102 protein-coding genes, 1 tRNA gene, 1 other RNA gene, 3 pseudogenes and 1 riboswitch (1 of these 108 only partly in view) are annotated in these 111,420 nt (G+C 72.6%); of the genes and pseudogenes, 55 read left to right on the forward strand and 52 right to left on the reverse strand.

All coding sequences use genetic code 11. The features are described from left to right. Positions 1 to 135 precede the first annotated feature (135 nt). Positions 136 to 321: a hypothetical protein gene (locus AB0M18_RS12915; RefSeq protein WP_365757015.1), complete on the reverse strand. Its 186-nt coding sequence runs from the start codon at positions 319 to 321 to the stop codon at positions 136 to 138. Positions 322 to 455: 134 nt separating this feature from the next. Continuing rightward, a complete protein-coding gene (gene npdG / locus AB0M18_RS12920) occupies positions 456 to 1,163 on the reverse strand; it encodes an NADPH-dependent F420 reductase (RefSeq protein ID WP_365757017.1) in 708 nt (235 codons plus the stop codon). A gap of 99 nt (positions 1,164 to 1,262) precedes the next feature. Here npdG and AB0M18_RS12925 point away from each other — a divergent pair, with 99 nt between their 5' ends. Both AB0M18_RS12925 and AB0M18_RS12930 read left to right on the forward strand, forming a co-directional pair. Then, positions 1,263 to 1,868: a hypothetical protein gene (locus AB0M18_RS12925; RefSeq protein WP_365757019.1), complete on the forward strand. Its 606-nt coding sequence runs from the start codon at positions 1,263 to 1,265 to the stop codon at positions 1,866 to 1,868. A gap of 95 nt (positions 1,869 to 1,963) precedes the next feature. Further along, a complete protein-coding gene (locus AB0M18_RS12930) occupies positions 1,964 to 3,253 on the forward strand; it encodes an MFS transporter (RefSeq protein ID WP_365757021.1) in 1,290 nt (429 codons plus the stop codon). Here the strand turns inward: AB0M18_RS12930 and AB0M18_RS12935 are convergent. Beyond that, the gene (locus AB0M18_RS12935; RefSeq protein ID WP_365757023.1) at positions 3,250 to 3,627 is read right to left on the reverse strand and encodes a hypothetical protein; all 378 of its coding nucleotides are present in this window, start codon (positions 3,625 to 3,627) and stop codon (positions 3,250 to 3,252) included. The two genes, AB0M18_RS12930 and AB0M18_RS12935, sit on opposite strands and share 4 nt — an antisense overlap. Positions 3,628 to 3,652: 25 nt before the next feature. Next, positions 3,653 to 4,180, reverse strand: coding sequence for a plastocyanin/azurin family copper-binding protein (locus tag AB0M18_RS12940; RefSeq protein ID WP_365757025.1), 528 nt, complete (start codon positions 4,178 to 4,180; stop codon positions 3,653 to 3,655). Between the two features lie 149 nt (positions 4,181 to 4,329). Here AB0M18_RS12940 and AB0M18_RS12945 point away from each other — a divergent pair, with 149 nt between their 5' ends. Further along, the gene (locus tag AB0M18_RS12945) at positions 4,330 to 4,896 is read left to right on the forward strand and encodes a sigma-70 family RNA polymerase sigma factor (RefSeq protein ID WP_365757027.1); all 567 of its coding nucleotides are present in this window, start codon (positions 4,330 to 4,332) and stop codon (positions 4,894 to 4,896) included. Next, positions 4,893 to 5,762, forward strand: coding sequence for a hypothetical protein (locus AB0M18_RS12950; RefSeq protein ID WP_365757029.1), 870 nt, complete (start codon positions 4,893 to 4,895; stop codon positions 5,760 to 5,762). Before AB0M18_RS12945 ends, AB0M18_RS12950 begins: the two co-directional genes overlap by 4 nt. Here AB0M18_RS12950 and AB0M18_RS12955 read toward each other — a convergent pair. Beyond that, a complete protein-coding gene (locus AB0M18_RS12955) occupies positions 5,759 to 5,998 on the reverse strand; it encodes a hypothetical protein (RefSeq protein ID WP_365757031.1) in 240 nt (79 codons plus the stop codon). The genes AB0M18_RS12950 and AB0M18_RS12955 overlap by 4 nt on opposite strands. Before the next feature lie 57 nt (positions 5,999 to 6,055). Here AB0M18_RS12955 and map point away from each other — a divergent pair, with 57 nt between their 5' ends. Together map and AB0M18_RS12965 are read left to right on the forward strand one after the other, a co-directional pair. Continuing rightward, positions 6,056 to 6,913: a type I methionyl aminopeptidase gene (gene map, locus AB0M18_RS12960; RefSeq protein WP_365757033.1), complete on the forward strand. Its 858-nt coding sequence runs from the start codon at positions 6,056 to 6,058 to the stop codon at positions 6,911 to 6,913. 135 nt (positions 6,914 to 7,048) lie between these two features. After that, positions 7,049 to 7,702, forward strand: a complete 654-nt coding sequence (locus AB0M18_RS12965; protein ID WP_365757035.1) for a biliverdin-producing heme oxygenase — start codon at positions 7,049 to 7,051, stop codon at positions 7,700 to 7,702. A gap of 9 nt (positions 7,703 to 7,711) precedes the next feature. Here the strand turns inward: AB0M18_RS12965 and AB0M18_RS12970 are convergent, their stop codons facing one another. After that, on the reverse strand, positions 7,712 to 8,374 hold the full coding sequence (locus tag AB0M18_RS12970) for a PhzF family phenazine biosynthesis protein (RefSeq protein ID WP_365757037.1): 663 nt from the start codon (positions 8,372 to 8,374) through the stop codon (positions 7,712 to 7,714). After that, entirely contained in the window at positions 8,361 to 9,176 is an 816-nt protein-coding gene (locus AB0M18_RS12975) for a hypothetical protein (RefSeq protein WP_365757039.1), read from the reverse strand. The genes AB0M18_RS12970 and AB0M18_RS12975 overlap by 14 nt, the downstream gene beginning before the upstream one ends. 263 nt (positions 9,177 to 9,439) lie before the next feature. On the opposite strand from AB0M18_RS12975, the gene efeO reads away from it, so the two are divergent. The 4 genes from efeO to AB0M18_RS12995 are packed head-to-tail and all read left to right on the forward strand — an operon-like array spanning position 9,440 to position 13,898. Beyond that, positions 9,440 to 10,597 carry an iron uptake system protein EfeO gene (gene efeO / locus AB0M18_RS12980; RefSeq protein WP_365757041.1) on the forward strand — a complete coding sequence of 386 codons (1,158 nt, stop codon included), beginning with the start codon at positions 9,440 to 9,442 and terminating at the stop codon, positions 10,595 to 10,597. A 41-nt stretch (positions 10,598 to 10,638) separates the two neighbouring features. After that, positions 10,639 to 11,973: an iron uptake transporter deferrochelatase/peroxidase subunit gene (efeB, locus tag AB0M18_RS12985; protein WP_365757043.1), complete on the forward strand. Its 1,335-nt coding sequence runs from the start codon at positions 10,639 to 10,641 to the stop codon at positions 11,971 to 11,973. A gap of 31 nt (positions 11,974 to 12,004) precedes the next feature. Then, positions 12,005 to 12,898: an iron uptake transporter permease EfeU gene (gene efeU / locus AB0M18_RS12990; RefSeq protein WP_365757045.1), complete on the forward strand. Its 894-nt coding sequence runs from the start codon at positions 12,005 to 12,007 to the stop codon at positions 12,896 to 12,898. Then, the gene (locus AB0M18_RS12995) at positions 12,849 to 13,898 is read left to right on the forward strand and encodes a hypothetical protein (protein ID WP_365757047.1); all 1,050 of its coding nucleotides are present in this window, start codon (positions 12,849 to 12,851) and stop codon (positions 13,896 to 13,898) included. The genes efeU and AB0M18_RS12995 overlap by 50 nt, the downstream gene beginning before the upstream one ends. 66 nt (positions 13,899 to 13,964) lie before the next feature. Here AB0M18_RS12995 and AB0M18_RS13000 read toward each other — a convergent pair whose 3' ends face one another. Further along, positions 13,965 to 14,735: a bifunctional DNA primase/polymerase gene (locus AB0M18_RS13000; RefSeq protein ID WP_365757049.1), complete on the reverse strand. Its 771-nt coding sequence runs from the start codon at positions 14,733 to 14,735 to the stop codon at positions 13,965 to 13,967. Positions 14,736 to 14,856: 121 nt separating this feature from the next. Continuing rightward, positions 14,857 to 15,504 carry a TetR/AcrR family transcriptional regulator gene (locus tag AB0M18_RS13005; RefSeq protein WP_365757051.1) on the reverse strand — a complete coding sequence of 216 codons (648 nt, stop codon included), beginning with the start codon at positions 15,502 to 15,504 and terminating at the stop codon, positions 14,857 to 14,859. Positions 15,505 to 15,641: 137 nt separating this feature from the next. Here AB0M18_RS13005 and ddaH point away from each other — a divergent pair, with 137 nt between their 5' ends. Further along, entirely contained in the window at positions 15,642 to 16,472 is an 831-nt protein-coding gene (ddaH, locus tag AB0M18_RS13010) for a dimethylargininase (protein ID WP_365757053.1), read from the forward strand. Here the strand turns inward: ddaH and AB0M18_RS13015 are convergent. The 3 genes from AB0M18_RS13015 to AB0M18_RS13025 are packed head-to-tail and all read right to left on the reverse strand — an operon-like array spanning position 16,469 to position 20,488. After that, a complete protein-coding gene (locus tag AB0M18_RS13015) occupies positions 16,469 to 17,482 on the reverse strand; it encodes a small ribosomal subunit Rsm22 family protein (RefSeq protein ID WP_365757055.1) in 1,014 nt (337 codons plus the stop codon). The two genes, ddaH and AB0M18_RS13015, sit on opposite strands and share 4 nt — an antisense overlap. A gap of 27 nt (positions 17,483 to 17,509) precedes the next feature. Continuing rightward, entirely contained in the window at positions 17,510 to 18,799 is a 1,290-nt protein-coding gene (locus AB0M18_RS13020) for a Bcr/CflA family multidrug efflux MFS transporter (RefSeq protein WP_365757057.1), read from the reverse strand. A gap of 42 nt (positions 18,800 to 18,841) precedes the next feature. Next, positions 18,842 to 20,488, reverse strand: coding sequence for an alkaline phosphatase D family protein (locus tag AB0M18_RS13025; RefSeq protein ID WP_365757059.1), 1,647 nt, complete (start codon positions 20,486 to 20,488; stop codon positions 18,842 to 18,844). A 102-nt stretch (positions 20,489 to 20,590) separates the two neighbouring features. Here AB0M18_RS13025 and AB0M18_RS13030 point away from each other — a divergent pair, with 102 nt between their 5' ends. Beyond that, positions 20,591 to 21,385 carry an SDR family oxidoreductase gene (locus AB0M18_RS13030; protein WP_365757061.1) on the forward strand — a complete coding sequence of 265 codons (795 nt, stop codon included), beginning with the start codon at positions 20,591 to 20,593 and terminating at the stop codon, positions 21,383 to 21,385. 32 nt (positions 21,386 to 21,417) lie between these two features. Here the strand turns inward: AB0M18_RS13030 and AB0M18_RS13035 are convergent, their stop codons facing one another. After that, a complete protein-coding gene (locus AB0M18_RS13035) occupies positions 21,418 to 21,747 on the reverse strand; it encodes a nuclear transport factor 2 family protein (RefSeq protein ID WP_365757063.1) in 330 nt (109 codons plus the stop codon). A 220-nt stretch (positions 21,748 to 21,967) separates the two neighbouring features. Here AB0M18_RS13035 and AB0M18_RS13040 point away from each other — a divergent pair, with 220 nt between their 5' ends. Next, the gene (locus AB0M18_RS13040) at positions 21,968 to 22,981 is read left to right on the forward strand and encodes an excalibur calcium-binding domain-containing protein (RefSeq protein WP_365757065.1); all 1,014 of its coding nucleotides are present in this window, start codon (positions 21,968 to 21,970) and stop codon (positions 22,979 to 22,981) included. A 127-nt stretch (positions 22,982 to 23,108) separates the two neighbouring features. Here the strand turns inward: AB0M18_RS13040 and rnpB are convergent. After that, positions 23,109 to 23,507: RNase P RNA component class A (rnpB, locus tag AB0M18_RS13045), an RNA gene on the reverse strand. A gap of 44 nt (positions 23,508 to 23,551) precedes the next feature. After that, positions 23,552 to 24,130 carry a Uma2 family endonuclease gene (locus AB0M18_RS13050; protein WP_365757609.1) on the reverse strand — a complete coding sequence of 193 codons (579 nt, stop codon included), beginning with the start codon at positions 24,128 to 24,130 and terminating at the stop codon, positions 23,552 to 23,554. Positions 24,131 to 24,264: 134 nt separating this feature from the next. Here AB0M18_RS13050 and AB0M18_RS13055 point away from each other — a divergent pair, with 134 nt between their 5' ends. Both AB0M18_RS13055 and AB0M18_RS13060 read left to right on the forward strand, forming a co-directional pair. Continuing rightward, on the forward strand, positions 24,265 to 24,999 hold the full coding sequence (locus tag AB0M18_RS13055) for a MerR family transcriptional regulator (protein WP_365757067.1): 735 nt from the start codon (positions 24,265 to 24,267) through the stop codon (positions 24,997 to 24,999). Between the two features lie 14 nt (positions 25,000 to 25,013). Beyond that, positions 25,014 to 26,006, forward strand: a complete 993-nt coding sequence (locus AB0M18_RS13060; RefSeq protein ID WP_365757069.1) for a hypothetical protein — start codon at positions 25,014 to 25,016, stop codon at positions 26,004 to 26,006. Here AB0M18_RS13060 and AB0M18_RS13065 read toward each other — a convergent pair. Then, positions 25,951 to 27,393, reverse strand: coding sequence for an RNB domain-containing ribonuclease (locus tag AB0M18_RS13065; protein WP_365757071.1), 1,443 nt, complete (start codon positions 27,391 to 27,393; stop codon positions 25,951 to 25,953). The genes AB0M18_RS13060 and AB0M18_RS13065 overlap by 56 nt on opposite strands. Before the next feature lie 277 nt (positions 27,394 to 27,670). Next, positions 27,671 to 28,738: a LacI family DNA-binding transcriptional regulator gene (locus AB0M18_RS13070; RefSeq protein ID WP_365757073.1), complete on the reverse strand. Its 1,068-nt coding sequence runs from the start codon at positions 28,736 to 28,738 to the stop codon at positions 27,671 to 27,673. A 164-nt stretch (positions 28,739 to 28,902) separates the two neighbouring features. On the opposite strand from AB0M18_RS13070, the gene AB0M18_RS13075 reads away from it, so the two are divergent. The 4 genes from AB0M18_RS13075 to AB0M18_RS13090 are packed head-to-tail and all read left to right on the forward strand — an operon-like array spanning position 28,903 to position 34,308. Continuing rightward, on the forward strand, positions 28,903 to 30,228 hold the full coding sequence (locus AB0M18_RS13075) for an extracellular solute-binding protein (RefSeq protein WP_365757075.1): 1,326 nt from the start codon (positions 28,903 to 28,905) through the stop codon (positions 30,226 to 30,228). A gap of 17 nt (positions 30,229 to 30,245) precedes the next feature. Beyond that, the gene (locus AB0M18_RS13080) at positions 30,246 to 31,124 is read left to right on the forward strand and encodes a sugar ABC transporter permease (RefSeq protein WP_365757077.1); all 879 of its coding nucleotides are present in this window, start codon (positions 30,246 to 30,248) and stop codon (positions 31,122 to 31,124) included. 5 nt (positions 31,125 to 31,129) lie between these two features. Then, complete coding sequence (locus tag AB0M18_RS13085) at positions 31,130 to 31,975, forward strand: carbohydrate ABC transporter permease (protein WP_365757611.1); 846 nt, start codon at positions 31,130 to 31,132, stop codon at positions 31,973 to 31,975. Positions 31,976 to 31,983: 8 nt separating this feature from the next. Then, on the forward strand, positions 31,984 to 34,308 hold the full coding sequence (locus tag AB0M18_RS13090; protein WP_365757079.1) for a glycoside hydrolase family 3 N-terminal domain-containing protein: 2,325 nt from the start codon (positions 31,984 to 31,986) through the stop codon (positions 34,306 to 34,308). A gap of 66 nt (positions 34,309 to 34,374) precedes the next feature. Here the strand turns inward: AB0M18_RS13090 and AB0M18_RS13095 are convergent. Both AB0M18_RS13095 and AB0M18_RS13100 read right to left on the reverse strand, forming a co-directional pair. Continuing rightward, positions 34,375 to 35,244, reverse strand: a pseudogene (locus AB0M18_RS13095) (polysaccharide deacetylase family protein); the annotation flags it as partial. Positions 35,245 to 35,259: 15 nt separating this feature from the next. Further along, positions 35,260 to 35,961 (reverse strand): annotated as a pseudogene (locus AB0M18_RS13100) (glycoside hydrolase family 11 protein); the annotation flags it as partial. A gap of 350 nt (positions 35,962 to 36,311) precedes the next feature. On the opposite strand from AB0M18_RS13100, the gene yaaA reads away from it, so the two are divergent. Together yaaA and eda are read left to right on the forward strand one after the other, a co-directional pair. Next, on the forward strand, positions 36,312 to 37,079 hold the full coding sequence (gene yaaA, locus AB0M18_RS13105; protein WP_365757081.1) for a peroxide stress protein YaaA: 768 nt from the start codon (positions 36,312 to 36,314) through the stop codon (positions 37,077 to 37,079). Positions 37,080 to 37,154: 75 nt separating this feature from the next. Beyond that, complete coding sequence (gene eda / locus AB0M18_RS13110) at positions 37,155 to 37,781, forward strand: bifunctional 4-hydroxy-2-oxoglutarate aldolase/2-dehydro-3-deoxy-phosphogluconate aldolase (protein ID WP_365757083.1); 627 nt, start codon at positions 37,155 to 37,157, stop codon at positions 37,779 to 37,781. Between the two features lie 36 nt (positions 37,782 to 37,817). On the opposite strand, the gene AB0M18_RS13115 is transcribed toward eda, so the two are convergent. The 6 genes from AB0M18_RS13115 to AB0M18_RS13140 all read right to left on the reverse strand — a co-directional run bounded on the left by AB0M18_RS13115 (position 37,818) and on the right by AB0M18_RS13140 (position 44,302). Continuing rightward, positions 37,818 to 39,083 carry a DUF3533 domain-containing protein gene (locus tag AB0M18_RS13115; protein ID WP_365757085.1) on the reverse strand — a complete coding sequence of 422 codons (1,266 nt, stop codon included), beginning with the start codon at positions 39,081 to 39,083 and terminating at the stop codon, positions 37,818 to 37,820. 61 nt (positions 39,084 to 39,144) lie between these two features. After that, entirely contained in the window at positions 39,145 to 40,011 is an 867-nt protein-coding gene (locus AB0M18_RS13120) for a GNAT family N-acetyltransferase (protein ID WP_365757087.1), read from the reverse strand. Between the two features lie 62 nt (positions 40,012 to 40,073). Then, positions 40,074 to 41,585 (reverse strand): bifunctional RNase H/acid phosphatase, encoded by a 1,512-nt coding sequence (locus tag AB0M18_RS13125; RefSeq protein WP_365757089.1) that lies wholly within the window; start codon positions 41,583 to 41,585, stop codon positions 40,074 to 40,076. Then, positions 41,585 to 42,328, reverse strand: a complete 744-nt coding sequence (locus AB0M18_RS13130) for a C4-type zinc ribbon domain-containing protein (RefSeq protein WP_365757613.1) — start codon at positions 42,326 to 42,328, stop codon at positions 41,585 to 41,587. Before AB0M18_RS13130 ends, AB0M18_RS13125 begins: the two co-directional genes overlap by 1 nt. After that, positions 42,325 to 43,143 (reverse strand): Nif3-like dinuclear metal center hexameric protein, encoded by an 819-nt coding sequence (locus AB0M18_RS13135; RefSeq protein ID WP_365757091.1) that lies wholly within the window; start codon positions 43,141 to 43,143, stop codon positions 42,325 to 42,327. The genes AB0M18_RS13130 and AB0M18_RS13135 overlap by 4 nt, the downstream gene beginning before the upstream one ends. A 112-nt stretch (positions 43,144 to 43,255) precedes the next feature. Then, positions 43,256 to 44,302 (reverse strand): iron-siderophore ABC transporter substrate-binding protein, encoded by a 1,047-nt coding sequence (locus AB0M18_RS13140; RefSeq protein WP_365757093.1) that lies wholly within the window; start codon positions 44,300 to 44,302, stop codon positions 43,256 to 43,258. A 250-nt stretch (positions 44,303 to 44,552) separates the two neighbouring features. Here AB0M18_RS13140 and AB0M18_RS13145 point away from each other — a divergent pair, with 250 nt between their 5' ends. Both AB0M18_RS13145 and AB0M18_RS13150 read left to right on the forward strand, forming a co-directional pair. Continuing rightward, positions 44,553 to 45,698: a hypothetical protein gene (locus AB0M18_RS13145; protein ID WP_365757095.1), complete on the forward strand. Its 1,146-nt coding sequence runs from the start codon at positions 44,553 to 44,555 to the stop codon at positions 45,696 to 45,698. A 54-nt stretch (positions 45,699 to 45,752) separates the two neighbouring features. Further along, positions 45,753 to 45,875: a hypothetical protein gene (locus AB0M18_RS13150; RefSeq protein WP_365757097.1), complete on the forward strand. Its 123-nt coding sequence runs from the start codon at positions 45,753 to 45,755 to the stop codon at positions 45,873 to 45,875. Positions 45,876 to 45,946: 71 nt separating this feature from the next. Here AB0M18_RS13150 and AB0M18_RS13155 read toward each other — a convergent pair whose 3' ends face one another. The 3 genes from AB0M18_RS13155 to AB0M18_RS13165 form a co-directional block, all read right to left on the reverse strand. Continuing rightward, entirely contained in the window at positions 45,947 to 46,909 is a 963-nt protein-coding gene (locus tag AB0M18_RS13155) for a 3-oxoacyl-ACP reductase (protein WP_365757099.1), read from the reverse strand. Between the two features lie 72 nt (positions 46,910 to 46,981). Beyond that, positions 46,982 to 48,067 (reverse strand): Zn-dependent alcohol dehydrogenase, encoded by a 1,086-nt coding sequence (locus AB0M18_RS13160; protein WP_365757101.1) that lies wholly within the window; start codon positions 48,065 to 48,067, stop codon positions 46,982 to 46,984. Between the two features lie 69 nt (positions 48,068 to 48,136). Then, complete coding sequence (locus tag AB0M18_RS13165; RefSeq protein WP_365757103.1) at positions 48,137 to 48,994, reverse strand: MaoC/PaaZ C-terminal domain-containing protein; 858 nt, start codon at positions 48,992 to 48,994, stop codon at positions 48,137 to 48,139. Between the two features lie 424 nt (positions 48,995 to 49,418). Between AB0M18_RS13165 and AB0M18_RS13170 the strand changes: the two genes are divergently transcribed. The 5 genes from AB0M18_RS13170 to AB0M18_RS13190 all read left to right on the forward strand — a co-directional run bounded on the left by AB0M18_RS13170 (position 49,419) and on the right by AB0M18_RS13190 (position 53,780). Continuing rightward, positions 49,419 to 50,318 (forward strand): ABC transporter ATP-binding protein, encoded by a 900-nt coding sequence (locus tag AB0M18_RS13170; RefSeq protein WP_365757105.1) that lies wholly within the window; start codon positions 49,419 to 49,421, stop codon positions 50,316 to 50,318. Further along, a complete protein-coding gene (locus AB0M18_RS13175) occupies positions 50,318 to 51,037 on the forward strand; it encodes an ABC transporter permease (RefSeq protein WP_365757615.1) in 720 nt (239 codons plus the stop codon). Before AB0M18_RS13170 ends, AB0M18_RS13175 begins: the two co-directional genes overlap by 1 nt. An 18-nt stretch (positions 51,038 to 51,055) precedes the next feature. Beyond that, positions 51,056 to 52,210, forward strand: coding sequence for a sensor histidine kinase (locus AB0M18_RS13180; RefSeq protein WP_365757107.1), 1,155 nt, complete (start codon positions 51,056 to 51,058; stop codon positions 52,208 to 52,210). Positions 52,211 to 52,503: 293 nt separating this feature from the next. Continuing rightward, positions 52,504 to 52,917: a tyrosinase cofactor gene (locus tag AB0M18_RS13185; protein WP_365757109.1), complete on the forward strand. Its 414-nt coding sequence runs from the start codon at positions 52,504 to 52,506 to the stop codon at positions 52,915 to 52,917. 26 nt (positions 52,918 to 52,943) lie between these two features. Then, positions 52,944 to 53,780, forward strand: coding sequence for a tyrosinase family protein (locus AB0M18_RS13190; protein WP_365757111.1), 837 nt, complete (start codon positions 52,944 to 52,946; stop codon positions 53,778 to 53,780). A 7-nt stretch (positions 53,781 to 53,787) separates the two neighbouring features. On the opposite strand, the gene AB0M18_RS13195 is transcribed toward AB0M18_RS13190, so the two are convergent. Continuing rightward, on the reverse strand, positions 53,788 to 54,030 hold the full coding sequence (locus AB0M18_RS13195; RefSeq protein WP_365757113.1) for a hypothetical protein: 243 nt from the start codon (positions 54,028 to 54,030) through the stop codon (positions 53,788 to 53,790). A gap of 59 nt (positions 54,031 to 54,089) precedes the next feature. On the opposite strand from AB0M18_RS13195, the gene AB0M18_RS13200 reads away from it, so the two are divergent. Beyond that, the gene (locus tag AB0M18_RS13200) at positions 54,090 to 54,722 is read left to right on the forward strand and encodes a response regulator transcription factor (RefSeq protein ID WP_365757617.1); all 633 of its coding nucleotides are present in this window, start codon (positions 54,090 to 54,092) and stop codon (positions 54,720 to 54,722) included. Between the two features lie 926 nt (positions 54,723 to 55,648). Here AB0M18_RS13200 and AB0M18_RS13205 read toward each other — a convergent pair. The 5 genes from AB0M18_RS13205 to AB0M18_RS13225 form a co-directional block, all read right to left on the reverse strand. Further along, entirely contained in the window at positions 55,649 to 62,152 is a 6,504-nt protein-coding gene (locus tag AB0M18_RS13205) for an RHS repeat-associated core domain-containing protein (RefSeq protein ID WP_365757115.1), read from the reverse strand. A gap of 203 nt (positions 62,153 to 62,355) precedes the next feature. Continuing rightward, positions 62,356 to 65,985: a LamG domain-containing protein gene (locus AB0M18_RS13210; RefSeq protein ID WP_365757117.1), complete on the reverse strand. Its 3,630-nt coding sequence runs from the start codon at positions 65,983 to 65,985 to the stop codon at positions 62,356 to 62,358. Positions 65,986 to 66,404: 419 nt separating this feature from the next. Next, positions 66,405 to 67,865 carry an MFS transporter gene (locus AB0M18_RS13215; protein ID WP_365757119.1) on the reverse strand — a complete coding sequence of 487 codons (1,461 nt, stop codon included), beginning with the start codon at positions 67,863 to 67,865 and terminating at the stop codon, positions 66,405 to 66,407. Positions 67,866 to 67,929: 64 nt separating this feature from the next. After that, on the reverse strand, positions 67,930 to 69,129 hold the full coding sequence (locus AB0M18_RS13220; protein WP_365757121.1) for a lipid-transfer protein: 1,200 nt from the start codon (positions 69,127 to 69,129) through the stop codon (positions 67,930 to 67,932). Positions 69,130 to 69,154: 25 nt separating this feature from the next. Next, a complete protein-coding gene (locus tag AB0M18_RS13225; protein ID WP_365757123.1) occupies positions 69,155 to 71,365 on the reverse strand; it encodes an acyl-CoA dehydrogenase in 2,211 nt (736 codons plus the stop codon). Positions 71,366 to 71,548: 183 nt separating this feature from the next. Here AB0M18_RS13225 and AB0M18_RS13230 point away from each other — a divergent pair, with 183 nt between their 5' ends. Continuing rightward, on the forward strand, positions 71,549 to 72,481 hold the full coding sequence (locus AB0M18_RS13230) for an aldo/keto reductase (RefSeq protein WP_365757125.1): 933 nt from the start codon (positions 71,549 to 71,551) through the stop codon (positions 72,479 to 72,481). Between the two features lie 37 nt (positions 72,482 to 72,518). Here AB0M18_RS13230 and AB0M18_RS13235 read toward each other — a convergent pair whose 3' ends face one another. Both AB0M18_RS13235 and AB0M18_RS13240 read right to left on the reverse strand, forming a co-directional pair. Then, the gene (locus AB0M18_RS13235; protein ID WP_365757127.1) at positions 72,519 to 73,847 is read right to left on the reverse strand and encodes a hypothetical protein; all 1,329 of its coding nucleotides are present in this window, start codon (positions 73,845 to 73,847) and stop codon (positions 72,519 to 72,521) included. Then, a complete protein-coding gene (locus tag AB0M18_RS13240) occupies positions 73,844 to 74,857 on the reverse strand; it encodes a hypothetical protein (RefSeq protein ID WP_365757129.1) in 1,014 nt (337 codons plus the stop codon). Before AB0M18_RS13240 ends, AB0M18_RS13235 begins: the two co-directional genes overlap by 4 nt. Positions 74,858 to 75,051: 194 nt before the next feature. On the opposite strand from AB0M18_RS13240, the gene AB0M18_RS13245 reads away from it, so the two are divergent. After that, on the forward strand, positions 75,052 to 75,681 hold the full coding sequence (locus AB0M18_RS13245) for a class I SAM-dependent methyltransferase (protein ID WP_365757131.1): 630 nt from the start codon (positions 75,052 to 75,054) through the stop codon (positions 75,679 to 75,681). 140 nt (positions 75,682 to 75,821) lie between these two features. Here the strand turns inward: AB0M18_RS13245 and AB0M18_RS13250 are convergent, their stop codons facing one another. Continuing rightward, complete coding sequence (locus AB0M18_RS13250; protein ID WP_365757133.1) at positions 75,822 to 77,504, reverse strand: hypothetical protein; 1,683 nt, start codon at positions 77,502 to 77,504, stop codon at positions 75,822 to 75,824. A 378-nt stretch (positions 77,505 to 77,882) separates the two neighbouring features. Here AB0M18_RS13250 and AB0M18_RS13255 point away from each other — a divergent pair, with 378 nt between their 5' ends. The 3 genes from AB0M18_RS13255 (at position 77,883) to AB0M18_RS13265 (ending at position 80,849) form a co-directional block, all read left to right on the forward strand. Further along, positions 77,883 to 78,752 (forward strand): N-acetylmuramoyl-L-alanine amidase, encoded by an 870-nt coding sequence (locus AB0M18_RS13255; protein ID WP_365757135.1) that lies wholly within the window; start codon positions 77,883 to 77,885, stop codon positions 78,750 to 78,752. 103 nt (positions 78,753 to 78,855) lie between these two features. Continuing rightward, positions 78,856 to 79,713, forward strand: coding sequence for a hypothetical protein (locus AB0M18_RS13260; protein ID WP_365757137.1), 858 nt, complete (start codon positions 78,856 to 78,858; stop codon positions 79,711 to 79,713). 125 nt (positions 79,714 to 79,838) lie between these two features. Then, the gene (locus AB0M18_RS13265) at positions 79,839 to 80,849 is read left to right on the forward strand and encodes an LLM class F420-dependent oxidoreductase (RefSeq protein ID WP_365757139.1); all 1,011 of its coding nucleotides are present in this window, start codon (positions 79,839 to 79,841) and stop codon (positions 80,847 to 80,849) included. Positions 80,850 to 80,867: 18 nt separating this feature from the next. Here AB0M18_RS13265 and AB0M18_RS13270 read toward each other — a convergent pair whose 3' ends face one another. The 4 genes from AB0M18_RS13270 to AB0M18_RS13285 form a co-directional block, all read right to left on the reverse strand. Next, complete coding sequence (locus tag AB0M18_RS13270) at positions 80,868 to 81,449, reverse strand: hypothetical protein (protein WP_365757141.1); 582 nt, start codon at positions 81,447 to 81,449, stop codon at positions 80,868 to 80,870. A gap of 343 nt (positions 81,450 to 81,792) precedes the next feature. Then, positions 81,793 to 82,869: a prenyltransferase gene (locus tag AB0M18_RS13275; RefSeq protein WP_365757143.1), complete on the reverse strand. Its 1,077-nt coding sequence runs from the start codon at positions 82,867 to 82,869 to the stop codon at positions 81,793 to 81,795. Further along, the gene (locus AB0M18_RS13280; protein WP_365757145.1) at positions 82,866 to 83,600 is read right to left on the reverse strand and encodes a class I SAM-dependent methyltransferase; all 735 of its coding nucleotides are present in this window, start codon (positions 83,598 to 83,600) and stop codon (positions 82,866 to 82,868) included. Before AB0M18_RS13280 ends, AB0M18_RS13275 begins: the two co-directional genes overlap by 4 nt. Before the next feature lie 49 nt (positions 83,601 to 83,649). After that, a complete protein-coding gene (locus AB0M18_RS13285; RefSeq protein ID WP_365757147.1) occupies positions 83,650 to 84,981 on the reverse strand; it encodes a glycosyltransferase family 4 protein in 1,332 nt (443 codons plus the stop codon). 218 nt (positions 84,982 to 85,199) lie between these two features. Between AB0M18_RS13285 and AB0M18_RS13290 the strand changes: the two genes are divergently transcribed. Beyond that, on the forward strand, positions 85,200 to 85,838 hold the full coding sequence (locus AB0M18_RS13290; protein ID WP_365757149.1) for a TetR family transcriptional regulator: 639 nt from the start codon (positions 85,200 to 85,202) through the stop codon (positions 85,836 to 85,838). 11 nt (positions 85,839 to 85,849) lie between these two features. On the opposite strand, the gene AB0M18_RS13295 is transcribed toward AB0M18_RS13290, so the two are convergent. The 4 genes from AB0M18_RS13295 to AB0M18_RS13310 form a co-directional block, all read right to left on the reverse strand. Continuing rightward, a complete protein-coding gene (locus AB0M18_RS13295) occupies positions 85,850 to 86,389 on the reverse strand; it encodes a hypothetical protein (RefSeq protein WP_365757151.1) in 540 nt (179 codons plus the stop codon). 74 nt (positions 86,390 to 86,463) lie between these two features. Then, entirely contained in the window at positions 86,464 to 87,000 is a 537-nt protein-coding gene (locus AB0M18_RS13300; RefSeq protein WP_365757153.1) for a hypothetical protein, read from the reverse strand. A 72-nt stretch (positions 87,001 to 87,072) separates the two neighbouring features. Further along, a complete protein-coding gene (locus AB0M18_RS13305; protein WP_365757155.1) occupies positions 87,073 to 87,306 on the reverse strand; it encodes a ferredoxin in 234 nt (77 codons plus the stop codon). Further along, the gene (locus AB0M18_RS13310; protein WP_365757157.1) at positions 87,306 to 88,766 is read right to left on the reverse strand and encodes an aldehyde dehydrogenase; all 1,461 of its coding nucleotides are present in this window, start codon (positions 88,764 to 88,766) and stop codon (positions 87,306 to 87,308) included. Before AB0M18_RS13310 ends, AB0M18_RS13305 begins: the two co-directional genes overlap by 1 nt. A gap of 182 nt (positions 88,767 to 88,948) precedes the next feature. On the opposite strand from AB0M18_RS13310, the gene AB0M18_RS13315 reads away from it, so the two are divergent. The 7 genes from AB0M18_RS13315 to AB0M18_RS13345 all read left to right on the forward strand — a co-directional run bounded on the left by AB0M18_RS13315 (position 88,949) and on the right by AB0M18_RS13345 (position 96,761). Then, the gene (locus tag AB0M18_RS13315) at positions 88,949 to 90,049 is read left to right on the forward strand and encodes an MBL fold metallo-hydrolase (RefSeq protein ID WP_365757159.1); all 1,101 of its coding nucleotides are present in this window, start codon (positions 88,949 to 88,951) and stop codon (positions 90,047 to 90,049) included. An 82-nt stretch (positions 90,050 to 90,131) separates the two neighbouring features. Beyond that, positions 90,132 to 90,206: riboswitch (cobalamin riboswitch) on the forward strand. 98 nt (positions 90,207 to 90,304) lie between these two features. Continuing rightward, positions 90,305 to 91,561, forward strand: coding sequence for a prenyltransferase/squalene oxidase repeat-containing protein (locus AB0M18_RS13320; RefSeq protein ID WP_365757620.1), 1,257 nt, complete (start codon positions 90,305 to 90,307; stop codon positions 91,559 to 91,561). Between the two features lie 68 nt (positions 91,562 to 91,629). Then, positions 91,630 to 92,289: an SCO2322 family protein gene (locus tag AB0M18_RS13325; RefSeq protein ID WP_365757622.1), complete on the forward strand. Its 660-nt coding sequence runs from the start codon at positions 91,630 to 91,632 to the stop codon at positions 92,287 to 92,289. Next, a complete protein-coding gene (locus tag AB0M18_RS13330; RefSeq protein ID WP_365757161.1) occupies positions 92,286 to 93,422 on the forward strand; it encodes an energy-coupling factor transporter transmembrane component T in 1,137 nt (378 codons plus the stop codon). Before AB0M18_RS13325 ends, AB0M18_RS13330 begins: the two co-directional genes overlap by 4 nt. Then, entirely contained in the window at positions 93,419 to 95,164 is a 1,746-nt protein-coding gene (locus AB0M18_RS13335) for an ATP-binding cassette domain-containing protein (RefSeq protein WP_365757163.1), read from the forward strand. The genes AB0M18_RS13330 and AB0M18_RS13335 overlap by 4 nt, the downstream gene beginning before the upstream one ends. Next, the gene (locus tag AB0M18_RS13340; protein WP_365757165.1) at positions 95,161 to 96,024 is read left to right on the forward strand and encodes an ECF transporter S component; all 864 of its coding nucleotides are present in this window, start codon (positions 95,161 to 95,163) and stop codon (positions 96,022 to 96,024) included. Before AB0M18_RS13335 ends, AB0M18_RS13340 begins: the two co-directional genes overlap by 4 nt. 335 nt (positions 96,025 to 96,359) lie before the next feature. Continuing rightward, entirely contained in the window at positions 96,360 to 96,761 is a 402-nt protein-coding gene (locus AB0M18_RS13345) for a transglycosylase SLT domain-containing protein (RefSeq protein ID WP_365757167.1), read from the forward strand. Positions 96,762 to 96,879: 118 nt separating this feature from the next. Here the strand turns inward: AB0M18_RS13345 and AB0M18_RS13350 are convergent, their stop codons facing one another. Next, complete coding sequence (locus AB0M18_RS13350; RefSeq protein ID WP_365757169.1) at positions 96,880 to 98,049, reverse strand: steroid 3-ketoacyl-CoA thiolase; 1,170 nt, start codon at positions 98,047 to 98,049, stop codon at positions 96,880 to 96,882. Between the two features lie 286 nt (positions 98,050 to 98,335). On the opposite strand from AB0M18_RS13350, the gene AB0M18_RS13355 reads away from it, so the two are divergent. From AB0M18_RS13355 to AB0M18_RS13400, 10 genes are all read left to right on the forward strand, one after another. Continuing rightward, the gene (locus AB0M18_RS13355) at positions 98,336 to 99,589 is read left to right on the forward strand and encodes a cytochrome P450 (protein ID WP_365757171.1); all 1,254 of its coding nucleotides are present in this window, start codon (positions 98,336 to 98,338) and stop codon (positions 99,587 to 99,589) included. A gap of 109 nt (positions 99,590 to 99,698) precedes the next feature. After that, entirely contained in the window at positions 99,699 to 100,838 is a 1,140-nt protein-coding gene (locus AB0M18_RS13360; RefSeq protein ID WP_365757173.1) for a DUF2330 domain-containing protein, read from the forward strand. Beyond that, positions 100,835 to 101,518 carry an O-methyltransferase gene (locus AB0M18_RS13365; protein ID WP_365757175.1) on the forward strand — a complete coding sequence of 228 codons (684 nt, stop codon included), beginning with the start codon at positions 100,835 to 100,837 and terminating at the stop codon, positions 101,516 to 101,518. Before AB0M18_RS13360 ends, AB0M18_RS13365 begins: the two co-directional genes overlap by 4 nt. Positions 101,519 to 101,600: 82 nt before the next feature. Further along, positions 101,601 to 101,915 (forward strand): antibiotic biosynthesis monooxygenase, encoded by a 315-nt coding sequence (locus AB0M18_RS13370; RefSeq protein WP_365757177.1) that lies wholly within the window; start codon positions 101,601 to 101,603, stop codon positions 101,913 to 101,915. A 38-nt stretch (positions 101,916 to 101,953) separates the two neighbouring features. After that, a complete protein-coding gene (locus tag AB0M18_RS13375) occupies positions 101,954 to 102,430 on the forward strand; it encodes a GNAT family N-acetyltransferase (RefSeq protein ID WP_365757179.1) in 477 nt (158 codons plus the stop codon). Between the two features lie 228 nt (positions 102,431 to 102,658). Continuing rightward, complete coding sequence (locus AB0M18_RS13380; RefSeq protein ID WP_365757181.1) at positions 102,659 to 103,738, forward strand: peptidoglycan-binding protein; 1,080 nt, start codon at positions 102,659 to 102,661, stop codon at positions 103,736 to 103,738. A gap of 215 nt (positions 103,739 to 103,953) precedes the next feature. Continuing rightward, positions 103,954 to 104,625 carry an HAD-IA family hydrolase gene (locus AB0M18_RS13385; RefSeq protein ID WP_365757183.1) on the forward strand — a complete coding sequence of 224 codons (672 nt, stop codon included), beginning with the start codon at positions 103,954 to 103,956 and terminating at the stop codon, positions 104,623 to 104,625. Positions 104,626 to 104,925: 300 nt separating this feature from the next. Next, positions 104,926 to 105,576, forward strand: a complete 651-nt coding sequence (locus tag AB0M18_RS13390) for an HNH endonuclease family protein (RefSeq protein ID WP_365757185.1) — start codon at positions 104,926 to 104,928, stop codon at positions 105,574 to 105,576. A 158-nt stretch (positions 105,577 to 105,734) separates the two neighbouring features. Beyond that, positions 105,735 to 106,211: a DoxX family protein gene (locus AB0M18_RS13395; protein ID WP_365757187.1), complete on the forward strand. Its 477-nt coding sequence runs from the start codon at positions 105,735 to 105,737 to the stop codon at positions 106,209 to 106,211. A gap of 177 nt (positions 106,212 to 106,388) precedes the next feature. Further along, complete coding sequence (locus AB0M18_RS13400; protein ID WP_365757624.1) at positions 106,389 to 107,054, forward strand: VTT domain-containing protein; 666 nt, start codon at positions 106,389 to 106,391, stop codon at positions 107,052 to 107,054. Here the strand turns inward: AB0M18_RS13400 and AB0M18_RS13405 are convergent. After that, on the reverse strand, positions 107,014 to 107,277 hold the full coding sequence (locus AB0M18_RS13405) for a DUF2277 domain-containing protein (RefSeq protein WP_365757189.1): 264 nt from the start codon (positions 107,275 to 107,277) through the stop codon (positions 107,014 to 107,016). The genes AB0M18_RS13400 and AB0M18_RS13405 overlap by 41 nt on opposite strands. A 46-nt stretch (positions 107,278 to 107,323) precedes the next feature. Then, entirely contained in the window at positions 107,324 to 107,545 is a 222-nt protein-coding gene (locus AB0M18_RS13410) for a hypothetical protein (RefSeq protein ID WP_362530560.1), read from the reverse strand. Positions 107,546 to 107,747: 202 nt separating this feature from the next. Between AB0M18_RS13410 and AB0M18_RS13415 the strand changes: the two genes are divergently transcribed. Then, positions 107,748 to 108,512: a GntR family transcriptional regulator gene (locus AB0M18_RS13415; protein ID WP_365757191.1), complete on the forward strand. Its 765-nt coding sequence runs from the start codon at positions 107,748 to 107,750 to the stop codon at positions 108,510 to 108,512. Here the strand turns inward: AB0M18_RS13415 and AB0M18_RS13420 are convergent. The 3 genes from AB0M18_RS13420 to AB0M18_RS13430 all read right to left on the reverse strand — a co-directional run bounded on the left by AB0M18_RS13420 (position 108,509) and on the right by AB0M18_RS13430 (position 109,469). Beyond that, positions 108,509 to 109,030: a DUF4231 domain-containing protein gene (locus tag AB0M18_RS13420; protein ID WP_365757193.1), complete on the reverse strand. Its 522-nt coding sequence runs from the start codon at positions 109,028 to 109,030 to the stop codon at positions 108,509 to 108,511. The two genes, AB0M18_RS13415 and AB0M18_RS13420, sit on opposite strands and share 4 nt — an antisense overlap. A gap of 106 nt (positions 109,031 to 109,136) precedes the next feature. Next, positions 109,137 to 109,271 carry a hypothetical protein gene (locus AB0M18_RS13425; RefSeq protein WP_365757195.1) on the reverse strand — a complete coding sequence of 45 codons (135 nt, stop codon included), beginning with the start codon at positions 109,269 to 109,271 and terminating at the stop codon, positions 109,137 to 109,139. A gap of 126 nt (positions 109,272 to 109,397) precedes the next feature. After that, positions 109,398 to 109,469: transfer RNA gene (locus AB0M18_RS13430), tRNA-Val, on the reverse strand. 208 nt (positions 109,470 to 109,677) lie between these two features. Here AB0M18_RS13430 and AB0M18_RS13435 point away from each other — a divergent pair. Both AB0M18_RS13435 and AB0M18_RS13440 read left to right on the forward strand, forming a co-directional pair. Then, positions 109,678 to 110,994 (forward strand): hypothetical protein, encoded by a 1,317-nt coding sequence (locus tag AB0M18_RS13435; RefSeq protein WP_365757197.1) that lies wholly within the window; start codon positions 109,678 to 109,680, stop codon positions 110,992 to 110,994. A 23-nt stretch (positions 110,995 to 111,017) separates the two neighbouring features. Further along, entirely contained in the window at positions 111,018 to 111,221 is a 204-nt protein-coding gene (locus AB0M18_RS13440) for a zinc ribbon domain-containing protein (RefSeq protein ID WP_365757199.1), read from the forward strand. Here the strand turns inward: AB0M18_RS13440 and AB0M18_RS13445 are convergent. Next, a pseudogene (locus tag AB0M18_RS13445) lies at positions 111,218 to 111,420 on the reverse strand (LuxR C-terminal-related transcriptional regulator); its annotated part runs 184 nt beyond the window's last position; the annotation flags it as partial. The gene AB0M18_RS13440 and the pseudogene AB0M18_RS13445 sit on opposite strands and share 4 nt — an antisense overlap.

Here is a 111,420-nt window from a genome sequence, read left to right on the forward strand (position 1 = left end):
CAAGGCGGAGGAGGGAAGCGATGCGGTGGGGGCACCTCCCCGGCCGCAAGGCCGAGGGGGACATCGGCGACCGACGACAACGCGGCGAGGCGCGGTGCCGGGCGTCGGGAGCCGGCAAGATCCGAAAGACACGCCCTAGCCCTGGGGAGCCTGCTCGGCCGTCACGCGGGCGCGCTTGATGTAGAACCAGGCCATGTTCGAGGACAGGCCGGCGAGCAACACCCACACGATGCCGATCAGGTTCCCCTGGACGAAGGAGAACACGGCCGCCGCGACGGCGAGCGCGCAGACGACCAGGGCGTAGAGGGCAAGACGGGGCATGGGGTCGGCTCCTGTCCGGTTACGGCGTTTCGTGCCCGTCCAGTGTCCCCCATGCCCCGATACGGAAGGAGACCGGCTCCGGCTCTCACGGGACCGGCTCAGCCCTCGGCTCGGACGTCGGCTCGGACGTCGGCTCAGACGTCGGTGACGCGCAGGCCCGCGTGGGCCTTGTAGCGGCGGTTCACCGCGATCAGGTTGGCGACGAGCGACTCGACCTGGTGGGCGCCCCGCAGCCTTCCCGCGAAGACGCCGCGCATGCCGGGGATGCGGCCGGCCAGCGCCTGGACGATCTCCACGTCGGCCCGGACCTCGCCGAGGACCATCACGTCGGTGTCGATCTCGTCGATCGCGGGGTCCTGGAGGAGCACCGCCGAGAGGTGGTGGAAGGCGGCGGTGACCCGCGAGTCCGGCAGCAGCGCGGCGGCCTGCTCGGCGGCTGAGCCCTCCTCGGGCTTGAGCGCGTAGGCGCCCTTCTTGTCGAAGCCGAGCGGGTTCACGCAGTCCACGACGAGCTTGCCGGCGAGCTCCTCGCGCAGCGACTCCAGGGTCTTGGCGTGCCCGTCCCACGGCACGGCGACGATGACGACGTCGCTGCGGCGGGCGCACTCGGCGTTGTCGGCGCCCTCGACGCCGAGACCGAGCTCGGCGGCCGCGGCCTCGGCGCGGTCGGCGGCGCGCGAGCCGATGATCACCCGCTGGCCGGCCTTGGCCAGCCGGTAGGCGAGGCCGCGGCCCTGGTCGCCGGTGCCGCCGAGGACGCCGACGACGAGGCCGGAGACGTCGGGCAGGTCCCAGGGGTCCTTCGGAGCGGGGGCGGGGGTGGCGGTGGTGGAGGAAGTCATGGCCCGACATTACTGGCCGGTCGGTCTCCGGGGACCCGTCCGGGTGAGGCTCGTGCGAACGCCCGCGCGGGGCGGGCGGCTCGGGCAGCATGCGGGGGCATGGACGCCGTACGTGTCGCGCTGCTGCGCGAAGTGCTCGCCGGGACCGAGTGGCCGGGCGCGGCCCGCCGGTTCGCCGGCTCCCTCCGTTCCTCGGTCGTCCCGCGCGGCGGCGGGCTGCTGCTGGTCGGCACGGTGGAGTACGAGCCGTGGCACCTGGCCGCGCACCTGGTCGACGAGGCGGCCTGGTCGGGCCGCCCCGAGCTGGCCCCGACCCTGGTCCGCCACCGGGCCCGCCCGGGCGATCCGGCGCACCTGGCGGTCGGCCTCGGCCGGATCGAGTCGGCGGGCCGGGGCGCGACGCTCCTGATGGTGGCTCCCTCCCGGCCCGACGAGGGCCTGCTCGAACGGGTCCACGACGCCCGCCGCGCGGGCGCGACGGTGCTGTCCCTGGACACCGGCCACCCCGAGCTGCTGGGCCTCGCCCACGAGACCCTGGCGGTCCCGGCGGACGCCGGCGTCGACCTGGACACCGTCCAGCACCTGGTCGGCGCCGCCACCGGCGAGAACTGCCTCCCCCCGACCCCGCGCGGCCGCCTCGCCTTCCGCGACCGCCTGTCCCGCCTCGCGGACCGCCTGACGGCGCCGCCTCCGGCGCGGTGGTAGGGGGCCCGGCCCCACACCCCCGCCGCGGCCGAAAACCCCCGCCCCGCCCGTAAATCGCTTGCCCGGTCCACCGGCCCCGCCGAGCATGGCCCCTCGTGAAGCGCCTCGCCCGACTGCTGCCCGACCTCGCGCCCTGGCGCTCGTCCCGTGACTTCCGGCTGCTCTGGGTGCAGGGCGGGGTGACCGTGTTCGCGTCGTTCATGGCACTGGTCGCGCTGCCGTTGCAGATCAAGGAGCTGACCGGGTCGCCGTTCGCCGTCGGGGCGATGGGGCTCGTGGAGCTCGTGCCGTTGGTGGTGTTCGGGCTGTACGGCGGGGCGCTCGCCGATGCCGTGGACCGGCGGAAGGTGATCCTGGCGACCGAGGCGGGGCTCGGGCTGCTCGCTCTGGTGCTGCTGCTGAACGCGCTGCTGCCGGAGCCGATGCTGTGGCCGCTGTACGCCGTCGCCGCCGGGGTGTCCGCGCTGACCGGGCTGCAGCGCCCGGCGCTCGACTCGCTGCTCGCCCGGATCGTGCCGCACGCGCAGCAGACCGCGGCGGCCGCGCTGAACTCACTGCGGTGGCAGGTCGGGTCCATCGCGGGGCCCTCGCTCGCGGGGGTGGTCGTGGCGTACGCGGGGCACGCCGCCGCGTACGCCGTGACCGTCGCGGGCTACGTGGTGTCCGTGGTCCTGTGCCGGTGGCTGTCGCCCGCGCCGGCCGCGCACGGTGCGGACAAGCCGTCGCTGCGCGGGATCGCGGAGGGTGCGCGGTACGCGTGGTCGCGGCCGGTGCTGCTCGGCACATACGCCGTCGACCTGGCGGCGATGTTCTTCGCCTTCCCGAACGCGATCTTCCCGTTCCTCGCCGACGAGCTGCACGCGGACTGGTCGCTCGGCCTGATGTACGCCGCCGGTTCGGTCGGCTCGCTGGTCCTCGGGCTGACCAGCGGCTGGACCTCGAAGGTGCGGCGGCACGGCGTCCTGGTGGCGGCCGGCGCGGCCGGCTGGGGTGTGGCCATCGCGGCGGCGGGCTGGTTCGGGAACGTGTGGGCGGTGCTGGTGTGCCTCGCGTTCGCGGGCGCCGGCGACATGCTGAGCGGGCTCGGCCGCGCCACCATCTGGAACCAGACCATCCCGGAGGAGCTGCGCGGCCGGCTCGCGGGCATCGAGGTCCTCTCGTACAGCGTCGGCCCGCAGCTGGGCCAGGTCCGCGCGGGCACGATGGCCGGCTGGACCGGCACCCGCCCGGCGATCTGGTCGGGCGGTCTCGCCTGCGTCGCCTCGGTGGGCCTGCTCTGCCTGGCGCTGCCGAAGCTGCTCTCGTACGACGCGGAGACCGACGAGGACGCCCTGGCCCGGAAGGCGCAGCAGGAGGCGGCGAAGGCGGCCGCGGACAGGTCTTAACGTCGTGGATGGTGGCGGTGGCTGAGCGCGGAGACCGCCAGGGTGGTCAGGACGAGCACACCCGCCGTCTCGATCACGGCCGTGGGCCGGACCAGCTCCGCGTCCGCCGACTCCTCGAAGCCGAACAGACCCGTGGTGAGGCTCAGGAACAGCGCGCCCAGGGTGCCCGCCGTGAACAGGGCGGTCGCGGTGGCGACCAGGCCGAGCCAGCGGTACGGGGTGACGAGGACGGCCACGGCGAGCACGCAGCCGAGGACGCCGTTCAGCAGGAACAGGTCGCCGATGGTGGCCAGGTCCCGGTAGCCCTCGGCCCACAGGTGGAGGTGGATCGCGCCCATCGCCGCCGTCAGGCCCGCGGCGGCGAGGCGCAGCACGATAACGGCGGTGCGGCGGGTCCGGTCAGTAACCATTGCCGGGAGTACTGGGGTTGCTGGGGGTGGTCGGGGTGTTGACAGGGGCGCCCGCGACCGTGATCTCGGTCTTCATGCCCTGGTCCTTGTGTCCGTCGACGGGGCAGTAGACCTCGTACGTCCCGTCCTTCAGGGTCACCGTGAGGGTGGTCGACTCGCCCGGGCCGACGGTGTTCGAGCGGTTCTCGCCGCCCGGTCCCTCGATCTCCAGGGCGTGGTCGTGCTGCCCGGTGTTCGTCATGACGAAGGCGTACGTGCCGGGCGTGAAGCTCTGCTGGGACAGCGTGATCCTGAAGTCGGCCAGGTCCGCGGTCACCCGGGTCGCGCCGGAGGGCGGCGTGCTCTGGGCGGGCGGCGGGGTGGTGGTGCCGCTGTCCGAGCCACCGCCGTCGCCGCCGCCTCCGCAGGCGGCGAGGAGTCCGGCGAGCGCGGCGGTCGGCAGGACGAGCAGCGCACGGGTCCGTACCCGGTTTCTCGGCTGCGTGTTTCTCGGCTCCGTGTTTCTCGGCTCCGTCATCGTTCGGTCCTCCGGATCGATCCGCCGGTCCCCCGAAGGTGATACGGCGCGGGCCCGCGCCGGGATTGCGGCGGAGAAGGAGAATGGGATCCGGGGTCGGTCCGGCGATCCTTTTCCGGGCGTCGGACGTATCCCCGGGTGTGGGACGCATGGGCCTTCCGCTGGAGCGGGTTCCCGACGAGGCACTGCTCTCCGGTCTCGCCACCGGCGATCCGGAGATCGCGGTGGCGTTCGTGCGCCGTTTCCAGCGCCCGGTCTACGGGGTCGCGGTGGCCGTCGTCGGCGATCCACGGCTCGCGGAGGACGTGGCCCAGCAGACCTTCGAGCGTGCCTGGCGACACGCCCAGGTGTACGACGGGCGGCGCGGCTCGGTACGGACCTGGCTGACGGCGATCGCCCACAACCTGGCCATCGACGCGGTACGGGCGCGGCGCGCCACGCCTGTGGCGCCCGAGGACCTGGAGGCGCTGGTCGGGATCGTCACGGAGACGCCGGAGCGGCGCGCGCTCGCCGACGACGCCGCCGAGCGGGTCCGGCGGGCGGTGGCCGCGCTGCCGCGTGATCAGGCGCGGGCGCTGGTGATGGCCGGGATCTACGGGATGACGGCCCGGGAGGTGGCCGCCTTCGAGGGCGTGCCGCTGGGCACGGCGAAGACCCGCATCCGGGCGGGGACGATCAAGGTGCGCGCGCTCCTGGAGACGGAGGGGACGCGGTGAACGACTTCGGCACGGACTGCCAGCGGCTCCGCGAGAACGCCGCCGAGCTGGCGCTCGGGGTCCTGCCGGCACGCGAGCGGGCGGCGGCGGTGGCCCATCTGGACCGCTGCCCGGGCTGCCGGGCGTATGTGCAGCGCCTGACGGCGGTCGGAGACGGCCTGCTCGACCTGCTCCCGGGAGCCGAGCCGCCACTGGGCTTCGAAAGCCGGGTGGTACGGGTGATGCTGCCGTCGCCGGCGGATCTCGCGCCCTCTGGTGCAGCGCCGGCAGGCCGCCCGGCAGTCGTGGGACCGGCGCCGACGGGCCCGGCGCCCTCGGGGCCGGCGCCTCAGGGCCCCGCGTCGCCTGGTCCGGCACCGACAGATCCGGCATCAGCGGCCCCGGCGGTCGTGCGCCCCGCCCGCCGTCGCCGCATCCGGCGCTTCCGGCTCGCGGCGGCGGTCGTGGCCGCCGCCCTGGGGGTCGGGTTCGGCGGCTGGGCGGTCGGGAGTGCGGTCGAGGGGGCGCCGGCCGCGCCGCCGATGGTGGCACCGGGCCCGCGCGTTCTGGAGGCGGAGCTGCTGGGCGAGGGCGGCAGCCCGGTGGGGCGGATCTACGCGCACCCGGCCGACGGCGCCGGCGTGAACGGCTGGGTGTACATGTCCGTCGACCTCGGCGACCGGGCCGCCGCCGCGGGGGACGGCCCGGTGCGGTGCGTCCTGGTCCGGGCCGACGGCTCCGCCGTACCCGTGGGGTCGTTCCCCGTCAGGGACGGGTACGGCTACTGGGGCGCCCCGGCCCCCGTGGACCCGGCCACGCTGGCCGGCGCCCGTCTGGTGGCCGGGGACGGCACGGTCCTGGCGACGGCCCGGTTCTCGGGGCCCTAGGGGGTGTCGCCCTCGCCCTCGCCCTCGCCCGACCGCTCGTGCCAGCGCGGGTCGGTGTCCCACTCCAGGTTCCGCTCGCGGGCGGTCTCCATGGCGTGGGCGGCCTCCTCGGGGGAGGCGTAGGGGCCGAAGCGGTTCTTGGCCGGACACTCCGGGCCTTCTTCGACCTTCTTGTGCTCCAGGCAGTAGTACCACTCGCCCGGCTTGCCGGCCGTACGCTTCTTGAACAGGGCCATCTCGGCTCCTTCCTCCGTCACCATGCTGCCCCAGACGCGGTCGTTAGACTCGCTGACATGTCTGGCCAGTCGCTTCTCGTACCGGGGGAGCTGTCCCCCCACCGTTCCGTTCCCGGAGCCATCCGCCGCCCCGAGTACGTCGGAAAGCCCGCCCCCACCCCGTACACCGGTCCCGAGGTCCAGGACTCCGACACCGTCGAGCGGATGCGGATCGCCGGCCGCATCGCCGCGCAGGCGATGGAGGAGGCCGCCAAGCACATCGCGCCGGGTGTCACCACGGACGAGCTGGACCGGGTCGCCCACGAGTACATGTGCGACCACGGCGCCTACCCGTCCACGCTCGGCTACCGCGGCTTCCCGAAGTCGCTGTGCTCCTCGGTCAACGAGGTCATCTGCCACGGCATCCCCGACTCGACCGTCCTGAAGGACGGCGACATCGTGAACCTGGACGTGACCGCGTTCATCGGCGGTGTCCACGGCGACAACAACGCCACCTACCTGTGCGGCGACGTCGACGAGGAGTCCCGGCTGCTCGTCGAGCGCACCCGGGAGGCGCTGAACCGCGCCATCAAGGCGGTCCGGCCGGGCCGCCAGGTCAACATCATCGGGCGGGTCATCGAGTCGTACGCCAAGCGCTTCGGCTACGGCGTGGTGCGGGACTTCACCGGGCACGGCATCAACTCGTCCTTCCATTCCGGGCTGATCATTCCGCACTACGACTCGCCGCACCACACGACGGTGATGCAGCCGGGCATGACCTTCACGATCGAGCCGATGCTGACGCTCGGCACCCACGAGTACGACATGTGGGACGACGGCTGGACCGTGGTGACCAAGGACCGGAAGCGGACGGCGCAGTTCGAGCACACGCTGGTGGTGACCGAGACCGGGGCCGACATCCTCACGTTGCCCTGACCCGTTCGAGGGGTAGCGTCTTTACCGACAGGACGTCGGGAACCGGTTGACTTAGGCAAGCCTAAGTCGGCACGATCGAGGTGGTTCCCGACCCCTGCGGTCACCCCACGGTCCCGACGGTCCCGGAGGCACGCCTTGACCACGTCCTTCTCGACGCTCATCCGCACCGCCTCGCACCAGCAGCACACGGAGGCGGAGTCGTCGACGTTCATGAGCGACCTCCTCGGCGGGCGCCTGGCCGTGGACGCGTACGCGCGCTACACGGAGCAGCTGTGGTTCGTGTACCGGGCGCTCGAGGACGGCGCGGAGGCGCTGCGCGCCGATCCGGTCGCCGGGCCCTTCATACAGCCGGAGCTGTTCCGCACGGCCGCCCTGGAGCAGGACCTCGCGCACCTGCGCGGCCCGGACTGGCGGTCCGGCGTCTCCGCGCTGCCGGCCACCGAGGCGTACGCGGCGCGGGTCGCCGAGTGCGCCCGCGTCTGGCCCGCGGGCTATGTCGCCCACCACTACACCCGCTACCTGGGCGATCTGTCGGGCGGCCAGATCATCCGCGACCGGGCCGAGCGCACCTGGGGCTTCGCGCGCAAGGGCGACGGAGTGCGCTTCTACGTCTTCGAGGGCATCGCCAACCCGGCGGCGTTCAAGCGGGGTTACCGGGAGCTGCTCGACGCGGTGGACGCCGACGACCTGGAGAAGCAGCGGATCGTCGACGAGTGCAGGCGGGCCTTCGACTTCAACGGCGCGGTGTTCCGGGAGCTGGCGGGCGAGTTCCCGCTCAGCGCGGCCTGAGCCGCCGCCTCACGGTGCGATGGTCCGTTCCAGGCGGACCCGGCCGCCGAGTTCGATGATGCCGTCGGGGCCGGGGGCGGTGAGCAGCTGCGAGCCCCGGCCCTGGGTGATGTTGAGCGCGCGGCCGAGTTCGGCGGTGAGGAGCAGCGCGGCCGCGCCGGTCGCCTCGTCCTCGTCGATGCCGTCGCCGCGCCCGGGGAACGCGCGCGCCCTGATCCGGCCCGCGGCCTCCTCCTCCCAGGCCCAGGCGTAGATCCACTCCCCCGGCTCGGGCACCGTCAGCGCGTCGACCTCCGCGGCGGAGCCGTACTGGCGCAGGGTGCGCGGCGGCGCCCACTCGGCGCGGGCCTCGATCCAGGTGAACTCCCCGTCCCCGCGCACCCACACCTCGCCGGCCGGCGGGCACACGAGCTCCAGGTCGAGCAGCCAGGCGGTGCCGACGAGCGGATGCCCGGCGAAGGGCAGCCGGACGCCGGGCGTGTAGATGTCCACGACCCCGCGCTCGGGGTCGTCGACGAACACGGTCTCGCTGAACCCGAGTTCCTTGGCGAGCGCCTGCCGCGCCGCCTCGTCGGGGTACGCGCGCCCGTCGCGCACGACGCCGAGGGCGTTGCCGTGGCGTCCGTCGCCCGCGCAGAAGACCCGCAGGACGTCGATGTCAGTCGTGTTCATGGCGGAATTCAAGCATCCACGCGTCCCATTCCGCCGGTCCGCCGGGAATCGGCCAGGTGTGGTTGCGGATCTCGTCGTACGGGAGCGACCCGACGACCTCGCTCAGCCGCCCCGCGTCCGCCTCGGGCGGCGCCCCGTCGAGCACGGCCGCGATCTCCCGGGCGAGCGCCGCCTCGTCCGGGACCCGGACGAGCGTCACTGCCTCCGGATCCCGGCCCTCCGCGAGCGCGGCGACGGCGCGGTCGTGGCCGTCGAGGAGCAGCCAGCCGTCGAAGTCCCGGTGCCACCAGAGCAGTACGGGCGGCAGGACACCCTCGCGGGCCTGGCGTCGGTAGGCGCTGACCCGCGGGGCGTCGGGTGCGGACGGCGGGCGCAGCGGGACGACCCCGTTCCAGCCGTCGGCGTCGAACTCCAGGCGCGCCTCGGGCCAGTCGAGGACGAAGTCGCCGCGCCAGACGTACGGCGGGAAGACGGCGCGCCGTCCGACGAACCAGCGGCCGGCATGGAGCGGTCCGCGATCGGAGCGCACCAGCTCGTCGGCGAACCGGTGCCGCCAGTCGGGCGCGCGCCGCGCCTCGTCGACGCGAAGCGGCGCCAGCGGCGAGCGGTAGCCGCTCCGGCGGCGCACGGTGGCGGCACGCCCGTACGCGTCGGACTCGGCGAGCAGGACCGGCCGGCCGCCCTGCCGGAGCAGCACGCGGCGCCCGTCCTCGGTGGCCTCCCAGCGCAGCGGTGGCGGCCGGAGCGGGCCGTCGTCGGCGAGGAAGAGGGAGGGAGATCCGGACACGGTGTCTCGGCGCATGCGCGCCAGGTTAGAGGGCCTGGCGGGGCTGGGGTCGGTGAGCTCCGACTACCGACCCATAACTCGAATCGGGCAAATCACCCTGCTTGACCTCGCCTTGACCATGCCGTGAATCAGCCATGAGTCCGCCGTGACCGCACCGTGTCCGGTGCGCCGGGCCTGAGAGCTGAATCACTGGACGGGTGGGTACTACTGAGGTAAGCCTCGGTTAAGTTAGGTCCGCCTCACCCCGTCCCACTGATCCGTCCCCGAGTGGAGCACTCATGCGAGCCGTCCGCCTCTCCGTCGTCACCGCCGCCGCGACCGCGGCCGCCCTGGCCGCCGTCACGGGATGCGCGCAGAAAAGCGACGCCTCGTCGGACAGCAACGGGGCGATCCAGGTGATCGCGAAGGACGACTCCTGCGAGGTGTCGGACAAGGAGTTCCCCGCCGGCCACGTCGAGCTGGCCGTCGAGAACCGCGGCGACAAGGTCACCGAGGTCTACGTCCTCTTCCCGGACGACCGGATCGTCACCGAGCGCGAGAACATCGGCCCCGGCACCAAGGCCACCATCACCGCCGAGATCAAGGCCGGCGACTACCTCATCGCCTGCAAGCCCGGCATGAAGGGCGACGGCATCCGCCAGCAGGTCAAGGCCACCGGAACCGGTGCGGGCGCCAAGCGCTCCCCCGAGATGGACGCCGCCGTCGCCGCCTACCGCCAGTACGTGCGGGCGCAGGCCGACGAGACCCTCCCCAAGGTGAAGGCCTTCACCGACGCCGTCCGCGCCGGTGACGTCGAGGCCGCGAAGAAGGCCTACGCCGACTCCCGCATCGGCTGGGAGCGCACCGAGCCGGTCGCCGAGTCCTTCGGCGACATCGACCCGAAGGTCGACGTCCGCGAGGACGGCCTGGAGGCCGGCCAGGACCCGGCGAAGGACTGGACCGGCTGGCACCGCCTGGAGAAGGCGCTGTGGCAGGACAAGAAGATCGGCGACCGCGAGAAGCAGCTCGCCGACCTCCTCGACAAGGACCTCGCCGACTGGGTGAAGCGGGTCGGCAAGGCCGACATCACCCCGACCTCGATGGCCAACGGCGCCAAGGAGCTCCTGGACGAGGTCGCCACCGGCAAGGTCACCGGCGAGGAGGAGCGCTACTCGCACACCGACCTGGTCGACTTCAAGGCCAACGTCGAGGGCGCCCAGAAGTCCTACGAGCTGCTCAAGCCGGTCGCGCAGAAGAACGACCCCAAGCTGGTCGCCGAACTCGACAAGCAGTTCGCCGCCCTGAACACCCTGCTCGACAAGTACCGCACGGACAAGGCGAGCTACGTCTTCACCTCGTACGACAAGGTCGGCGAGCCCGAGCGCAAGGAGCTGTCGGACGGCGTCAACGCGCTGGCCGAGCCGCTCTCCAAGCTCGCCGCCGCGGTCGTGAAGTAGCAGAGGCAGAGGCAGAGAACGAAGGGGAAGGGGCACCGGACATGAGCGAGGACACCAAGGCCGCCACCACGGCCACCACCGAGGCCGTCGCCGACTCGGCGACCGCCGAGGACACCCGGGTCGCCGGGCGGCCGGAGGGCTCCGCGCCCTCCCGCCGCGCGGTCATCGGCTGGGGCGGCGCCGGGCTCGCGCTCGGTGCCGCCGCCGCGGGCGGCGCCGTGGCCCTGACCCGGGGCGCCAGCGACACCACCGTGCCCGTCGCCGAGGTCGGCGCGGCCGTCCCGTTCCACGGCGCGCACCAGGCCGGCATCGCGACCGCCGTTCAGGACCGGCTGCACTTCGCGGCCTTCGACGTGAAGACGAAGGACCGCGCGGAGCTGATCCAGCTCCTGAAGGACTGGACCCGAGCCGCCGAGCGGATGACCGCCGGTCACGAGGTCGGCGACGGCGCCTACGGCGGTCTCGCGGAGGCCCCGCCGGACGACACCGGCGAGGCGCTCGGCCTCAAGCCCTCGCGGCTCACCCTCACCATCGGCTTCGGGCCCTCGCTCTTCGACGGGCGCTTCGGCCTGACGGACAAGCGGCCCGGCGCCCTCGTGGACCTGCCCAAGTTCCCCGGCGACAACCTGGACCCGGCCCGCAGCGGCGGCGACCTGTGTGTGCAGGCCTGCGCGGACGACCCGCAGGTCGCCGTGCACGCCATCCGCAACCTGGCCCGGATCGGCTTCGGCAAGGTCGCGGTGCGCTGGTCGCAGCTCGGCTTCGGCAAGACCTCCTCGACCACCCCGGACGCGCAGACCCCGCGCAACATGATGGGCTTCAAGGACGGCACCCGGAACATCGCGGGCACCGAGACCGCGCGGCTCGACAAGCACGTGTGGGTCGCGGCCAAGGACGCGCCGGGCCAGGCGGCCTGGATCACCGGCGGCTCGTACCTCGTCGCCCGCCGCATTCGCATGAACATCGAGACCTGGGACCGTACCCCGCTCGCGGAGCAGGAGGACATCTTCGGCCGCGACAAGAAGGAAGGCGCCCCGGTCGGCAAGGCCAAGGAGCACGACGAGCCGTTCCTCAAGGCGATGAAGCCGGACTCGCACGTGCGCCTCGCGCACCCCGACTCCAACGCCGGGGCGACGCTCCTGCGCCGCGGCTACTCCTTCACGGACGGCGACGACGGCCTCGGCCGCCTCGACGCGGGCCTGTTCTTCCTCGCGTACCAGCGGGACGTCCGCACCGGTTTCATCCCGGTGCAGACCTCGCTGTCCCGCCAGGACGCGCTCAACGAGTACATCCAGCACGTGGGTTCCGCGATCTTCGCGGTCCCGCCGGGCGTCCGCGGCAAGGACGACTGGTGGGGTCGGGCGCTGTTCTCGTAATCGACGGACGTCATCCAAGGAGGAGTCCGACGTGTTCGGCAACTATCTGATCGGCCTGCGCGAGGGGCTGGAGGCCAGCCTCGTCGTCTGCATCCTCATCGCGTATCTGGTGAAGACGGGGCGTCGTGACGCCCTGCGGCCGATCTGGATCGGCATCGGCGTCGCCGTCGGGCTCGCGCTCGCGTTCGGCGCCGGGCTCGAATTCGGCTCCCAGGAGCTGACGTTCGAGGCGCAGGAGCTGCTCGGCGGCTCGCTGTCGATCCTCGCCGTGGTCCTGGTGACCTGGATGGTCTTCTGGATGCGGCGCACCGCACGGCATCTGAAGGCCGAGCTGCACGGCCGGCTGGACGCCGCGCTGCAGATGGGCACCGGCGCGCTGGTCGCGACCGCGTTCCTCGCGGTCGGCCGGGAGGGCCTGGAGACCGCGCTGTTCGTGTGGGCGTCGGTACGGGCCTCCTCGGACGGCACGTACGCGCCGCTGGCCGGTGTGGTCCTCGGCCTGCTCACCGCGGTGCTGCTCGGCTGGCTGTTCTACCGGGGCGCCCTGAAGATCAACCTGGCGAGGTTCTTCACCTGGACCGGCGGCATGCTGGTCGTGGTGGCGGCCGGCGTCCTCGCGTACGGCGTGCACGACCTCCAGGAGGCCCGCTTCCTCGGCGGCCTGGAGAACAAGGCCTTCGACATCTCCGCGGCGATCCCGCCGGACAGCTGGTACGGCACGCTCCTCAAGGGCGTGTTCAACTTCCAGCCGGATCCGACGGTTGTTCAGGTCACGGTGTGGGCGCTGTATCTGATCCCCACGCTCGCGATCTTCCTGGCCCCGGTAGGGTCGGGTCCGTCCAGGCGGGTGGAGAGGCAGAGGGCGACCGAGAGCGATGAGAAGGCTGAGGCGAACCGGGCGAACCAGGCCGAGGCGACCGGCTGACACACTGCCGGGCCGCCGGCTGTCCGGCCGCACGGGCCTGGCGGTGATCGGCGCGACCGTGCTCGCGCTCGCCGCGAGCGGCTGCGTGACCGTGCACGGCGAGCAGGCGCTGATCCCGGCGGCCGGCCCGACCGAGGCGGCACAGGCCCTCAAGGACTTCACCGACGCCTACAACAAGGCCGACAAGGCCTACGACCCGGCCCTCGACGCCGACCAGGTCACCGGTCCGCTGGGCGAGATCAACCAGGCGGGGCTGCGCTCGCGCCAGGTCACCAGCCCCGGCGGCAACAAGAACCACACGCCGCTCGAACTGACCGACGCGAGGTTCGTCGTCCCGCGCAAGGCGGGCTGGCCGCGCTGGTTCGTCGCCGACACCGACTCCAACCGGGACACCGACAAGGGCCCGAACGACACCCGCTGGCTGCTCGTCTTCGTGCGCGGCAGCGCCGCCGAGCCGTGGGAGGTCGCCTACCTGTCGATCCTCTCCCCGGACGAGGTGCCCGCCTTCCGCACCGCGGACGGGTACGCGGTGCCGGTCGCCGCCGACGGCGCGGAGCTCGCGGTCGCGCCGCGGCAGCTCGGCGAGCGGTACGTGTCCTACCTCAAGGACGGGCAGCAGGGGCCGTTCGCGCCCGGCACCCACACCACCGGCTGGCGCGAGGAGCGCCAGAAGGCGGCCAGCCGGCCGGGCCTCGCCACGCAGTACGTCGACCAGGCCGAGAACCGGGGCGACTTCGCGCCGCTCGCCCTCGCGACGCAGGACGGCGGGGCGCTCGTCTTCTTCGCCACCCGCTACTTCGAGCGGCAGACCGCCGCGCCCGGCTACCGGCCGAAGGTGGGCGAGGAGGTACGGGCGCTGATGACCGGCGAGATCAAGAACACGATCACCAAGCGGTGGGTGTCCAGCCAGGCGGCCCTGGTGAAGCCGGCGGGCACCCAGGCGGACGGGGTCGAGATCCTGGGCCGGCTGCAGGGCGTGACGGCGGCGGAGGGCTCGTAAGCCCCCGGTACGCCCCCGGTACGCCCCCGGTACGCCCCTGGTGCGCCCTGCCGGGCGGGCCCGGGCTCAGCGCCAGGCGATCTCGTGGTCGGCCGACTCGCCCTGCTCCGCCCGCTCGGCGGCGTGCCGGGCGCAGGCGTCGGTGAGCGCCTCCAGGAGGTTCAGCGGCTCGGGCAGGGCGTGCTCGGGGCCGCGCAGCCAGGACAGCACGGGCTGGCTGCCCTCGTCACCGGGGAGCCGGGACGGCGGGACGAGCACGTAGGAGCCGCGGCAGTGCCAGCGCAGGCCGGGGTGCTCGTCCATGGTCTCGGGATGGCAGTCCAGCTCGCAGGGCCACCACTCGTCCTCGTCCTCGGGGGTGCCGCGGGTGGCGGTGAAGAAGTACATCCGGCCGGCGTCGGGCCGGTCCTCGGCGGCCTCGGAGACGGCGACCGGGCCGACCTCGACGCCCTCGGCGAGCAGCCGCTCCAGGGCGGCGCGGCCTGCGGCGAGGGGCACGTCGAGCACGTCGTGGACCATGCCGGTGGCGGTGATGAAGTTCGCCTCGGGCTGGGCCCGGGCCCAGCGCTCGATCTGGGCGCGGTCGGTGGTCGACTGGGTCTGCCAGGCGAAGGAGACGGGGTGGCGGGCGGGGGTGGGACAGCCGATCCGCTCACAGGAGCACCGGTATCCGACGGGGTAGGCGGCGGGCGCGACGGGCAGTCCCGCGGCGGCGACGGCCAGGAGCGACTTCTCGCGCTCGTTCTCGAGCTCGGCCGCCGAGCGCTTGGGGCGCCTGCGGAACCACTGTGCGAGTCTGCTCTCCGTGCCGCGGTAGCGGCCGATGCCGTCGCCCATCTATCCCCTCACACTCATGCTCGCCCGGTGGTCGCCCGGTCCTTGGCCGGGGTTCACCCGACCGGCACTCCATGGTCCCACCATCCTGCGCCCCGGGTGACCGGAGTCGGGAACCGGGGTCTCATTTCCGGACGAGCAGCCCGCGCAGTGCGAGGTCGACGAGGGTGTCGGCGTAGGCGTGGGTGAGCGGCTCGGTGCGGTGCAGCCAGCGGTGGTGGAGCGGGCCGACGAGGAGTTCCAGGGCGATGCGGGGGTCGATCCCGGGGTCGACCTGGCCGGCCGCCTGAGCGGCCTCGATACGGCGGGCGTACAGGCGGAGCTGCGGTTCCAGGAGTCGGGCGGTGAACTCGGCGCCGAGGTCCGGGTCGACGACTCCCTCGGCGGCGAGCGCGCGGGTGGGGCGGTCGAAGGCGGGGTCGTTGAGCTCGTCGACGGTGGCGCGGAGGACGGGCTTGAGGTCGGCGGCTAGGTCGCCGGTGTCGGGGATCTCACTCCCGGCGGCGCCGTCGGCCGCCCTCTCGGCGAGGTCGAGGAAGGCCTCCAGGAGGACGGCGGCCTTGGAGTTGGCGGGCCACCAGCGGTAGATGGTCTGCTTGCCGACGCCGGCGCGGGCGGCGATGCCCTCGACGGTGGTCCTGGCGTAGCCGTGCTCGGAGACGAGGGCGAGGGCGGCGGCGCAGATGGCGCGCCGGGAGCGCTCGCTGCGCCGCGAGGCGTCGGGGGCCTTGGTCTCGGGCGACTTCGGGCCGGGGACCCCGGTGTCGGACATGCGTCCAATCTAGCAGTCGACGAGACGCGTCGTCTCGTCGACTGATCTTCATCCGAACCACCCGAACGGTCCACTGCGCGGGACGCCCCGAAAGCGCACCATGGGCTCACAGATCGACAACAGCAGAGGAGCCCTCTTTGCGCACCACTCCGCGTGAGCCCTCGCCCCGCCGCTACCTCATGTGCCCACCCGCGCACTTCGAGGTGACGTACTCCATCAACCCCTGGATGGATCCCAGGAAGCCGGTCGACCTGCCGCTGGCCCTCGCGCAGTGGGAGGACCTGCGCGACCGCTACCGCGCGCTCGGCCACGGCGTCGAGCTGCTCGACCCCGTCCCGGGCCTGCCCGACATGGTCTACGCCGCGAACGGCGCGACCGTGGTGGACGGCCGGGTGCTCGGAGCCCGGTTCGCCTTCCCCGAACGCTCCGCCGAGGCGGCGGCGCACCTGGACTGGTTCCGGCGAAACGGTTATCCGGAGGCGGACGTCCGGGTGCCGGAGCACGTCAACGAGGGCGAGGGCGACTTCGCCGTGACCGCCTCGTGGATCCTGGCCGGCCGGGGCTTCCGCTCCAGCCCGCTCTCGCACGACGAGGCCCAGGAGTTCTTCGGGCGTCCGGTGATCGGCCTGGAGCTGGTGGACCCGCGCTACTACCACCTGGACACCGCGCTGTGCGTCCTGGACGACGCCCGGGACGAGATCATGTACTTCCCGGACGCCTTCTCGCCCGGCAGCCGCGCCGTGCTGAAGCGGCTGTTCCCGGACGCCCTGCTCGTGGACGCCGCGGACGCCGCCGTGCTCGGCCTGAACGCGGTGAGCGACGGCCGGCACGTGCTGCTCCCGCAGGCGGCGGTGGGCCTGTTCGAGCCGCTGCGGGCGCGCGGCTTCGAGCCGATGGGCATGGACCTGGGCGAGCTGCTCAAAGGCGGCGGCAGCGTGAAGTGCTGCACGCAGGAGCTGCGGCCCTAGTCCTCGTCGGTCGTCGTCGGTCCTCGTCGGTCCTCGTCGGCCTCCGGGGGCCAGGGGTCGCCCCAGTCGGCGTCCCTGGCCTCCTTGTAGAGCGGGCCGTGCCGCTTGGTCACCGTCTCCCGGGCGAGTCCGTCCGGCCCGCAGAGGTCGAGCAGCACCTGGCCCTTGCGGATCTGCGGCCTGCGGGTCACCCGGGACGGGGCCGGGGTGACCGGGAAGCGGGCGGCGGCGACGTACGCGTACTTCTCGTCCTCGTACGGCAGCGAGCCGCCCTTCACCTTCCGGTGCAGCGAGGACCGGCTGACCCGGGCCGCGAAGTGGCACCAGTCGCTGCCCGGCACGATCGGGCAGGTCCCGCTGTGCGGGCAGGGTGCGGCGACGGTGAAGCCGGCCTCGACGAGGAGGGTGCGGGCGGCGATGATCCGCTCGTAGCCGTCGGGGGTGCCGGGCTCGACGATCACCACGGCCCGCGCGGCGCGGGCGGCCTCGGTGACGAGCACGGTGCGGTCGGCCTCGGTGAGCTCGTTGAGGACGTACGAGACGGTCACCAGGTCGCTGTCGGCGAGCTTCAGCGCCGTGCCGACGCGCTCGCGGCGCCACTCGGCCTCGAACACGCCCCGGGCCAGCTCCTTGCCGATCGCGAGGGCCGGCTCGGCCCAGTCGAGGACGGTGGTGCGTGCGGCGCCGTCCCAGGCCTCCGCGACCGCCCAGCTCGCGGCGCCGGTGCCGCCGCCGACGTCGGTGTGGGTGGCCGGCGTCCAGTCGGGCGCGGCGTCCGCGAGGGCGTACAGCGCGGCCCGTACCGCCTCGAAGGTGGCGGGCATCCGGTACGCGGCGTAGGCGGCGACGTCGGAGCGGTCGCGCAGCACCGGCGCGTGGGTCGGGGTGGCCCCGCGGTAGTTGGCGATCAGCCGCTCGACGGCCTGCGCGGCCTGCCGCGGCGGCAGCCCGTCGAGTACGGCGCCGAGGGCGGCGCGCAGGGTGTCGGCGGAGGGGGCGGAGACGTTCACCGCCACATTTTAGGGCTGTCCGGCGGCTCAGGCGGTCTCCGGGACCGGTCGGACGGCCCGGCGCCAGGGGCGGCACATCAGGAGGAAGCAGGCGAGGGCGGCGACGGCGCAGCTCACCTGGACGACGGCCATCGGCACCGCGGTGGTCTCGCCGGCGATGCCGACGAGCGGGGAGGCGACGGCGCCGATGAGGAAGGAGGAGGTGCCGAGCAGCGCGGAGGCGGAGCCGGCGGCGTGCGGGGTGCGCATGAGGGCCTGGGCGTTGGTGTTGGGCATGGCGAGGCCCATCGCCGACATCAGCACGAAGAGCCCGGCGGCGACCGGCACCAGACCGGGGTCGCCGAACACGCCGCTGGTCATCACGAGCAGCGCGGTCGCGGCGAGCAGGATGATGCCGAGGCCCCAGCCGAGCGCCTTGTCGAGGCTGACCCGGCCGACGAGCAGTTTGCCGTTGATCTGGCCGACGGCGACGAGGCCGATCGAGTTGAGCCCGAAGAGCAGGCTGAAGGTCTGCGGGGAGGCGCCGTAGATCTCCTGCACCACGAACGGCGAGGCGCTGATGTAGGCGAAGAGGGCGGCGAAGGCGAGGCCACCGGCCAGCATGTAGCCGGTGAAGACGCGGTCGGCGAGCAGTCCGCGCATGGTGCGCAGGGCCTCGCCGACCCCGCCGGCGTGGCGCCGTTCGGGCGGCAGGGTCTCGTGGAGGAAGCGCCGGACGACCAGGGTGAGGGCGAGGCCGATGACGGTGAGCACGTAGAAGACGCCGCGCCAGTCGGTGACCCGCAGGATCTGGCCGCCGATGAGCGGGGCGACGACCGGGGCGACGCCGGAGATCAGCATGAGGGTGGAGAAGAAGCGGGCCATCTCGACGCCGTCGTACAGGTCGCGGACGACGGCGCGCGCGATGACGATGCCGGCGGCGCCTGCCAGGCCCTGGAGCAGCCGGAAGCCGATGAGCAGTCCGGCGGTGGGGGCGAGCGCGCAGACGGCGGTGGCGAGGACGTACACGATCATGCCGACGAGCAGCGGGCGACGCCGGCCCCATCTGTCGCTCATGGGGCCGACGACGAGCTGGCCGAGCGCCATGCCGGCGAGGCAGGCGGTCAGGGTGAGCTGGACGGTGGCGGCCGGGGCGAGCAGTGCCCTGGTGACCTCCGGCAGGGCCGGCAGGTACATGTCCATGGAGAGCGGCGGGAGCGCGGTGAGCCCGCCGAGGACGAGGGTGACGAGCAGCCCGGCCCGCCGGGCGGAGGTCGCAGTCGGTGTGGGGGCTATGTGCTCTTCGGTCTGGGCGGTGGCCCGGCCGCTCTCCGGCATCGACTGCTCCGTTTCGTTGAAACCTTTCCCAGGTTACGTGGGTCAGGCGGGCCCGAGCCCGGGACTTCCGGCCTCCGTGACGAAGGACGCGGCGGTGGTGACCGGGGCGCCCGGGGTGGTGACGGCGGAGACGGTGCGGAAGTCGGCGCGGGCGCTGTCCTCGCCGAGGGCGACGGTCACATAGCCGCGCCGGCCGTCGTAGAACCTCATGTGCGGGTTGGCCCGGGTGAGGTTGTCGTAGTTGGCGGGGCGCTCGGAGCCGTTCTTGCCGCTGCTGACGGAGGTGGCGACGAGCTCGGTGCCGACGGTCCGGGAGGACGGGTCGCGGAAGTCCGCCTTGATGTCGAGGCCGTAGGCGACGTGCACGTCCCCGGTGAGGACCATCAGGTTCTCGACGCCGGCCGCCTCCGCTCCGGCGAGGATCCGCCGGCGGGAGGCCGGGTAGCCGTCCCAGGAGTCCATGGAGAGCTTGTACGCGGCGGTGGGCAGGTTGCGGCGCTCGGAGAACACGACCTGCTGGGGCACGATGTTCCAGGTGGCGCGCGAGGCCTGCCAGCCGTCGAGCAGCCAGCGCTCCTGGGTGGCGCCGGTCAGGGTGCGTGCCGGATCCTCCGACTCGGGCCCGGGCGTCCGCCAGCCGTCGCCGTACGCCTGGTCGGAGCGGTACTGGCGGGTGTCGAGGATGTCGAACTGGGCGAGCCGCCCGAAGCGCAGCCGCCGGTAGAGCCTCATGTCGGGCCCGGCGGGCCGCTGGGGGCGGCGCAGCGGCAGGTTCTCCCAGTACGCGCGGTAGGCGGCGGCCCGGCGGATCAGGAACTCCTCGGGCGGGACGCCGTTCTCGGGGATGCCGCCCGCGTAGTTGTTCTCGGTCTCGTGGTCGTCCCAGGTGACGGCGAAGGGATGGGCGGCGTGCGCGGCCCGCAGGTCGGGGTCCGTCTTGTAGAGGGCGTAGCGCAGCCGGTAGTCCTCGAGGGTGAGGGTCTCCCGGTCGAAGACGTCCGGCAGCCGGCGGTCGGTGTAGGCGCGGGCGCCGCCGGTGGCGTTGACGGCGTACTCGTAGAGGTAGTCGCCGAGGTGGAAGACGACGTCCAGGTCCTCGTCGGCGAGGTGGCGGTAGGCCGTGAAGTAGCCGTCGTGGTACGCCTGGCAGGACACGGCGGCGAACGTCAGGCTCGTGGGGCGGGCCCCGGGGGCGGGCGCGGTGCGGGTGCGTCCGACGGGGCTGCTCCAGTCGCCGACGAGGAAGCGGTAGAAGTAGTCGCGGCCGGGCGCGAGGCCGTCGGCCTCGACGTGGACGGTGTGGTCGAACTCGGGGTGGGCGAGGGCGGTGCCGCGCCGGAGCCCCCGGCGGAACCGCTCGTCGTGGGCGAGCTCCCAGGTGACGGTGACCCGGGCGTCGGCGGGCAGCCCGCCGCCGGTCTCGTACGGGCGGGGTGCGAGCCGGGTCCACAGGAGCGCGGAGCCGGGCTGGGGGTCGCCGGATGCCACCCCCAGGGTGAACGGGTTCTCGGTGATCCTGCGGCCGTCGAGCTCCGCGGCGGCGGCCGTGCCGGCGGACGGCAGGTTCACGGCGAAGGCGAGCGCGGCGGCGGCAGCGGTGGCGGTGAGGAACCTCCGGCGTCCCAAGTGCCGGGCGACGGCGCGCAGTTCGTGGGCGTACGCGTCGGTGTGGGCCGTTGTACGAGTCATGTACCCCTCCCCGGGCGGTTGTTGTCCGTCGGGTATTCGAGGGGGGCGGGACGACCCCACGTTGTCGGGTACAGAACATCCACGTGTCGGACGGATGAGTTCATGGGACACAGGTCTGCCGTACGCTGCCCGCCCATGAGCACAGCAGACGGTGCGGGCATCGCAGTGGTGACGGGAGCCGGCTCGGGCATCGGGCGGAGCGTGGCGCGGGCCCTCGCGGAGGCGGGCTGGTCGGTGGCGCTCGCAGGTCGCCGGGCGGCGGCCCTGGAGGAGACGGCGGCCGGCCTTCCGGGCGACCGGTTCCTGTGCGTCCCCACGGACGTGACGGTCCCCCAGCAGGTGACGGCCCTCTTCGAGGCGACCCGGGACCGCTTCGGCCGGGTCGACCTGCTCTTCAACAACGCGGGCACGTTCGCGGGCGGCGGGGTGCCGGTCGAGGACCTGGACCCCGAGGTGTGGCGTGCGGTCGTGGACGTCAACCTCACGGGCGCGTTCCTGTGCGCGCAGGCCGCGTTCCGGGCGATGAAGGAGCAGTCGCCGCAGGGCGGCCGGATCATCAACAACGGCTCCATCTCGGCACATGTGCCGCGCCCGCACTCGATCGCGTACACGGCGACCAAGCACGCGATGACGGGCCTGACGAAGTCGCTGTCGCTCGACGGGCGTCCGTACCGGATCGCCTGCGGCCAGCTCGACATCGGCAACGCGGCCACGGAGATGACGGCGCGGATGCGGACCGGGATCCTGCAGGCCAACGGCGAGGTGGCGGTGGAGCCGGTGATGGACGCGGCGGACGTGGCGGCGACGGTGGTGCACATGGCGGCGCTGCCGCTGGAGGCGAACGTGCAGTTCGCGACGGTGATGGCGACGGCGATGCCGTACATCGGGCGGGGCTGAGGGCGGGGCTGAGAGCCCCGCCCCGGGGATGGTTACGGGGTGGCCTGGCCGGTCTCGAAGCGGGCGATCCTGTCGCTCTCCACGGTGAACCGCCAGGCGGTGCGCATCGAGCCCCAGGTGTCGTTGGTGTAGGTGGCCACGAGGGTCCGGCCGCCGTCGGTCTCGTCCTCCACCTCCATGCGTCCGTTCGAGGAGAAGACCTCCCGCTCGGTCCAGTCGCGGAGGTTCCGCTCCGTACCGTCGTCGGACATGGTCGCGTCGGGGGTGAGGAGGCCGAAGAAGGCGTCCTTGTCGTTGGCGTTGAGGGCGGTCACGAAGGCGCGCACGACGGGGTCGGCGAGCTGCTCCACGGGAATCGTCATGCCCCCAGCGGTACACCGGCCGGTCCCGGTCGCGGCGGAACCTGGCCGGGGGTTCAGCCCTCCGGCGGCACCGACGGGGGCGACGGTATAGGACGAGGCCGGGTGGCGGGGCGGGCGCTGGGACCGGAAGGACCAATTCCCGAGTAAACGGTGAAGAGTGTGGACGTCATGTGTATGTTGAGCGACGCTCGATCCTCCGCACGGCCCGTGGAGTCCCGCCATGACGCAACCGCCGTACCCGCACTCGTACGCGCCTTTCTCCCCGCCCCCGCCCGCGCGGCGCTGGTGGCAGCATCCGGCGGTGGTCATCACGGCGCTGGTGGTGTTCCCGCCCGGCGGCATCGCGCTGGCATGGCTGAGCCGTTGGGCCCGGGGCCCGAAGATCGTCGCCACGGTCCTGGCGGGCCTGTGGTTCCTCGCGCCGTTCCTCGGCGACCCGCCGAAGGACGACGCGAAGCCGAAGACCGCGGCGCCGGCCTCGGCCACGCCCACGACCGCACCCCCGGCGGCCCCGAGCGCGCCGCCCAGCTTCGTGGGCCAGAACCTGCGGACGGCCAAGGCGGCGGCGCAGGCCGCCGGTTTCGCCACCGTCTCGCACGACGCGTCCGAGGCCGACGCCGGCCAGGCGGACGACAGCGCCTGGAAGGTCTGCTTCCAGGCCCCGGCGGCGCAGAACTCGGCCGCCCGCCCCGCCCTCGACTTCGCGGTGGTCCTGACCGAGGCGCCGTGCCCGGCGCGGGACGGCGACCCCGTCCCGTACCCGAAGATGCCGAAGGTCACCGAGCAGACCTTCGCGACGGCCTCCGAGACGCTGGCCCCGCTGGCCCTGCGGTCGGTCGAACCCGCCAGCGCCTACACGGACGTCCCGCTCCCCGCGACGGCCGACGACTGGACCGTCTGCCTCCAGTCCCCGGCCCCGGCCACCCCGATCGAGTCCGCGACGACGACCACGGCCCGCCTCCACCTCGCGGCCCCGGGCACCCCCTGCCCCCAGTCCCCGAAAACCCGCCTCCACCCGGCCCCGAAGCCCAAGCCGACCCCCAAGCCGACGCCCACGTACGACGGCGGCGACGGCTCGACGGGCGGCTCCGGCGGCTCCGACGACGACGGCACCGCCTACTACGCGAACTGCGCCGCCGCCCGCGCGGCCGGCGCCGCCCCGATCCGACGCGACGAGCCCGGCTACCGCTCGGGCCTCGACCGGGACGGCGACGGCATCGCCTGCGACAGCTGACCCTTCCCGGCCGGCGGTCCGAAGCCGGGATTCGTCGACGGCTCCAGAGCGGCGGCGGGCGACTGCCGGAGAAGTGAGCCGTACCGGCCCGTTGAACCCCGGTCGGTCCCGGGGGGAGAGAAAGAGGCAGACGAGTCGGGCTGTACGCCGGGTTCTGTACCCCGGGACCTCGCGGTCGTCGGGGCGACGGCCATCCATCTAGGACCGGCGTTGCCGCCGGTCTCGTGCGGTCTACCCGCGAACTCGGGCGGGCAGCCCTCGATCGTCCGCGCAGGGACACCGAGGTGTCCCCTTTTGACCTTGCTCCGGGTGGGGTTTACCGAGCCGCCTGAGTCACCTCAGGCGCTGGTGGTCTCTTACACCACCGTTTCACCCTTACCGAGGACCGAGGTCCCCGGCGGTCTGTTTTCTGTGGCACTGTCCCGCGGGTCACCCCGGGTGGCCGTTAGCCACCACCTTGCCCTGTGGAGCCCGGACGTTCCTCGGGAGGATCCGAGGATCCCCACGCGGCCGCCCGCCCGGCTCGTCTGCCGTGCCGACCATGTTACCTGGCGTGGCGGGCCGAGCCGGTCAGAGGAAGTCGGCCGTCTCCAGGTCGAAGCCGAAGGGCTCGGGGAGAGGGAGGGGCTTACCGAAGGGCACGGTGTGCGCCTCTCGGTAGTCGCCGTTCTTCGGGTTCGTGAAGAGTGTCAGGGCCGAAGCATCCCGATCCACTAGGAGGTAGATCGGGATGCCGCCCCGGGCGTAGCAGCGGCGCTTGGTCTCTCGGTCGATCTCGGCGCGACGGGAGGTGACTTCGAGCACCATCGCGACGCCGTCGCAGGGCATCCAGGAGTCCGCGCCCCCGAACAGATCACGATTGGCCGGGGCGAACGTGACATCCGGGATGAAGTGGTTCCTGGGAAGATCCGGGGCGCTCTCCAGCTTCAGGCCCTTGTTGCCCGAGAAGTCCATATCGGTCCGTGCGAGCCGCAGGACCTGCCTGACCATCCGGCTGATGTACTTCTCGTGGTCCCCGTCCGGCGGCGGTGTCACGACAATCTCCCCCTCGATCAACTCCGCTCGGAAGCCCTCCGGCGTGCCCAGCGCCAGGAAGCCCTTCAGCAGGACGTCGGCCTGCGTGAGTGGTTCGTGCGTCATGGCAGTCATGTCGTGATCGTCGGACATCGAGGCACCCGCCGTCCCTGGGATCGATCGTCGTTCCCTCGATCGTGGCACATGATCCGCGAGCCGCCTCGGAGACCGCTTGACCTTGTCGCAGCGTCAAGGTTTCTACTGGACGCATGCGAATCGGCGAGATCGCCGCGCTCGTCGGGGTGACCCCGCGGGCCGTGCGGCACTACCACCGGACGGGGCTGTTGCCCGAGCCCGCGCGGCGGGCGAACGGGTATCGGGAGTACGGGGTGCGGGACGCCGTGCTCCTCGCGCGGATTCGGCGGTTGACCGAGCTGGGGCTGGGGCTCGACGAGGTCGGGGACGTGATCGCGGACGACGCGGGGCGGGAGCTGGTGGAGGTCCTCGAGGAGCTGGACGCGGATCTGGGGCGGCAGGAGCGGGTGATCCGGGAGCGGCGGGCGCGGCTCGCGGAGCTGCTCGGGCAGGCGCGGGAGGGGCGGCTCGGAGCCGAGGGGCCCGTGTCGCCGCAGCTCGCAGGGCTACTCGCGGACCTCGGGGACAGCGGGGCCGGGTCGCCGATGGCGGCGAAGGACCGGGAGATCCTCACCCTGCTCGACACGGTCGTCCCGGAGGAGGAGCGGGACCGTTTCATGGAGCTGATGCGCGGGGCCGCCCCGCACGCCCCCAAGCTGTACGCCCGGCTCGACGCCCTCGCCGACGCCGCGCCCGACGACCCCCGGGTCGCCGAGGCCGCCGCCGCGCTCGCCCGGGTCCTGCCGGACGGGCTCGCCGTGGAGGTGCCCGACGGCGGGCTCGCCGACACGTTCTTCGGCGACCTCGCGCCCGCCCAGGCCGCCGTCGTACGGCAGGCGCTGCGGCTCGTCGCGGAGCGTGCGGCATGAGGATCGCGCAGAGCATGCGGAGGTACCTCGTGTACGCGCTGCTGCCCGCCGAGCTCGTCCTCGCCGTCTGTCTCGTCGCCGGGGTACGGATACCCCCGGCCGTCCTCACCGGCGCCGAGGCGGCGTTCGTCCTGCTGCTGCTCGCGAACGGTCTGGGGCCTGTCCGGGGGATCAGGGCCGGACAGGCCGCGGGGTCTGGTGCGGTACATCGCAAGGCGCCGGAGCGTCTCGATAGCTCCGCTATCGAGACGCTTCGGCAACGCGGCGAGGTGCCGTGCCAGGCGTCGCGGACCCGGCCAAGATCCGCCGGACAGGCCCCAGCCTTCCTCCGGCTGCGGCGGCGCGGTCTGACCGCCCGCGAGGCCCTGCACGCGCTCGTGCCCGAGCCGGCGCTGCGGCTGATCGCGCACGAGCTGCGGCTCCTGGCGAGCCTCGGCCGGTGGGTCGCCCGGCGCCCGGACCGGGGCGGGCCGGACACGGTGGCCGCGTTCGGGCACGCCCGGGACCAGGCCGCCCTGATGTACGGCTTCGCCTTCGTCTGCGTCGTCGAGAGCGTCGGCATGTCGTACCTGCTCGCGTCCTGGCCCGTCGTCCACGCCGTCGTCCTCGTCCTGGACGTCTACACCGTGCTGTTCGTGCTCGGCCTGCACGCCGCCTCCGCGACCCGCCCGCATCTGCTGACCGCCGACGCGCTGCGGGTCCGGCAGGCCGGGCACGTCGACGTGCGCGTCCCGCTGGAGCGGATCGCCGCCGTGCGGCGCGAGTCGCTGTTCTCGCACGAGAAGAGGGACGGCGAGCTGAACCTGGCCGTCGGGTCCCAGACCTCGCTCACCCTGGAGCTCGGCGAGCCGGTCGACGCGCCCCGGCTGCTCGGCGCACCGCGTCCCGTACGCGTCGTGCGGCTTCACGCGGACGACGCCCGTTCGATGCATCGGGCCCTCACCGAGACCCTCACGCAGGCGCGAACAGCACCTTCGCCCGTCCCGGATCCGCCTGTGTCAGCCTGACCCGCAGCCACTCGCCGAGCGGCAGCCGCCCCTCGCCGCTCTCGATCCGCGCCACCACCGCCGGCCGCTCCAGGTGCACGGTGCCGACGGCCGGCTCGCGCTCCTTCACATCGATCACGTACGCGTCGAAGAGCTCGCCGATCCGGCCGCTGAGCAGCGCCGCCTCCACGATGTCGACGCTCTCCCGCTCGACCGTGTTGGCGCGGCGCGAGCCCGAGGCCATCTCGTCGGGCAGGGCCGGGAGCGCCGCCCGTGCCCACTCCGGCGGTTCCTGCCCGGCCACCGCCGACACGCACAGCTCCCCCGCGTACCGGTCGACGAGCCGTCGCAGCGGCGCCGTGCAGTGCGTGTACTCGTCGGCGACCGCCGCGTGCATGGCCGGGATCGGCAGGTCGCCGTCGGTGAAGACCGTGTAGCCGGCGCCGCGCAGCAGGGTCGTGCACTCCTGCAGGAAGGCGGCGTGCCGCGGCTCGGCGGGGTCGAGGGAGCGGACCACGTCCGCGTACGAGACGTGGTGCGGCCAGTCCACGCCGAGCGCCTGCGCGGAGCGGCGCAGGCGGGCGACGGCGCCGTCCGGGGCGGTGGGCAGGGTGCGCAGGATGCCGGTGCCGGCCGCGGTCATCAGGTCGGCGGCGGCCATGCCGGTGAGCAGCGAGATCTGCGCGTTCCAGGCGTCGGCGGGCAGCGGGGCGCGGTAGGCGAGCGAGTAGGTGTGGTCGTGCTCGACGACCTCCTGCTCGGGGACGTTGAGGGAGATCCCGCCGCGTTCGCCCTCGAGGCGTTCGCGCAGGGTGCCGATCTCGCGGAGCAGCGCGAGGGGTTCCTCGGCGGTGCCGGCGTCGATCCGCCGCTGCACGCCCGCGTAGTCGAGCTTGGCGCGACTGCGGACGAGCGCCCGGCGCACGTCGGTGGCGACCCGCCGGCCGTCGGCGTCGAGGTCGATGCGCCAGAGGAGGGCGGGGCGGGGTTCGCCGGGGAGGAGGCTGGCGACGCCCTCGGAGAGCACGGCGGGGTGGAGGGGGACCTTGCCGTCGGGGAAGTAGAGGGTGAGGACGCGGCGGTGCGCCTCGGCGTCGAGCGCGCCGCCGGGGGTGACGAAGGCGGCGACGTCGGCGATGGCGTAGTGCACGCGGTAGCCGCCGCCGGCCCGTCGCGCGAGGTGCATGGCCTGGTCGAGGTCCGTGGAGGTCGGCGGGTCGATCGTGAACATCGGCAGGTCGGTGGCGTCCCGCCCGGGCAGCCGGGGCGCCTTGGCCGCGGCCTCCGCCTCGGCGAGCACGTCGGCCGGGAACTCGTCCGGAACCCCCAGCTCGGTCCGGAGTGCGCGCAGCGCGGCCCGCAGCGGGGCCTCCGCGGCGCCGGTCACGCGAATGTGGCGGCGGGGCATGGACCGAGCGTAGGGCGGGGACGGTGCCGCGGCACCCCGGGGGGCGGGTACCCCGGGGCGGGTACCCGCCCGGCCCTCGGCCTCGCCGGGAGCCCGGCTCGCCTCGGCGCGCCGCGCGCCCGCCCGGGCCGCGGCACGTCGGTGCGGGCCGGCATCCGGCGGTGTGCGGCACCGCTCGGCCTTCGGCGAGCCCGGTGCCTCAGCGCGTGCCCGGTGCCTCAGCGCGACCCGGGTACCCGGCCGGTGCGGGTGTGGCGCCCCGGCGAGCGGCGTCCCCTCACTCCACCCCCTGCCCCGGCGGCACCGTCGCCGTCACCGTCCGGGCCGACGGCGGGGCCGTGCTCTTGCGGACGACCAGGCTCGTCGCCAGTTCCAGGCGGGTCACCGCGGGCTCGCCGGCCCGCAGGCGCAGGAGCATCTGGACGGCCTCCTCGCCCATTTCGCGCAGGGGCTGGTGGACGGTGGTGAGGGCGGGGCTCGACCAGCGGGCGATCATCACGTCGTCGTAGCCGACGACGGAGAGGTCCTCGGGCACGCGCAGGCCGCAGACGCGTGCGGCCTCCATGACGCCGAGGGCCTGGAGGTCGCTGCCGGCGAAGACGGCCGTGGGGCGGTCGGGGAGCTGGAGGAGCTCCATGGCGCGGGCGTAGCCGCCCTCGACGTGGAAGTCGCCGAAGCGGACGAGGGAGGCGTCGTGGTCGAGGCCGGCCATGTTCAGGGCGGAGCGGTAGCCGTCGAGGCGGGCGAGGGAGCAGAGCATGTCCTCGGGGCCGGTGACGATGCCGATGCGCCGGTGGCCGAGGTCGATGAGGTGCCGGGTCGCGGCGACGCCGCCCGACCAGTTGGCCGAGCCGACGGACGGCACGTCCGGTGCGGGGTCGCCCGCCGGGTCGATGATCACGAAGGGGATGGAGCGCGCGCCGAGCTGCTGTTTGACGGCGTCCGGGAGGGAGGAGAACACCAGGATCACGCCGATCGGCCGGCGCTGGAGGACCCCTTCGATCCAGTCCGGCGCGGGGGCGTGCCGGGTGCCGCTCTCGGTCAGGACGACGCTCGCCTGATGCGCCTTGGCGAGGTTCTCCACGCCCCGGATCAGCTCCATGGACCACACGCTGTCGAGCTCGTGGAAGACGAGTTCGATGAGCGGCGCCTCCCGGGCGGCGCGGGTGGTGCGCCGGTACGAGTGGGCCTCCAGGAGCCGTTCCACCCGGCCGCGCGTGGCGGGTGACACGTCCTGCCGGCCGTTGAGGACCTTCGAAACTGTCGAAAGTGACACGCCGGCCTTCTCCGCCACCTCCGCCAGCGTGATCCGCCTTTTCGCCTCACCAGCGTCACCATCTCGCATCCGAGCAGCATAGGCACCGCTCTTCGCCCCCAACCTCCCCCGAATAGTCACGCTTTGATAACGCGTGACCGAAGGGTTGACCCGCCCGACGGCCCGACCTTAGCGTCCCGGCCGACATGAAATTTCGGAAACCGGAGCGAAACACTTTCGAAAGGCGGCAGCTCATGGAGCCGATCAAGCGACAGCGACGCGCACAGTTCCTGAGAACCGCCGTCGTCGGCGGGGCGTCGCTCGCCATGACCCTGTCCCTGGCCGCCTGCGGCGGCGGCTCCTCGGACTCGGCCGGCGGCGACGCGGACACGATCCACGTCCTGGTGTACGGCGACGCCACCAACAAGGTGGAGAAGCAGCTCGTCGACACCTTCAACAAGACCTCGAAGGTCAAGGCGGTCCTCGACACCATCCCCGGCGCCGACTACCAGACGAAGCTGCAGACCGTCATCAGCGGCAAGCAGGCGCCCGACCTCTTCTTCAACTGGGGCGGCGGCAGCATCAAGCCCTACGTCGACGCCGGTCTGCTGATGCCGCTCGACGACTTCATCGCCAAGGACCCCGGCCTGAAGTCCAAGTTCCTGCCCTCGGTCTTCAACACCGCGGTCGTCGACGGCAAGCCCTACGGCGTCCCCATGCGCGGCACCCAGCCCGTGCTGCTGTTCCACAACAAGAAGGTCCTGGCCGAGGCCGGCCTCACCGCCCCGCGCACCTGGGACGAGCTGCTGACCGCCGTGCGGACGCTCAAGGCCAAGAAGATCACCCCGATCGCCCTCGGCGGCGCCGACCAGTGGCCCACCCAGATGTGGTTCCAGTACCTCTACGACCGGGTGGCCTGGCCCGAGCTCTTCCAGAAGGCCGTGAACGGGGACAAGGACGCCTGGGCGAGCCCGGACAGCAAGAAGGCCCTCGGCATGATCAGGGAACTGGTCGACGCCGGCGCCTTCGGCACCAACTACGACTCGGTCAAGTTCACCGACGGCGGCTCCCCCACCCTCCTCGCCACCGGCAAGGCCGCCTTCGAGCTCATGGGCTCGTGGGAGTACTCCACCCTCCAGGACGCCCACCCGGACTTCGTGAAGACGGACCTGGGCTACGGCTCCTTCCCGACCCTCACCGGCGGCAAGGGCAGCCCGGACAACCTCGCCGGCAACACCAACAACTTCTACTCGGTCCTGAAGAAGACCCGGCACCCCGAGGCCGTCGCCGAGTTCCTGAAGCTCATGTATTCGGACGACTTCGTCAAGGCCCAGCTCGGCATCGGCAACCTGCCGACCACCACCAACACCCCGACGTTCCTGGCCGGTTCGGCCAACCCCGCGTACTCGACGTACCAGTACGACCTGGTCGCGAAGGCCCCCGCCTTCCAGCTCTCCTGGGACCAGGCCTACCCGCCCGCCGCCTCCACCACGATCCACCAGGCCGTCCAGCAGTTCTTCAACAGGCAGTCGGACGCGGACGCCTTCATCGCCGCCATGCAGAGCCTGCCCGCGGCCTGACCACCGGGACGCCTCAGATGACCACCCCCGTGGGCCGCCCGGGCTTCGCCTGGGCGGCGCCCGCCGCCGTCTTCTTCGCCCTGTTCGCCCTCGTACCGCTCGCCCTGGTCGCCGTGCTCTCCTTCACCCGCTGGAACGGCCTCGGCTCCCCCGAGTTCGCCGGCCTGGAGAACTGGGACAGACTGCTCGACGACCCGGTGATGGTGCAGAGCCTCTGGCTCAGCCTGCTGCTCACCGTGCTCGGCGTCCTCGTCCAGACCCCGATCAGCATCCTGCTCGGGGTCTGGGCGGCCGGCCACCAGCGCAACCGGGCCGTCCTCTCCGCGATCTACTTCGTCCCGCTCCTGCTGTCCATCACCGCGGTCTCCGTCCTGTGGCGCGCCGTGCTCGACCCCAACTTCGGCGTGCCCTCGCAGGCCACGTGGCTGTTCGGCGACGGCAATCTGCTCGGCATGCAGGCCGGCGCCGTCGGCGTCCTCGTCTTCGTCAGCACCTGGCAGTTCACCCCGCTGCACACGCTGATCTACCAGGGCGCCGCCCGCGCCGTCCCGCAGGTGCTCTACCAGGCCGCCCAGATCGACGGCGCGGGCACCGTCCGCCAGTTCTTCCACATCACCCTGCCGCAGCTGCGCAACAGCATCGTGACCTCGGTGATCCTCATGGTCGTCGGCGGACTCACCACCTTCGACACGGTGCTCATCCTCACCCAGGGCGGCCCCGGCACCGACACCACCAACAGCGCCTACTACATGTACCAAAAGGGCTTCAAGAACTTCGACTTCGGCGCGGCCTCCGCCATCGCACTGCTCCTCGTCCTCGTCGCCACCCTCGTCTCCCTGGTCATGGTCCGCCTGACCGGCTACGACAAGATGCGCAGCACCATGGAGGGCGTGTGAGCCGAATACCGAGCCCCCGTCCGAAGGCCCGCCCCACGACCCGCCCCAACCACCTCGCCGGATTCGGTTCGCTCATCTGGCTGTTCGTGGTCGGCCTGCCGCTCTACATCATGCTGGTCGCCACCTTCCAGACCCGCGCCGACTACGCCGCGAACGGCCCCCTGTCCTTCCCCCAGCACTTCACCCTCGACAACTACGTCAACGACCTGAACGACGGCTTCGGGCAGTACTTCCTCAACACGGTGATCGTCACGGTCTGCGTCGTCGGCATCGTCCTGCTGCTCGTGCCGCCCCTCGCGTACGCCATCGTCCGCAGCGACGGCAAGGCCACCGGCCGGGTCTTCCGGCTCTTCCTGCTCGGCCTCGCCGTCCCCTCCCAGGCCGTGATCGTCCCGATGTTCTACCTGATCAACGAGGCGGGTCTGTACGACAGTCTCATCGGCGTCGTGCTGCCCACCGCCGCCTTCGCCATGCCCGTCTGCGCCCTGATCCTCACCGGGGTCATGCGGGACATCTCCCCCGAGCTCTACGAGGCCATGACCCTCGACGGCGCCTCCCCCCGGCGGATCTTCCTCCGCCTCGTCGTGCCGCTCTCCAAGGGCGGCCTGTCCACCGTCGTCGTGTTCTCCTCGCTCCAGGCCTGGAACGGCTTCCTGTTCCCGCTGGTGCTCACCCAGTCCACGGAGAACAAGGTCATCACCATGGGCCTGTACGACTTCCAGACCGAGCACGGCGTCGACATCCCCGGCCTCCTCGCCGCCGTCGTCCTGTCCATGCTCCCCGTCCTGTTCGTGTACCTGTTCGCCCGACGCGCCCTGGTCCAGGGCCTGATGGGAGTCGGAGGAAAGTGACCGTTCCCATGACCGACGACATGACTTCCCGGGTCGACACGCTGATCCGCGAGATGACCCTGGCGGAGAAGATCGCCCAGCTCTTCGGCGTGTGGGTCGGCGCCTCCGACGAGGGCGCCGAAGTCGCCCCGCACCAACACGACATGAAGGAGACCGTCGACCTCGACGCACTGCTGCCCGAGGGTCTCGGCCAGCTCACCCGCCCCTTCGGCACCGTCCCCGTCGACCCCGCCCTCGGCGCCCTGTCCCTGATGCGGACCCAGACCCGGATCGCCGCGTCGAACCGCTTCGGCATCCCGGCCCTCGCCCACGAGGAATGTCTCGCGGGCTTCGCCGCCTGGGGCGCCACCGCCTATCCCGTCCCGCTGTCCTGGGGCGCCACCTTCGACCCCGCGCTCGTACGGGAGATGGCCGCGGCCATCGGCCGGGACATGCGCTCCGTCGGCGTGCACCAGGGGCTCGCCCCCGTCCTCGACGTCGTCCGCGACGCACGCTGGGGACGGGTCGAGGAGACCATCGGTGAGGACCCGTACCTGGTCGGGACCGTCGCCACCGCCTATGTCCAGGGCCTGGAGTCCGCCGGGATCGTCGCCACCCTCAAGCACTTCGCCGGCTACTCGGCCTCCCGGGCGGGCCGCAACCTCGCCCCCGTCGGCATGGGCGCCAGGGAACGCGCGGACGTGATCCTGCCCCCGTTCGAGATGGCGGTACGGGAGAGCGGCGTACGGTCGGTGATGCACGCCTACACCGACACCGACGGCATCCCCTCCGCCGCCGACGAGCGGCTGCTCACCGGCCTGCTCCGGGACACCTGGGGCTTCGCCGGCACGGTGGTGGCCGACTACTTCGGCATCGCGTTCCTGAAGAACCTGCACGGTGTCGCCGGCACGTACGGTGAGGCGGCCGGGACCGCGCTCGCCGCCGGTGTCGACGTGGAACTGCCCACCGTCCAGGCCTTCGGCGCCCCGCTCTACGAGGCGGTCGAGGCGGGCCGCGTGCCCGAGGAACTCGTCGACCGCGCGGTCCGGCGGGTGCTGCTGCAGAAGGCCGGGCTCGGGCTGCTCGACCCCGACTGGAGCCCGGTCCCCGCGGTGCTGCGCGAGGCCGACACCACGGCCGGTCCCGGTGTGTTGCGGGGCACGGTCGACCTCGACCCGGCCGCGAACCGCGAGCTGGCGGGTCGGGTCGCCGAGCGGGCGATCGTCCTCCTCCGCAACGACGGCATCCTGCCGCTCGCCCAGCCGCCGGTGCCCCGCCGGATCGCGCTCATCGGCCCGAACGCCGACGCCCCCACGGCCGTCCTCGGCTGCTACTCCTTCCCGGTGCACGTGGGCGGGCAGCACCCCGAGACGCCCCTCGGCATCGAACTGCCCACCCTGGCCGAGGCGTTGCGGACCGAGTTCCCCGACGCGGAGATCCTCGTGGCCCCCGGGACCGGGATCGACGACTCCGCGACGGACGGCTTCCCGGAGGCCGTGGCGCTCGCGCGCGACGCCGACCTCGTGATCGCGGCCCTCGGCGACCGCGCCGGGCTCTTCGGGCGCGGCACCAGCGGCGAGGGCTGCGACGTGGAGTCCCTCGTCCTGCCCGGAGCGCAGGAGCGACTGCTCGACGAGCTGCTCGACAGCGGTACGCCGGTGGTGACGGTCCTGATCGCCGGCCGGCCGTACGCGCTCGGGCGCGCGGCCGACGAGTCCGCCGCCGTGCTGCAGTCCTTCTTCCCGGGCGAGGCCGGGACGGGCGCCCTCGCCGCCGTGATCGGCGGGCGGACCGCACCGAGCGGCCGGCTGCCGGTCAGCGTGCCGCGCCGGCCGGGGGCCCAGCCGTCCACGTATCTGTCCGCCCGGCTCGGCCACAGCAGCGAGGTGTCCAGCATCGACCCGACGCCGGCGTTCGGCTTCGGGCACGGTCTGACGTACACGACCTTCGCGTGGAGCGATCCGGAGGTGGAGCGGGCCGAAATACCGACGGACGGCGCCTTCCGGCTCGCCCTCACCGTGGAGAACACGGGCGGGCGGGCCGGCACCGAGGTCGTCCAGCTGTATCTGCACGATCCGGTGGCCTCCGTGGTCCAGCCGGTGCAGCGGCTCATCGGGTACGTACGCCTCGACCTGGCGCCGGGAGAGCGGCGGCGGATCGGTGTCGTCGTCCCGGCGGACCTGGCGTCGTTCACCGGCGCGGCGGGGACGCGGATCGTGGAGCCGGGAGCGCTTGAACTGCGGTTCAGCGCGTCCAGCACCGAGCCGCGGCTGACCGCGCGGGTCACCCTGACGGGCCCGGTGCGGGAGCTGGACCATCTGCGGCGGCTGCACGCCGACTTCGAGATCCGCTGAGGGAGAGCAGGCGGTGAAGGGCCGGCCCCGCTGAGCGGGGCCGGCCTCACTGCCGTCGGTTACGGGTCAGGCTGCGCTGCACGAGACCGTGGGCCACGTCCAGTTGCCGTTGTGCTGGATGGTCATGCCCCAGTTGTCGCCGCTGCCGTTGGGCCTGGCCACGAGGGTCTGGGCGTTCGGGTAGGAGGCGGTGATGTTCCAGGTCGACAGGACCTTGGCGGGCGAGGGCACGTTGACGGTGACGGTCCAGTCGGTGGAGCCGCTCACCGAGACGTTGAGGTTGTAGCGGTCGCTCCACGACTGCCCGGCCGACAGGGTCGCCGTACAGCTGCCCGTACCACCGCCACCACCGCCACCGGAGCCACCACCGTCGGGGGCGACGGCCCGGCCGGTCGTCGGCGAGATCATCCCGGCGCACAGGTTCTTGCTCGCCAGGGTCTGCGCGATCCGCGGGATCGCGGCGAGCGTGTTGGCGGGCCAGTCGTGCATCAGGATGACCTGGCCGGCGGTCATCCGGCCCACGGCCTGGACGATCGCGTCGGTGCTCGCGTTGTTCCAGTCCTGGGAGTCGACGTCCCAGATGATCTCGCGCAGGCCGAATCCGGCCTCGGCGGCCTTCAGCGTCGCGTTCGTCTCGCCGTACGGCGGCCGGAACAGCGTGGGCGCGGGGACACCGGCCGCGGTGAGGGCCTGCTGGGTGCGCGAGATCTCCGACTCCATCTGCGCCTGGCTCAGGGTCGTCATGTGCGGGTGGGTGTAGCTGTGGTTGGCCACCCACATGCCGGCGTCGGCCTGCGCCTTGACCATGGCGGGGTTCGCCGCGGCGTACTGCCCCTGGTTGAACATGGTGGCCCGCAGGCCGTTCTGCCGCAGGGCGTCGAGGAGTTGGCGCGTGGTGGCGGACGGGCCGTCGTCGAAGGTGAGCCCGACGTATCCGGCAGAGCAGGAGGTGCCACCCCCGCCACCGCCGGAACCGGCGCCGTCGACCGTGATGTTGGAGCTGCCGCTGCTCTGGTATCCCTCGGTCGCCATGATCATGTAGTTCATGGTGCCGAGCTGCATCCCGGCCCGGGCCCAGGCGTCGAAGTGGTTGCCGGTGGTGATGGTGCCGCCGGTCCGCTTCTGCTGCCGCACGCTCCAGTACTGGTCGAAGGTCCTGATGCCCTCGATCGACGGGGCGTTGTAGCGGGTGGTCCTGTAGATGTCGTACGTGCCGCCGTCCGAGGTGACGGTGCCCTTGAACGTGCCGGTGGGCCGGTAGGTGCCCCAGTTGTCGACGATGTAGTACTCGACGAGCGGGTTGGTGGTCCAGCCGTAGAGCGCGAGATACGCGTTGCCGGAGGTGGTGAAGGTGCCGGTGTAGTTCACCGCCCGGCGGCCGCCGGTGGCCCAGCCCTTGCCGGCCACGAAGTTCCCGGTGTTGTTCCACTGCGTGCCGTACTGGCCGCCGGAGCCCATGCTCATGGACACCGTGCCCTGACTGTCGGTCCAGAAAGAGTAGTAAGAGCCGTTGTTCGTGCCGGTCTGGTTGGTCGTGACGACGGTGTCCGCGCTGGCGGTGCCGGGCAGCAGTAACGCCGTCAGGAGCGAAAGGACGAGCGCGCAGGCGGCTCGGGCGAGGGTGACGGGACCCCCGGGCCTGGTTTTCCGCATGGTGATGTTGCCTCCTCATGTGCGCCGTTGGACGGGACAGAGCGGGGTGAAGGACATCAACGTGAGTACGTGGCGGGATCCGCCAGCGAGGAATATCCGGCTCCCGTCATCCGATGTCAACACTTTCGACATATGGCACGAAAGTTTCGAGCAGGTGGGTTTGGGCCGCTCGTGGCCCTGCCCAGCCCCTTCGCCCGACAGGTGGCCCCCGGACGACACCGGAATCTCCGGACATCCGGCCGGATCGGCACCACACGACGAAAGCTTTCGTCCGGCCCGGGGCGGGTCACCTCGTACGCTGGGCCCCTGGGGCCGCACCCCCACCCCCGTACGTACGAAGGAGAACCGCCGTGCTCGTCCTGTTGCCGCCCTCCGAAGGCAAGGCCTCCTCGGGGCGCGGGGCGCCGCTCAAGCCGGAGGGGCTGTCGCTGCCGGGGCTCGCGGAGGCGCGGGCGGCCGTGCTCGACGAGCTGGTCGAGCTGTGCGTCTCCGACGAGGAGAAGGCGCGCGAGGTGCTCGGCCTGAGCGAGGGGCTGCGCGGCGAGGTCGCCAAGAACGCCGAGCTGCGGACGGCCGGGGCGCGCCCCGCCGGGGAGGTCTACACGGGGGTGCTTTACGACGCCCTCGGCCTGGCCACGCTCGACGCGGCCGCCCGCCGGCGCGCCGGGCGCTCGCTGCTCGTCTTCTCCGGGCTGTGGGGCGCGGTCCGGGTGACCGACAGGATCCCGTCGTACCGCTGCTCGATGGGTGTGAAGCTGCCCGGCCTCGGCGCGCTCGGCGCGCACTGGCGCGGCGCCATGGCCTCCGTACTGCCGGAGGCGGCGGGCGACGGCCTGGTCCTGGACCTGCGTTCCTCGGCGTACGCGGCGGCGTGGAAGCCGAAGGGCGAGGTGGCGGCGCGGACGGCGACGGTGCGGGTGCTGCACGCGCCGACCCGGAAGGTGGTCAGCCACTTCAACAAGGCGACGAAGGGCCGGATCGTGCGCAGTCTGCTTGAGGCGGGCGCGGCGCCGGGCGGGGTGCCGGAGCTGGTGACGGCGCTGCGGGACCTGGGTTACGTGGTGGAGGAGACCGGGAAGCCGGGCGCCCTCGACGTGCTCGTCGACGAGATCCACTGACGGGCCACCAAGGTCCTGTTGCAGCATACGCAACGCTCGTTGCGTGCTTCGCTCGCCGTCGGCAGGATGAAGCGCATGACGAGCGTGCTCGACCTTGCCCCCGCCGCCCCCGTCGTCCCGGTCGTCGTGATCGAGGACGCCGCCGACGCGGTGCCGCTGGCCCGCGCCCTGGTGGCCGGCGGTCTGCCGCTGATCGAGGTGACCCTGCGTACCCCTGCCGCGCTCGACGCGATCCGGGCGATCGGCGCGGAGGTCCCGGAGGCGGTCGTCGGCGCGGGCACGGTCGTCTCCGCCGCCGCTGTCGCGAACGCGGCCGGCGCGGGCGCCCGCTTCCTGGTCAGCCCCGGCTGGACCGACGGTCTGGTCGACGCGATGCGCGGCTCGGGCGTGCCGTTCCTGCCGGGTGTGTCGACGGCCTCGGAGGTCGTGGCGCTGCTCGAACGCGGGGTGACCGACATGAAGTTCTTCCCGGCGGAGGCGGCGGGCGGCGTCCCGTACCTCAGGTCCCTCTCCGGGCCGCTCCCCCAGGCCCGGTTCTGCCCGACCGGCGGCATCTCCCCCGGCTCGGCACCGTCCTACCTGGCCCTGCCGAACGTCGCCTGCGTCGGCGGTACGTGGATGCTGCCCGCCGCCGCCCTCGCGGCCCGCGACTGGGCGCGGGTCGAGTCGCTGGCGCGCGCGGCGGCGGCACTGGCGGGCTGAGGAGCCGGCCGGCTGGGGCCCCTGTCGATCCGGCAGTCACGCGGCCTCGGGCACGGTCTCCGGCCGGCGCGGCGGCTCGGGCTGCGGGGTGAAGCGGGCCAGGCCCCGGCGGTCGTAGTAGTGCGTCATGGCGAAGCCGAAGACCAGCGCGCCGAGGAGACCGATCGCGATCATCGCCCAGGCGCGGGCGAGTCCGGCGTCGGCGCGCGCGTCGAAGTAGAGGATCGCGCGGACGCCGTCGGTGAGCTGCCGCATCGGCTCGAAGATCGCGAGGAAGCGGTAGAAGGACGGGGTCGCCTGGAGCGGGATGGTGGCGCCCGAGGAGGGCAGCGCGAGCGCGATGAAGACGAACATCGACACCAGCTGTCCGATGCCGCCGAAGGCCGCGTTGATGGCCTGGACGCCGAGGCCGACGGCCACCGTCGCGCAGTACGAGAAGATCCACAGCAGGGCGAGGTGGTCCGCGTCCATGCCCAGGATCGTGACCGCGGAGAACATCAGGACCGAGGTCGTCAGGAGCGCGATCCCGGCCGTCATCACCATCTTCAGGACCAGGGTCTGGGTGCGGCTGATCGGCACGGTCCGGTGGCGGGTGTGCCAGGGGCCGATCTCGCTGTCCGCGTAGCCGAGCGCGGTGTCGATGCCGGCGTTGATCACGTTGCCGCCGATGAAGCCGGCGAGGACCAGCAGCAGGGTGTAGTAGAAGGCGGTCAGGCCGAGTCCGCTGTGCCGGCCGATCGGGTTCCCGATCCGGGTGGTCACCTCGACCGGGTCCGCGAGCAGCACCTTCGTCGTCGGGTCGGGGGCGGACGCGGCGAGCCGCTGCCCGATCGTGGTGGAGGCGCGCTGTGCCACGGCCTGGTTGATCTGGGCCGCCATGGAGGAGCCGAGGCTGCCGACGCCGGGATTGGTGAGCACGGTCAGGGTCGGCCGGGCGGTGGCCCGACGGGTCGTCAGCGCCTGGGCGTCGGCGCTGAACCCGGGCGGCACGATCAGCGCCCCGTACACCTTCCCGGACGTCAGGTCGTCCTCGGCCCGCGCGCGTCCGACGATCCGCCACTCGACGCTGTCCGGGCGCGCGGCCTTGTCGAGCGACGCGGTGATCTCCTTGCCCAGCGGGCCCCGGTCCTCGTCGACGACGGCGATCGGCAGCCGGTGCAGGTCGTCGCTCGGGCTCAGGATGCCGCCCAGATAGAGCAGCGCGAGGACCATGGTGACGAGCACGCTGAGGACGGTGGGCACGAGCCAGAGCTTGGGGTCGCGGACGAGCACGCCGGCGGGCCGGGGGGTCGCGGGGGCCATGGTTCTCCACGGGTGGGGGGGATCGGTCCGTTGCCTGCCCATGGTCGGCGCCGGGGCGCCCTTAACCCCGTATTGACGCCCCGGCGCGGTCCTCGTTCTCGTCGGTGTTCTCGTGGAAGGCCACCCGCGTGTGGTCGCCGATCGGCCGGTAACCGAGGCGCTGGTAGAGGGCGTTGCTGGTCGGGTTCGCCAGGTCGGTGAAGAGCAGCACCTGTGCGGCGCCGGCCGCGCGGGCGGCCCGGCTGACCTCGGTGGTCACGGCTCCGGCGTAGCCGCGGGCCCGGTGGGCGGGCGGGGTGTAGACGAGCGAGACCCGGGACCGGCCGGCGGCGGGCCGCGAGAAGCTCGCCATCGCGACGGGCACGCCGTCCGCCTCCCAGAAGCGGAGCCGGTCCTCGCGGACCATCGCCTCGGCGTGGGCGGAGTAGTCGGCGTCGGGGTCCTCCCCGACGTCCCCGGCGTACGCGCTCATCCAGGACAGGAGCAGGGGTACGTCCCCGGGGCCGGCGGCCCGGGCGGCGCCGCGCGGTGCGGGCCGGGGCGCGGTGAGCTCGCCCAGCCGGAACAGGCGCAGCCGCACGGACGTGCGCGCCTTCCGGCCGGTGGCGGCGGCGAAGGGCGCCGCGAACGCCTCGACCGTCGCGGCCTCGCCGCGCGCCTCCCGCACGGTACGGGGCAGTGCGGCCGGGAGCGCGCGGGCGGCGGCGTCCGGCATCGCACCGAGCAGCAGCGTCCCGGGCCCGGGCACGAGCAGACAGGCCCCGGTCACCGACGCCTCCCCGGCCGTCCACCAGCCGCGGGTGATGCCGGTGGTGCCGGGGGCGTCGAGCAGGGTGAGGAGCCCGGTGTTCCGCTCCGGTTCGGCGGCCACGCAGGCCCGGGCGGTGTCCGGGAAGGCGGCCGGGTCGGTGGTGAAGTGCCAGCTCATGCCGCGATGTTGGTACGGCCCGGGGCCCGGGTCCAGCGCTTTTGCGGCTGCCTGGGCCCGGGCTACCGCAGGTGGGAGGTGTCGTTGAGGAGCCGTACGGACGCGTTGCCGTCCGCGTAGTACGCCACCGCCGACAGCGAGGCGGCGGACAGCTCCATCCGGAACAGCGACTCCGGCGGGGCGCCGAGGGCGAGCCGCACCAGGGTCTTGATGGGGGTGACATGGGTGACGAGCAGCACCGTGCGGCCCGCATGCGCGGCGGCCAGCCGGTCCCGGGCCGCGGCGACCCGGCGGGCGACGGTCGCGAAGCTCTCGCCGCCGCCGGTCGGCGCGGCCTTCGGCGAGGCGAGCCACGCGTCCAGGTCGTCCTTGTACCGCTCGCGCACCTCGGCGAACGTCAGCCCCTCCCACGCGCCGAAGTCGGTCTCCCGCAGCCCCTGCTCGATCCGCACGTCCAGGCCGAGCCGGGCGGCGACGGCCTGCGCGGTCTGGCGGCAGCGGGTCAGCGGCGAACTGACGATCTCCTGGATCGTCCCGCGCGCGGCGAGCGCCGCCGCGACGGCCTCCGCCTGGCGCAGCCCGGCCGCCGACAGCTCCGGATCCGACCCCCCGCTCCCCGAGAACCGCTTCTCGGGCGTCAGCGCCGTCTCCCCGTGCCGCAACAACACGAACGTCGCCGGCGCCCCCATGTCGGGCCCGGACCAGCCGGGGGTGGAGGGGGCGGCGGGCGCCTGCGGGGCGAGCGCGCCAGGCGCCTGGGCGCCCTGCGGGGCGACGGCCCGGGCACCGGCCGGGGTGTCTGTCGCGCCGGCCGCCGTGGCCGGTCCAGCGGTCGTCGCAGTGCCGCCCGCGCCCCGCGCCCGGGCCGTATGGCCCGTCGGCGCCCTGCGGCCCGCCTCCGCCTCGAAGTCGCCGCTCGTGGCCGCCTCGCGGTCGGCCTCCGCCGCCGCCGAGAGCGACGCGCGGGCCTGGGCTGCCAGGGCCTCGTCGGGGGCGAACAGGCCCTCGGGCTCGGGCTCGGGCGGGGAGCCGCCTGCCGCGCCCGTGAGGGCGGCTCGCGCGCGGGCCGCACCGGCCGTCGCGTCGCCCGCGGCGGCGCGGGCCGCGGCGAGGTCGGCGGTCAGGTCGAGGGCCGCGGTCGAGGCGGACGGGGACCACTGCTCGCCGCGCCGCCCCGCGTCCATCGCCTCGTTGGCGAGCCGGTCCGCGTGCTTGTTGCGCTCGCGCGGGATCCACTCGTAGCGCACGCGGCCGGCCGGGAAGACCCGGGCGGCCTCGGCGGCGAGCGGCTTCATGTCGGGGTGCTTGATCTTCCAGCGGCCGGACATCTGCTCGACGACCAGCTTGGAGTCCATGCGGACGTGCACCGTGGCGTCCGGGAAGAGCTCCAGGGCGGCCCGCAGGCCGGCCACCAGGCCCTTGTACTCGGCCACGTTGTTCGTGGCGACGCCGATGTACTCGGCGCGCTCGGCCAGGGTCTCGCCCGTGGCCGGGTCGAGGACCACCGCGCCGTAGCCGGCGGGGCCCGGGTTGCCCCGGGAGCCGCCGTCGGCCTCGACCACGAGCTCGCGCATTACAGGCCGGACTCCGACGTGCGGACCAGGATCCGGCGGCAGTTCTCGCAGCGCACGACCGCGTCCGCGGCGGCGGCCCGCACCTCGTTGAGCTCGGTGATGTTGAGCTCGATGTGGCAGCCCTCGCACTTGCGCTGGTAGAGCCGGGCCGCGCCGACGCCGCCCTGCTGCTCGCGCAGCTTCTCGTACAGCTTCAGCAGGTCGGCCGGGACGGAACCGGCGACGAGCTCGCGCTCCTTGGCGACGGAGGCGGCCTCGCCGTCGAGCTCGGCCTGGGCGGCGTCGCGGCGGGCGGTGGCGTCGTCGGCCTTGGCCTGGACGGCGGCGACCCGTCCGGTCAGCTCGGCGACCCGCTCCTGGGCGGACTCGCGGCGCTCCATGACCTCGAGGACGATCTCCTCCAGGTCGCCCTGGCGCTTGGCGAGCGAGGTGATCTCGCGCTGGAGGTTCTCCAGGTCCTTCGGGGAGGACACGGCACCGGAGTCGAGGCGCTGCTGGTCGCGGGCGGCGCGCTGGCGCACCTGGTCGACGTCCTGCTCCGCCTTGGTCTGCTCGCGGGCGCAGTCGCTCTCCTCGGTCTGCGCGGCGACGAGCAGGTCGCGCAGCTGGGTGAGGTCCTTGTTCAGCGACTCGATCTCGGCGTGCTCCGGCAGCGACCTGCGCTTGTGCGCGATCTGCTGGAGGCGCACGTCAAGCGCCTGGACGTCGAGAAGTCGGATCTGGTCGGCGGGCGCGGCGTTCAGTTGGGGGCTCCAGGAGAGGTGTGGTGGGAGGACCAGGGGTCGGTGACCGTCGTCGAGACATGGACCCGCAGGTCCCAGCCGTGGCGGTCGGAGATCGTGTCGAGCTGCGCGGCGGCCTGCTCGCACCAGGGCCATTCGGTGGCCCAGTGGGCGGCGTCGACGAGCCCGAGGGGTGACTGCTGGGTGGCCTCGGAGGCCGGGTGGTGGCGCAGGTCGGCGGTGAGGAAGGCGTCCACCCCGGCGGCGCGCACAACGTCGAAGAGGCTGTCGCCGGAGCCGCCGCTGACGGCGACCCGGTGGAGCGGCAGCTCGGGGTCGCCGGCGACCCGGATGCCCTGCGCGGTGGCGGGCAGCCGCTTCGCGGCGCGCGCGGCGAACTCGGCCAGGGTCTCGGGCTGGTCGAGCTCGCAGATCCGGCCGAGCCCGGTCTCGGGGACGAGGGGTCCGGTGACACGCAGGTCGAGGGCGCCGGCGAGGGCGTCGGAGACGCCGGGGTCGGCGGTGTCGGCGTTGGTGTGCGCCACGTGCAGGGCGATGTCGTGCTTGATCAGGGTGTGCACGACCCGGCCCTTGAAGTGGCCGGCCGCCACCGTCGTCGTACCGCGCAGATAGAGCGGGTGGTGGGTGACGATCAGGTCGGCGCCGAGGCGGATCGCCTCCTCGGCGATCTCCTGGACGGGGTCGACCGCGAACAGCACACGGGTGACCTCGGCGTCGGGGTCACCGCAGACCGTGCCGACGGCGTCCCAGGCCTCGGCCCGCTCCGGTGGCCAGAGGGCGTCGAGCTCGGCGATGACTTCAGACAGACGGGGCACGAGGGAAAGGCTACCTGCCCCCTCTCTGCGCCTGAACCGGCGCCGCTCCCGCGGAGGTGGCGGGCCGCCGTCGGGGTTCCTCGATCGACGGTTGCCGTCAACCCGCCGCCCGCTACTTCACCAGGTCCGCGCGCAGGTCGTCGAGGACGCTGTTCGCCGCCGTCACGCCGAGGCCCAGGTACCAGGTCTCGTCCGGCACGTCCTTGGCCTGGCCGGCCCTGACCGCCCTGAGGTTCTTCCAGAGCGGGTTGGCCTGGGCGGTGTCGCGCTTTGTGGCCTTGGGGTCGCCGTACACGCCGGTGAAGATCCAGTCGCCGTCGGCCTGGTCGATCTTCTCCGGGCTGACCTCGACGGCGAGGTCGTTCACCTGCTGGTTCGCGGGGCGCGGCAGGCCGGCGTCCTCAAGGATGGTGCCGATGAAGGAGGCCTTCGCATAGAGGCGGATCTTGCCCGGGAGGTAGCGGACCATCGAGACCTTCGGCTTGTTCGGGCCGATGTCCGCGCCGAGCTGCTTCGCCTTGGTCTCGTAGGCCGCGAGCTTCGCCTTCGCCTCGTCGGTCCTGTCGAGCGCGGCGGCGTTGAGGAGGTAGTTCTCCTTCCAGGTGAAGCCCGGGCGGATGGAGAACACGGTGGGCGCGATCTTCGACAGCTCGTCGTACTTGTCGGCGGCGCGCAGCTGGCTGCCGAGGATCAGATCGGGTTCGAGGTCGGCGATGGCCTCGAGGTTGAGATTGTTGATGGTGCCGACGGACTTGGGCTCCCCGGCGTCCTTCTTCAGATACGTGGGGATGCCATCGTCCCCCTCGGACGGAGCAAAGCCGACGGGCTTGATGCCGAGGGAGACCACGTTGTCGAGCTCGCCGACGTCGAGGACGACGACCCGCTTGGGGGCGGACCTGAGCTCCGTCCTGCCCAGCGCGTGGGTGAGGGTGCGCGGGAACCGGCCGGGCTTCGCGTCGGTGCCCAGGGCGGCCGTCTTGGCGGCGGCGTCGCCGAAGTCCTTGCCGCCGACGGCGACGTCCTTCTTCTTGCCGCCCTCGTCCTTCTCGGCACCGTCCGAGCTGCCGTCACCTCCCGCGCAGGCCGCGAGAGCGAGCGCGGCGGCGAGGCTGAGGGCGGCGGCCGCGGTGCCGCGGCGGACGGGACGGCGGAGGGACATGGCGGGTCTCCTGTACGCGTACGGGGTGAACGACGACGCCGCCGCGGAACGGCAGCCGGCGACCCGTCAGCGGACTCGCAGCTTCCACTTAGGGTCGCCTTACCTTACCTACCTCTGACCTCACCAGCACAACCCGCCCCCGGCGATCGACGGATTCCCCGGACGGCCACCCATTGGGGTGAAGTGAGTCGACTCGTGTTGTTCGGCTGGAAGTGCGAAAACTAGCTTCGTAGCCGGAGGTGACGAGCTGATGACAGCCTGTGCCATCGAGGCCCCCGCAGAAGAAGGTGACGCGGTGTGGCCCACGGGATTCACGATCACCGCGAACGGCGCCTACGCGGCGCGGCTCGCCGGTTCCGGCGAGGCCCTGTTCGTGGAGCGCTGGACCCTGGACGGCCCCGAGCCCTACGCCGTACCGCTCCCGCTCGCCCAGCCCGAGGAGCCCGGCGCGATGCTGCTGCCGCTCGCGGACGGGCGGGTCCTGATCGGCCGCGCCGTGGACGGACAGCGCCACACGTTCTCGCTGCTCTACCCGACCGGCCCGGACACCGGCGAGCTCTCCCTCGGCTCGGTCGAGGCCCCCGCCCCCGGCGCCCTGACCCTGCTGCCGCCCTCGCCGGACGGCATCTGCGCGTACGCGATGTGCGTCGGCCCGGACACCACCACGCTGTGGCTGGTCGCGGGCGGGGCCTTCGGCCCCGAGCGGGTCGCCGAGATCAAGGGCCGGTGCAGCGGCGGCGTGTGGCTGGACCGCACCGGCCGGATGCTGGCGCTCGACCGACAGCTCGACGACGGCCCGGTCAAGGCCGTCGCGATCGACCTGGAGCGCGGTGGCGAGGTCACTCCACTGCTCCAGATCACCGAGGACAGCCATGACCGGCTGCTGCTCGCCGACCCCGACAGCGGACTGCTCCTCATCCGCTCCGACGCGCCCTCCCCCGGTCACGAACGCCTCGGCTGGGGCGTGCTCGGCAGTCTGCTGCCGGTGCGCTTCCCCGAGTGCCTGCGGCTCGACGACGCCGCGGTGACCCCGTTCGCCGTCCAGCCGGGGCAGGTGCTGATGCCGGAGAGCTGCGGGGTGGCGCTGCGGATCGACGCGGCGGCCGGCAGCTGGGTCGGTCTGTGGCGGCCGTCCTCCCGCCGGATGCACCAACTCGCCGCGCCCTTCGGCTGGCTGGCCGGTACGGGCCTGTGGACGCCGTCCGGCGTGCTCCGCCTGCCGTACGCGACGCCCGCCGCGCCCTGCGGCCTCGCCGCCCTGGAGGAGCCGGCCGAGCCGGAGCCGGAACTGGAACCGATGGCCCCGGCGGCCGCCCCGGAGCCGAAGGTGTGCGTTCCGGTGCCGCTCCAGGAAGCGCCGCTGACGGACCGTAAACAAGCCGACCGAACGCGCTGATTAGACTCTCCGAGCCGCATCAGCAAGAGCGACGTTTACGGGGTGAGTTCCACCATGAGCGACACGGACCGACAGGACCACGACAACTCGGGCAGGCACCGCGGACCGGCCGCGCCGGCGGAGGACTCCTCGTCCTCCCCGCACGGCCGCCACCGGCGCGAACCCGAGGCGCAGTGAGCGAACGGTGAGTATGTGAAGGGCCCCCGGGCGACGCGTCCGGGGGCCCTTCGTCTCCCCCCGCGCGTGGCTCAGCCCTTCTTCAGGCCGAGCACCTCCGCCGCGGCGAAGGTCTCCCCCGCCGGGCGGGCCGCGTAGTGCGGCGTGAGCAGCCCGTCCAGTTCCTCGTACGTGAAGACGTCCTTGGCGGTGTCGAACTTGGCGGCCACCCTGGGCCGGTCCACGATCGCCACCATGCCGCCGTGGACGACGAGCAGCTGGCCGTTCACGCCGGCCGCCGCCGGAGACGCGAGATAGCCGACGAGCGGCGCCACGTGCTCCGGCGACAGCGGGTCGAGCTCGTCCTCGGCGGTCGGCTCGGCGCCCCTCCTGATTGTCGGAATGGCCGCGAACACGTCCTCGGTCATCCGGGTGCGGGCGCGCGGGCAGATGGCGTTGGCGGTGACCCCGTACTTGGCGAGCGCGAGCGCCGTTGAGGTGGTCAGGCCGACGATGCCGCCCTTGGCCGCCGCGTAGTTGGGCTGCCCGGCCGAACCGGCGAGGAAGGCCTCGGAGGAGGTGTTCACGATCCGCCCGTAGACGCCGCTCTCGCCCGCCTTGGCCCGGCCGCGCCAGTGCACGGCGGCGAAGTGGGTGGTGTTGAAGTGGCCCTTGAGGTGGACCCGGACGACCGAGTCCCACTCCGCCTCGCCCATCGAGAAGATCATCCGGTCGCGCAGGATGCCCGCGTTGTTGACCAGGACGTCCAGCTTGCCGAACTCGGCCACGGCCAGGTCGACGAGACCGCGCGCGGTCTCGAAGTCGGCGACGTCGCCGAGGTGGGCGACGGCCCGGCCGCCCGCCGCGCGGATCTCGGCGGCGACCTCCTCGGCGGGGGCCGCGGAGGCCTCACCGGAGCCGTCGCGGCCGGGCTGCCCGTAGTCGTTGACGACCACGGCCGCGCCGAGCCGGGCCAGTTCCAGGGCCTCGGCCCTGCCGAGGCCGCGGCCGGCGCCGGTGACGATCGCGCTCAGCCCCTCAAGAGGCAGTGACATGGGTCGGAGTCCTCTCTCAGATCTCGATGCTCAGATCTCGATGCTCAGATCTCGGTGCTCAGATCTCGGTGCTCAGATCTCGATGCAGGTGCGCAGGGCCACGCCGGTCCGCATCTGCTCAAGCGCCTCGTTGATCCCGGTGAGCGGCACCCGGTGGGTGATCAGGGACGCCAGGTCGATGCGGCCGGCCCGCCAGAGCGCGATGGCCCGTTCGTACGAGCGCAGCACGTCCCCGCCGCCGTACATCGACGGCAGGATCCGCTTCTCGTCGAAGAACAGCTCGAACATGTTGAGCTGGAGGAAGTCGTCGAGGGCGCCCGCGCCGACCACGCAGAGGGTGCCGCCGCGCCGGGTGGTCTCGTACGCGGTCCGGGCGGTGGCGGACCGGCCGACGACCTCGAAGACGTAGTCGAAGCCCTCGCCGCCGGTGATCCGCTGCCTGGCGTCGGCGAGCGCGTCGGGGGCGACGGCCTCGGTGGCGCCGAAGCGCAGCGCGGCCTCGCGGCGCGACTCGACCGGGTCGACGGCGACGATCTGCGCGGCGCCCTGGAGCCTGGCGCCCTGGATCGCAGAGATGCCGACGCCTCCGCAGCCGATCACGGCGACCGACGAACCCGCCTCCACCTTCGCGGTGTTGATGGCCGCGCCAAGGCCGGTGGTCACACCGCAGCCGATGAGCGCGGCGATGTCGAAGGGCACGTCGTCCGGGATCGGGACGGCGCAGCCGGCGTCGACCACGACCTCCTCGGCGAAGGTGCCGGTACCGGCGAAGCCGAAGACGTCGGCGGAACCTCCGCCGGAACGCCTGAAGTTGGGGGTGCCGGCGTTCATGAAGCCGGCCAGGCAGAGCTGGGTCTGGCCGCGCTTGCAGGCGGGGCAGGCGCCGCAGGCGGGCAGCCAGCAGAGCAGCACCCGCTGCCCGACGGTGAGGCCGGTGACGCCGTCACCGACGTCGAGGATCTCGCCCGCGCCCTCGTGTCCGGGGACGAAGGGCGCGGGCTGGGGCAGGACACCGCTCATGGCGGACACGTCGGAGTGGCACAGGCCGGTGGCCCGGACCCGGATCCTCACCTTGCCGGGACCGAAGCCCACCGCCTCGACGTCGTCGAGGACTTCCAGCTTGTCCTGGCCGATCTCGTGCAGTACGGCTGCGCGCATGGTGCGGCTCCCCTCGGGGTCTGCTGTCGGGCTGTCGGACTGTCGGGCTGTCGGGCTGTCGGGCTGTCGTCAGGAGTGGTCGACGACGGTGTCGGCGAGTACGGGGGCGTCGTCGCGTTCGGCGGCGGTGACCGTGACCTGGACGGTGTGCCCGTCCTGGCGCCACATGCGGATCCGCAGGGTCTCGCCCGGGAAGACGATCCCGGCGAAGCGGGTGCGGTAGCCGCGGACGCGGGTGACGTCGCCGTCGAGGAGGGTGTCGACGACCGCCTTGAGGGTCATGCCGTACGAGCAGAGGCCGTGCAGGATCGGCCGGTCGAAGCCCGCGAGCTTGGCGAACTCGGGGTCGGCGTGGAGCGGGTTCCAGTCGCCGGAGAGCCGGTAGAGCAGGGCCTGCTCCTCGCGGATCGGCCGCTCGGCGGTGGCGTCGGGGGTGCGCTCGGGGACCTCCAGGCGTTCGGAGGGCCCGCGGTCGCCGCCCCAGCCGCCCTCTCCGCGTACGAAGATCTGGGCGTCACTGGTCCACAGCGGCCCGTCGTCGTCGGCGGCCTCGGAGCGCAGCACCAGGACGGCGGCCTTGCCCTTGTCGTAGACGGCGGCGACCCGGGAGGTGGAGACCGCCCGCCCGTTGACCGGCAGGGGCCGGTGCAGGGTGATGGACTGACCGCCGTGCAGGACGGCGGCGAGGTCGATGTCGATGCCGGGGGCGGAGAGCCCGCCGACGACGCCCATGCCGGCGCCCGCCACGGTGGCGAAGCTGGGCAGGACGTGCAGCCGGGATTCGAGGGTGTAGCGCAGCTCGTCGGGGTCGGTCGCGGGGACGCCCGCGCCCAGGCCGAGGTGGTAGAGCTGGACGTCCTTGTGGTCCCAGGCGATCTCCGCGCTGCGGGGCTCGGCGGCGACGGCCTTGGCGGCGTCAATGGGCATCGCGTTGCTGCTCCTTGTGGCACATGTGGCAGGTGGAGACCTCGGCGCGGTCGTCCGCACCGTCGACCGCGCCGAGGCCGTGCGGGACCGTTCCCGGACGCCGGGTAGAACGCGTTCTAGAACGGCGATCCCCATGTATAGCCGAGGGGTGGGGAGTTGGGAACCCTGCTGACGGCATGTCAGATTGCGGGACGGGGACGGACGGGGGCCGCCACCGGAGCAGGGCGTCCAGGACATTTGTCACGGCCGGGTCCGTACGCCTGAGCCTGCCGCGCAGCTGCCCCCGCTCCGTAGCTTCGTGGCCATGAAGACGACAACGGGGACCGCGCCGACAGGCACTGCAGAGACGGCAGAGTCGGCAGGCACGGCAGAGACAACAGACACGGCAGGCACAGCGGACACGGCAGCGGTCGCGTTCACGGGCGTGACCAGGACCTTCGGCGCCGTCCGCGCCGTGGACGGCATCGACCTCGGCATCCGGCGCGGCGAGACGGTCGCGCTGCTCGGGCGCAACGGCGCCGGCAAGTCCACCACCGTCAACCTCCTCCTCGGCCTCGACGAGCCCGACAGCGGCCGGGTCCGCCTCTTCGGCGACGCGCCGGTCCGCGCGGTCGAGGCCGGCCGGGTCGGCGCGATGCTCCAGGACGCCCGCCCGGTCCCCCGGGTGACCGTCCGCGAGCTGGTCGAGTTCGTGGCGCGTACGTACCCCCGCCCGCTGCCCGTGGCCGAGGCGCTGGGCCTCGCCGGGCTCACCGACCTCGCCGGCCGCCGGGTCGACCGCCTGTCCGGCGGGCAGGCGCAGCGGGTGCGGTTCGCGGTCGCGCTGGCCGGCAACCCCGAGCTGATCGTGCTCGACGAGCCGACGGCCGCGCTCGACGTCGAGGCCCGCGAGGCCTTCTGGCACTCGATGCGCGGCTACGCCAAGCGCGGCAACACGATCCTCTTCTCCACCCACTATCTGGAGGAGGCGGACGCCAACGCCGACCGGATCGTGGTCGTCGACTCCGGGCGGGTCCTCGCCGACGGCACCGCCGAGGAGCTGAAGCGGGCCGCGGGCGGCACCACGGTCTCCTTCGACCTGGCGGGCCGACCCACCGAGGGCCTGACCGCGCTACCCGGCGTCACCTCCGTCGAGGTCCGCGGCGACCGCGCGCTGCTGCGCAGCTCCGACTCGGACGCGACGGTCCTCGCGCTGGCCGCGCACGACCTGGTCCGCGGCCTGGAGGTCGCACCGGTGTCCCTCAGCGAGGCCTTCCTGACGCTGACCCGTAAGGCCCCCGGCGCCCCCGCCCGTACCGCCGACTCCCTGGAGACGTCCCGATGATCACCGCGTACGTCCGCCTCGAAGTCCGCCGCACCCTGCGCGACATCGGGTTCGCGATCTCGTCGATCGCCGTGCCGGTCGCGATGTACCTGCTCTTCACCAACCTCGGCGGCCAGAACGACGCCGCCCTCAAGACCGGCATGATGGTCGGCATGGCGGCGTACGGCGCGCTGGGCGCCGCCCTGTCGCTGGGCACCGGGGTCGCCGAGGACAAGTCCGCCGGCTGGCTGCGGCAGTTGCGGATCACCCCGATGACCCCGCGCCAGGTGGTCACCGGCCGGGCCCTTACCGGCACGGTCGTGGTCCTGCCCGCCATCACGGTCGTACTGCTCGCGGGCGGGCTGCTCAACGGCGTACGGCTGGACGCCTGGCAGTGGGCGGTGACGGCGCTCGTGCTGTGGGCGGGTTCGCTGCCCTTCACCCTGCTGGGCCTGGGCAACGGCTACCGCCTCACCGCGCAGACGACGGGCGTCGTGAACGTGGCCTGCACCCTGGGCCTCGCGGTGGTCGGCGGCCTGTGGTTCCCGGTCGGTCTGTTCCCCCACTGGCTGGCGGCCGTCTCCCGGTTCACGCCCACCAACCGCTTCTCGGAGCTGGGCGTGTCGGTGACGGAGGGCACGGTGCCGGGCCTGACGCCGCTCGCGGTCCTGCTGGCGTGGGCGGCGCTCTTCGGAACGTATGCGGCCGTCTCGTACCGTCGTTCCGCACGGACGGTGTGAACCTGGGGGTGCGGAGCGATGAGAAGGTTCCTGCGGCGCGGGGCGGAGAGCGCGCGGGGCGGCCGGCTGACGGGGCTCAGCCTGCTGCCGTGGCTGCTGATGGGCATGGGCGCGCTGTCCCACCTCGTCTCGGGCGAGGCCGCGAACCCCTGGATCGGCGGGCTCGGCCTGCTGGCCTTCAACACCCTCTACATCGCCGTCGTGATCCGCGCCTTCGTCCCGGGGCGGCGCGAGTCCCCGCCGACCTGGGGGCTGCTCGGCGCCCTCGCCGTGCTGACCTTCGCGCTCGCCGCCGGTTACGGCCGGGAGTGGCTGCTGCTCTTCCCGCTCCTGGGGCTCGCGGTCGGCGCGGTGGTACGGCGCGGGCGGACGCAGCGGCTCACGGTGTTCCCGCTGGTCGCGGCGGTCGGGGTGGTGACGCTGTGGCGGGACGGCTGGGACTCGCTCGGGATCGTGTACGGCACGTTCATCTCCATCATGGTCACGGCGACGATCCTCGCCCTGAACGAGACCGTGCAGGAGCTGCGCGAGACCCGTGAGGAACTGGCCCGCACGGCGGTCGAGAAGGAGCGGCTGCGCTTCTCGCGCGACCTGCACGACCTGCTCGGCCACACCCTGTCCGTCATCGTCGTGAAGTCGGAGGCGGCCCGGCGGCTCGGGCCGCGCGATCCGGACGCGGCGCTCGCGCAGGTCGCGGACATCGAGACGGTGGGACGGCAGGCACTCACGGAGATCCGGGAGGCGGTGACCGGCTACCGCCAGGCCTCATTGACGGCCGAACTCGACCGCGCCCGGGACGTCCTGGCGTCGGCCGGCATCGAGCCCGTGGTCCGCCAGTCCGGCCCGCCGCTGGAGCCGCAGACGGAGGCGCTGCTCAGCTGGGTGGTCCGCGAGTCGGCGACCAACGTCGTCCGGCACTCCGGCGCCACCCGCTGCGAGATCGAGCTCGGCGGCGCCCCGGAACGCGTCCGCCTGACGGTCTCGGACGACGGCCGTGGCATCGACGGTACGGAAGGGGGCGCGCCGGGCAGTGGCCTGCGGGGCCTCCGGGAGCGGGTCGCGGCGGCGGGCGGCACGCTGACCTCGGGCCCGGGCCCTCGCGGCGGGTTCCGGCTGGAGGCGGAGCTGCCGGTGGAGGCGGCGGGCGCGTCCCGCTTCGGGGTCGACTGCTGACCGGATCCGGTCAGTTTCCGCAGGTGGGACCCGCCACATGCGCGCCCCCGCCGCGAAAGATCATCCGGACGAAGGGCCGGTTCCCGGCGGAGGGTTTCGTTCCACGGCTGCCGCATCGGCCCCGTACAGCAAGATCAACTTCGTTCAAGTCTGCACTTTTCGCGGGAGGTTGTCCGTATAGCGCCCAACCGGCCGGCGGCGATTTCCGCCCCGCCGAACCCCCCGAGTACCGATGGGAAGCACCGGGGGCATATGACCAACCCCCGGTGCACCACGCACGAGGGGGTTTCTCCATGTCCAGCATCACCCGCCGCAAGGCCCTGGGCGTCGCCGCCGGCGCCGCAGGCGCGGCCGCGGGCCTCGCCCTGGCCGGCCCGGCCGCGGCGGCCCCGGCGCAGGCCTCCGCGCCGACCGGCGCCGCCGCGCCCGATTCGTTCGACGAGGTCTACCTGGGCCGCCACATCAAGGGCGGCTCATCCGCACACGGCGGTCACCACGGGGGCCACGGAGGCCATGAGGGCCACGGGGGCGGCTACACCGTCACGATCGACGGCGCGGAACTGCACGTCATGCGGAACGCCGACGGCACCTGGATCAGCGTGATCACGCACTACGACCCCGTCGCCACGCCCAGAGCCGCCGCCCGCGCGGCCGTACGCGAGTTGCAGGGCGCACCGCTCGTCCCGCTGACCCTGCCCGCCGTCTGACCGCCCGTCCCGGAGTCGATCGCATCATGAACGTACGCAAGAACCAGGCCACGCTCACCGCCGAGGAGAAGCGCCGCTTCGTCGCCGCGCTGCTCGAACTGAAGCGCACCGGCCGCTACGACGCCTTCGTCACCACCCACAACGCCTTCATCATGGGCGACACCGACGGCGGCGACCGCGTCGGGCACCGCTCGCCGTCGTTCCTGCCCTGGCACCGGCGCTTCCTGCTGGAGTTCGAGGCGGCGCTGCGCTCGGTGGACCCGGCCGTCACGCTCCCCTACTGGGACTGGACGGCCGACCGCACCTCCCGCTCCTCCCTCTGGGCCCCCGACTTCCTCGGCGGCACCGGCCGCGCCCGCGACGGGCAGGTCGTCGACGGGCCGTTCGCCCGCTCGGGCAACCGCTGGCCGATCACCGTGCGCGTGGACGGGCGCGACTACCTCCGCCGTGACCTGGGCGCGAGCGGCCGCCCGCTGCCGACGCGCGCCGAGGTGGACTCGGTGCTCGCGATGGAGACGTACGACACGGCCCCGTGGAACAGCGCCTCGGACGGCTTCCGCAACCATCTGGAGGGCTGGCGCGGGGTGAACCTCCACAACCGCGTCCATGTGTGGGTCGGCGGCCAGATGGCCACCGGCGTCTCCCCCAACGACCCGGTGTTCTGGCTGCACCACGCCTTCGTCGACAAGCTGTGGGCCGACTGGCAGGCCCGCCACCCCGCCTCGCCCTACCTCCCGGCCGCCGGCACCGCGAACGTCGTCGACCTCCACGACACGATGCGCCCGTGGAACGACGTCACCCCGGCCGACATGCTCGACCACACCCGCCACTACACCTTCGACACGGCGGCGACCGCCGCGTAGCCGGCGGCTAAGGGGTGCTCTGCTCGGTCGTCTGCCCGCCGATCTCGGCGACCGAGCTGTTCCCGCTCACGGTCCCGGACACCTGATCACCCCCGCCACCGCCTCCACCGCCGATCCCCAGCACCCCGACGAGCCCGCCGACGGGTCCGTCGGCGGCGGCCTGGGCGGCCCCGCTCCCCATCGTCACCGTCCCGAGCACGGCCCCCGCGAGGACGACAGCGGCGGCGATCCTGTTCCTGGTCTTGTCCATGCCCCTCCAACGACGAGCCCCCGCGCACCGATGCGGCCTACCCTGTCCCCGTGAACGAGATGCCCCGGGACCACCGCCCCGCCAAGTCCGTACGCGTTCTCCTCGCCGAGGACCAGGGCATGATGCGCGGCGCGCTCGCGCTGCTGCTCGGGATGGAGCCGGACCTGGAGGTCGTCGCCCAGGTGGGCCGCGGCGACGAGATCGTGTCCACCGCCCTGACGGCCCGGCCCGACGTGGCACTGCTCGACATCGAACTTCCGGGCATGTCGGGCCTCGACGCGGCGGCGACACTCCGCGACGAGGTCCCGGACTGCCGGGTCCTCATCCTCACCACCTTCGGCCGCCCCGGCTACCTCCGCCGCGCGATGGAGGCGGGCGCGGCCGGCTTCCTGGTCAAGGACGGCCCCGTGGAGGACCTGGCCGAGGCCATCCGCAAGGCCCTGCGCGGCGAAACGGTCATCGACCCCGCCCTCGCAGCCGCCGCCCTCAGCGCCGGGCCCAACCCCCTCACCGCCCGCGAACGCGATGCCCTCGGCGCCTCCGTGGACGGCGCGACGATCGCCGACATCGCGACCAAGCTCCACCTCTCCGAGTCCACGGTCCGCAACTACCTCTCCTCGGCCATCGGCAAAACCGGCACCCGCAACCGCATGGAAGCGGTCCGCGCGGCCCGCCAACAGGGTTGGCTATGAAGGAAGGACCTGCTTGGTGCCCGCGCCATCAGGAGGTGGGACTTGCCCAAGGTGAAGCGGCTGGTCCTAGCGCGGGGGTGCGTGAGGTGATACCCGAACACCGGCCCCGGTGGCATGACAGGCTGCCGTAGCGGGCAGCGGACAGCCCTCCCCTCGTCACCTCTGAGGCGCCCGCTGGCGCTCGGCAGGCCCGCCAGGCGCAACGCCATAGGGGCACGATCTCGACCGTGTGAGGCGACGGTACAGCCTCGATCCGAGTGCACGCGCCGTGCAGATCCTCGCACCCGGGCCGCCCGCCGAACTTGCCAACCACTGGCGTCAGACACGCACGCAGCCCCGCCGAAAGCCAATCCGGCGGGGCTGCACCTTGAAGTTATCCAAACGTGACCCAAGATTCTACTGCGCCATAATCTCAGGTATTGAGAGAGCTAGAGAAGCGCCGCAATCTCAACCAATTCCCCTTCGCTCGAAATTGCCACCGTAACATTTTCACAGTGCACATATCGAGCGGGTTCCCGTTCGGAATACATCAGCCTAATTCGATCTTCCGTCTGAACGAATCTAAGACTCTCCACGATGGACGCGACAGATTCATCAGGCGTCATTGCATCTGGATCAACCGACCACCCCCAGGGCGATCGATCGAGGACCGGTGACTGGGCCTTCATTTCAGCATTGACGGGGACCCGGGATTTCGATTCCAATTTCGGAGGCGACTCGACAACAATCACCTGGACAAGCATTCCAGTGAGTGGATCGATCTTCATCTCGACCTCTCCGCCGTCAGCTCCGGAGACCCTGAGGTACAGCGGCCTACCTGCAGGTCGAGGCGCCCAAGTGACCTTCATGGGGATCCAGGGGTCGCTCTCGACAACCGCCCTTTCACAGTCCACCGAATCAAGTACTCGAATCACAGGCTTTCCCCATCATCCTGCAGGCATGGCATGGAATAGGACTGGGAGCTGCCCTGGACTTCGCGGCGCGCCAAATTTCAACTCCCAGCCTCCGACATTCACCATCTTATCAAATGGAAGCCCACCCCTCCCAGCCTCAGCTACTGCGGCTTGCAGACTCAAAAGCTGTGCCTGAGTTGCCATATCAATTTGCGCCTTGGTTGCCCCACGCTGCGCCATTCCCGAGAGGTATTCCGCCATGTGTTCTGACGCATTTCCGTGCACCCACACTCTGGTGTCACCGGCGCCGAGCTCAAACGATCGCGGAAGATCGCTTCCTGGATAATTCGGCTGGGTCGCCTTGATGCCATCCCATACCGTTTCTCGTCCGGCGAACAGACCTCTCAGCTTCCCGCCGAGACGTTCCAGCATCGGGCCCACCGCAGCACCTGCGCCGAGCGATCCTCCTGCGGCGAAATCGATCTCGCCGGCTGCTGCTTCAATCGCAAGGTTGACGCATTGCCCGCGTGTCAGCGCACAGACACCGATCACGGCAATGGCGGCTCCGATCCACGGCTGCTCCGGGTCGAGGAGTCCGATGTCGGAGGCCACTGCGCAGAACGACTCGTGGCTCGAAGCTGCACTGCCTTGACAGTTCTGGAGCGCCCATTGGTGGATGGCGTCTTCGTAGTTCGAAGTGATGATTCCCCGGCCCAGCATCTCCTTGGGGGTGGGAATCGGCTCGCCGCCAATGGTGGGCTTTGCGTTCTCGGTCGAGGGATCGTCTCCCGTGGGAGTCGTGCCCCCGCAGGAGCCGGTCTGGTAGCAGCTGCCGGGGCTGTTGTCCCTCGATCCGTTGTTCGTGTCCTTGCCCGAGGCCTGGTCCGGGGTGCAGTACTTGATGTCGTACGAGCAGGTGCCCGGGGTGGAGCCGATCTCGAGGCCGCTGGGGTCGCTGTAGGTGACGGGGGCGTTGTTGGCGTAGGCGTAGCCGTTGAGGGACTGGTGCCGGTCGAGGCTGAGGATGGGGTCGACGCTGATGAACTGGCCGATGAGCGGGTCGTATTCGCGGGCACCCACATGCGTGAGGCCTGTGGTCTTGTCGGCCGTCTTGTCCAGGAAGCCTCGGTCCGTCGGCCACGCGCCGATCGAACCGCCGCGTTCCGCCCCGAAGGGCGTCATGTAGCGCTTGGTGAACTTCTGCTCGGCGTCCGCGTTGACCGCGAGGCTGGCCGTGCCGTGGTGATCGCCGGCGAGGTACTGGACCTGCATGGTCCCGGACTCGTTGGTGCGGACCGCGAAGGCGCCGTAGCTCCTCTGCGCCCACTTCGATCCGTCCGCCCGCAGGTGGAGTTCCGTCGCGCCCGCGTAGAGGACGCGCTCGCCTCCCTCCGTGTCGCGGATGAGCAGCGCGCCGTCGGCGTCGTAGAGGTACTCCGTGGACTCGGTGTTCTCAGCGAGCTTGGCGAGCCGGCCCTCGTCCGACCAGGTCAGGTCCTGCTGACCCGTCGCGCCCGGCCGCTTGATGGTGTTGCCGGACGTGTCGTAGTCGTAGACCTTGTCCTTCGCCGGGTCGGCGGCCGTTCCGCAGTCCGTGCGGGTCGTGGTGTACCGGAGTGCGTGCGGCTGCCTGGCCGGGTCGTAGCAGTAGGACGTGGTGGCGTCTCCGCCCACCGCGTGCTGCGTCTCCTGCAGTCGCTGGCCGCCCTGGTTGTACGCGTACGAGGTCCAGTACGGGGCCGGACCGCCGAGCGTGCTCGCGGAACGGGCGTCCGAACAGTTCTGCGACGCGGGGGTCCAGGCTTCCGTCATACGGCTGTGGCCGTCGTAGGCGAAGCACTGGGTCTCGGCCTTGCCGGTGCCGCCCACGGTGGTCGGATCGGCGATCGACAGCACCTTGCCGGCCTGGTCGTACGTGTAGGCCAGGGCCTGCAGCATGTACGGGCGGGTGTCGTCCGTGACGTTGCTGTTGGTGAGCCGGTCGGTGCCGAGCTCGTAGGAGTTGGCGATGTAGACGCTGCGGTCGCCGCTGCCGCCCCTGCCCAGGGTGAGGTGCCCGACCATTCCGAGCGCGGTGTAGTCGGCCGCCAGCAGGTAGTTGTTGAGGCCCTTGAGGGTGGTGAGCTGCCCCAGGGATCCGTAGCCGTACTCCACCTTCTCGCCCGGCAGGCCGCCGAGGGCGGGTTCGCTGGTGCTGCCGACAGCGCCGTCGACGCGGTAGTCGGTGGAGAAGGTGAGGGTCGCGGGTTGGCCCGCCTTTACCAGGTCGTCCGTGTCCGGCAGCCGGAGTTCCGTCGTCGTGGGACGGTTCAGCGCGTCGTAGGCCTTGACCTCCTTCGTGTACGTGGTGCCGGTCTCGCCTCCCACGTAGCGCGTGGACGCGGTCGGGAGCCCCTTCAGCAGGCTGTCGTACGTACGTCGGGTCAGCAGCGTCGCCGTCGAGAGTTCGGTGCCCGCCCAGGTGTCCGTGGGGCGGCCGATCTTGTCGTACGTGCTGAGGACGGACTTCCCGCCCGCGGTCGTCTTCCAGACGCGGTCGAGCTTGTCGTACTCCGTCTCGGTGATGCCCTTGTCCGGGTCGGTCGCGGTCTTCTGGCGTCCGAACTGGTCGTAGGTATAGGTCCACTCGGCACCGTCGGGACCGGTGATCTTCTTCTGCATGCCGTCCGGTGTGTACTCGAACCGCGTCGACGTGTACGCGGTGCCGAGGGTCGCGCCGTACTGCGTGTCCGTCGGGTTCACCCCCGCGTACTCGCGGGTCTCCGTGGTCCGGCCGAGGGCGTCGACGATCGTGCGGGTCGCCGAACCGCCGTCGAGGGCGGTGGTGGCGGTGGAGTCACCGGTGTAGGTGGTGCCGGCGGTCCACTGCTTCACGCCCATGATGTAGAGGCTGCTGGATGTGGCCCGTCCGGCACCGTCGAAGACCGTCTCGACCTGCTTCGGCGCCTTGCCGTACTCGGCCCGCGCGTACGTGCTGTTCGGCGTGGCGGTCGTGTCGAACATGTCCGCGTACGTCTCGTACGCGAGGCCACGGCTGTCGTAACGCGTGTCGGTCAGCAGGCGTCCGCCCTGCGGGGTCGGCGACTGCGTCTGAATCGGCCTCAGCAGTGCGTCGAAGATCGCGTAGCTGGTGTTGTACGCCGCACCGTCACCCGTCAGCGTCGAGGACGAAGTCCAGGACTGCTTGGTGTTGCTGAGGGAGTACGCGAAGGTGCTGTTGGGCGACTGGCTGCCGCGGATACGGTCGGGAAGCCAGACGTCCGTCAGACGGCCCAGTGCGTCGTACGCCAGCTCCGTCTTCTTCAGGTTGGCATCGTACGAGCGCAGGGTGAGTCCGCGCCGCGGGTCGAAGTACGTGAAGACCTTGTGCGTCTCGGCGTTGGTGGCGGCGGTCCTGGTCAGCGGACCCGCGCCCGGGGGCGTGTATTCGATGTTCGTCGACTTGTCGTCGTCGTTGGTGACCTTGGTCGGACGGCCGAGCGTGTCATAGGCGGTCTCGGAGACCCTCTGCCAGGTCACCGGCGGCGTCGTGCCGTACGAGGTGGCACGCCCGGTCCAGGTGGGCATGCCCTTGGTCGGCTTCATCGTCGCGGACCAGGCGAGGCTGTCGTACCCGATGGCCGTGTCCGACAGAACGTTGCCACGGGTGCCGTCGGCGTTCTGCAGCTTCAGGTCCGCCTCCGCGAACGTGCAGCTGCTCGCGACGGTCCGCACACGCGAGACGAGATTCGTGAGCCCCAGGTCGTCGTTGTCGGCGTACCAGGTCTCCGTGCAGGTCTCGTCGCCGGTCTTGGAGAGGTCTCCGTTGCCGACGACCTTGACGGGACGTCCCTTGGCGTCGAAGGAGATCGTGTCCTCGTCGCTGGACCGCCACTGCTGTGCAGCGGTGAGGTAGGTGTACGAGGTCGTCTTCTTCGTCCGGACGAAGCGCGCCACGTGGTCGCCCGCGTCGGGCACGTCCGTCTGGCGTGCGGTCTCCTTCGACCACGGGTCGGTGGCGCTGGCCGAGATCGCGGTAGCGCCGTCGTACGTGACCTGCTCACGGAGGGTTCCGCTGTACTGATCGCTGTCCGTGAGGGTGGCGAGTCCGATCGTCGGCTGGGCGAGTTTCGCTATGGAGACGGACTTGGTGGTGCCGTCCTTGTTCGGGTCACCGTTCATGCCCTGCATGTACAGGGAGACGGTCTTACTGCGGACGGGGGCGTTCCGCGATCCCTTGTAGACCGTGACCTCGCGGTAGCCACGCCAGTCGGACCAGGTCCGCTCCGCCTTGGGGGCGAAGGGGTCGTCGCTGTAGTGCCAGGCGGCGCCGCTGTAGACGTACTCGTTCTCCACGGCGTCGTTCGGAGTCGTCGGGTCGGTCGTCACGACACCGAGGACCCGGTACTTGTGGAACCAGTCCACCGACGCTTCGGGGGCACCGTTGATGTTCCAGAACTGCGGGTAGCAGCTACGGGTGTTGGTGTCCTGCGGCGCGCTGAGCACCTGGCTGCGGACGCACTCGGGCCCCGAGGTCGTGACCGTGGTGATGGCGCCCGTCTCCGTCGTCACAGTGGCGATGCGGGGCCGGGTCAGCGGCAGGATGTCATCGGTGCCGTCCACTCGGTTCGGACGCATGTGGTAGGTGAAGGAGATCGGCTTCACCTCGATCTCCGTGGTGCCTGCCTTCGCCGACCGTGTGACGGTCTTCAGCGTCAGCACCTGGTCGGACGAATCGCCGATGTCGCCGCCGTCCAGGTATTCCTCGCCGAACTTCCAGGAGTCGACCGGGTCGTACTTGGTCAGCGCGGTGTTCCAGGACCACGTGTCGATGCCGGTCAGGCGCTTGCGGCTGAAGAAGGAGGGCGACACCGAGAGGCACTCCGTGGAGTCCTTGGCGCAGATCGCGTCGAACGGCACGTCCGGCCAGTTCTCGGCGGTGTCCTTGGTCAGCGAGGTGCAGTCCGCGGCGGTGCACCGCTCGGCGTAGCCGAAGGTCACCTTCGCGTCGGCGTTGTCCGTGAACAGGCTTCCGTTCACGTCCTTGCGAAGGCCGTACCTGATCTCCGTCAGGTAGCCGCCGCGGACGTACTCGGTGTCGGCCTTCGTGGCCTTGTTCTTGTTGTAGTAGTTCTTCTCCTGGGTGTACCAGTACGTGGCCGCGTTGCCGCGGGTGTCCTCGACGTAGTCGAGGTTCCATCGCCACGCCTGGTCGACCGCTCGCTCGGCGAAGGTGGCGCCGGCGCTGTAGCCGGGCTCGCCGGAGTCGTCGCCGAAGACCGGGACGGTCCAGGTGGAGTTCGTTCGCTGCGTGGTGGCGCCTGCGAGCTTGTTCTGCCCGAAGACGTACTTCGTGCCGTCACTGGTGACGACGGTCCAGTACTCGCCGTCGTTGTCGCCGTTGTCGGCGCCGGTGGAACGGGTCACCTTCGAGGCGTCGTCGTTCTCCAGCTTCCACACGTTGGCGGTGGACGTCTTCACGAGCCGGGACGACTTGCCGTTGAGCACCAGGCGGGCGTTGTCGTACTTCCAGCAGCGGTCGTCGACGTCGGTCTGCCCGTCGTCGTCGCAACTGCCGTACGCACGCTCGATGTACGACTCGGTGAGGGAGAAGCCCTCACCCACCGAGGCGCCCTGGTTGTTGGTGGTGGCGGTGCGCCCGTCGATGCTTCCGGAATCGTAGGAGAGCTGGAGCGACGGTGCCGGGCCGGCTGCGGCCGGCGGCATCGTGAAACCGTACGACCAGTTGAACGACCCGGAGTTGCTGCCGGCGGACCAGGACGACGACGCGGCGAGCGGGGTCGCGCTGTAGTCACCCGTTCCCTTGGCGGACTGGCCGCCGCCCGTGGCGGTCAGCGCCATCACGGTCGCGCCGGAGGACGCGGAGGTGAGCTGGGTGGCCGGGCCCGCGTCGGTCTCGGCGACCTGCACGTCGGCGGAGACCTTCTGCTGATCGACGTCGTTGCGTGAGCCGAGCGGGGTCCGCGTCCGGCACTCGGCCTTCTGCGGGGTGGTGAGGGCACAGCCCGGCAGCTGGACGAGCTGCAGGCGTCCCGACCAGCCGCCGCCGACCGCCGAGGCGAAGGCGCCGTAGTCGACGCTGATCCTGGCCTTGCCCGCCTTGTCCGCCTCGGCGGTCAGGACGACACCGGTGATGCCGAGCTTGTCGGCGGCCGCCTGGTCGAGGACGGTGATCGTGGCATCGGTACCGGCCTGGAGACCGGCCTTGGCCGCGGAGGGAACAACGGTGACCGGAAGGCCGCCGGCGGCGGTCGTCTTCGCCGCGCCGGCCGTCAACGTCACATCGGCGGTGCCCGCCTTGGGCCAGGCGGCCCGCTGCCGTTCGGCACGGGCGCGTTGCGCCTGCGCCGCGTTCTCGCGCTGGTCCTTCGCCACCCGCTCGCGGGTCTTCTTGTCTCCCGGCCCGGACGGCTTGACCTCGGTGACGTACTCCGCCGGCGTGTCCAGGCGGCCCCGACCGCCCTTTCCGTCGTCGGCTGCCGACGTGGGTGTGAGCCCGATCGGTACCGAGAGTGCGACGGCCAGTGGCAGCACCACGAGCCTACGGCGGCGCCGTAGGCGGGCACTGCCCGACCGCCTGCCCGAACTACCTCTTGCGAATATCACAGATACTCTTCCCCACCCTCTGAGAATGCGTGGACGGTGATGGCTGTGGGGCCCGGCGGAGGCGCAGGGCCCCGGAGAGCGGTCGGGTGGCACCGCTCTCGCGATGCCACCCGACTCGGTTCATGGGCGCTCGGTCAGGAGCCGATCTGCGCCTCGATCTGGTTCTCGTTGTTCATGGCGCCCACCCAGACACGTACCTCCGAGACGGTCGCCGGCAGGTAGTGCTTCCAGGCGCCGCCGGTCATGCCCTTGCCGACCGCGAACTCGCCGGTGCCGAGGGCGCCGGTGAACTCCTTGTCGCCCTCGACCGAGGTGCCGACGCGCAGCACGATCTTCTTGTCCTGGGCGTCGAAGACGCCGGTCAGCCGGACGGAGGTGTCGAGCACCGCCTCGGTGGTCGACGCCACGAAGTCGAACGTGCCGTCGGCGTTGATGCGTCCGAACTGCCAGAAGCCGACGGGGACCTCCACTCCCGGGGCCTCGGGGTCGTCCGGGTTCGGAAGGGACCTCTTGCCGGTCTTCTTGAACCACAGGCCCCAGGCGGAGCCGTCCGCCGTGCGCTGTCCGACCACCTGGCCGACGTACCCGTCGGTCTTGTCGAGCATCGCGGCACCGTCGACGGCGACCTCGGTCGACACCGTGAAGGATCCCTGGTCGTCGACCAGCGGCCCTGCGGCGGTCGCGGCGTCGTTCGTGCCGTCGAGCTTGATTCCGTCGGTCGTGAGGGTCGCGCCGTCCGCCAGGGTCAGCGCCCGGCCGTACCCCGACGCCGCGTCCGGCACCGTGGTGCCCGACACCCCTGAGGGGGACCAGTCGGCGACCAGTTCGGCGGCCTGGAAGCCGCCGGGCAGCGTCGCGCGGGCCTCGTCGGCGATCTCCGAGTCCACCAGGGCCCGCTGCCATGCGGCGGCCTCGTCGATGGAGCCCTTCCAGTAGTCGCAGTAGATGCCTCGCCACCAGGCGCGGCCGGCCTGGAACTTGCCGGTGGACGTCCACGAGGGGGCGACGGCGTCCGCGCCCTGGAGCTCGCCGTTGACGTACAGCTTGATCTGCTTGGCGGTGTTGTCGTAGACGGCGGCCAGGTGGGTCCACACTCCGATGGTCGCGGGCTTCTTCGCCGTCACGATCTGGTTGCTGATGTCCCCGTCCGTGGCGTCCTTGGGCGACGTACGCAGCTCCCACGTCTTCGAGGCCGACCGGTAACCCAGGTAGAAGGCGCTGTACCAGCCGTCCGACGTCATGCGCGGGTCCTGCGAGAGCGCCGTGTAGTTGGCGTTGCCGTCATCGAGGCGGACCCAGGCGGAAACGGTGTACGAGGAACCCGTCTGGACGACCGGCCCCGCGGTGGACACGTAGCCGTCCGTGCCGGCGGCGATGAGGCTCTTGTCCGTCCGCGGTGTCTCCAGCGGCAGACCGTCCTTGTCGTGGGTGATCAGACCCAGACGGCCGCGGTTGTCCCGGTTCACGGAGCCGCTGAAGGTGGCGTCGGACGCACCGCCGTTGGGAGCACTGTCGAGCGCCGCGCCGGAATCCTCGTCGAAGTGCCAGCGGCCGACCTCGGCCTCACCACTCGACACCTTGAACTCGACGGTCCGGGATGCGCCCGGACGTCCGAGGGTGTCGATCGCACGTACCTCGAGTGCGTACGTTCCCTTGTTGGGCGGGGTCACATTGCCCGTCGCGGTCGCCCCGACGGCGGTGCTCCAGCCGGCGGCGCCGTTGAGCCGGAACTCGTACGACTTGTTGGTGTCACCGGTCGCGGGGCCGAAACCGAAGCTGCCGGTCACGCCGGGGGCACCGGCCTCCACGCAGCTGTTGGGCAGGCACTCCGTGTAGGGGCCCTTGAACGTGATCGTCGGCTGCTTGGGCGCCGTCGGGTCGACCTTGAAGTAGCACCAGTTGCCGTAACCGGACGACTGCGAGTACGTGCCGTTGTCGTAGAACGCCTGGGTCAGGGAGGCGTAACGGTGCAGCGACCCCTCGGCGAGGCTCGTCCCCCAGGAGGTCGTGGCCTTGACGTTGTCGCCGATGAAGTTGGTCCCGGTGGGGCTGCTGATGCCCGAGCCCGACCAGGTGCCGTTGGTCTGCGTCTCGACCCGGAACCAGGCGTGCAGCCGGGCACCGGCCTCGCCGCCCGCCGCGGTCTGCGGCGTGGAGGTCAGGGTGGGGGTCGGGTCGGAGGTGATCGTCGGAGCCGCCGCGTTGGTGCTGCAGACCGACGCGGATCCGGTGACGATACCGACACCGGTGGGCGTGGCCGGAAGCGCGACGTAGTTCACGGCCAGCACGGCGTCGTCCTTGAACCGCTTCCAGGCCGACGTGTCCGCCTCGTCGTGGGCGCGGATCTCGAGGGTCAGTCGCGAGAACTTGCCCGCCGCGAAGTCGCGGACGGTCGGGGTGAGGTTCTCGTTGGTCTCCTCCGGGTTGTCGTTGAACTCGATCGGTGCGTCCGGGGAGTTCGGATCGCAGAGAGAACCACGTCCTGCGGAGACATACCGGTCGACCAGCCAGTCGAGCTCGGCGGGCCGGCTCGACCAGGTCGTCGACGAGGAGATGTTGTTCGTGCGGACGAGATCAACCCAGCGCGGGTCGCACTGGAAGGCCCAGGGCTCGGTCACCCGGAAGGTCGCGTCCAGGATCTTCTTGCCCTTGAGGCTGTCCGGCGCGAACTCGTAGTACAGCTTCTGGACGTAGCCCGGGCCGCAGTAGTAGCCGTTCCACGAGCCGCACTTGCCCGCGCCCTGGCCCGTGCCGTCGCCGTTGCCCCAGCCGTACGACTCGTAGCCGTCGGAGCGCAGCAGCGTGCGCTCGGACTCGCCCCAGGTGACGGTGGGGTCGATGAAGAGCGGGTAGGCGTCCGAGGCGGTACCGGTCAGCATGCGCGTGTCCGGGACGACCGACAGGCTGTCCTTGGTGACGCTGACGCCCATGCGGGAGATGTTGTCGCCCTGGCCGGGCTCCAGACCGGTGCCGGAGGCCGCCTGCTCGGACGGGTCGGCGGGGGTCGGCTTGGCCTTGTCGGTGCTGGGGGCGGCGCGGAGCATCTGCGGGGCGGTGCCGGAGGCGGCGCTCGGCTCCGTGGAGTCCTTGCCGGCGGAGTCCCACATCTGGGCCGGCGGGGAACGGAACACCGTGTTGCCGTTGCCGTCGACGGCGGCGAGGTTGCCCGCGGCGCCCTTGCGGACGGCCAGGCCGTCCGTCCTCAGGCCGAAGGTGAGCTTCTTGAGCGCCGGATTCGCTGCGGCCTTGGGCGTCTTGACGACGAGGACCTGCTGGAAGCTCTCGACCGTGGCGGTCACCTTGAGGTCGACGTCCGGCAGCACATTGCGGTAGACCGCGTTCGCCCCGTCGAGCTCGGGCGCCGGAAGGCGGCCCTTCCAGTCCAGTTCGAGCGAGCGCCCCTTGTCGGAGATCCTGACCAGCGGGTCCTTGTCGGACCCGCCCGAGAAGGACATCTCCGCCGAGGCCGCCTTCGGCCCGACCGTCCCGTCCGCACGGCGCTCCAGCGTGGCGTCCGGGGCCTGCCACCCGCCACCGGGCTTGGCGACACGCACCGGCACCGTGTGCTGCTCCAGCATGAAGGAGAAACCGTCGGGATTCGCGAACACCGAGGTCCGCTCCCCCCGCTCGGCCTCGACCTCGACGCGCTTTCCGGTCTTCCTGGCCTCGTCGAGCGCCTGGTGCGCCTCGTCGAGCACGGGCGAATCCGCCGCCGGCACGGCCGCCTGCGCCGCCGGAACCGGAACCACCAGGCCCACGGTCATGACCGATAGAGCGATCACAGTGCTTCGGGCACGCCGAAGCACCCCCTGTCTCTTCACAATCCCCACCCCTGCATTGCGCAAAGTTCACAGTCGGTGGGTCACCCAACGGCATGCCTTCCTGTCACGTCAAAGGGATATGTCATGTCTGAAAGTTGGGAGTCCGCCCGGGCAAATGCGGCCATAGGCCGATACGCCGACGCCGGATCGGTGCCCGCCCTGGAATGGTTTTCCGCCACACAGGGTGACGGGATTTGCCGTCGGTCGACCGCGACGAGGGCATGGTCCGACATCACCTGCTGGCGAGTGAGCGCCAGTGACGCCTTACCGGAATATGAGATTCCAATTAATGTGCACAGAGCGATGGCTGCCATCCACCATTCAAGTGTGGCGCGGGTCACATGCTTCATCGATATGTCGACTCACCCTTCCTCCGCTCCGCCGCCTCGCTTCTCCCGCTCACCCGGCAGCCACACCGCCATCACCGCCGCCGTCGCCACCAGCACGCATGCCGCGACGCGGAAGGCCGCCGCGTAACCGGCGGTCAGGGCCTCGGGGGTGGTGGCGCCGGAGGTGACGGTGGCGGCGACCGTGGAGAGGGTGGCGAGGCCGAGGGCGCCGCCCATGGTGCGGGAGGTGTTGATGAGGCCGGAGGCGAGGCCGGCGTCGGCGGTGGGGACGCGGGTGGTGGCGAGGACGGCGAGCGGGGTGGAGCCGAGGCCGATGCCGGACATCATCAGGACGCCGGGCAGCAGGATCTCCGTCAGATAGGAGCCGTCGGCGGTCATCGTGGACTGCCAGACGAAGCCGCAGGCCGCGACGAGCACGCCGAGGACGGCGACCGGGCGGGCGCCGAGGCGGGGCAGCAGGCGCGGGGCCAGTTTGGAGCCGATGATGACGCTGGCCGAGCTGGGGACCAGCGCGAGACCCGCCTCCAGGGGCTCGTACCCCAGGACGTTCTGGGCGTAGAGCGTCATGAAGAACCACATGCCGAAGGACGTCGAACCGCACAGCAGCATGGTCACGTTGGCCGCCGACACCGCCCTCGTACGGAAGATCCGCAGCGGCATCAGCGGCTGCGCCGCCCGGGACTCCACGAGCACGAACGCCGCGAGCAGCAGCGCGCCGGCGAGCAGCGGCAGCACGGTCCCGGCGGAGGTCCAGCCCGCCTCCTCGGTCTGCACGATGCCGTACGCGAGGGTGGCCAGGCCCGCCGTGACCAGGACGGCGCCCGGCAGGTCGAGGCGCCGGCCGCCCTCGACGCGGCTCTCGCTCAGCCACCAGAAGGCGCCGGCGAGGACGAGCGCGCCGATGGGCACGTTGATGAGCAGCACCCAGCGCCAGGACAGCAGGTCGACGAGCACGCCGCCGACGAAGCCGCCCGCGGCTCCGCCGGCCGCGCCGACCGCCGTCCAGGTGCCGACCGCGCGGGTGCGGGCGGGCCCGGCCGGGACGGCGGCGGTGACCAGGGTGAGCGTCGCCGGGGCCAGGGCCGCCGCGCCGAGACCCTGCACCGCGCGGGCCGCGAGCAGGTGCCAGCCCTCCTGTGCGAGGCCGCCGGCGACCGAGGCCAGGGTGAAGAGGGAGAGCCCGACGACGAACATCCTCTTGCGGCCGAAGAGATCCGCCGCCCGCCCGCCGAGGAGCATGAAGCCGGCGAACGCGATCGAGTACACGTTGACGACCCACTGCAGTCCGGGCGCCGTCATGCCCAGCGCCTCCCGCATCGACGGCAGCGCCACGTTCACCACGGACACGTCGAGCACGACGAGGAATGCGCCGGCGCAGGCGACGAGGACGACGAGCCAGAGGCGGGGCGGCGGGGTGGGTATGGGAGGGGCGGAGGTCTGGGACGCTGTGTCGGTTCGTGGCATGCGTGTCATGGTCGCACCCGGCCTCCGCCCCGTACCCGCGGTCTACCGGCCCTGCCCCGCCCGTACCCGCGGATCAGCGGCGGGCTGTCCGCAGCATCGTCACCACCGCCGCCCCGCCAAGGCCGATGTTGTGCGCGAGCCCGACCCGTGCGCCGGGCACCTGGCGCGGGCCCGCCTCGCCGCGCAGTTGCCAGACCAGTTCGGCGGCCTGCGCGAGGCCGGTGGCGCCGAGCGGGTGGCCCTTGGAGATGAGGCCGCCGGAGGGGTTGACCACCCAGCGGCCGCCGTAGGTCGTGGCGCCGGACTCGACGAGCTTGCCGGAGGCGCCCTCCTCGCACATGCCGAGCGCCTCGTACGTGAGGAGTTCGTTGACCGAGAAGCAGTCGTGCAGCTCGATCACGTCCACGTCCTCGATGCCGAGCCCGGACGCCTCGTACACCTGCCGGGCCGCCGCCCGGGACATGGGGCGGCCGACGACGTCGATGCAGGAGCCGGAGGCGAAGGACTCCTCGGTGTCCGTCGTCATCGCCTGGCCGGCGATCTCGACGGCCCGGTCGCGCAGCCCGTGCGCCTCGACGAAGCGCTCGGAGACGACCACGGCGGCGGCCGAGCCGTCGGAGGTGGGCGAGCACTGGAGCCTGGTGAGCGGCCGGTGGACGGTCTTGGCGGCGAGGATCTCGTCGACCGTGTAGACGTCCTGGAACTGCGCGTTGGGGTTACGGGAGGAGTGCTGGTGGTTCTTGGCGGCGACGGCCGCGAGCTGCACCTCGGTCGTGCCGTACCGCTCCATGTGCTCGCGGGCCGCGTTGCCGAAGATCTGGGCGGTGGGCGGGGTCGTCTCGAAACCGTGCCCGGCGGCCATGATCCCGTAGTGCCGGGCCACCGGCGAGGTCTTGAAGGCCCCGCCGTCCGAGCCTCCGCCGAGGGCGCCCCGCGCCATCTTCTCGAAGCCGAGCGCGAGAACGCAGTCCGCGAGCCCGCCCGCCACGAACTGCCGGGCCATCATCAGCGCGGTCGAGGCGGTGGCGCAGTTGTTGTTGACGTTGTAGACGGGCACGCCGGTGAGCCCCAGCTCGTAGGCGGCGCGCTGTCCGGCCGTCGAGGCCTGGAAGCAGTAGCCGACCGGCACCTGCTCGACGAGGCCGTACGGGATGCCGGCGTCGGCCAGGGCGGCGGTGCCGGCCTCCTTCGCCATGTCCCAGTACTGCCAGTCGCGGGTCTCCGGCTTCTCGAACTTCGTCATGCCGACGCCGACGATGTACGCCTTGCCCATGTCCGGGCCCCCTCAGTCTCTCGGATCAGTCTCTCGGCAGGCCGAGCAGGCGCTCGGCGACGACGTTGAGCTGCACTTGCGTGGTGCCGCCCGCGATGGTGAGGCAGCGGGACATCAGCAGTCCGTGCACGGCCCGTTCGCCCGCGCCCTCGGCCACCGCGCCCGCCGGGCCGAGGAGTTCGAGGGTCAGTTCGGCGACCTTCTGCTGGTGAAGGGTCTGGACGAGCTTGCGGACGCTGGCGCCGGGGCCGGGGCCGGGTTCGAGCCCGGACACCTGGCGCAGGGTGGTGCGCAGGCCGATGCAGGCGAGGGCGTGCGCCTCGGCGACGAGGGCGCCGACCCGGACGCGTACGGAGGAGTCGACGGTCTCGGTGCCGCCGACGGTGATCAGCGCCTCCAGGCCGGTGTCGAAGGCGACCTGGTCGGCCATGTGGACGCGCTCGTTGCCGAGGGTGTCGCGGGCGACCCGCCAGCCGTCGTTCACCTCGCCGACGACGGCGTCGGCGGGGAGCACGGCGTCGTCGAACCAGACCTCGTTGAAGAGGGACTCCCCGGTGATCTCCTTCAGCGGGCGCACGTCGATGCCGGGGGTGTTCCTCATGTCGACGACGAAGTAGCCGAGTCCGCGATGCCTGGGTGCGTCGGGGTCGGTGCGGGCGAGGAGGATGCCGAAGTCGGCGTTCTGGGCCGAACTCGTCCACACCTTCTGCCCGTTGATCCGCCAGGTGCCGTCGTCCCGCCGCTCGGCGCGGGTGCGGAGGGAGGCCAGGTCGGAGCCGGCCTCGGGTTCGGAGAAGAGCTGGCACCACTGCTGTTCGCCGCGCAGGGTGGGCAGCAGATGCCGTTCCTTCTGCTGCGGGGTGCCGTACGCGAGGAGGGAGGGGACCACCCAGGTGGCGATGGACAGCGGGCTGAGCCGGATGCCGGACGCCTCCATCTCCCTTTGTACGGCGAGCTGTTGGACCGGGCCCGCGCCGAGGCCGTACGGCTCCGGGAGGTGCGGCGCGGTGTAGCCCGTGGCGGCGAGGGCCTTGCGGGCGGCGTGCGGGTCGAGGCCGGCGGCGGGCGCGAGGGCTTCGCGGGCGGCTCTGCGGAACTCCTCGGCTTCGGCCGGGAGTTCGAGGCGCAGCTCGCGTCGTGTGCCGGCGGCGGCGTGGCCCGCGGCGGCGAGCCGATGGCTGTCGCCCCCGCCGAGGAGCTGGCGGGCGACGAGGGCGCGGCGCAGGAGCAGATGGGCGTCGTGCTCCCAGGTGAAGCCGATGCCGCCGAGGATCTGGTGGCAGTCCTTGGCCGCGGTGTACGCGGCGTCGAGCGCGGTCGAGGCGGCGAGGGCGGCGGTCAGGGACCGTACGGCGTCGGGCGCCCCGGTCGGGCGCCCGCCGGGCTCCTCGCGGGCGGCGCGGGCGGCGTCCCAGGTGAGGGCGCGGGCCTGTTCGAGGCGGACGAGCATGTCGGCGCAGAGGTGTTTGACGCCCTGGAAGCGGCCGATGGGGTGCCCGAACTGGACGCGGGTGCGGGCGTGTTCGGCGGCGGTGTCGAGGGCGCGGGCGGCGGTGCCGCAGGCGTCGGCGGCGAAGAGGACGGCGGCGAGGTCGCGGACGGCGGCGGAGGTGAGGCCGAGGACGCGGCCACCGGGCACGAGGACGCCGTCGGCGCGCACCTCGGCGGTCGGCCGGGTGGGGTCGGCGGAGGCCTGGGGCCGTACGGCGAGGGTGGCGGCGTCGACGGCGAGCCACACGGTGCCGTGCACGGCCCGCGCGGGCAGGATCAGCAGGTCGGCGCAGGCGGCGCCGAGGACGGGCGGGGCGAGGCCGTCGAGGACGAGGCCGTCGGCGGTGGGCGCGGGCGCGGCGGTGAGGGTCCCGGTGCCGAGTGCGACGGCGGCGATCCGTTCGCCGGCGGCGACGGCCGCGGCCTCCTCGCCGCGGCCGGCGCGGTGGAGGAGTTCGGCGGCGAGGACCGCGGGGAGGTACGGCCCGGGCAGCACGGCCCGCGCGGCCTCCTCCAGGACCACGGCCAGGTCCACGAGGTCGCCGCCCCCGCCGCCGTACTCCTCGGGCAGGTGCACCCCGAGCAGTCCCTGCGCGGCGGCGCCGTCCCAGTGGGCGGGGCGTGCGGTGGCGAGGCCGGGGAGGTCGAGGTGCTTGCGGACCTGCTCCGGCGGTACGGCGCGGGTGAGCCAGCCGCGGACGGATCGGGCCAGTTCCCGCTGTTCGTGCGTGATGGCGATGCCCATGGCGCGCAGACTAGAACACGTTTCAATCTGACGGAAGGTCAGGAAGGAGGTCGGATGCAGGAGGCCTGATACAGGAGGCCGGATACGAAGTCGGGCTCGACGGGGCGCTCATGGCGCCCTCCCGTAGGATCCGACGCCCGCCGGATTCTCGGGCCCACCCTCGCGAACGGAGTTCAGGAACCGATGACGTCCTCGCGCACGAGCACGGTCTCCGCGGCCGACGCCGGCAGCTGGTCGCTCGGCGACCTCACCGTCCACCGGATGGGCTTCGGCGCGATGCGCCTGACCGGCAGCGCCGCCTTCCACGAAGGCGTGCCGAGCGACCGCGGCCAGGCTCTCGCCGTGCTGCGGCGCGCGCTCGAACTCGGCGTGAACCACATCGACACCGCCGCCTTCTACTTCTCCCGGCTGCGCTCCGCCAACGAGCTGATCAACTCGGCCCTCGCGCCGTACGCCGACGACCTCGTCATCGCCACCAAGGTGGGCCCGGCCCGGGACGCCTCGGGCGACTGGGCCACCTCGGCCCGGCCCGACCGGCTGCGGGGCCAGGTCGAGGAGAACCTGCGGCAGCTCGGCCGCGACCACCTCGACCTGGTGAATCTGCGGGTGATGAGCCAGCCGGACGTCAGCGAGCACTTCGGCGCCCTCGCGGAGCTCCGGGAGGCGGGCCTCGTCCGGCAGCTCGGCATCTCCAACGCGCGCCTCGAACACCTCGACCAGGCCCGGGCGATCGCGCCCGTGGTCTGCGTGCAGAACCCCTTCGGCGTCGACGCCCCGGCCGACGGGCGGGCGGTGCTCGACGCGTGCGCGGCACACGGCATCGCGTTCGTGCCGTTCTTCTCCGTCGCCGGTCAGGGCCGCGAGTCCGGCGCCGCCGCCCGCACCGAGCACGACGCGATCCTCACCGTCGCCCGCGCCCGCGGGGCCTCACCGGCGCAGATCCGGCTCGCCTGGATCCTCCACCAGGGCCCCCACGTCCTCGCCATCCCGGGCACGGGCGACCCGGACCACCTCGTGGACAACGTGGCGGCGGGCGCGCTGCGGCTCGACGAGGACGAGCTGCGCCTCCTGGACGGGATCGGCGGCGCGGGGGCGCCGGCCCGCGCGCCCGCTTAGGGACGGCCGCCCTCCGCCCCGCCGCCGCGGAGGTCGCTCACCGGGCGTCCGGCGCCTTGTCTGTCGCCTTGTCTGTCGCCTTCTCCGTCGCCTTCTCCGTCACCTTCTCCGGCCCGCAGCCGATGCGCTCGGCCTCGGCCGCGACGTACGCGGGCAGCAGCTCGCGCGTGGGCCGGGTCGGGTCATCGTCGTCGTAGGAATGCTCCTGCTCGACCATGAACAGCACTCGCCCGGTCTGGCACTCCGCCTGGTACACCGCCCGGGCCGCGTTCACCGACCCGTAGCCCTTGGTGCCCTTGACCTTCGTCCCGCCGTTCAGCACGTCCTTCCCGAACAGCTCGGTCAGTCCGCGGTCCACCACCGTCGTCAGCCGCACCGAGGGCCCGAGGCTCTTGTAGCCCGCCTCGCACACGCGCGCCGGGCCGCCGTCGCCGCTCGACCTCGACCACGTGAGCGACTCGCGGGAACCGGCCGGAAGCCGCAGCCCCTCGATCCCGCAGAAGGCGGTGGGCGAGACGGGGCCCCGCTCGGGGAGGGCGGGGAGCCGGTCGGGGGTGCGGTAGGTGCCGGAGCAGCCGAAGTCGCGCATGACGCCGTTGGCCGCGGCGACCAGCGCGCGGGTCAGATCGGTCCGGTCCTCGGCCTGGTACTCCCACTGGATGTCCAGCCCCGACCCGATCGACAGGTCGACCACGGTCGCCGCCCGGTTGTCGCCGACCCGGCCCGTGCAGCTCTCCGGCAGGGCCAGCCAGGCCCGTTCGGCGGAGGTCATGCCGGGCAGGCCGTCCCCGAGCGGGACCATCCTCGACGTCAGGAACTCCTGGGGCCACCGGTGCGCGTCGGTGCCGTAGAGGCCGTCGAGGACATGGACGTCGACGTTCAGCCGGCGCCTGATCCGATCGCCCTCGTAGGTGGTGATCCGGCACTCGCCGAACGACAGCCCCCAGGGGCGGCCGTCGTTCTCCAGGACCTGCTCCTCGACCTTGGCCTCACGGTCGCCGAACAGCCCCTTCATCGTCTCCTCGTCGAAGGAGTCCCAGCAGGGGGCGTGGCCGCTCACCAGGGGCAGCGTCTCGGTGCGCCAGGCGACGGTCCCGGCGCCGAGCAGCGCGCCCACGACGGCGGCGACGGCCGCGGTGCGGGCGGTACGGCTCCGCAGCAGGCGCCGCAGGCGGGAGGAGGGGACGGCGGGCGTCGCGCTCGTGTCGCCGACGCCCGTCTTCGCGTCGTCGGCGGTCTTCCTGCTGTCGTCCGTCTTCGCATCGACGTCCGTCTTCGTGCCGTCGTCCGTCTTCGTGCCGTCGTCCGTCTTCGTGCCGTCGTCCGTCTTCGCATCGACGTCCGTCTTCGTGCTGTCCTCGGTCATCGTGTCCCTCCCTCGGTCGCGCATCCGATGCGCTTGCTCACGGACGTGACGAAGTTCCCGAACACCCGCCGGTCGTCCGGCTGTCCGTGTCCCTGCAGGCCGGGACGGATGTCTCCGTAGAAGACCGTCTCCCGCCCGTCGCACCTGGCGCGCACCAGCCCCTTGTCGTCGCCCTCGGGAAGCCCCGTGAACAGCGCGACCAGGCGCGGTTCGCCCGCCATCACGAACTGGGCGACAAGCTGCCCGGAGCCCCCGCGCGAGCCGAACCACGCCGAGCAGGTCTGGAGCCGGTCCCCGACCACGCCCACCTGCTCCTGGTAGTGGGCGTCCCTGCCGTAGGCGAAGGTCACGCCGGGGATCCGGCACAGCGGCGTGCCCGCGGAGAGGTCCTCCTCGGAGACCTTCACCAGCGGGGAGGTGAGGCGCAGCGGCCGCTCCGGCGCGCAACCCGCCTTCTCCATCAGCGCGTCGGCCGCGTCGACGAGCAGCCGGCCGACCCCCGACCGGGGCGCCATGGAGAAACCGCTGCTGCGGACCGTCAGCGTCACCGGCCTGCCGTCCGCGTCACACTCGGCGGGCAGGACGAGCACGCCCCGGTCGGCCGCGACAAGGCCCGGGAGGCCGTCGGGCAGCGGGGACAGGGAGCCGTTGAGGTTCTCGGCGATCCACCGGCGGCGTTCCTCGGCTCCGGCGGGCACAGCACCGTACTCCAGGATGACCCTGCCGTCCTCAGGCGAAGAGGTCAGCTCCACGGTGCAGGTGGCCCGCGGCCGGCCGGCGGCGGGGGGCGCGGAGTCGGTGGCCGAGCGCTCACCGGAGTCGCCGAGCGCCTCCCCGCTCAGGAAGTCCGGTCCGCTGTTCTCCTGCCAGGCGCCCCAGCAGTAGTCGGCCGCCCGGAACGGCCCGGTGTCCGTGGCCCACAGCCCGATCCCCACGCCCGATGCGATCATCGCGCCCGCGATCACGGCGGCGAGCACTCCTCGCCGCCGTTTCCGCCTGTTGTCGTCCACGCCGTTCCCCCCTGCGAAGCGTTCACGTCACAGCAAACGCCCCGATGCTACGACCTCGCGGAGTCCAGGTCGGCTCCGGGTGGGCCTCCGGCTGGGCTCCGGCTGGGCTCCGGGTGAGCTCCGGGTGGGACGTGGGGCACGGGCATGGGGCACCATGGGCGCCCGTACGTCCGTACTCGTCAGTAGGAGCCAGCATGTCCGAGCCGACCCCCGAGATCCTCGCCGCCTTCGAGGCCGCGAAGGGCTTCATGCCGGTGAAGGAAGGGCTCGCCCTGTACGCGGCGGCCGCCGAGGCGGCGAAGCTCGGGCTGCCGCTCCTGGAGGTCGGCACGTACTGCGGGCGTTCGACGATCCTCCTCGCGGACGTGGCGCGGGCGGCCGGGACCGTCGCCGTCACCGTCGACCACCACCGGGGCAGTGAGGAGCAGCAGCCGGGGTGGGAGTACCACGACCCGAGCGTGGTGGACCCGGAGGTGGGCGTGATGGACACGCTGCCGACCTTCCGGCGCACCCTGCGGAAGGCCGGGCTCGAGGAGCACGTGATCGCGGTCGTCGGGCGTTCGCCGCAGGTCGCGGCGGTGTGGGGCGGGCAGCTCGGCTTCGTGTTCATCGACGGCGGGCACACGGACGAGCACGCCACGGGCGACTACGAGGGCTGGGCGCCCAAGGTCGCGCCCGGCGGCGTGCTGGTGATCCACGACGTCTTCCCGAACCCGGAGGACGGCGGCCAGGCCCCGTACCGCATCTATCTGCGCGCCCTGGAGTCCGGCGACTTCGAGGAGATCTCGGTCACGGACTCGCTCCGGGTGCTGCGCCGCCGCTGACCCGCACGACGAAGGGCCCGGACGACAGGCGTCCGGGCCCTTCCCGCGTCTCTGCCGCTCATACAGCACCACATACAGCGACACATACAGCGGCTGATGCGGCGGCTGATGCAGCGGCTGATGCAGCGGCTGATACGCGGCTAGTACAGCGACGTCACGTACAGGCAGTTCGTGTAGCTGTAGCCCGACTCGATCTTCGTCGTGCTGCCCTTCGTCACCTCGGCCGAGCTGCGCGTGCCGTCCCGCTTCTGGAGCATCTGGTAGTTACCCGGGGGCAGCGTCAGGGTCCGCTTCGGGTACTTGGACGACGGCCCGGAGCAGGGCTTGATGCCGCTCTTGGGGACGATGATGCCCGGGTACGCCTTGCAGCCGCCGCAGGCCGGGAGGGTGATGCGGCCGGTGACGGGGCCGGTGTAGAGGAGTTCGACCTCGCCCGGGCCGTCGTTGCTGATCACCATCGTCATGCCGGAGCCGTCGGCGGTGGCGGCCGACGGGACCTTGTTGCCGGCGGCCGGGGTCTCCTCGGCGATCTCGGCTGCGATGGCGATATTGCGGGCCTGCGGGGTCTGCGGGCTCGACGGGTACGCCTTGACGTACTCGTTCATCGTCGCGAGCGCCTCCGTGAACTCCTTCTTCTTGAACTGGTCGACACCGCACGCGAAGTCGCCGCGCTGGATCGACCGGTCCACGTCCTTCCCGAGGGAGGCGAAGGCCGCCGACGGCAGCATGCCGACCGTGGTGTCGACACGGCGCAGCTCCTCGGCCGTTCCGCAGGGCGAGACGCCCATCGACCGGTCACGGGCCCGCAGCACCTCGCGCAGGGTCGGCTGGACCTTCGCCGCGAACGGCGACTGCGGGAAGGTGCTCAGCAGGGCGTTGAGGTGGTCGGCGGACGACCGCTCCTGGCCGGCCGTGCCGATGGTCCGTGTGCCGCACTCGAACCAGGACTCCGCCAGCGGCTCGTCGGCGCGGCCGACGAGGCCGCCGAGCAGCGCCTTGTCGACGCTCCCGGGCAGCGCCCGCAGATGCTGGAGGGCGGGGACGGCGCGGCAGTGGTCCTTCTTCTCGTACGGGGCGGAGACCGACGTGTAGTACGCCTGGAGGCGGTCCGGGACGAGCTTTCCGGCGCGCGAGCCGGCGTGCTCCGTACCGATCCGCTGGTACGTGGCGAGGACGGAGCGGTACGTGGCCTCGACGCTGGTGAAGCTCTGGCCCTCGGAGTCCTTCACCAGCTTGTCGGCGGCGGCGAGCTGTTCGAGGAGCCGCTGCTCCCGCGCCTCGTCGCGGGCCGCGCCGTACGCGAAGCCGCCGCCCACCGGTACCGCGAACAGCACGAGCGCCAGCGGCAGGACGAGGCCCTGGCGAGCCGAGGCCCAGGGCGCGAGCGGCGTGTGGCGGGCGCGGCGGAGGGCGTCCAGGGCGGCGAGGACGACGAAGGCTCCGTACGCGACGAGGGCGCCGGCCGGGATGCCGTCGGGGTCGGCCGGCAGGGCCGTGACGATCAGCGCGACGGCCGCCGCCCAGCAGACGACCGCGCCGATCCACTGCCGCAGGACGACATACCCGAGGCCGAGGCCGGACAGGTTGAGCAGCGCGGCGGCCACGGCGGCCGGCCAGGGCTGCGGCGGCGGGGGCGGCGGAGGCGGCTCCACGGGCGCGAACCCGGGCGGGGCGAATCCGGCCCCCGGACCGGGCATCGCGCCGAGCTGCATGGTCGGCTGCGGGGTGCCGTACACCGGCGGGTGCGCGGGCGGCGGAGGAAGCGGCGCCCGGGGCTGCTGGGGCGCCTGCCCCGCCTCCGGCGCGACCCTGGGGTCCGGCACCGACGGCCGGGCGTCCTGAGGCTCTGCGGCATCCCGCGGCTCAGCGGCATCCCGCGGCTCCCCGGCGTCGGGCGCCCGTCTCGGGTCCGGCACCTGCCCCGGGCCCTGAGCGGACGCTCCCGGGCCGGTGTACTCCCAGGGTGACGGATGTCTCCCGGCGGTGCCCTGGTGGTCGTGGTCTTCCCCCGCCACAGGTCCCCCCTCGTGGTCGTCTGACGGTTCGTCTCATGGTCGCGCGGCGATCACCCTTGTGCCGCATCGGGGTCCCGGGGCGGCGCGGCCATCTCCCCCACCTACCCTTCACCCACCTCTCACACACGTGGCCGCCGTTCGGTTCCGCTGCGGGCATTCCGGCTCCGGAACGCCTACAGTCGCGGGGTGCCGAACGACCACCGGAAGCTCCTCGCGCTCGTCCTGCCGCTCGCCCTGCCGCTGGCCCTGACCCTGACCGGGTGCGGCGGGTCCGCCGCGCCTGCGCCGCAGGCCACCCGCGCCGAAGACGCCAAGGCCGCCCCGACCGCCACACCGAGCACGGCGCCCATCCCGGCCTCCCCCTCCCCCTCCTCCGCCGCCCTGCCGCTCGCCGGGCGGACGGTGGTCATCGACCCGGGGCACAATCCTGGAAATTTCCGGTATACGTCGGAAATCAACAAGAAGGTGAATATCGGGACCATCCGCAAGGAGTGCGACACCACCGGCACCTCCACGAACGCGGGCTACACCGAGGCCGCCTTCACCCTCGATGTTTCACACCGTCTTCGCGATCTCCTCAAGAAGCAGGGCGCGAAGGTGCTCCTGGTGCACGACGCCGAGCGTCCGTACGGGCCCTGCATCGACGAGCGCGCGCGGTTCGGCAACGCCGCGAAGGCCGACGCCGTGGTCTCCGTGCACGCCGACGGCTCCGCCACCGGCAACCGCGGCTTCCATGTGATCCTGCCCGCCCGGGTGAGCGGCGGGGGCGCCGACACCGCGAAGATCGTGGGTCCGTCCCGTACCCTCGGCGAGAAGCTCGTCACGGAATTCGCCCGCGCCACCGGTTCACGACCCGCCAACTACATCGGATCCGGCACCGGGTTGGACGTCCGTGACGATCTCGGGGGGCTCAATCTCTCGACCGTTCCCAAGGTCTTCCTCGAATGCGGCAATATGCGTGATCCGAAGGACGCCGCGCTGCTGACCGACGCAGCGTGGCGCCAGAAGGCGGCGCGGGGGATCGCGGACGGCATCGCGGCCTACCTCCAGGGGTAGGACCGAGGAGCGATCGGACGAACGATAGATTCGCTCCGTACGATGGGGCGCCCCCCGTGCTTCGCGCCACCCCGACGAGACGACCCGACGAAGGACTTCTTACGTGAATATCCGCTCCCTCACCCGAGGCGATGGCGTGCTGATCGGCGCAGCGGTGGTGCTGTTCATCGCCTCGTTCCTCGGCATCTCCGGCTGTGACGCGCCGGGCAACTACTGCGACTCCTTCGACTCGGCGTTCTCGTGGGAGCTCTCGCCGCTCGGCTGGGGCTCCTTCCTGCTCGGCATCGCCGGCGCGGCGCTCGTGGTGCTCTCGCGCGCGCTGCCGCAGCCGCGCAAGGTGGCCGGCCTGGAGCTCGGCCAGGTCGGCGCGGCCTTCAGCGTGGCCTCCGCCTGGACCATCCTGATGTGGGTCTTCGAGTCGACGAACGTCGGCGCCGGCCTGGTGCTCGGCCTGATCGCCTCGCTCGCCGGTGCCGCCGGCGCGATCGCGGGTCCGCTGGTCCCGGCCCTGCAGGCCCCGCTGCTCGGTGCGCCGAGGCCGCAGACCCCGCAGCCGTACGGCATGCAGCCCGGCCAGCCGGGTCAGCCGGGCGTCCCCGGTGGCTACGGCTACCCGGGCGCCCAGCAGGCCGCCCCGTACGGCGCGCAGCCCGACCCGTCGCTCGGCGGCGGCCAGCCGTACGGCGCGCAGCCGCAGCCGGCCCCGGGTCCGCAGGACGCCGCCCCGCAGCAGGCGCAGGCCGCCGCCCAGGCTCCGGCCGGGGACTTCGCTCCGTTCTGGTTCGCCGTCCCGGCGGCCCGTCCGCTGTACGCGGAGGACGGCTCGGCCGCGCCGATCGCCGAACTGGCGCCCGGCGCCTGGTACCTGGCGGTCGAGCAGCGCGGTCAGGCGCTGATCGCGCAGACGCAGGACGGCCGCCGCGGTGTCCTGCAGGACACCACCGGCATCCAGCGCGGCTGAGGCGGGCACCTCTCCGCATCGCCCGCCCGACGGCCCCCGGCCCGGATCTCTTCCGGACCGGGGGCCGTCGGCGTACAGTGCGCACCGACCCAGCCCAGCTGACGGATCGTCAGAAAGGTGGCGGCATGCGGCTCGGACTCGCTCTCGGCTACTGGGGGCGCGGCCCCTCCCCCGTCCACCTCGCCCTCGCCCGCGAGGCCGAGGAGCTGGGCTACGACTCCGTGTGGACCGCCGAGGCCTGGGGCTCCGACGCCTTCACCGCGCTCACCTGGATCGCCGCCCACACCTCGCGCGTCCGGCTCGGCACCGCCGTCGCGCAGATGGCGGCGCGCACCCCGACCGCCACCGCGATGCACGCGCTCACCCTGGACCATCTGTCGGGCGGGCGGATGATCCTCGGGCTCGGGCTGTCCGGACCGCAGGTCGTCGAGGGCTGGTACGGGCGGCCCTTCCCGCGCTCGCCGCTCACCGCGACCCGCGAGTACGTGGACGTGGTCAGACAGGTGCTGCGCCGGGAGGGGCCCGTCGCGCTCGACGGGCGCTACCACCCGCATCCGTACACCGGCGCGGACGGCACCGGGCTCGGCAAGCCGCTCAAACCGATCACCCACCCCCTGCGGGCGGATCTGCCGGTGCTGCTCGGCGCGGAGGGTCCCAAGAACATCGCCCAGACGCTGCGGATCGCCGACGGCTGGCTGCCGCTCTACTGGTCGCCCACCCGCTGGGCCGAGGTGTACGCGCTGCCGGACGCCCTTCCCGAGGACTTCACCGTCGCGCCGATGGTGCGCGCCCAGGTGTGCGAGGACGTCGCCGCCGGGCTGCTGCCGGTGAAGGCGATGCTCGGCTTCTACATCGGCGGCATGGGGCACACGGCCCGGAACTTCCATGCCGACCTGATGGCGCGCATGGGGTACGAGGCGGAGGCGCGGCACATCCAGGGGCTGTTCGCGGCGGGGCGGCGGGAGGAGGCGGTGCTCGCCGTGCCGGACGCCTTCGCCGACGAGATCTCGCTCGTCGGGCCGCGGGAGCGGATCGCGGAGCGCCTCGCGGAATGGCGGACGGGCCCGGTGACGGACCTGCTGGTCACGGCACCGGACCCGGAGACGCTCCGTACCCTCGCGGAGCTGAACGGCTAGCGGGTCGGCCGGAAGGTCTCATCCTCCGCTGAGCTGGGAGGCGCTGGGGACCTTGTCGACGACCTCGGCGCCGGCACTCTTCCCCGCGTCCTTCACGCCGTTGATGACGCTCTCGAAGGAGCCGACGTCCGCGTCGGTCACCTCGCCCCTGCGGAGCTTCGTGCCGAGGTTCTTCAGCGACTCGATGCCGGCGCTGAGCGGCGCCACCGCCTTGGAGAGCAGCGGGTCGCCCTTGGCGTTGTTCACGGCGGCCTTGAGGCGGTTGTACGTGAAGGCGCCCGCGAGACCGGCCTTGACGAGGGCGAAGGTACGGCCGTCGGCGCCCTTCTTGAACTTGCCCGCGCGGTACGGCTTGACGATCCACTGGTAGGTGGCGCCGGCCGCGAGCCCCGCGTTCGCCACGAAGCGGGTCTTGGCCAGCTTCTGCTGCTCGAAGCTCGCCGAGGCCGACGGGGCCGCCGCGGCCGCCGTCGCGGTGGAGTCGGCGCTCGTCGTCAGGCTCTGCGCGCTGTCGCCGCCGCAGGCCGCGGTGGTCGTGAGCAGCGCACCGGACAGGAACAGCGCGACGACGGCGCGGCGCGCGCGTATGAGGCTTGGCACGGTGAGTCCTCCCTGGGCCCAGGGAAGGGCCTGGTTGCTGTGGCGCCAGCCTCGCCCGGTGCCGGGCGGGCTGCCAGCGGGGTGACCCGTACGGGTCCGCCCCTCCGCCCTCGCCTCGGTCAACGGCCACCGCCCCTGGCCACAGGCGTCCCTTCCTCCCCGTCTCCCTCCACATCTCCGCAGGTCAGAGGCGTGGGACGTCCCTCCGCGTCCCTGGGACGGCGGTGCCTCTGGCCCCGGCCAGGACTCCGCTCGGACAGTGGATCACCGGCCCGGGACGGTTCCGGGCGGGGAGGTTCGAGAGGTCGATGGTCAGACACTCTTACGTGCATGACACAAGCGATCACGCGCAGCAGTCGGGCTCCAGGCCCCGCGGCAGCCGCTCGCCGCCGAAGACCGCGACCGTCGCCTCCTCGCCGCCGAGCGCCGCCACCGCGAGCAGCAGCGAACCGGCGGTCCACGTCGTCTGCTCCTCCGGCCAGACCGCCCGGTTGCCCTCGAAGACGTAACCCGTCCAGTAGTTGCCGTTCTCCGCCCGCAGGTGCCCGATGGAGGTGAGGATGTCCAGGGCCCGGTCGGACTCCCCCATCGCCCAGAGGGTGAGGGCGAGTTCGCAGCTCTCGCCGCCGGTCACCCAGGGGTTGGGCAGCACGCAGCGCACGCCGAGGCCGGGCACCACGAAGGCGTCCCAGTGCTCGTCGATACGGGCCTTCGCCGCCGCGCCGGTGACCGCGCCGCCGAGCACCGGGTAGTACCAGTCCATCGAGTAGCGGGACTTGTCGAGGAAGCGCTCCGGATGACTGCGGATGGCGTGGCCGAGCGCACCGGCCGCCAACTCCCAGTCCGGCTGCGGCTCTTCGCGTTCCTCGGCGATGGCGAGGGCGCAGCGCAGCGCCTGGTGGATCGACGAACTGCCGGTGAGCAGCGCGTCGTCGACCGGTGTGCCGTCGGCCTCGCGCTTCCAGCCGATCTGCCCGCCCGGCTGCTGGAGCCCGAGGACGAACTCGACGGCCGCGTAGACCGCCGGCCACATGCGGTCGAGGAAGGCGTCGTCGCCGGTCGTCAGGTAGTGGTGCCAGACGCCGACGGCGATGTACGCGACGAAGTTGGACTCGCGGCCGCGGTCGGTGACGTCGTCCGGGTCGCCGTCCCGGTAGGCGGCGTACCAGGAGCCGTCGGCGTTCTGGTGCCGGGCCAGCCACTCGTACGCCCGCCGCGCGGCCTCGTGCTCGCCGGCGGTGTCCAGGGCCATGGCCGCCTCGGTGTGGTCCCACGGGTCCAGGTGGTGCCCGCGGAACCACGGTATGGCGCCGTCCTCGCGCTGTACGGCGAGGATGCCGGCGACGGTCGCGGCGGCCTGCTCGGCGCTGAGGACACCGGGGAGCACCAGGTGCTCCGCGATCCGCTCGGGAGAGGTCACTTGACCGCGTCCGCGGGGAGGTGGGGCTTGGTCGCGTAGGCCACGAAGCTCTTGCCGACGACCGGGTTGAGCAGCTGCTCGGCGACCCGGGTCACGGCGGGCTTCTTCATGATGTCCCAGACCAGGAGCTTGTGGTACGCGCGGACCGGCAGGGCCTTGTCGTTGTCGACTCCGAAGGCGCACTTGAGCCACCAGTACGGGGCGTGCAGCGCGTGGGCGTGGTGGGTGCCGTACGGCTTGAGGCCGGCCTGGCGGATCTTGGCGAGGAGCTCGTCCGCCTTGTAGATGCGGATGTGGCCGCCCTCGACCTCGTGGTACTCGTCGGAGAGCGCCCAGCAGACCTTCTCGGGGCCGTAGCGCGGGACGGTGATCGCGATCCGCCCGCCGGGCTTGAGGACCCGGACCATCTCGGCGAGCACGCCCTTGTCGTCCGGGATGTGCTCCATGACCTCGGAGATGATCACGACGTCGAAGGACTCGTCGGGGAAGGGCAGGTTGAGCGCGTCGCCCTCCATGGCGGTGGCGGACGCCCCGGCCGGGGCCTCGCCGGCCTCCTTCATGGCGGCGAACCACTTGGCGACCTCGCGGATCTCCTCGCCGTTCTGGTCGAGGGCGACGACCTGGGCGCCGCGCCGGTAGCACTCGAAGGCGTGCCGGCCCCCGCCGCAGCCCAGGTCGAGCACGCGGTCGCCGGGGGCGAGCGGGAAGCGGGTGAAGTCGACGGTCAGCACGGCGTCTGCCTTTCAGGGGCTGCTACGGGGGCGTGGGGGGCGCGGTCGTTCAGGAGCGGGTGGCCGCGGCGCGGGTGCGGGGTGCGGCGGCGATCGCCTCGCGGTAGAGCTCGGCGGTGCCCTGGGCGGCGCGCGCCCAGGTGAACCGGTCAAGCACCCTGGCGCGCCCCGCGGCACCCAGCCGTACCCGCAGGTCCTCGTCGCCGAGCACCCGGCCGAGCGCCGCGGCCAGCGCGCCCGCGTCGCCCGTCGGCACGGCGAGGCAGGTCTCGCCGTCGGGTCCGGCGACCTCGGGGATGGCTCCGCCGGTGGTGGCGACGAGCGGGGTGCCGGTGGCCATGCCCTCGGCGGCGGGCAGCGAGAAGCCCTCGTAGAGGGAGGGGACGCAGGCGACCTGGGCGGAGCGGTAGAGGTCGACGAGCTCGGCGTCGCTGATGCCCTTGACGAAGCGGACGGCGCCGTCGAGGCCGTAGCGCTCGATGGCCTGGGCGACCGGCCCGTCCTCGGCGCGCCTGCCGACGACGACCAGGTGCGCGTCGGGCTGCTCGGTGCGGAGCTTGGCGAGCGCCTCGATGAGGTACACCAGGCCCTTGAGGGGGACGTCGGCGCTGGAGGTGGTGACGATGCGGCCGCGGACCTCGGCGACGGACGGGTCCGGGGACCACAGGTCGGTGTCGGCGCCGATGTGCACGACCTTGATGCGGTCCTCGCGGACGCCGAGGTGCTCGACGATCTCCTGGCGCGAGGTGCCGGAGACGGTCAGCACGGAGGGCAGCCGGCGGGCGACCCGCTTCTGCATGCGGGTGAAGGCGTACCAGCGGCGGACGGAGGCGCGGCGCTTCCAGTCGGCGGCGGCGTCGAGTTCGAGCTGCCGGTCGACGGTGATGGGGTGGTGGATCGTGGTGACCAGCGGGGCGCCGAGCGCGCGGGGGCCGCCGAGGAGTCCGTACCCGAGGGTCTGGTTGTCGTGGACGACGTCGAAGGCGCCGCGGCGGGCGGCGAGCATGCGCCGGGCGCGGAGCGAGAAGGTCAGCGGCTCGGGGAAGCCGCCGGTCCACATGGTGCCGACCTCCAGGGCGTCGATCCAGTCCCGGTACTCCTCGCGCTTCGGCGTGCGGAAGGGGTCGGGCTGGCGGTAGAGGTCGAGGCTGGCGATCTCGGTGAGCGGGACGCCCTCGTCCAGGGTGGGGTACGGCTGGGAGCCGATGACCTCCACGCTGTGGCCGAGGCGGGCGAGCTCGCGGGAGAGGTGGCGGACGTAGACGCCCTGGCCGCCACAGAAGGGATTCCCCTTGTACGTGAGGAGAGCGATCCGCAACGGACCGTCACCGCCCGGGCCGGCACCCTGTCGGGGGCTTGCCTCTATGGCCTCCGCGGTCAACTGGGACCCCCTTCGAGCGTGCTTTTCGCGGGAGCGTAACCGCCCGCGCTAATCTAGAACAAGTTACAGACTTGATCGTTCTCGATCCTTCGAGGAGCACAGAATCTACCGGCAGGTAGCTCCGTGGTGAGATCCGGAACAGGTGATTCGCGCCACGGCGGCCGCACGGCCATACTGTCGCTCCCCCACCGAACGGAAGCCGCACGGAACGGGACCTCATGAGCGTGGAAGACAGACCTGCGTCGCCGCCCCTGACCGAACGCCAGGAGGCCCGTCGCCGACGCATCCTGGGCGCCAGTGCGCAGCTGGCCGGGCGGGGCGGCTTCGACGCCGTACAGATGCGGGAGGTCGCGGAGGCGGCCGGAGTGGCCCTCGGCACGCTCTACCGCTACTTCCCGTCCAAGATCCATCTGCTTGTCGCCACCATGCAGGACCAGCTCCAGCACATGCACACGACCCTGCGCAAGCGCCCGCCGGCCGGCGACGACGCGGCGCAGCGGGTGGCCGAGACGCTGATGCGGGCCTTCCGGGCGCTGCAGCGCGAGCCGCAGCTCGCCGACGCCATGGTGCGGGCGCTGACCTTCGCGGACCGCAGCGTGAGCCCCGAGGTGGACACGGTCTCGCGGCTGACCACCGCGATCATCCTGGACGCGATGGGGACCGAGCACCCGACGCCGGAGCAGCTGTCGGCGGTGCGGGTGATCGAGCACACCTGGCACTCGGCGCTGATCACCTGGCTGTCGGGACGGGCGTCGATCGCACAGGTGAAGATCGACATCGAGACGGTCTGCCGGCTGATCGACCTGACCGCGCCCGCGGCCGGGCCCGCGAAGGGGCCGGCGCGCGGGCGCGGCTGAGAGCGGCGGGTTCAGGAGGTCTTCGGCGGGCCCGCGGACTTGAGCGCCTCGGCACAGGCGGGCTTGGCGTCGGTCGCGATGAACATGACCAGCTTGAGCGCGCCCATGTTGTGCGCCTTCAGCATCCACGTGCCCTTGTCGAGGCTCTTGATGGTGGTGCCGGCCTGGTCGATGCTCTGGCCGGTCCGCCAGCCCTCCTTGCCGAGGGCGGCGACCGTCTCGTCGTAGGACTTCTTCGGGTCGGCGGCCTTCTTGCCGTCGGCGTTCCACACGACCATGCACTGCTCGGTGCCGGGCGGCACCTGGTCCGCGGTGCTGTCCTGCTGGAGGCCGGCGCCGGTCGCGGCGGTCTCGATCTCCTGCTTCACGTCGTCCGCCGACAGCGCCTCGCCGCCGTCCGAGCCCGAACCGCCGGCCGCCCCGGCGGACGCCGAGCCCGCCGAGGACGACGAGCCGCCCGAACCGCCCTTGTCCGACCCGCCGTTGCTCCCGCAGCCCGCGACCAGCAGCAACACACCGGCAGCCGCGGCCACCATCTTCGCCTTGCGCACAATTCTCCCAAACGCGTGCGGACGAAGGCTTCTTGCCCCCGTGTTCAAGGCAGTAGTTTTGCATAAGGGAAGCCCTACCTATCGGTTCTCACCTGGACGCAGGTGTCCTCCCCGGCCGCGAGGTTGATGTACCCGGGCTCCGGGATGCCTCGGAACTCCGCCACCAGGGTCCAGCCGCGGTTCTTGAACACCTGCCGGACCTCGCCGACCGCTCCGTCCGCGTCCTTGCGCTCCCTCCGCTCGCCCGCCTGCTGCCAGCCGCGCTCGCGGAGTTCGTCCACCGTCGCATCGAAGCGACCGAGGTCGAGCGGCTCGTCGTCCGTGCCGTAGCCCCGGTACCTGACCACGCACGCCGCCGGCGAACCGGCCCGAGCGTGCCTCCGCTCCAACTCGGCCACGTCCGGGTCCATGGGCGGTGCCCCGGCGTCCTTGGCCGTGGCGTCGAGCTCCGCCCGCATCCCGTCCTTGGTGAACGGCCTGGTGTCGGCGGGCGATGCCGAGGCCGGGGCGCCGGCCTTGGTGTCGCCCGTGCCGCAGCCCGCCGCGCCGAGCAGCACGACCGTCACGGTCGCGGCGGCCACCGCGGCGCGCCCTGTCACAGTCCCCTTCACAGACGATCCCCTCCCTGGTCACGGGGGGCCGAGCGCCCCTCGTGATCGAGGGAGGAGTGTTCCACGGCTCCGCTACTCCTCGGGAGGGAATATCGGCTCCCCGCCGTCCGCGAGGGTGATCGTGATCGCCTCCACCGGGCAGCCCTCCGCCGCCGCCAGGACCTTCTCGTTCGCGTCCGACTCGGGCTCGCGCGGGTGGGACTGGCGGGCGGTGTCGAGGCGGAAGCCGTCCGGGGCGTGGTTGACGCACATACCGGAACCGATGCAGACGCCGCGGTCGACCTCCACGTGCCAGCGGTCGCCCATCACGCCTCCCCGTACCCGGCCGGGAGGTGGATCATCTTGTGCTCCAGGTACTCGGACAGGCCCTCGGGGCCGAACTCCCGTCCCAGGCCGCTGTTCTTGTAGCCGCCGAAGGGGCCGAGCATGTCGAGGCTGAAGGTGTTGACGTTGAAGGTGCCGGTGCGGACCTTGCGGGCGAAGTCGATGCCGTGCTCGACGTCGCCGGTCCAGACGCTGCCGGACAGGCCGAAGTCGGAGTCGTTCGCGATCCGCAGCGCCTCGTCCTCGTCCCCGTACGGGAGAAGGCAGATGACCGGCCCGAAGATCTCCTCGCGGGCGATCCGCATCGAGTTGTCGACGCCGCCGAAGAGCGTCGGCTCCACGTACCAGCCGCGCTCCAGACCGGCCGGGCGGCCGCCGCCGGTGAGCACCTTGGCGCCCTCGGCCTGGCCGATGCCGATGTAGTCGAGGGAGCGCCGCTGCTGGCGCCGGGCGACCAGCGGGCCGACCTGGGTGGCCGGGTCGAGCGGGTCGCCGACGACGAGCGCGCCGGCCGCCGCGGCGAGGGCCTCGGCGATCTCCTCGTAGCGGGAGCGGGGGGCGAGGATGCGGGTCTGGGCCACGCAGGCCTGCCCGTTGTTCATCCAGGCGGCCGGGACGATGCCGGCGACGGCCGCCGCCAGGTCGGCGTCCGGCAGGACGACGGCGGCGGACTTGCCGCCGAGTTCGAGGGTGACCCGGGTGAGGTTGCGGGACGCGACCTCCATCACGCGCTTACCGGCCGCGACCGAGCCGGTGAAGGAGACCTTGTCGACGCCGGGGTGCCCGACCAGGTACTCGCTGACCTCGCGGTCCGCGGGGAGGATGGACAGGACCCCCGCCGGGAGCCCGGCATCGGCCGCGATCTCGCCGAGGATGTACGAGTCGAGCGGCGACTCCGGCGAGGGCTTGAGGACCACGGTGCAGCCGGCGAGCAGCGCGGGCCCGAGCTTGGCGGCGGCGGTGAACTGCGGCACGTTCCACGGCACGACGGCCGCGACCACCCCGACCGGTTCGCGCCGTACGAGCAGCGGCCCGAGGACGCCGGGGCGCCGCTCCTCGTACGCGTACTGCCGCGCGACCGTGATCGCGGAGTCCCACACCATCATCGCGCCGAGCGCCTGGGCGAGGACGGACCAGGAGTAGGGCGAGCCGTTCTGCGCGCTGATGGAGCGGGCGATCTCCTCGTGGCGGACGGCGATGGCGTCCTTGATCCGCGAGACGACCTCGATCCGCTCCTCCAGGGTCGTACGCGGCCACGGCCCCTCGTCGAAGGCCCGCCGCGCGGCGGCGACGGCCCGGTCGACATCGGCCTCGGAGGCGTGCGGGACGCGTCCGACGACCTCCTCGGTGTGCGGGGAGATCACCTCGATGACGTCGCTGCCGAGCGGGTCGGTCAACTCGCCGCCGATGAACAGTTTTCCGTGCTCCACAAGCTCGGTCATGACCGACTGCCTCCCTGGGGGCCGCACGCCGACTCCGGAATCTGACTGTGTTTCAGAACTGATACCAGTTCTAGTTCTGCTTGACCAGACTCGAGACCCGGGACTGGCTGACGGGACGTCAGCTCTCGTTATAGTGGCCTCGGTCAACCAAGCTCCGTACCGTCGTGGAGAGATGAGGCCCCATGACCGAGCCCGAGCCGGAATCCGAGCCACAGCCCCAGTCCCAGTCCGAGCCGCAGTCCGGCGAGCAGGTGCTCGCCCACGGCGGGGGCGTCTGGTCCCTGCGGGTGCCCATCCCCGACAACCCCCTCGGGCACACCCTGGTGCACGTCGTCGACACCGACCGCGGACCCGTGCTCGTCGACACCGGGTGGGACGACCCCGCGTCCTGGGCCGAGCTCACCACCGGGCTCGGCACGCTCGGGCTCTCCCCCGCCGACGTGCACGGGGTGGTCGTCACCCACCACCACCCCGACCACCACGGCCTGTCCGGCGCGGTGCGCGAGGCGTCCGGCGCCTGGATCGCCATGCACGCCGCCGACATCGCCGTCGTCCGCCGCACCCGCGAGTCCGAGCCCGGCACCTGGCTCGACTACCTGGCCCGCAAGCTCACCGCCGTCGGCGCCCCCGAGGAGCATCTCGCGCCGCTGCGCGCCGCCCGCGCCGCCCGCGGGCGGATGCGCACCCTCCCCGGGCTGCGGTCCGCGCTGCCCGACCGGGAGATCGTCCCCGGCGAACTGCTCGACCTGGCCGGACGCCGGCTCCGCGCCGTGTGGACACCCGGCCACACCCCCGGCCATGTCTGCCTCCATCTGGAGGAGGACCACCCCGCGGGCCTGCCGGGCCACGGCCGGCTCTTCTCCGGCGACCACCTCCTCCCCGGGATCAGCCCGCACATCGGCCTGTACGAGGACCCCGACGACGCCACCGCGACCGACCCGCTCGGCGACTACCTCGACTCCCTCGAACGCATCGGCCGGCTCGGCGTCGCCGAGGTCCTCCCGGCCCATCAGCACGCCTTCGCCGACGCCGCCGGCCGGGTCCGCGAACTCCTCGACCACCACGAGGAACGTCTCACCGGCCTGCTCACCCTCCTCGCCACGCCCCTCACCCCCTGGCAGCTCGCCGAGCGCATGGAGTGGAACCGCCCCTGGGACCGCATCCCGTACGGCTCCCGCAACATCGCCGTCAGCGAGGCCGAGGCGCACGTCCGGCGCCTGGTGAAGCTCGGCCGGGCGGAGGCGGTGCCGGGGACGGACCCGGTGGAGTACGTAGCCGTGTGACGCACGGCGGCGGTGTGACGTACGGCTCCGGGAGCGGGAAGCGCCCGGCCGGTAAAGTGGGCGGTCGTCGTCATGCCCGTACAGGGGGAAGCCGGTGGGAATCCGGCACTGACCCGCAGCCGTGAGCCGCCGTCCCAGGCGGTGAGTCGGAACGCCCGGTACGGGACGTGAGCGCCGGCACCGTCGAGGAATACGGCGCCGGAGGCTGGCCCCCCGGGGTGCCGGTGTCCGGTGCCCGCAGGAGAGGGACACATGATCAGCGTTCGCCGCGCCGCCGCCGCACTCGCGGCCGGTGCCGTGCTCAGCACCACCGCCGCCGGAGTGGCCGCCGCCGCGCCCTCGCCCACCCCCTCCCCCGTCAAGATCCCGGCCGGGCTGTACGGCACGACCGACCCCACCTACGACGGCGTCTGGCGCCAGTCGCTGGCCTTCCTCGCCCAGCGCAGCTCCGGCATCCAGCCCGCCGACCAGTCCGTCGACTGGCTGCTGGGCCAGCAGTGCGCGAACGGCGCCTTCGCCTCGTACCGCCCCGATCCGGCCAAGGCCTGCGACGCCACGACCATGCTGGACAGCAACGCCACCGCCGTCGCCGTACAGGCGCTCGGCGCCGTCGAGCGCCAGTCGGCCGACCCGGCCGAGGTCGCCAAGGTCGCGCGGGCGGGCGCGGCCTGGCTCAAGAGCGTGCAGAACGAGGACGGCGGCTGGAGCTTCACCCCCGGCGGCCCCAGCGACGCCAACTCCACCGCGATCGTCGTCAACGCGCTCGTCGTCACCGGTGCACAGCCCGCGAACGTGAAGTCCGCGGCCGGCAAGAACCCGTACGACGCGCTGCTCACCTTCGCCCTCCCCTGCACCGCGAAGGACGGCGGCGCGGGAGCCTTCGCCTACCAGCCCGACAAGACCGGCAAGCTCCTCGCGAACGCCGACGCGACGGCCGCCGCGACCCTCGCCGGCCTCGGCAAGGGCATCACCGCGCGCGGCGCGCAGCCCGAGCAGCAGCCGACCTGCACCGACCTGCCGAAGCCGACCGCCGAGCGGGCCGCCCTCAACGGCGCCTCCTACCTCGCCGCGCAGCTCGCCGGGACCGGCCACCTGAACACCCCGCCGATGCCCGGCGCCGCGGCCGGGACCGCCGAGCTGCCCGACTACGGCAACACCGCCGACGCCGTCGTGGCGCTCGCCGCCGCCGGGGCGAAGAAGGAGGCCACCGGCTCCCTCGCCTGGCTGGAGAAGAACGCCGCGGCCTGGGCCAAGGGCGCCGGCCCCGCCGCCTACGCCCAGCTGGTCTTCGCCGCGCACGCGATGGACACGGATCCGCGCAGCTTCGGCAGCACCGACCTCCTGGAGCAGCTGAACGCCACCGGCCCCGCCCCGAAGGCGCCCGACAACTCGAAGGCGTCCGCGGGCGCCGCCGAGGACGAGGGCGGCTTCGACCTGTGGTGGATCATCGGCATCGGCATGGTGGTCGGCGTCGGCATCGGCTTCCTGCTCAGCGGCCGCAACAAGAAGTGAGGACGGACGCCGTGAGCAGCGGAAGCGGGCGGGTCCGGACCGGGCTCGTCGCGGGGGTCGGCGCCGCGATCGTGGCGGCGGCCGCCGCCGTCCCGGCCCAGGCCGCCGGGTCCGGCTACCGCTACTGGTCCTTCTGGGAGAACCAGGGCACGAACTGGACGTACGCCACCCAGGGCCCGGCGACCGCCCGGCCCGCCGACGGCGACACGGTCGGCTTCCGCTTCGCCGTCAGCCGTGACGCCTCCGACGCGACCCGCCCCTCCGCCGTCCCCGACTTCACCCGGATCTGCGCGGGCGTCGAGCCGAAGGCCGGTACGAAGCGGATCGCCGTCGTCATCGACTTCGGCCGCCCCGTGGACGCCCCGGCCGGCGAGCAGCCGCCGGCCCCGGCGCTGCGCACCGACTGCCCGCAGGTACGGGAGGACGCCACCGCGGCGGAGGCGCTGGCGGCCGTCGCCAAGCCGCTGCGCTACGACGCGAACGCGATGCTGTGCGGCATCTCCGGGTACCCGGAGCAGGGCTGCGGCGAGCAGGTCGCGCTGCCGGAGGAGCAGCCGACCGGCTCCGCCCAGCCGACCGGCTCTGCCGCGCCGCAGGCGACCGGGGCGCCGCGGGCGGGCGGCACCGAGGACTCCGGCGGCCCGTCCGTGGGTCTCGTCGCGGGCGGCGCCGCGGTGCTGCTGCTCGGCGCGGCGGGTGTCTGGCAGGCCCGCCGCCGGCGCGGATGACCCCGGCGGGATCCCCGGGAAGCGGCCTCGTCGCGCGCCTGCGCGCGCCGATCGCCGACCGGGCGAACGCACTGCACCCCGGTGCCTGGTGGCTCTGGGCGCTCGGCCTCGCCGTCGCTGCCTCCCGCACCACCAATCCGCTGCTGCTCGGAATGATCGTCGGCGTCGCGGGTTACGTGGTGGCCGCGCGCCGCACCGACGCGCCGTGGTCCCGCTCGTACGGCGCGTTCGTGAAGCTGGGTCTGGCGGTCGTCGGCATCCGGGTCCTCTTCTCCCTGCTCCTGGGATCGCCGATCCCCGGCACGTACGAGCTGTTCACGCTGCCCGAGGTGCCGCTCCCGGACTGGGCGCAGGGCATCCGGATCGGCGGCCGGGTGACCGCCGAGCAGCTGGTGTTCGCGCTGTACGAGGGGCTGAAGCTGGCGGTCCTGCTGATCTGCGTGGGCGCGGCGAACGCACTGGCCAACCCGTCGCGGCTGCTCAAGTCGCTGCCGGGGGCGCTGTACGAGGTCGGGGTCGCCGTGGTCGTCGCGATGACCTTCGCGCCGAACCTGGTCGCGGACGTGGTGCGGCTGCGCACGGCCCGTCGGCTGCGCGGGCGGCCCACCGGCGGGGTGCGGGCGCTGCTCCAGATCGGCCTGCCGGTGCTCGAGGGCGCCCTCGAACGGTCGGTGGCGGTGGCGGCGTCGATGGACGCGCGGGGGTACGGGCGTACGGCGAGCGTGCCTGCGGCGGTGCGGCGCACCACCGACGTCCTCACCCTGGGCGGGCTGCTCGGGGTGTGCGCCGGATCGTACGGCCTGCTGGCCGCGCAGGGCGCGGGTTACGGCCTGCCGCTGCTGGTGGCGGGCCTCGCCGCGGCGGTCGCGGGCCTGCGGCTCGGCGGCCGGCGCACCGTCCGCACCCGCTACCGGCCGGACCGGTGGGGCGCACGGGCGTGGCTGGTCGCGGGCTCGGGCGTCGCGGTGGCCGCCCTGGTGATCTGGACGGGCGCGGCGGTGCCCGGGGCGATGCGCCCCGGGGTCGTACCGCTGGAGGCGCCCGAGCTGCCGGTGTGGCCGGCGCTGTCTGTGCTGGTGGGCCTGCTGCCCGCCTTCGTGGCCCCGGTGCCGGAGGAGAGTGCGCGTCCGTGATCCGTTTCGAGAACGTCTCGGTGACGTACGACGGCGAGTCCGCGCCCACGCTCAAGGACCTGGACCTGACGGTGCCCGAGGGCGAGCTGGTGCTCCTCGTCGGCCCGTCGGGCGTCGGCAAGTCCACCCTGCTCGGGGCGGTGTCCGGCCTCGTCCCGCACTTCACGGGCGGCACGCTGCGGGGCCGGGTGACGGTCGGCGGGCGCGACACGCGCACGCATCCGCCGCGTGAGCTGGCGGACGTGGTGGGCACGGTGGGCCAGGACCCACTGGCCCACTTCGTCACCGACACGGTCGAGGACGAGCTCGCCTACGGCATGGAGTCCCTGGGCCTGGCCCCGTCGGTGATGCGGCGCCGCGTCGAGGAGACGCTGGATCTGCTGGGCCTCGCGGAGCTCCGCGACCGGCCGATCGCCACCCTGTCCGGCGGCCAGCAGCAGCGCGTCGCCATCGGCTCCGTCCTCACCCCGCACCCCAAGGTCCTCGTCCTCGACGAACCGACCTCGGCCCTCGACCCCTCGGCGGCGGAGGACGTCCTCGCGGTCCTCCAGCGCCTGGTCCACGACCTGGGCACGACGGTCCTCCTGGCGGAGCACCGCCTGGAGCGCGTGGTCCAGTACGCGGACCGCGTGCTGCTCCTTCCGGAGGGCGTCATGGGCCCGCCCGCGGAGATGATGGCCGCCTCCGCCATCCACCCGCCGGTCGTCGCCCTCGGCCGCGCGGCGGGCTGGTCGCCGCTGCCGCTGACGGTCCGGGACGCGCGGAGGGTGGCGGGGCCGCTGAAGGAGCGGCTTGCGGGTCGGGTGCCGGGTGCGCCTGGAAATCCAGCCCCGCCGGCGTTTGAGGCGCGGGGGTCCGGGGGCAGCGCCCCCTCACGCGGCGGAGCCGCATATGTCACAGCCGGGATGGGGCGGGGTGGGGGAATCTCCCTGTTCAAGCGGCGCCGCACCGAACCCGCACCGGCCACCCCCACCGACCCGGCCCCCACCCCCCTCGTCGACATCCGCCGTCTCGCCGTCCGCCGCGCCCGCGTCGACGCCCTCCGCCACGTCACCCTCCAGGTCGCCGCCGGCGAGACCGTCGCGCTCATGGGGCGCAACGGCGCCGGGAAGTCGACCCTGCTCGGGACGCTCGTGGGGACGATCACGCCCGTCTCCGGGACCGTGCGGGTCGCGGGACTGACCCCGCACGCCACGGACCCGCGCCGGCTGATCCGCCATGTCGGGCTCGTACCGCAGGAGCCGCGGGATCTGCTGTACGCGGACACCGTCGCCGCCGAGTGCGCGGCCGCGGACGCCGACGCGGGCGCGGCGCCCGGGAGCTGCCGGGAGCTGGTGTCGGAGCTGTTGCCGGGGGTCGCGGACGAGACGCACCCGCGGGACCTGTCCGAGGGCCAGCGGCTCGCCCTCGCGCTCGCCGTCGTGCTGACCGCGCGCCCGCCCCTGCTCCTCCTCGACGAGCCGACCCGCGGTCTGGACTACGCGGCGAAGGCGCGCCTGGTGCACCGGCTGCGGGCGCTCGCCGCCGAGGGGCACGCGATCGTCCTTGCCACGCACGACGTGGAGCTGGCGGCGGAGCTGGCGCACCGGGTGGTGATCGTGGCGGGCGGCGAGGTGGTCGCGGACGGGCCGACGGCCGAGGTCGTGGTGTCGTCGCCGGCGTTCTCGCCGCAGGTCGCGAAGGTGCTCGCGCCGGAGCCGTGGCTCACGGTCGAGCAGGTCGAGGAGGCGCTGCGCGCATGACGTCCCGCCCCATCCGGCTCGGGCCCCGCTCGGTCGCCGCCCTCCTCCTGGTCTCGTTCGTGGGTCTCGTCGGCATCGGCTGGCCGCTGTTCGCCGACGCGGGCTCGGCCGTCACCGACCACGCCGCGGACGCCCCCTGGCTCTTCGCCCTCGTCCTGCCCCTCCTCATCGCGGTCGTCGTGGCCACGATCGCCGACTGCGGCATGGACGCGAAGGCCGTGGCGATGCTGGGGGTGCTCGCCGCCGTCGGGGCGGCGCTGCGGCCGATCGGAGCGGGGACCGCCGGTCTGGAGCCGATGTTCTTCCTGATGGTGCTGAGCGGCCGGGTCCTCGGCCCGGGCTTCGGCTTCGTCCTCGGCGCGGTGACGATGTTCGCGTCCGCCCTGCTCACGGGCGGTGTCGGGCCCTGGATGCCGACGCAGATGCTGGCGATGGGCTGGTTCGCGATGGGCGCGGGCCTGCTGCCGGGCCCGGACCGGCTGCGGGGGCGGCGTGAGCTGGTGCTGCTCGCCGCGTACGGCTTCGTGGCGGCCTTCGCGTACGGCACGGTCACGAATCTGTACGGGTGGGTGACCGTCGGCGGCATGGACCAGGCCGTCTCCTTCCAGCCGGGCGAGCCGGTGCAGGAGAACCTGGTGCGCTTCCTGGCGTACGTGATCGCCACCTCCCTCGGCTGGGACCTCGGCCGGGCCGTGCTCACCGTCGTCCTCACGATGACGGTCGGCGGCGCCCTCCTCCGGGCCCTGCGGCGGGCCACGCGGCGCGCGAACTTCGAGGCCCAGGTCACATTCGAGGGCCCCGGAACGGGCCCCCGGGGTGAGGCGCCTCATAGGACCCAGGTCACGTACGAGGTGGAATAGTAGGCCCGGACAGGCCTCTCGAATCACCCCAAAGACAGGCGCGAGCCCCGCAAACAGGGCACTCACGGCACTTCCGGGCGCGGGTCCTCCGGCCCGGGTCTCTCCGGCCACGTCCGAACCTTCCTCGTACCGGGGGTCATTGCACCGCCCCGCCGGATTTGTTTCTGTAGTGGACGTCGCCAGGCAGCCGGTGCTCAGGGCCTCTCGCCCAGGGCATCACGGCAGACCACACCAGGCAGGCCGGTTCCCCACCAGTTCCCGGTTCTCCGGGCTCTGGTTCCGGCATGCCGAAATCGCCCGGCGCGACCTTTGCCCCCGACGTTAGGTATGACGCTTTGTTCCGCTCGATCGCCACTCGCGCCGCCTCCCGCAAGAAGACCTTCGCCGTCTCCGCCGCCCTCCTTCTGGGCGCCTCGGGCGCGGTGCTCGGCAGCACGGGTTCGGCCTCGGCCGCCACCCCGCAGGAGATCGCCCGACAGATCGTGCCGCCGTCGCAGTTCGCGTCCTTCAGCAAGATCGTGGAGCACGAGTCCGGCTGGAACCACACCGCCACCAACTCGTCCAGCGGCGCCTACGGCCTGGTCCAGGCCCTGCCCGGCTCCAAGATGTCCTCCGCCGGTGCCGACTGGAAGACCAACCCGGCCACCCAGATCAAGTGGGGCCTGGAGTACATGAACGAGCGCTACGGCTCCCCGAACGGCGCCTGGTCCTTCTGGCAGTCCCACGGCTGGTACTAAGCCGACCCGGTAGCACCGCACCCAGCGCATCGCAGCAAGGCCCCGTCCTCCCTCAGCGGAGGAATCGGGGCCTGCGGCGTTTCCGGACCCGGACGGCCCGGGGCCGTACCGCGCGCCCCTACAGGCGCTGGATGATCGTGCCCGTCGCCAGCGCCCCGCCCGCGCACATCGTGATCAGCGCGAATTCCCTGTCCGTACGTTCCAGCTCGTGCAGCGCCGTGGCGATCAGCCGCGCCCCGGTGGCGCCCACCGGGTGCCCGAGGGCGATGGCCCCGCCGTTGACGTTGACCTTCTCCAGATCCTGGTCGAAGACCTGCGCCCAGCTGAGCACCACGGACGCGAAGGCCTCGTTGATCTCCACCAGGTCGATGTCCTTCAGCGACATCCCGGCCTTGCCGAGCACCGCCCGGGTCGCGTCGATCGGCCCGTCGAGGTGGTAGTGCGGGTCGGCGCCGACCAGGGCCTGGGCGACGATCCGGGCCCGCGGGCGCAGCTTGAGCGCGCGGGCCATCCGCTTGGAGGCCCACAGGAGCGCGCTGGCGCCGTCGGAGATCTGGGAGGAGTTCCCGGCGGTGTGGATGGCGGTCGGCATGACCGGCTTGAGCCCGCCCAGGACCTCCATCGTGGAGTCGCGCAGCCCCTCGTCCCGGTCGACGAGCCGCCACATGCCCTGGCCGGCGTGCTGCTCCTCCTCCGTCGTCGGGACCTGGACGGCGAAGGTCTCGCGCTTGAAGCGCTCCTCGGCCCAGGCGGTGGCGGCGCGCTCCTGGGAGAGCAGCCCGAGGGAGTCGACGCGCTCGCGGGTCAGCCCACGGCGGCGGGCGATGCGCTCGGCGGCCTCGAACTGGTTGGGCAGGTCGACGTTCCACTCGTCGGGCCAGGGCTTGCCGGGGCCGTGCTTGGACCCGGAGCCGAGCGGGACGCGGGACATCGCCTCGACGCCGCAGCTGATCCCGATGTCGATCACGCCTGCGGCGACCATGTTGGCGACCATGTGGCTGGCCTGCTGGGAGGAGCCGCACTGGCAGTCGACGGTGGTGGCGGCGGTCTCGTACGGGAGACCCATGGTGAGCCAGGCCGTGCGGGCCGGGTTCATGGACTGCTCGCCGGCGTGGGTGACCGTGCCGCCGACGATCTGCTCGACGCAGTCGGCGGGGATGCCGGTGCGGCCGAGGAGTTCGCGGTAGGTCTCCCCGAGGAGGTAGGCGGGATGGAGGTTGGCGAGGGCGCCTCCGCGCCTGCCGATGGGGGTGCGTACGGCTTCGACGATGACGGGTTCCGCGGCCATGTGAGCTCGTCCTCTCCTCGCCCGGGCTGGGGTGTCCCGGCACCCCGGCCGGTCGACGTCACGTAGAACTAGTACGCGTTCTAGTTCCGAGTGCAGTCTTATGACTGCTACCGCCGGTACGCAAGGGTCCGGGACGCAACAGTTCCCCCTCCTTCTCTTGCGACTTGTAGAACTCGTTACTACCTTTCCCGGCATCTTCTGATGGTCCGTCAGACAGTGGCCAGCCAAGGCCGGACAAGGCCGGACAAGGCCGGCCGTCATGGCCAGACAAGGGAGCGTGTTGCCGATGCCCTGCCCCCATCTCCCCGAAGGGTTCGACGCCACCGACCCCGATCTGCTCCAAAGCCGCGTCCCGTACCCCGAGTTCGCACAGCTGAGGCAGACCGCTCCGGTCTGGTGGTGCGCCCAGCCCCCCGGCGTCACCGGGTTCGCCGACACGGGCTACTGGGCCGTGACCCGGCACTCCGACGTCAAATACGTCTCCACGCACCCGGAGTTGTTCTCCTCCAACGAGAACACCGCGGTCATCCGCTTCAACGAGCACATCAACCGCGACCAGATCGAGGTCCAGAAGCTGATCATGCTCAACATGGACCCGCCCGAGCACAGCCGGGTCCGCCAGATCGTCCAGCGCGGCTTCACCCCGCGCGCCATCCGCAGCCTGGAGACCGCGCTGCGCGACCGGGCCCGCGCCATCGTCGCCGAGGCCAAGGCGGCCGCGGCGGCGCCCGGTTCGGACGGCGCCTTCGACTTCGTCACCCGGGTCGCCGTCGAACTCCCGTTGCAGGCCATCGCCGAACTCATCGGCGTACCGCAGGAGGACCGGGCCCGGATCTTCGACTGGTCGAACAAGATGGTCGCGTACGACGACCCCGAGTACGCCATCACCGAGGAGATCGGCGCCGAGGCCGCCATGGAGCTCATCGGCTACTCGATGAACCTCGCCGCCGCCCGCAAGGAGTGTCCCGCCAAGGACATCGTGTCCCAGCTCGTCGCCGCCGAGGGCCAGGGCAACCTGTCCTCCGACGAGTTCGGCTTCTTCGTGCTGCTGCTCGCCGTCGCCGGCAACGAGACCACCCGCAACGCCATCAGCCACGGCATGCACGCCTTCCTCACCCACCCCGGGCAGTGGGAGCTGTACAAGGCGGAGCGCCCGGCCACCGCCGCCGAGGAGATCGTCCGCTGGGCCACCCCGGTCGTCTCGTTCCAGCGCACCGCCACCCAGGACACCGAACTCGGTGGCCAGAAGATCAGGAAGGGCGACCGCGTCGGCCTCTTCTACTCCTCCGCCAACTACGACCCCGAGGTCTTCGAGAGTCCCGAGGTCTTCGACATCACCCGCGACCCCAACCCGCACCTCGGCTTCGGCGGCGGCGGACCCCACTTCTGCCTCGGCAAGTCCCTCGCCATCAAGGAGATCGAGCTGATCTTCGACGCCCTGGCGGACGAACTGCCCGACCTCACCCTCGCCGCCGACCCGCGCCGGCTGCGGGCGGCCTGGCTCAACGGCATCAAGGAGCTTCAGGTCAAGATGGCCTGAGCAGGGAGGCCCGAGCAAGGTCGCTTGAGCAGGGAGGCCTGAGCTAGGCGCCTGGGATGGGGAGGGGAGCGGCCGGAACCAGCCGCTCCCCCCGTACGTCCGAGCAGTCATGCGGGGGACACACCGACTTCTCAAGCGCCTTCTCACCATGCTCGGCGCGCTGCTCGCGCTCCAGCTCGGCTCGCTCGTCGCGCCGGCCTACGCCTGCGGCTGCGGCGCCATGGTCACCGACAGGATGGACCGGATCGGCGTCGACCGGGAGACCTCGGCCGTGCACTGGGACGCGCGGACCGGGACCGAGCGGATCGTCATGCGCTTCACCGTGCACGGCGACGCCGAGAAGGCCGCCTGGGTCATGCCGGTGCCGCACCGCGCCGACGTCGCCCTCGGCGACCCCGCGCTCTTCGAGCAGCTCGACGGGCTGACCGCGCCCGAGCGCCGGACCCGCGACTACTTCTGGCCGCGCAACCGCGACTGGCCCTTCTCCTCCGACGGCGACGGCGCCTCCGCCGGGGCCATGCCGGGCGCCGGACCCGGCGTCGGCGTCGGCGTCGTCGGCCGGGAACGCCTCGGCCCCTTCGACGTGGCGCGCCTGACCGCCACCGACCCGACCGCGCTCGGCGACTGGCTGCACCGCAACGGCTTCGAGCTCTCCGACCGGCTCGCCGGCGAACTGCGCCCGTACGTGGACCTGAAGTGGGAGTACGTCGCCGTCCGCCTCGCCCCCGAGAAGGCCGGCGAACCGCTGTACGGCGCCCTCGACCCGCTCCGAATCACCTTCGCCAACGACCGGCCCGTCTACCCGATGCGGCTGTCCCGGCTGGCCACCACTCCGCAGTCCCTGGGCCTGTACGTGCTCTCCGACCACCGCATGGAGCCGAAGGACGCCATCGGCGGCGCCGACCCCGAGGTGCTGTTCGCCGGCGCCGTCGACCGGCCCGACGGAGCGCTCGCCGAACTCACCGGCCCCGGCCGGGTGTTCCTCACCGCCGTCGACCAGTCCTTCCCCCGGCCCGCCCTCATCAGCGGCGACCACGAGCTCGTCCGGGCCGCCGCCGACACGCCGTACCGCGAGGTGATCTGGAAGGACCGGCTGTGGAGGGTCGGCGGCGTCCCGGTCTGGCTGCTCACCGTCACCGGCACGGTCCTGCTGCTCGCCGCCGCCGGACTCGCCGTCGCGCGAACCCGGCGCCGGGGCCGGCAGGACCGCCCGCGGCCCGACGCATCCGGTGTACGTTCGGCCGCATGACCACCCCTGACCATGACCAGCCTCAATGGACCGCCGTCGACACCTACTTCACCGATCTGATCGCCCCGGGGGACGAGGCGCTGACCGCGGCCCTCGCCGACTCCAAGGCCGCCGGCCTGCCCGAGATCGCCGTCGCCCCCAACCAGGGCAAGCTCCTCAACCTCCTTGTCGCCACGCAGGGCGCGCGGAACGTCCTGGAGATCGGCACCCTCGGCGGCTACAGCACCATCTGGATGGCCCGCGCACTGCCCGCCGACGGGCGGCTGGTCACCCTGGAGTACTCCCCCGCGCACGCCGAGGTCGCCCGCGCCAACATCGCCCGGGCCGGCCTCGCCGAGACCGTCGAGGTGCGCGTCGGCGCGGCCCTGGACACCCTGCCGCTCCTGGAGAAGGAGGGCGCGGGCCCGTTCGACTTCGTCTTCGTCGACGCCGACAAGGTCAACAACCCGCACTACGTGAGCTGGGCGCTCAAGCTCTCCCGCCCCGGAACGCTGATCGTCGTCGACAACGTCGTCCGGAACGGAAAGATCGCCACCGAACACCCCGACGACCCGGCGATCACCGGCACCCGCGAGATGTTCGACCTGATCGCCCGCGAGCCCCGCCTCGACGCGACCGCCGTCCAGACCGTCGGCACCAAGGGCTACGACGGACTGCTCCTGGCCCGCGTCCTCCGCTGATCCCCGCACTGCGGACGGGTCCCTCCCGGACAGGGCTTTCGGCCCTGTCCGGTACGGAGGCCCGCGTGCCTATGCTGCCGGTATGAGCATCGTGAAGATCAACGTCCTGACCGTGCCCGCCGAGCAGCGCGAGCTCCTGGAGCAGCGCTTCGCCGCGCGGGCCGGTGCCGTGGAGAACTCGGACGGGTTCGAGTGGTTCGAGCTGCTCCGGCCGCTGGAGGGCACGGACGAGTACCTCGTCTACACCCGCTGGCGCAGCGAGGAGGACTTCCAGGCCTGGATGAACGGGCCACGGAAGGCCGCCCACGAGGGCGGCGGCGAGCGCCCGAAGCCCGCCGCGACCGGCTCCACCCTGTGGTCCTTCGAGGTCGTCCAGCAGGCATCCCCCAAGAACTGAGCTGCGGGCCGGGTCATGCGCGTCCCAGAATGACGCGCATGACCTGGACCTTCACCACCGAGCGCGTCGACACCCCGGACGCCACCGCCCTGCGCCGCGACTACTACGGCGACGTCGCCGGCCGCTACTGGCAGCGGCCCGCCACCGAGGCGGAGATCGACGAGGGTCTGACGGACGACGGGGTCGAGCTGCTCGTGCCGCCCACCGGGCAGTTCCTGGTGGCGCGGTACGAGGGCGAGCCGGCCGGCTGCGGCGGGGTGCTGCTCCTCGACGCGGAGCGCGCCGAACTCACCCGGATCTTCGTGCGCCACGCGTACCGGGGCGAGGGCGGGGCCGGGCCGCTGCTCGGGCACCTGGAGGACGCGGCCCGTGCCCTCGGCGCCCGCCGGATGGTCCTGAACACCCGCCTCGACCTGGTGGAGGCGCGGGCGCTGTACACGCGGCACGGCTACGCCGAGATCCCCGCGTACTGCACCGGCCCGTACATGCAGATCTGGTACGGCAAGCAGCTGTAGGCCTCCTCCGTCTCCTCCACTCCCCCACCCTGGGGCGTTTGCACCGTTATGGCCTGCCGAAGGGCGCGGGTGGGCACAGGCGTTCACCTCGCCGCCAGGGCCGGGCTGCATAATCGCTCGCAGTTGAACCGGGGAGGGGACCCAACGATGTCCGGACACGTCTGTCCTGAATGCGGTGTACACAGACCTGGCTGCGCCTGCGAGCGAGCGCAGGCGCAGGCCGCGGCGATGGCCGCGGCCGAGGACTTCGACCCGCTGCGCATCCGGCCGTACGTGACACTGGCGGACGGCAGGCCCGGGGACGGACTCGGGGACGAGACGGCCGTGCTGCCGCCGGTGGCGCCCCCGCCGGCTCCTCCGACGCCTCCGATGGCCCCTCCGATGGCGCCTCCGGTCGCACCTGTGCCGCTCGCGGGGCCGCTGCCGCCCGAGGCGGCGCCCGAGGTGTCCGGGGCGTCTGAGGTGTCCGAGGCGTCCGAGGTGCCGCAGGCAGTGGCGGCCGGTTCGGGCGGGGGGCCCGAGACCATGCGCCTGCTGCTGCCGGGGACGGCGCCTGAGCTCGTGTACGAGGGCGGGGCCCTCTACGGGTACGAGGCAGGACCCGGATACGACCCGGAGTACCCGGACGAGGGCCCCGTGCACACGCTGGCGTACGCCCCCGAGGGGCGCGGCCGGCGTGGCCGGGGGCGGGGCAGGGCCCGTACCGGAGTGATCGCGGGAGTGGTCGCGGTCGCCGTGGTCGGCACCGCCGCCCTGGCCGCCGCGCTCATCGGCGGCGACGAGACCGACGACCGGGCCGGCGTGCCCGAGGTCACCACCAGCGCGTCCGACAACGTGGCCGTCTCCGAGGCCCCCACGCCCACCCCCTCCGAGTCGGCGAGCACGTCCGCGACCCCGAGCCCGACCGCCACCGGTTCGCCGTCCCCGGCGGCCACCCGCGCCAAGCCCACGGCGACCGCACCCGCCGCCCCGCCCCGTACGGCGACCGCGACACCGACCCGCCCGAGCAGCGCCCCCTCGACGGCCGCGACCCTGCGGATCGGCTCCAGCGGCGCCGACGTGAAGGACCTCCAGCTGCGCCTGCGCCAACTGGGCCTCTACAGCGGGCCGATCAACGGCGAGTACGGCCGGAAGGTCGAGCACGGGGTCGAGGTCTTCCAGTCGTACATGTACATCGAAGAGGACCCCAAGGGGGTCTACGGGCCCAGCACCCGCACCGCCCTGGAGGGCGCGACGAGCAACAGGGACGGCAGCTCGGGCGACGGCAGCTCGGGCGACGGCGGCTGGGGTGGCGGCGGCTGGGGATAGGCCGAGGCGAGTCGGGCGCCGGCCGGGATGGGGACCGGGGCGGGGACCGAGGCGGGGACCGGCACGCGGACCGGCATGTGGACGGACTTGGCGGGCCTCCACCTCGTTTTGTATCGTGGAGGAACAAAGTGGCCCCGCCCGCACCCCCTGACCGGCGGGCGGGACCGCTTCGTACCGTCACGCCTCATCTCCGACACCCCTCCTGGAGATCCCCGATGACCGCCACCACCCCGGCGTCGTTCACCGCCCGCGCCCTCCTGCTCGACATGGACGGCACGCTCGTCAACTCCGACGCCGTGGTGGAACGCTGCTGGCGCCGCTGGGCCGAGCGGCACGGGCTCGACCCGGACGAGGCCCTGAAGGTGGTGCACGGGCGCCAGGGGTACGCCACGATGGCCGTCCTCCTCCCGGACCGCCCGATGGCCGAGAACCACGCGGACAACCGGGTCATGCTCGCCGAGGAGACCGCCGACCTCGACGGGGTCGTCCCGGTGCCGGGCGCGCCCGCGTTCATGGCCGCGCTCGCGGACCTGCCGCACGCCCTGGTGACCTCGGCCGACCGGGCGCTGTCCGAGGCCCGGATGGGCGCGGCCGGACTGCCGATGCCGGAGACCCGGATCACCGCCGAGTCCGTCGGCGCGAGCAAGCCGGACCCGGAGGGCTTCCTGAAGGGCGCGGCGGCGCTGGGCTTCGAGCCGGCCGACTGCGTGGTGTTCGAGGACTCCGAGGCCGGCATCCGGGCGGGCCGCGCGGCCGGCATGCGGGTGGTGGGCGTGGGGCCGCGGGCCGCCGCCTTCGCGCCCGACGTCCATGTCGCGGACCTGGCCGGCGTACGGATCGAGTCGGCGGCGGACGGCTCGCTCACGCTGCACTTCGCGCGCGCCTGACGCCGCGCCGCGGCCTGAAACCCGCAGGGCGGCCCGTACCGACGTACGGGCCGCCCCTTCGCGTACCCGCGCACACCCACCCCGCCCCCACCCCCCTGAACCCTCCGCGTCACCCGAACTTCCACGCAGCCAGGGCACGTCACACCCCTTGATGTGACGTGTTCATGTCGCCACTCTGTTACCTGGCGCACCCCTCACAGAAACCAGGCGCCGCCACGATGACCGGGCCGCCCGGCATCCGGGGCCGCGCCCCGGGTGGGCCGGTCGCGGCCAAGGTCCCCCCACCCCAAGGGAGTTCGCATGACCGCCGCCAGTGTCTACGCGCGTCGAACCGCCGTCCTCGCCGCCACCGCCGCCCTGACCGTCACCGGCCTCCTCGCCACCGCCCCGGCCGCCCAGGCCTCCCCGCCCACCCCGGTCAGCGCCGCCACCGCGCGCACCTACCTCGCCTCGCTCACGGTGAAGGCGGAAGGTTCCTCCACCGGCTACAGCCGCGATCTCTTCCCCCACTGGATCACCCAGTCCGGTACCTGCAACACCCGCGAGGTGGTCCTCAAGCGCGACGGCGTGAACGTCGTCACGGACTCCAACTGCGCCGCCGTGAGCGGCAGCTGGTACTCGGAGTACGACGGCGCGACCTGGACGCTCGCCTCCGACCTCGACATCGACCACGTCGTCCCGCTCGCCGAGGCCTGGCGCTCGGGCGCCAACTCCTGGACCACCAGCCGCCGTCAGTCCTTCGCCAACGACCTGACCCGCCCGCAGCTCATCGCCGTCACCGACAACGTCAACCAGTCCAAGGGCGACCAGGACCCGGCGGAGTGGCTGCCCTCGCGCACCGCGTACCGCTGCACCTACGTCCGGATGTGGGTGCAGGTGAAGTACTACTACGGCCTCAGCGTCGACTCGGCCGAGAAGAGCGCCCTGCAGTCGGTGCTGAACGGCTGCTGAGTTCACGCTGGGCTGCTGAGCTCGCGCGTCTTCCGCAGACTTCTTGTTGAACTTGCAAGCATTGGTGAGGGCTGCCTAATCTGAGGACTCATCGGTTCCGTCCCCCCACGGCCCGTGCCACCCCGGCACGGGTCAGACCGAAGGAGTCCTTCGCCCCCATGAATGCGCTCGCGAGCCGTCTCAACCAGGCCCAGCCCTACGCGCTCGGCCTGTTCCGGATCGTCGTCGGCCTGCTCTTCGCCTGCCACGGCGCCGCCTCCCTCTTCGGCTGGATCGGCGGCGCCGGTGGCAGCGGCGCCACCATCCCCGGCGGCACCTGGCCGGGCTGGTACGCGGCGGTCATCCAGCTCGTCGCGGGCGGCCTGGTGCTGCTCGGCCTGGGCACGCGCGGCGCGGCGCTCATAGCCTCCGGCTCGATGGCGTACGCGTACTTCGACGTGCACCAGTCCGAGGCGCTGTTCCCGCTCCAGAACGGCGGCGAGTCCGCGGCCATGTTCTGCTGGGCCTTCCTGCTGCTCGTCTTCACCGGCCCGGGGGCGCTGGCGCTCGGCGGCCTGTTCGGCGCGGGCGGCGCGAGCGGCGCGGGACGCGCCGAGGACCGTACGGAGGAGAAGCCCGCACGCGCGACGGCGTGAGGACGCCCGGGAGGCCTCCAGGCGTCATGCGTCAGACGCCAGACGCCAGGCGTCACGCGTCACGCGTCACGCGTCAGGCTTCAGGCTTCATGACCGGGGCCGGGAACCGCTGGGGCGGTTTCCGGCCCCGGTCGGCGTCCTGGCGGGGTCGCCCGCGTAGGCTCTGGCTCCGTGAACGTGCTCGACAGCACGGGGTGGTCACTGCCGTCACTGACCGCGGGCCCGTGGATCTACGCGGCGGTGATGACGTCGATCCTGCTCGACGTCTTCCTGCCGGTACTGCCGAGCGGGATCCTGGTGGTCACGGCGGCCACCGCCGCCTCGGCGGCCTCGGCATCGGCGGCCGGTGCCGTGGGCATGGCGGGCGCCGCCACCGTCCCGTACGCCCCCGCCCTGCTCCCGCTGCTGCTCTGCGCGGCCTGCGCCTCGGTGCTCGGCGACCTCGCCGCGTACCGCCTGGCCCGGCGCGGCGGCGGCAGCCGGCTGGGCCGCGCGGTGGCCCGCTCGCGCCGCCTGAGCGCGGCGCAGGAACGTCTCGGCGAGACGCTTGAGCGCGGCGGCGGACTGCTCGTCGTGCTCGCCCGGTTCGCGCCCGCCGGCCGCTCGGTGGTCTCCCTCGGCGCGGGTGCGACAGGGCGACGGCTGCGCGACTTCCTGCCGTGGTCGGCGCTCGCGGCGGCGATCTGGGCGACGTACGGCGTGGGGCTCGGCTGGCTCGGCGGCCGGTGGCTGGGCGCGACCTGGCTGGGCGCCTGCGTCCCGGTGCTCGCGCTCTTCCTGGCGGGCTCGCTCGCGGCCTATGTCATACGGCGTCCGGCTGCGGCTCCGGCGCCTGCGGGCTGACCGGGTGCGGGTGCGCCCCGCGGACGTGCAGATCGGCGAGGAGGTGCGCGGTGGCCTCGGCGACCTGGTCCACGGCGCGGTCGAAGACCTCGCGGTTGTGGGCGGCGGGCGCGCGGAAGCCGGAGACCTTGCGGACGAACTGCAGCGCGGCGGCGCGGATGTCCTCCTCGGTGGCCTCATGCGGCAGGGCGGGCGGGCGGAGAGTCTTGATGCTGCGGCACATGTCTCCAGTGTGACGCGCCCCACTGACAACAGCCGCTCGCCCGTCGTCAGCTCAGGCCCCGCCGGCTCCGGGCGTTGATCTCGGCGGCCCGGGCCCGCAGCTCCCGCATCGGAGTCGCGGGCTGGACGTCGGCGGGCTCGGCCTCCCACTCGGGGCCGCCGTGGACGGGCCGGATCAGGAAGCGTCCGGCGACGGCGTCGACGTAGAAGCCGACCCGCCCGGTGGCCGTGTCCCGTACGAGGTCACCGACCTCGGGCTCTGACTTCACACATCCCTCCCGTCCGTCCCTTCCATCTCTCCGGAGATCAGATGGATACACCCAGCGAAGCCCTGGCGTCGCGCTCTGTCAACGCATCTCTAGAGATGTCCCCCGAAGGATGGATCACCCGCGCGGGGCGCCCCACCGCTGCTCACCGCCTCGCGGAGGCTCGCCGTAGGGTGTCCCGCATACGGAAGGGAGTGGTCCACGCATGACTGACCCGGACAGCGGTCGTCGGCCCAAGTACCAGCGGATCGCCGACGAGTTGAGAACCGCGATCCAGTCGGGCAGCTTCGCGCCCGGCGACCGGCTCCCCGGCGAGAACGATCTGATGGCCACCTACGACGTGGCCCGGATGACCGCCCGCCAGGCCCTGTCCGTCCTGCGCAACGAGGGCCTCGCGGAGGCCCGCAAGGGCGCCGGCGTCTTCGTCCGCGCCTTCCGCCCGCTGCGCCGCCGGGGCATCCCGCGGCTCGCGCACGACCACTGGGGCAGCGGCCGCTCGGTGTGGTCGGCGGACATCGAGGACCGCGCACTGGTGATCGACCAACTGGAGGTGACCCCGGCCGCCCCGGCGGGCGCGCGGGTGGCCCGGGTGCTCGGCCTGGACTCGCCGGACGCGCCGGTGTGCGTACGCAGCCGCCGCTTCGTGCTCGACGAGCGCCCGGTGCTGCTCTCCGTCTCGTACCTCCCGGCGGCGCTCGCCGAGGGCACCGCGATCGCCGAACCCGAGACGGGCCCCGGCGGCACCTACGCCCGCCTCGCCGAACTGGGCCAGGGCCCCGTCCACTTCCGCGAGGAGATCCGCTGCCGCATGCCGACGGCCGAGGAATCGACCCGCCTCGCCCTGGAGTTCGGCACCCCGGTCATCCTGATCGGCCGAACGGCCCTGACGGAGGCGGGAGTCCCGGTCGAGCTCAACGAGATGACGCTCGACTCGGCGTCGTACGTCCTGGAGTACGACTTCCGCGCCTAGGCCCCCTTCTGGGCGGGAAGTCCGTACTGCTGGAGCTCCGAGTTGACCTGCCCGCCCAGTGTCATGACATTGAGCGTCGCCGAGTTCTCACTGGCGATGGCCTTCTCCACGCGCGCGACGAGCGTCGTGAAGGCGTCCCGCTCGGACTGCCCGTGATACGGGCCGACCCGGGCGGCGAAATAGACCCGCTCATGCCCGAGGAGCTGCTCGGTGGAGCGGTAGTTCTTCCACTGCTCCCGATACCGGTACACGCTCTCCAGCGACACCGACGCCACCACGACCACACTGATCACGGTCGCCGTCACCCGCGCGAACCCCAGATCCAGATTCACCAGCACGGGCACGAGCGCGGCCCCGACGACGGACACGGTCCGCATCCGCAGATGCATCGCCTTCATCTTCGTCGCCTTGCGGTCGTACCACTCCTGATACTGACCGAGCCGCTGATCGACATACCCCTGCGGCGTCATCTCCCCGCCCGCCACCAGCACTTCGGGCCCGTCCCCCATGTCTTCCATACTCCGGAGTACACCGGGGCCGCCGCGGGCACGTCAAGCGGAGTGGCGACCGGCCGCTCCCGACCGAGCCTCGGCCCCAGTATCGCCCCAGGAGCACTCGCCGCGCCTACGCCTTGCTTGAGCAGACGATCTCGGTCCAGGTCGCCTGGAGATCACCGCAGACAATGATCAGCGTGCCCTCCCAGCAGGCGATCTCATGACTGCAGCCGTCCCCGTACGGCAGGATCTCATCGAGAATCACGGCGCCGAGATCCGTCCCCTGGCCCTCGTCGGCGGGGAGGACGACGAAGCGGCCCCCTCCCGTGACCGTCCGCGCCCACCGATGACGAGGGCCCCCGCCGATCTCGGCGGGGGCCCTCGTCATCGGTGGGCGCGGACGGTTTCGAACCGCCGACATCTGCTTTGTAAGAGCAGCGCTCTACCCCTGAGCTACGCACCCGTGAAGTGAAGCAACAGCGTACATGGCGGACGGGTGGGGACCGCAAACGGATGGGGGTGGGGCGGTGGGGTGAACCGGTGGGGGGCGTGTGGGCGTCTGTCCGGGGTGGGAGGATTGGAGCGATCGGGGATGTGGTGAGACGGCACGGGGAGAGGGCGACGTGAGGGCGAGCGAGGGCAGGGGCACGGCGGCGTCCGGGAACGGTGGCATGCTCCGGTTGTCGCTCGTGTTGCCGTTGCTCGTCGGGGCGCTGCTGCCGCAGGCGTTGGCCGGGGGCGGGGGCGGCGGGGGGCGGCGCTGGTTCGGGGGGCGGGACGAGAGCCGGCGGGCCGAGGCGCAGGCGGCGAAGGACGCCGCGGCGGCCGCTTTCTACGAGCTGGACACCGCGCAGCGCGGGCTGCGGATCTCCATCGAGACGATCAGCGCCGTGGACGACTCGGCGGACGCCCGCCGCGCTGTCGACGGTTTCGCGGCGCTCGGGCGGCGGATCGACGAGGTCAGCCATACGTACATCACCGCCGTCGACGCGCATGATCTGGACCGGGTCGAGCTGGACGCGGCGACCGCGGGGCGGGCGCGGGGCGAGCTGGAGCGGGCCAAGGCGGAGCTCACACGGGTCAAGGGGGAGCTGGAACGGTTCGAGGAGGGGCTCGCGCCGCTGCTCGACCGGGCCGAGACGCAGCTCGCCCGGCTCGCGCCCGCCGTGGAGCGGGCGCGGCAGGCGCTCCGGAACGCGAGCACCGCTCTCGACGCGGTGCGGGAGGCCGGTTTCCGGGCCGACGACCTCGCCACCCGGCTCGCCCGCCTCGGGCCCGAGCTCACCCGGCTCAACGAGGGCGCCGGGCGGCACGGCGTCACCGAGACCCTGCAGCGCGCCGACACCGTGCTGCGCGAGGCGGAGGCCGTACGGGCCGAGGCCGAGCGGGTGCCCGAGCGGGCCGCCGAGATCGACAAGCGGCTCGTGTCGCTGCGGACCCGCGCGCAGGCGCTCGCCACCCGCGCCGCCGGGGTCGAGCCCGTCCTGTCCGAGCTGCGGCGCCGTTTCTCCGCCGCCTGCTGGCAGGACCTCCAGCATGTGCCGGAGCAGGCGGCCACCGCCTCCCACCAGGCCGAGGAGCGGCTCGCGGAGGCGGCGAAGGCCCGCGCCGAGCAGCGCTGGCCGGACGCCACCTCGCTGCTGTCCACCGCCCGCGCCCTGCTCAACACCGCCGACGAGGGCGTCTCCGCGGCCGGTGACCGGCTGCGCCGGCTGAACGCCGTCGCCAAGGACCCGCAGGCGGAGATCGCGCGTGCCCGCTTCGCCGTACGGGACGCCCAGCGGCTCGCGATGGCCGGGCGCAGCACCCCCGAGCCCCGGCACGCCCGCCCGCTCGACGAGGCCGTGGGCCGGATCGACCGGGCGGTGGCCTCGCTCGACAACGAACGGCACCCCGACTACTGGGCCTTCCTGACCGAGCTGGAGGCGATCCGCGAGACCGCCGCCCAGGTCGTCGAACGCATTCGTGAGGAGCGCGGCAAGCCGTGAGCGGCAAGCCGTAACCTGTGGCCATGCCTCGTTACGAGTACCGCTGCCGCACCTGCGGAGACACCTTCGAGCTCAGCCGCCCGATGGCCGAGTCCGCCGCCCCCGCCGCCTGCCCCGCCGGGCACGACGACACCGTCAAGCTGCTCTCGGCCGTGGCCGTGGGCGGGACCGCGGCGCAGAGCAAGCCGGCCAGCGGTGGCTGCTGCGGAGGCGGCTGCTGCGGCTAGCTGTCCAGATACCTCAGCACCGCCAGGACCCGCTTGCTGTAGCCCTCGCTCCGGCCCGTCAGCTCCAGCTTGTCGAAGATCGCGTTGATGTGCTTCTCCACCGCGCTCTGCGGCACGTGCGGCCGGGCCGCGACCGCCGCGTTGGTGTGGCCCTGGGCCATCGCCGCCAGGACCTCGTTCTCGCGCGGGGTCAGGCGGG

Source organism: Streptomyces sp. NPDC051909, from assembly GCF_040681095.1.
Taxonomy (GTDB): Bacteria; Actinomycetota; Actinomycetes; order Streptomycetales; family Streptomycetaceae; genus Streptomyces.

Excerpts from the sequence above, each read along its gene's own strand:
- AB0M18_RS12915 (WP_365757015.1), bottom strand. The coding sequence starts at position 321 with ATGCCCCGTCTTGCCCTCTACGCCCTGGTCGTCTGCGCGCTCGCCGTC.
- npdG (WP_365757017.1), bottom strand. The coding sequence starts at position 1,163 with ATGACTTCCTCCACCACCGCCACCCCCGCCCCCGCTCCGAAGGACCCC.
- AB0M18_RS12925 (WP_365757019.1), top strand. The coding sequence starts at position 1,263 with ATGGACGCCGTACGTGTCGCGCTGCTGCGCGAAGTGCTCGCCGGGACC.
- AB0M18_RS12940 (WP_365757025.1), bottom strand. The coding sequence starts at position 4,180 with ATGACGGAGCCGAGAAACACGGAGCCGAGAAACACGCAGCCGAGAAAC.
- AB0M18_RS12945 (WP_365757027.1), top strand. The coding sequence starts at position 4,330 with ATGGGCCTTCCGCTGGAGCGGGTTCCCGACGAGGCACTGCTCTCCGGT.
- AB0M18_RS12955 (WP_365757031.1), bottom strand. The coding sequence starts at position 5,998 with ATGGCCCTGTTCAAGAAGCGTACGGCCGGCAAGCCGGGCGAGTGGTAC.
- map (WP_365757033.1), top strand. The coding sequence starts at position 6,056 with ATGTCTGGCCAGTCGCTTCTCGTACCGGGGGAGCTGTCCCCCCACCGT.
- AB0M18_RS12970 (WP_365757037.1), bottom strand. The coding sequence starts at position 8,374 with ATGAACACGACTGACATCGACGTCCTGCGGGTCTTCTGCGCGGGCGAC.
- AB0M18_RS12975 (WP_365757039.1), bottom strand. The coding sequence starts at position 9,176 with ATGCGCCGAGACACCGTGTCCGGATCTCCCTCCCTCTTCCTCGCCGAC.
- efeO (WP_365757041.1), top strand. The coding sequence starts at position 9,440 with ATGCGAGCCGTCCGCCTCTCCGTCGTCACCGCCGCCGCGACCGCGGCC.
- efeB (WP_365757043.1), top strand. The coding sequence starts at position 10,639 with ATGAGCGAGGACACCAAGGCCGCCACCACGGCCACCACCGAGGCCGTC.
- AB0M18_RS12995 (WP_365757047.1), top strand. The coding sequence starts at position 12,849 with ATGAGAAGGCTGAGGCGAACCGGGCGAACCAGGCCGAGGCGACCGGCT.
- AB0M18_RS13000 (WP_365757049.1), bottom strand. The coding sequence starts at position 14,735 with ATGGGCGACGGCATCGGCCGCTACCGCGGCACGGAGAGCAGACTCGCA.
- AB0M18_RS13005 (WP_365757051.1), bottom strand. The coding sequence starts at position 15,504 with ATGTCCGACACCGGGGTCCCCGGCCCGAAGTCGCCCGAGACCAAGGCC.
- AB0M18_RS13020 (WP_365757057.1), bottom strand. The coding sequence starts at position 18,799 with ATGCCGGAGAGCGGCCGGGCCACCGCCCAGACCGAAGAGCACATAGCC.
- AB0M18_RS13025 (WP_365757059.1), bottom strand. The coding sequence starts at position 20,488 with ATGACTCGTACAACGGCCCACACCGACGCGTACGCCCACGAACTGCGC.
- AB0M18_RS13030 (WP_365757061.1), top strand. The coding sequence starts at position 20,591 with ATGGGACACAGGTCTGCCGTACGCTGCCCGCCCATGAGCACAGCAGAC.
- AB0M18_RS13035 (WP_365757063.1), bottom strand. The coding sequence starts at position 21,747 with ATGACGATTCCCGTGGAGCAGCTCGCCGACCCCGTCGTGCGCGCCTTC.
- AB0M18_RS13040 (WP_365757065.1), top strand. The coding sequence starts at position 21,968 with ATGACGCAACCGCCGTACCCGCACTCGTACGCGCCTTTCTCCCCGCCC.
- AB0M18_RS13050 (WP_365757609.1), bottom strand. The coding sequence starts at position 24,130 with ATGACTGCCATGACGCACGAACCACTCACGCAGGCCGACGTCCTGCTG.
- AB0M18_RS13055 (WP_365757067.1), top strand. The coding sequence starts at position 24,265 with ATGCGAATCGGCGAGATCGCCGCGCTCGTCGGGGTGACCCCGCGGGCC.
- AB0M18_RS13060 (WP_365757069.1), top strand. The coding sequence starts at position 25,014 with ATGCGGAGGTACCTCGTGTACGCGCTGCTGCCCGCCGAGCTCGTCCTC.
- AB0M18_RS13065 (WP_365757071.1), bottom strand. The coding sequence starts at position 27,393 with ATGCCCCGCCGCCACATTCGCGTGACCGGCGCCGCGGAGGCCCCGCTG.
- AB0M18_RS13070 (WP_365757073.1), bottom strand. The coding sequence starts at position 28,738 with ATGCGAGATGGTGACGCTGGTGAGGCGAAAAGGCGGATCACGCTGGCG.
- AB0M18_RS13075 (WP_365757075.1), top strand. The coding sequence starts at position 28,903 with ATGGAGCCGATCAAGCGACAGCGACGCGCACAGTTCCTGAGAACCGCC.
- AB0M18_RS13080 (WP_365757077.1), top strand. The coding sequence starts at position 30,246 with ATGACCACCCCCGTGGGCCGCCCGGGCTTCGCCTGGGCGGCGCCCGCC.
- AB0M18_RS13090 (WP_365757079.1), top strand. The coding sequence starts at position 31,984 with ATGACCGACGACATGACTTCCCGGGTCGACACGCTGATCCGCGAGATG.
- eda (WP_365757083.1), top strand. The coding sequence starts at position 37,155 with ATGACGAGCGTGCTCGACCTTGCCCCCGCCGCCCCCGTCGTCCCGGTC.
- AB0M18_RS13115 (WP_365757085.1), bottom strand. The coding sequence starts at position 39,083 with ATGGCCCCCGCGACCCCCCGGCCCGCCGGCGTGCTCGTCCGCGACCCC.
- AB0M18_RS13120 (WP_365757087.1), bottom strand. The coding sequence starts at position 40,011 with ATGAGCTGGCACTTCACCACCGACCCGGCCGCCTTCCCGGACACCGCC.
- AB0M18_RS13125 (WP_365757089.1), bottom strand. The coding sequence starts at position 41,585 with ATGCGCGAGCTCGTGGTCGAGGCCGACGGCGGCTCCCGGGGCAACCCG.
- AB0M18_RS13140 (WP_365757093.1), bottom strand. The coding sequence starts at position 44,302 with ATGTCCCTCCGCCGTCCCGTCCGCCGCGGCACCGCGGCCGCCGCCCTC.
- AB0M18_RS13145 (WP_365757095.1), top strand. The coding sequence starts at position 44,553 with ATGACAGCCTGTGCCATCGAGGCCCCCGCAGAAGAAGGTGACGCGGTG.
- AB0M18_RS13150 (WP_365757097.1), top strand. The coding sequence starts at position 45,753 with ATGAGCGACACGGACCGACAGGACCACGACAACTCGGGCAGGCACCGC.
- AB0M18_RS13155 (WP_365757099.1), bottom strand. The coding sequence starts at position 46,909 with ATGTCACTGCCTCTTGAGGGGCTGAGCGCGATCGTCACCGGCGCCGGC.
- AB0M18_RS13160 (WP_365757101.1), bottom strand. The coding sequence starts at position 48,067 with ATGCGCGCAGCCGTACTGCACGAGATCGGCCAGGACAAGCTGGAAGTC.
- AB0M18_RS13165 (WP_365757103.1), bottom strand. The coding sequence starts at position 48,994 with ATGCCCATTGACGCCGCCAAGGCCGTCGCCGCCGAGCCCCGCAGCGCG.
- AB0M18_RS13180 (WP_365757107.1), top strand. The coding sequence starts at position 51,056 with ATGAGAAGGTTCCTGCGGCGCGGGGCGGAGAGCGCGCGGGGCGGCCGG.
- AB0M18_RS13185 (WP_365757109.1), top strand. The coding sequence starts at position 52,504 with ATGTCCAGCATCACCCGCCGCAAGGCCCTGGGCGTCGCCGCCGGCGCC.
- AB0M18_RS13190 (WP_365757111.1), top strand. The coding sequence starts at position 52,944 with ATGAACGTACGCAAGAACCAGGCCACGCTCACCGCCGAGGAGAAGCGC.
- AB0M18_RS13195 (WP_365757113.1), bottom strand. The coding sequence starts at position 54,030 with ATGGACAAGACCAGGAACAGGATCGCCGCCGCTGTCGTCCTCGCGGGG.
- AB0M18_RS13200 (WP_365757617.1), top strand. The coding sequence starts at position 54,090 with ATGCCCCGGGACCACCGCCCCGCCAAGTCCGTACGCGTTCTCCTCGCC.
- AB0M18_RS13210 (WP_365757117.1), bottom strand. The coding sequence starts at position 65,985 with ATGACCGTGGGCCTGGTGGTTCCGGTTCCGGCGGCGCAGGCGGCCGTG.
- AB0M18_RS13215 (WP_365757119.1), bottom strand. The coding sequence starts at position 67,865 with ATGACACGCATGCCACGAACCGACACAGCGTCCCAGACCTCCGCCCCT.
- AB0M18_RS13220 (WP_365757121.1), bottom strand. The coding sequence starts at position 69,129 with ATGGGCAAGGCGTACATCGTCGGCGTCGGCATGACGAAGTTCGAGAAG.
- AB0M18_RS13225 (WP_365757123.1), bottom strand. The coding sequence starts at position 71,365 with ATGGGCATCGCCATCACGCACGAACAGCGGGAACTGGCCCGATCCGTC.
- AB0M18_RS13230 (WP_365757125.1), top strand. The coding sequence starts at position 71,549 with ATGACGTCCTCGCGCACGAGCACGGTCTCCGCGGCCGACGCCGGCAGC.
- AB0M18_RS13235 (WP_365757127.1), bottom strand. The coding sequence starts at position 73,847 with ATGACCGAGGACAGCACGAAGACGGACGTCGATGCGAAGACGGACGAC.
- AB0M18_RS13245 (WP_365757131.1), top strand. The coding sequence starts at position 75,052 with ATGTCCGAGCCGACCCCCGAGATCCTCGCCGCCTTCGAGGCCGCGAAG.
- AB0M18_RS13265 (WP_365757139.1), top strand. The coding sequence starts at position 79,839 with ATGCGGCTCGGACTCGCTCTCGGCTACTGGGGGCGCGGCCCCTCCCCC.
- AB0M18_RS13290 (WP_365757149.1), top strand. The coding sequence starts at position 85,200 with ATGAGCGTGGAAGACAGACCTGCGTCGCCGCCCCTGACCGAACGCCAG.
- AB0M18_RS13305 (WP_365757155.1), bottom strand. The coding sequence starts at position 87,306 with ATGGGCGACCGCTGGCACGTGGAGGTCGACCGCGGCGTCTGCATCGGT.
- AB0M18_RS13310 (WP_365757157.1), bottom strand. The coding sequence starts at position 88,766 with ATGACCGAGCTTGTGGAGCACGGAAAACTGTTCATCGGCGGCGAGTTG.
- AB0M18_RS13315 (WP_365757159.1), top strand. The coding sequence starts at position 88,949 with ATGACCGAGCCCGAGCCGGAATCCGAGCCACAGCCCCAGTCCCAGTCC.
- AB0M18_RS13330 (WP_365757161.1), top strand. The coding sequence starts at position 92,286 with ATGACCCCGGCGGGATCCCCGGGAAGCGGCCTCGTCGCGCGCCTGCGC.
- AB0M18_RS13340 (WP_365757165.1), top strand. The coding sequence starts at position 95,161 with ATGACGTCCCGCCCCATCCGGCTCGGGCCCCGCTCGGTCGCCGCCCTC.
- AB0M18_RS13350 (WP_365757169.1), bottom strand. The coding sequence starts at position 98,049 with ATGGCCGCGGAACCCGTCATCGTCGAAGCCGTACGCACCCCCATCGGC.
- AB0M18_RS13355 (WP_365757171.1), top strand. The coding sequence starts at position 98,336 with ATGCCCTGCCCCCATCTCCCCGAAGGGTTCGACGCCACCGACCCCGAT.
- AB0M18_RS13360 (WP_365757173.1), top strand. The coding sequence starts at position 99,699 with ATGCGGGGGACACACCGACTTCTCAAGCGCCTTCTCACCATGCTCGGC.
- AB0M18_RS13365 (WP_365757175.1), top strand. The coding sequence starts at position 100,835 with ATGACCACCCCTGACCATGACCAGCCTCAATGGACCGCCGTCGACACC.
- AB0M18_RS13370 (WP_365757177.1), top strand. The coding sequence starts at position 101,601 with ATGAGCATCGTGAAGATCAACGTCCTGACCGTGCCCGCCGAGCAGCGC.
- AB0M18_RS13375 (WP_365757179.1), top strand. The coding sequence starts at position 101,954 with ATGACCTGGACCTTCACCACCGAGCGCGTCGACACCCCGGACGCCACC.
- AB0M18_RS13380 (WP_365757181.1), top strand. The coding sequence starts at position 102,659 with ATGGCCGCGGCCGAGGACTTCGACCCGCTGCGCATCCGGCCGTACGTG.
- AB0M18_RS13385 (WP_365757183.1), top strand. The coding sequence starts at position 103,954 with ATGACCGCCACCACCCCGGCGTCGTTCACCGCCCGCGCCCTCCTGCTC.
- AB0M18_RS13390 (WP_365757185.1), top strand. The coding sequence starts at position 104,926 with ATGACCGCCGCCAGTGTCTACGCGCGTCGAACCGCCGTCCTCGCCGCC.
- AB0M18_RS13395 (WP_365757187.1), top strand. The coding sequence starts at position 105,735 with ATGAATGCGCTCGCGAGCCGTCTCAACCAGGCCCAGCCCTACGCGCTC.
- AB0M18_RS13405 (WP_365757189.1), bottom strand. The coding sequence starts at position 107,277 with ATGTGCCGCAGCATCAAGACTCTCCGCCCGCCCGCCCTGCCGCATGAG.
- AB0M18_RS13415 (WP_365757191.1), top strand. The coding sequence starts at position 107,748 with ATGACTGACCCGGACAGCGGTCGTCGGCCCAAGTACCAGCGGATCGCC.
- AB0M18_RS13420 (WP_365757193.1), bottom strand. The coding sequence starts at position 109,030 with ATGGAAGACATGGGGGACGGGCCCGAAGTGCTGGTGGCGGGCGGGGAG.
- AB0M18_RS13435 (WP_365757197.1), top strand. The coding sequence starts at position 109,678 with ATGCTCCGGTTGTCGCTCGTGTTGCCGTTGCTCGTCGGGGCGCTGCTG.
- AB0M18_RS13440 (WP_365757199.1), top strand. The coding sequence starts at position 111,018 with ATGCCTCGTTACGAGTACCGCTGCCGCACCTGCGGAGACACCTTCGAG.